Origin of the sequence: Nocardia sp. NPDC002869, from assembly GCF_046764065.1 — a bacterium.
Lineage (GTDB): Bacteria > Actinomycetota > Actinomycetes > Mycobacteriales > Mycobacteriaceae > Nocardia > Nocardia rhamnosiphila.
The window spans coordinates 1-85619 of record NZ_JBKOOL010000003.1 but is presented as its reverse complement, the minus strand read 5'-3'; the positions used below and the strand labels follow the sequence as shown (position 1 = coordinate 85619).

The following is an 85619-nucleotide window of genomic DNA, read 5'->3' as shown; positions in this document are numbered from 1 at the left end:
CCGTCGCCGGGGGCGGGCCCGTCGCCGGGGGCGGTCGGGCGGATGAGGTGTTCGGCCCCGCCGGCGAGCGGCGGGGGCCGAACACGTCGGTCGGTTCATATGCCCGGTATCGCACGAAGTTCCCGTATCTCGTTCAGCCGCTGGAGCACCCCGTCGATGGCCCTCGGGTCCAGGTCGAGATCCGCCAGCGCACTGCGTATGTCCCGATGGTCGATCGCGTCCACGGCGCGGAGTACGTCGTCATCGAGCCGGGTTTGCGGGTCGAAAGTGACGAAGTCGGAGCGCAGAACGAAATCCGCGCCGGGGCCGAGCTCGTCGGCTCCCCTCGTCGGATGTGCCGACTCCGGAAAGGAATATCCGTGGTCGTACAGGACGAGATTCCCATTGCGATCCGGCCGGTAGTTGCCGCGCCGTCCGTCGCCCGCACCGAGCCCATGCCGGTGGCGGCGACCTTCGAATGGGAATTCGAGGACGGGTTCTCCCTCGGCGAGCTGGCCCGGCTCGACACCATGGTCACTGTGGTGGACGCCTCGACCTTCCTCACCGAGGTGACCCGCGGCGAAACCCTCGCCTCCCGGAAACTGGAGGCCGGCTTAGTTTGCGCGCCGCGCTCGACGCGGCCCTGCTCACCGACGCCGAATACGCCGCCCGGCCGCGCGCGGTGGGTGCGCTACCCGGACCCCTTCCCCACCTGGGACACACTGCACGAGCACAGCTGAACAGGACCGTCCCCCCGCGATCACTTCCGGAGCCGTTCAGTTGGAGATCCCGGGCGCCCGGTGCACATAGGTGCGATCGGCGATCTGGTCGAGCAGGAACTCCGCGATATCGGCGCGGGCGATCTTCAGGCTCAATCCCTTCTCGTCAGGCCCGAAACCGCGCCGATAGGTACCTGTGCGCGGGCCGTCGGTGAAGGCGCTGGGCCGCACGATGGTCCACTCCAGATCACTGGCCCGGACATAGGACTCCTGCTGCTGGTGGTCGGCGTAGGCCGGGCGCAGCAGCAGGCCGAACATGATGTACTTCCAGAGGAAATCCAGATTGGCACGGCTGTCGCCGGCACCCAGCGTGGACTGGCAGATCAGCCGTTTCACGCCGGTACGGTTCATCGCCTCGATGACCGTGCGGGTGCCCTCCGCCCGCACCACGCCCTTGCGCCCGTTGCCCAGTGCCACCAGTACGGCGTCCTGGCCGAAGACGGCGCGCTCGACCGCGCCCGGATCGAGCACATCCCCCTCCACGATGTGCAGGCGTTCGTGGGTGCGGGTGATCCGGCCGGCGTCACGGGTCAGCGCGGTGACCTCGTATCCGCGCGCCAGCGCCTGCTCGACGATGTGCCGTCCGACCGTGCCGGTCGCTCCGAAAACCGCGATTCGCATGATTGCTCCTGACTCGAAAACCGTTGCCTTGTGGCTGGTTCCAGTACAGCAATCAGGAGCGAGACGAACCATGGCTCGAACGCTCGCCCGCATAAGCGAGCGTCTACGGCTCCGGGTGGCGGCTCAGGTGCGGAACAGCCGGGCCGTCGCCTCGTCGGCGGGGTAGAAGGCTTCGATATGGAGTTCGTCGATGGTGACGTCGGTGGCCGAGAGGGCCGAGGCGGTGATGCTGAAGAAGGAGAGTTCGGCGTCGCCCACCCGCAACTGCAACGGCACCACCACATCGGTGCGGGCCCGGGCGCCGCCGTCGTGGCACGGATAGGCGGATACCTCGTCGAGCAGCGCTTTCAGCCGGCTGTCGCCGGTGGCTTCCCACCGCCCGCGCACCTGGCCGAGCAGATGGTTGCGCCACTGACCGAGGTTGCGGATCCGGGGCGCGAGGCCGCCGGGGTGCAGTGAGATACGGATGGCGTTGACGGGCGGTTCCAACAACTCGGGGGCACAACCGTCGAGCAGTGCGTCGGTGGCGGCATTGCGGTCGACCACATCCCAGCACCGGTCCAGCACCAGGGCCGGATGCGGGAGATGCGCATCGAGCAGGATCCGGAAGGCGTCCATCACCGACCGCAGTTCCGGTGCGTCCACCTCACGCTGGCCGTAACTCGGCGCGTAACCGGCCGCGAGGAGCAGTTCGTTGCGTTCGCGCAGCGGGACGTCCAGGTGGCCGGCCAGGCGTTCGACCATCTCGCGCGTGGGCCGGGAGCGGCCGGTCTCCACGAAACTCAGATGGCGGGTGGACACCTCGGCCTCCGACGCGAGCTGCAACTGACTCAACCGGCGCCGCTCCCGCCAGGACCGCAGCAGGCCGCCGACCGAGGGTTCGGTATCCGATATCACCACATCCGAAATCGTAGCCGCCGCGGTAACCGATCCCATTACCTCCGAGGTAATCGTCGGGGCCGCCGAGCCCGGTGATGCTTATGGCACCTGGTTCACACAACCCCGGAAGGAACTCCGATGAAAGACACCGTCACCGCCTACCTGCAGACCTGGAACGCCACCGACGCGGCCGTCCGGAAAGAACTGCTGAACACCCACTGGGCCCCGGAAGCGTCCTACATCGATCCGCTGGCCGAGGCGGCCGGCCTCGACGCGATCGGCGCGACCATCGGCGCGGTGCACGAACAATTCCCCGGGTTCGTCTTCACCCCGGTCGGGGACCCGGATGCCCACCACCGTCAGGTCCGGTTCCAGTGGGGCCTGGGGCCCGCGGGCGCCGAGCCGGTGATCATCGGTTTCGACGTTCTGGTCACCGACGAGCAGGGCCGGATCGACACGGTGCTGGGCTTCCTGGACAAGGTGCCGGGCTGATCCCCGGACGGCCGATCCACACCCGGCGGCGGCCGGGCGGCGATTCGGCCGTCGCCTGCGCCGACCCGGCCTTCCGCGGTGACGAGTCCGGGACCGGACGCAACGAAACGCGTCCGGCCCCGGACGCTGCGGCGCTCGGTCGAACAGGTCGGCGCGGCCCCCGGTGGCGCCTCCGCCGGTCGTCGCGTCAGGCGCGGCCCAGCGCCAGCGTCACATTGTGACCGCCGAACCCGAACGAATTCGTCAGGGCGTACTCGATCCGCTGCGGCCGGGCCCGGCCGTGCACGATATCCAGGTCCACCTCCGGGTTCTCGAGATTGAGGGTGGGCGGTACGACCTGTTCCCGCAGGGTGAGCGCGGTGAGGATGGTTTCCAGGGCGCCGACCGCGCCGATGGAATGCCCGAGCGCCGATTTGGGCGCGTAGACCGAGGCGTCGGGCGTGACCGCCTCGATCGCGGCCGCTTCCGAGGCGTCACCGATGGATGTCGAGGTGGCATGGGCGTTGATATGCCCGATATCGGCGGGCGTCAGGCCCGCGACGGCGATCGCCTTGCGCATGGCGCGCGCCGCGCCCTCGCCCGCCGGATCCGAAGCGACGATGTGATAGGCGTCGGAGGTGATGCCGGCGCCGAGTACCCGGGCATGGACACGGGCGCCCCGGGCGCGGGCGTGGCGCTCCGATTCCAGCACGAGCAGCGCACCCGCTTCGCCGAAGACGAAACCGTCACGGTCCCGGTCGAACGGCCGCGAGGCGGCGGCGGGATCGTCGTTGCGGGTACTCATCGCCCGCATCATGGCGAAACCGGCGATCGGGACGGCGTGGATATGCCCCTCCACTCCACCGGCCACCACCACATCCGCCTCGCCGGTGGCGATCAGCCGCCAGGCCTGCGCGATGGCCTCGGTACCGGACGAGCACGCCGAGACCGGCGCGAACACTCCCGCCTTCGCACCGATTTCCAGACCGACGGTCGCGGCGGGGCCGTTGGGCATGACCATGGGCACCGCCATGGGCGAGACCTTGCGGTAGCCGCCGGCGCGCATCGCGTCGACCGCGTCGATGAGCGCGTCGCCGCCGCCGAGCCCGGTGCCGATACTCACCGCGAGCCGTTCGCCCTCCACCTCCGGCCGGCCCGCCGCGCGCCAGACCTGCCGTCCGAGCACGAGGGCGAGCTGTTCGACATAGGAGTGCCTGCGCTGTTCGACCCGGGTGAGCTGCGCCCCCGGATGGGCGCCGAGCTTGCCGCCGATACGTACGGGCAGGTCGTATTCGGCGACGAAGTCGTCGTCGAGGGTGGTGATACCGGTCCGGCCGTCCAGCAGGCCCGACCAGGTCTCGTCCATATCGCCGGCGATCGAGGTGGCGCCCGCGTACCCGGTGACGACCACCTGCGCCGCCGCCGGAGTTTCTGAAGCGATCGGTACAGTCACGGGATCATGAATACCTGTAGCGTTCGCTACAGTCAACCCATGGCCCGCCCACTCGACCACGCCAAACGCGCCGAGATCCTCGACGCGGTGGTGCGCTATATCGCCGAACGCGGACTCGCGGACCTCTCGCTGCGTCCCCTGGCCGCCGCCCTCGGCACCAGTTCCCGGATGCTGATCTACTACTTCGGCACCAAAGAAGAACTGCTGGTCCAGGCGCTGGCAACCCATCGCCCGGATCTCACGGCCGTATTCGCCGAAGTGCACGACGCCGCCACGCTGCGGGAAAGGCTCTGGGATTTCTGGCGTTCGAACACCACCGGCTCGGGATCGGTCAGCGTGCGGGTGATGCTCCAGGTCCTCGGCGCGGCCTGCGCGCCCCACGGCCCCTACGCCGGCTACGCCGACCAGGCCACCGCGGCGTTCGTCACCGCCCTCACCGCGGGCCTGCGCGCACTGAACCCGGACGACGAACCCGAAGTGGTGGCCACCGTGCTGGTCTCCGGGTTGCGCGGCATCCTGCAGGACCGGCTCATCACCGGCGATATCGAACGCACCGACCGGGCCGCCCGCCGGATCATCGACCACACCATCCGCTGACTCGTCGGGCTGTGCACCGGCGCATGGGCGACAGCGTCATCGGAACGTTCGATACCGGTATCCCGAGGCAGGTATCGTTTCCTCATGACCGCCGTTCATGACGAGATCATGACGACCGAGGAGTTCGAGGAACTCGCCCGGTTGGCCGGTCGGGTGTCCGAAGGTATACGGCTGGAGTTCATCGAGGGGCGGCTGGGGGCGAAGGGTGTGGCCGATGGGGACCACGGGCGGATTCTGCAGTGGCTGATCCGCATGTTCATCCTGGCCCGCCCGGAACTGTTCCTGAGTGTCGAACAGGGGCTGAAGGTCGACGCCTATCGCAAGGGGCGGGCACGTCCGGACGGCACGCTGGCGGATGCCGACGCATTCGTCGGGCAGGGGGAATGGGCCGACCCGGACCCCGTCCTCATGGTGGTGGAAGTGACTTCCCGCGACAGCGACACCGAACAGCGGGACCGCCGTGAGAAGCCGATCGCCTACGCGGCCACCGGGATTCCGATCTACCTTTTGATCGACCGGGAATTCGGCGAGATCACGGTGTTCAGCCAGCCCTCGGGCGCGCGCTACCAGCGCCGGGTGACCGTCTCGATCGGTGACAGCGTCGAGTTGCCCGACCCCGTCGGCCTGACCCTGGACACCGAACCGATCAAAGCCTGGGTCTGACGCTCGCCGACTCGAGACACCCACCCGGGCGCGAACCCCGCCCACGTAGGGTGACCGGGTGAGATTGTTGCCGTTGACGCCCCCGGGACAGACCCCGGTCCGGGTGCTCACCATCGCCGGTACCGATTCGGGCGGCGGGGCCGGAATCCAGGCCGATACCCGGACCATGGCCCTGTGCGGGGTGCACGCCCTGGTGGCGGTGGCCGCGGTGACCGTGCAGAACACGGTGGGCGTGAGCGGCTTTCACGAGATTCCCCCGCAGGTGGTCGCGGACCAGGTGCGCTCGGTGGCCGGCGATATCGGTATCGGCGCCGCGAAGACGGGCATGCTGGCCTCCGGGGCCATCATCGAGGCCGTGGCCGGGGTCTGCCGGGAAGTCGGCATCGGGCACGACGCCGAGGTGCCGCTGGTGGTCGACCCCGTCGCGGCTTCCATGCACGGCGACCCGCTGCTGCACACCGAAGCGCTCGACGCCGTGCGGTACACGCTGTTCCCGCTGGCCACCATCGTCACCCCGAACCTGGACGAGGTGCGGTTGCTGACCGGGGTGGAGGTCACCGACGCGACGTCCGCGCGCCGCGCGGCCGAGGCGCTGCACGGGCTCGGACCGCGCTGGGTCGTGGTGAAGGGCGGCCACCTGCGCACCTCGGCGCAGAGTACCGATCTGTTGTTCGACGGCAACCGGTTCTTGGAGTTCACCGCCCCGCGTATCGAGACCGGCAACGATCACGGCGGCGGCGACACCCTGGCCGCGGCCCTGGCCTGCGCGCTGGCCCACGGCTATGCGGTCCCCGACGCCTTCGAATTCGCCAAGGAATGGACCCGGCGCAGCCTGGAAGCCGCCTACGACCTGGGCAAAGGCCACGGTCCGGTCTCCCCGCTGTGGCGGCTGAGCTGACGTCGGCCGAGTCGGCGAACCTGTCGGTGGTCGGGTCCATACTCGAGGTGTCACGAACACCCCCACAACGGAGTGGAGACCGGAACAACGACGTTCGATCAGTGGCACCGGACGGGTCGGCCCCGGCGCGCCGCCTTCCCGCCTGATCCGCATTCACGATCGGCCGTGCCCGGTACCCGGCGCCGACAGGTACGGCGTCCATCGAGCAATAACAGTGCTGTCAACCCAGCCGCACTGGTCGTGACGTTCGCCGACACACCTTCTGCCCATTCCGGATCGTCCGCCTCCATGGTCGGGGCCCGCCCCCGGTTCTGGAGCGACAGAGCGAAGGAGCGCAGCGACTGAGCGTGTGCAGTCGACCGTCCATAGATCGGTGGCCATTGAGCACTTACAGAGTCGTCAGCCTCCCAAGGCCGGTCCAGGCGCACGACAGCACGCACCTTCGGATGGTCTACCTCCCTGGTCGGGGCCCGCCCCCGATTCTGGACCGACGGAGCGAATGAGCGCAGCGACTGAGCGCAGGAGGGAAGAATCGGGGTCACAGGGCCCCGACCCGCGGCGCCGGAGGCGCCGCCATAAACACTGTTCGCTGACAGCGCACCCCGTCGTGTGTCCGGGCCGCGGTGGCTCAACTAGCCTTACTGGGACAGCACAGGACTCTAGGTTCGGAGGTTGGCCGTGGAGGTCAAGATCGGTATTTCGGATAGCCCGCGTGAACTCGTCATCGCCAGCGCGCAGAGCCCGGACGAGGTCGAGGCTCTGGTTTCCGAGGCGCTGGCCGCCACCGGCGGGGTCCTGGCGCTGGCCGACGAGAAGGGCCGCAAGTACCTGATCCAGGCCGGCAAGGTCGCCTACGTGGAGATCGGGGCCGTGACCGGCGGCCGGGTGGGTTTCGCCGCGGTCTGAGTACCGGGCCCGGACGAACGGAAGCCCCTGCCGGTCCGGCAGGGGCTTCGTCGTGTTCGCTCGGTGGCGGGTCAGCCGATCGGGTGGAGAGGGACGTGTTTGAGGCCGCCCCAGGCCAGTGCGACCGTGGTGTCCACGGCTTCGTCCTTGGGGATGGGGCGGTCGGCTTCCAGCCAGTACCGGGCGGTGAACTGGCTCGCGCCCACCAGGCCGACCGCGAGGATGCGGGCCCGGTAGGGGTCGAGGCCGGAATCGTGGGCGACGAGGTCGTAGACCGCGTCCACGCAGGCTTCGGTGGCTTGTTCGACCCGGCGCTGGACCTGGGGTTCGTTGGTGAGATCGGATTCGAAGACCAGGCGGAAGCCCTGCATCTCGTTGTCCACGAAGTCGTAGTAGGCCGCGACCGCCGCGCGCACGCGCTGCTTGTTGTCGGTGGTGGAGCGCAGCGCCTGGCGCACGCTCGACACCAGCATGTCGACATAATTCTGCAGGACGGCCAGGTAGAGCTCGAGCTTGCTGGTGAAGTGCTGATACAGCACCGGTTTGCTGACGCCGGCGCACTGGGAGATCTCGTCCATACCGGCGGCGTGATAGCCGCGTAGGACGAAGATCTCGCTGGCGGCCGCGAGTAGTTGCTGGCGCCGCTCGTCACGGGGAAGCCGGGTGCCACGTTTGGGGGCGGTGCCGGACGACGAGCGGGACGTCATCCGGTCCACGAGGTCGGTCATATTCGGATCTCCCAGTCGATTCCCCGGCAAAGGGGTGTGTACCGGGTCTTTCGAGCACCATACTCGCTTATGATGCTGTTGCCGACCCGGGTTGGTGAACCCGGGACCGGCTCCGATCCGTATGGTGCCCTTCGGGAATGCCGGTAAGTGGCTTGCGTGGTACCGGGGGCATGGTTGCCGGGGTACTTCCATTGTGGCCGTTACGGCGGGTTGTGAGAGTGTGGAGCCGTGACCGACCGACCGGAAAACCCCTCCGGCGGCGGGCGCAGCGCGCACCGCCCCCAGGATTCAGAGCTCGCGGTCGCCGCGCAGGCGACGCCGGCGATATCGCTCGGCGACGGATCCCGGGAACCGCTGCGCGCGCGCCGCGACCCGGAGGGTGATCCGCCGCCCGCGGCCGGGCAGCGGCGGCGGCGGCTGCGTTTCGTCGTATCCAGGTACGGGTGGCGCGTGTACGCGTTGCCGGTGCTGGTGGTGCTGACTGTGTTCGTCGTAGTGGACGCGGTGCGTACCGGTCGTGGAGGGCCGGCGGAACCGATCGATCCGGGGTTCGGGGCGCTCGGGCCGCCGCCGGCCAGCGCGGGTGTGATCGGCGCACCACCCGGCGACGGCAGCTTCCCGGAGGATCTGCCGATCGGGGCGTTGCCCGAGGGCGGGAAGTTCACCGAGACCGGTAAGGGCACCTGGCGGACCGTGCCGGGCGCCTCCGCCCGCGTCGGCGCGGGCGAGCAGTACACCTTCACTTACACGGTCGAGGTGGAGAACGGGATCGATACGCGTAATTTCGGCGGCGACGAATCGGTGGCCCGGATGGTCGAATCGACGCTCGGCAACCCGAAGAGCTGGGTGCACGACCGGAAGTTCGCGTTCCAGCGCATCGATCGTGGCGAGCCGGATTTCCGGATCTCGCTCACCGCCCGCGCGACCACCCGGGAGGTCTGCGGATTCGATATCCCGATCGATTCCTCCTGCTACAACTCCGATCAGGCCAGGGTGGTGCTGTCGGAGGCGCGCTGGGTGCGCGGGGCTCCGGCGTTCGACGGCGATATCGGCTCCTACCGTCAGTATCTGGTCAACCACGAGGTCGGGCACGCTATCGGCTACCACGAGCATCAGCCGTGTGAGAGCGAGGGCGGTCTGGCCCCGGTGATGATGCAGCAGACCTTCGGCACCGCCAACAACGAGATCGCCGCCCTGGATCCGCACGGGGTCGTCCCGATGGACGGCAAGACCTGCCGCTTCAACCCCTGGCCGTATCCGCGCGGTTGAGCGTGGGCCCGGGCGTACGGGCCGGGTCCGGCGGTGGGGCCCCGCGCCGGCCCGGGAAGAATGACCCTCGCGCCGGCGTTGTACAGGGAACCTACGCCGGTGTGGGTGCGGGTCACAGCGGCCACGGGTCAGCGGCTGTACGCACCCCGCACACCGCATCCGGCTATTTCGATACGAGGAGTTCGAAGACGTGTCAACACCGCAGTCCCTGCCCCCACTTGTGGAGCCCGCCGCCGAGCTGACCAGGGACGAGGTCGCCCGTTACAGCCGTCACCTGATCATCCCCGACCTCGGGATGGACGGACAGAAACGGCTGAAGAACGCGAAGGTGCTCGTGATCGGGGCCGGCGGGCTGGGTTCTCCGGCGCTGCTGTACCTGGCCGCCGCCGGTGTGGGCACCCTGGGCATCGTCGAGTTCGACGAGGTCGATGCCTCGAATCTGCAACGGCAGGTCATCCACGGTGAATCCGATATCGGCCGCCCCAAGGCCGACAGTGCCCGCGATTCCATCCTGGAGATCAATTCCGGGATCGACGTGCGCTTGCACAAGATCCGGCTGGAGCCGGAGAACGCCGTGCAGTTGTTCGCCGAATACGACCTGATCGTGGACGGTACCGACAACTTCGCGACCCGCTACCTGGTCAACGATGCCGCGGTGCTGGCCGGCAAACCGTATGTGTGGGGTTCGATCTATCGGTTCGAGGGCCAGGTCTCGGTGTTCTGGGAGGACGCGCCGGACGGTCGCGGGATCAACTATCGCGATCTGTACCCGGAGGCCCCGCCGCCGGGAATGGTTCCCTCCTGCGCCGAGGGCGGCGTGCTGGGCGTGCTGTGCGCGTCCATCGGCTCGGTCATGGTCACCGAGGCCATCAAGCTGATCACCGGTATCGGCGACCCGCTGCTGGGCCGGCTCATGGTGTACGACGCACTCGATATGAGCTACCGGACCATCAAGTTGCGTCGCGATCCCGCGCGGCAGCCGATCACCGAACTGATCGACTACGAGGCGTTCTGCGGTGTGGTGTCCGAGGAGGGACAGGCCGCGGCCGCCGGTTCCACGGTGACCGCGCGTGAGCTCAAGGAGCTGCTGGACGCCGGTGATGTGGAGTTGATCGATGTGCGTGAACCGGTGGAATGGGACATCGTGCACATCGAGGGCGCGACGCTGATCCCGAAGGACCGCATCCTGTCGGGGGAGGCGCTGGCCGAACTGCCGCAGAACCGCAAGATCGTGCTGCACTGCAAGACCGGTGTCCGGTCGGCCGAGGCGCTGGCCGCCCTCAAGCGGGCGGGTTTCGCCGACGCCACACACCTGCAGGGCGGTGTGATCGCCTGGGCGCATCAGGTCGACCCGTCACTGCCGGTGTACTGAGCCGTCGAGCTCGTGGTAGGCCGCTGACCTGCGCGTGAACCGTGCGCGGGCGGCCGGTCCCGGTCCACGCGCACAGTGTGTGACCGGGTGCGGTAACGGTGTGTCGCGGCAGTGCTACGACACGGTGTGGCGCGATACCGGGGCCCGGCGGCGGGAGTACGGTACGGCCGTGACCACCACTGTCGAACCCCCCGAACATGTGCGGGCCACGTACGGTCTGCGGGAACTGACCCCCGTCGCCCTCGGTGACTGGGAGGGCGGCTGGCGCCTCGGCGATGTGGTGCTCAGTCCCGTCGCCGACCATGCGCGTGCGGCCTGGTCGGCGAAGGTCCGGGAGAGTTTGCGGGTGGACGGGTTGCGGCTGGCCCGCCCGGTGCGGGCCACCGACGGCCGGTACGTGGTATCGGGCTGGCGGTGCGACACCTTCATGACGGGCTGTCCGGAGCCACGCCACGACGAGGTGGTCTCGGTCTCGCTGCGACTGCACAAGGCCACGGCCACCCTCGAGCGGCCCCGTTTCCTCTCGCAGCCGCCGGTCACGCCCTGGCTGGATGTGGACGTCTTCGTCGCCGCGGACCGGGCGGCGTGGGAGGCGGTGCCGTTGCGGACGCTGCGCGCGGCGGGCGCGGTGATGGAGAACTCGCCCGACGGACGGCACAGCCTCGAACTGATCGGTCAGCTGGCCACCCTGCGCAAACCTGTGCGGACGCCACCGCAGCTGGTGCACGGTGATCTGTTCGGCACCGTGCTGTTCGCGGGGGCGCAGACGCCCGCGCTCACCGATCTGACCCCGTACTGGCGCCCACCGGCGTGGGCGGCGGGTGTGGTCGTGGTGGACGCGCTGTCGTGGGGCGGCGCCGACGACGGGCTGCTGGAACGCTGGTCCGATCTGCCGGAATGGCCGCAGATGCTGTTGCGGGCGGTGATGTTCCGGCTGGCGGTGCATGTGCTGCATCCGCGGTCCACGCCGGAAGCGCTGCCCGGGTTGGTCCGGACAGCGGATATGGTGCGATTCCTGCTGTGACAGCGTGTCTGATAACTCGACAAGTTATCGAGCACCGCCCTTCTCGGGCGTCCTCGGCTCATGCCCCGACCGGGGTATGAGCCTTGGTTCCCGCGTCGTCCGGGCCGGTTGCACCGGCACCCATTAGGTGCCGGTCAGTGCCTTCCCGTCGGCGGGCGTTGGTAGCCCGGCCCCCTGCTCGGAGGTCCGGGGATCGTGGTGGGTCTTGCCTGTGGAGTGTCGGCCAGGCAGCGAGGTTGACGGCGGCGTTGAGGTCGCGGTCGGCGCGGTACCCGCACCCGCAGCCGAACACCCGGTCCGACAATGTCAGGGCGTGGTTGAGGGTGCCGCAGGCCGGACACCGTTTACTCGACGGGAACCACCGGTCGGCGGTGACGACGGTGCCGCCTCGCCACTGCTGTTTGTAGTCCAGCAGTCGCCCGAAATCGGCCCACCCGGCATCGGCGATCGCCCGCGCAAGGCGGGGGTTGCGCAGCATCCCGGCCACATGCAGGTCCTCGATAACGAGCCGGTCGTGGGTTTTGACCAGCTGGTTGGTGACCTGATGCAGGAAATGACGACGCGCATTCGCCACACGACGATGATGGCGGGCCAGCCGGGAGGCGGCTTCTCGCTGGTTGTGGGAGCCTTTCTCCTTCCTCGATAGGGCTTTCGCCAGCCGCCGCTGCCGCGCCAACCCGCGAGCCAGGGGTTTCGGTGGGTTATAGACCCGAGCGACTTCGCGGCCCTCGGCATCGGCGGCGACCAGGAACGCCGACAACCCACGATCGATACCGACCCACCCACCAGCGTCGTCGGGGCCCCGAGCCGGGTGGTGGTGGTCTGGGTGCAGATCCGCGGCCTCGATACTCACGCTGACCCACCAGTGGCCCGCCCGTTGGGTCACGGTGGCGGACAGGATCTTCGCTCGCCCGCCGGTGAGCAGGCGACGTAGGCGACGCGTGTCCTCCCGGACCCGGAGCTGCCCGAGGCCGGGTAGGGTCACCGACCGTGGGAGGTCGTTGTCGCCGACCCGGATCGCCGGACGACCGGTTTTGGCGTGTTTGTTGCGGAGCCGGAACGATGCGGTGCTGGTGGTTTTCTTCTTGAACCGAGGAAACCCGACCGTGCGGCCGCGGCGTTTCCCGCTGCGGGAGTCCGACCACGCGGCCAGTCCGCGGCCGCAGTCGGTGGCGGCTTCCTCGAACACCTGCTGACACACTTGGTCACGCCATGCCAGTCCGGTGACCTCGATCTCGGTGATCCCGGTGGGGTCGACGGTGAATATCCGTCCCGCGGCTTCGGATTTCTTCCAGGTGTTGAAGGTGTTGATCAGGTCGAATCGGGTCCACGGGACAGGGTGTTCGGGGTCGGCCCGCCGCTGGGTGAGCGCGGTTTTCACCATCGCCAGGCACTGGTTGTAGGCGAAGCGTGCCGCGCCCGCGTGCCGGGCCAGCACGGTCTGCTGCTCGACGGTGGGGTCGAGGCAGTACCGGAACGCGGTGTGCCTGCTCATCGTCGGCGACTATGGCACAGGCCACCGACAACATCGCGAGATACGCGTCAACCTTCTGCAAGCCGGCCCAACCTGCGAGCAGAACCGCAGGACAACACGAGTCACCGCACCTCCGTCAGCGCACCCGCACCCTACGCCCCGGCCCACCGACCCGAACCCGGCAATCCGAGATCTCAGACAGGCTCTGGGCCTGGTCTGCTCCATGCGGGACCCGATATGAGTGAGGGCCCGGCGGGTATCGAACCGGCCGGGCCCTGCCCTGGCTGCGGAGCCGTCAGACGTTTGCGTACGCCAGCGACGGCACCCGGCCCACCGCGAACGAGGCGCGGCGGTAGAACCACCAGGTGACCCCGGCCATCACCAGGAACGCGGCGGCGTAGGACCAGAACGCGGGCGCCATGGTGCCGAAATTGGTGTTGGACAGGCGCAGTGCCTGTTGGAGTACGAAACCGCCGAAGGCGCCGACCGCTCCGATGACCCCGATGGCCGCGCCCGCCTGCCGCTTCGCCGAGGCCGCCCCTTCCGCCGGCGCGAGGCCGTACTCGGAGGCGTACTTCTCGGCCTCGGCGCTGAAGATGGACGGGATCATCCGATAGGTGGAGCCGTTGCCGATACCGGTGAGCACGAAGAGCACCAGGAAGGCCAGCAGGTAGAGCGGGAAACTCTTCATCTCGAGCGCGGCCATGATGAGCGCGACCGCGACGGCCATCCCGCCGAACACGGCGATGGTGATCTTCGCGCCGCCGCCCAGTTTGTCGGAGAGCCAGCCGCCGAACGGCCGGGAGAAGGAGCCGACGAGGGCGCCGAGGAACGCCAGATTTCCGAGGGTGGTGATCCAGCCGATGCCCGCCAGCTCCGGGAAATTGGCCTTGATGAGTGTCGGGAAGGCGAACGAGAATCCGATGAACGAACCGAACGTGCCGATGTAGAGGAACGCCATCACCCAGGTGTGGTGATTGGTCAGCGCGGGTTTGTAGGAGCGTCCGTCGGATTTCGCGGTCGACAGGCTGTCCATGTACCGCAGCGCGCCGAACGCGGCGGCCAGGATGAACGGAATCCACACCAGCACCGCCAGGGTGATCCCGAAGCGGTATCCGGCCGCGTCCTTCGCGGTGAGATGGGTGCCGAGGGTGGTCAGCAGCGGCACCAGCAGCTGGGTCTGGGCGACACCGAGATTGCCGCCCGCGGCATTGATCCCGAGCGCCGCGCCTTTCTTCCCGTCGGGGAAGAAGAACGAGATATCGGCCATCGACGAGGAGAAATTGCCACCGCCGAAACCGGACAGCGCGGCCAGCACCACGAAAACCCACATCGGGGTGCCGGGCTGGTTGACGAAGAAGATCAGGCCGACGGTGGGGACGAGCAGCATGGCGGCGCTGAACACCGTGAAGGCCCGCCCGCCGAACCGGGGGATGGCGAAGGTGTAGGGGATGCGCAGGGTCGACCCGACCAGGGTGGGGATGGAGGTGAGCAGCAGGGCATTGCTGACCGCGGCCGGATCACCTGTGCCGAGCCCGTCCAGGAATGCGAAACCGGCAGCGCCCATTCCGGTGACGACACTGGCCCACAGGACCCAGATACTGAAGCCCAGGTTCTCCGCGAATACCGGGAACAGCAGGTTCTTCTTGGCGGTGCGGTCGGCGCCGGAGCTCCAGAACCGCTCGTTGTCCGGTTCCCACCGGTCGATCCAGCGACCCCGGCGCTGGTGGACGAAGCCCGTTGCGGTGTCGGGTGATTGCCGGCCGGTGTCGGCTGTCGCGGTCATCGGCGCCCCTCTCGTCGTTACTCGACGCCCCCCTGGGCCGGGGCGCCCGGCCACGGCGGCCGGGCGGTCGAGTGCGGTGTTGTGACGTGAGAAAACGCTAGGAGCCGGGTGTTCCACCAGGTGGCGTGCAATGACGATCGCCACAAATCCCGCTCACGGCGGAGCGACACCCGGGCGATCGGTCCGTAACCTCGAGGGAACCCGGCCCGGACCACACCCGATGGCGGTGTGCTCGAAGTGCGGCGTGTGGATGCGCACGGACGGAGCCCGGGCGCAGGTAGAGCCTAGTGGTCGCGGTAATCGGCGAGCAGGGTGTCGAGGAAACACCGGGTGGTGCGGGCGGCCTTGTCGGCGTCGCCGTCGATGATGGCCTGCACCAGTTCGCGATGTTCGGCGGCGTACCAGCTGTCGATACGATCGGTGCGCGAACGGATCCCGGATTCGATGTAGCCCAGGACCGAGTCGTAGAACTCGATGTACACGGCGTTGCCGCTGGCGAGCACGATCGCCCGGTGGAGTTGGACATCGGCCTCGATGGCCGCGGCCCGGTCCACCCGCCACAGCCGGTTGCGGTCGTCGAGTAGCCGGCGGAGGGTGGCGATATCGGTGTCGTCGCGCCGGTGGGCGGCCAGCGCGGCGGCGGTGGCCTCGAGTCCGTGGCGTAATTCCAGGACATCGCGTTCGGCGGCTTCGGCGAAGTATTTGGTCAGTGTCCCGCCCACCTCGGAGGTGGCTTTGACGTAGGTGCCGGAACCCTGCCGCCGTTCCAGCATGCCGGCATGGACCAGCGCCTGGACGGCCTCGCGTAGGGTGTTGCGGCCGGTGCCGGTGAGTTCGGCCAATTCGGGCTCGGTGGGGATCCGCGTCCCGATCGGCCAGCGTCCCGAGCGGATATCCTCTTTGAGTTGCTCGGTGACCTGGGCGATGAGACTGGTGCGGCGCACGCTTTGCACGGCAACAGAGTACCGCCCATCACAATATTATTGCCCCGGTCATAGGGTCATCCTATGATTTCCGGGTGACTGCTGCGCTGCCCGAGACCCCCCAAGCGGCCGATCCACCTCTCGAGCAGCGGAAACGCAAACTGATCGAAGGCCGTTTACTGGTACTCGCGGCCATCGTGATGTCCGCGCTCGTGCTCCGGGTGGCCGTTACCGCGTTCACACCGCTCGCCGAGGACATCGGGCGCGATATCGGCTACTCCACCGCCATCGTCGGTGTCTTCGGGATGATCCCGACCCTCATGTTCTCGGTGACCGGGCTGCTGGCGCCGATCCTGGCCCGCAGAGTCGGTCTGGAACGGACCGTGCTGCTCGCGATGGCGGCGGCCGGGACCGGCATGCTCGTGCGGGTCCTCGTCTCGGGGACAGTCGAGCTGCTGCTGTTCTCCGCGCTCGCGCTCGGCGGTATGGGGATCGGCAATATCGTGGTCCCCCCGCTGGTCAAACGCTATTTCCCGGACCGGCTCGCCACGGTGAGCGCGCTCTACATCACCATGGTGCAGATCGGCACCGTACTGCCGGCGCTGGTCGCGGTGCCGCTGGCGGAAGCGCACGGCTGGCGCGTCTCCCTGGGGGTGTGGGCCCTGCTCGGCTTCGCGGCGGCCGTCCCCTGGATCGGGGTACTGCGCACCCGGCGCGCCCGCGCGGCGGCGGATACGACAGGTCTGCCGGATCCCGGGAGCGCCCCGGCTCCGACGGTGTGGCGCTCGCCGCTGGCCTGGGGGATGGCGGCCACCTTCGGGATGACCTCGCTGACCACCTACTCGGTGTTCACCTGGCTGCCGACGATCCTCGCCGACGCCGGTGCCGACGCGGCCTTCGGCGGCTCGATGGTCGCGCTGTTCGCCCTCGTCGGACTCGTCGCCGCCCTCACCGCACCCACGGTGGCCGCCCGGCTCGCCAACCCGTACCCGGTGGTCGTGGGGTGTGCCGCGTGTTTCTTCGTGGCCTTCGCCGGGCTGCTCTTCGCGCCCATGAGCGCGCCCATCCTGTGGGTGGCGATCCTCGGTCTCGGCCCGAGTACCTTCCCGATGACACTCACCCTCATCAACCTGCGCACTCGGACCCCGGCCGGTTCGGCCGCCCTGTCCGGCTTCACGCAGGGCGTCGGTTACGCGCTGGCCTGTGTGGGACCGCTGGTGTTCGGCATGCTGCACACGGTCACCGGCGGCTGGGCCGCCCCGTTCGCGCTGCTTTGTGTCTCGGTGCTGGTGCTGCTGATCGGCGCTTGGCAGGCATGTAAGCCGCGGATGCTCGAGGACTCCGTTTCCCCGCGCTGAACCGGCCACGCGGGACCGGTGCCCGGCACCGGAACGGCGCCCGGAGTTGCGTCGGAAGGTGACGCGGGTCATCATCGGCCCATTTCTCACCGCGTTCCGCGGCGGATATGGGCATTTCGTCACCGGCGGAAATGCCGATGACACAACGAGTTAACATCGGCGGCCTGCTCACCTGAGCGGCGCGAACCGCGTGAGAAACCGTTGATTCGACGGTCATCTCGGGCAGCATTTTCGCAATACCGGTTTCCTACCGTGGGGTCGAACCACGTTGGGAGGCCCTTGTGAGCACGCAGACCGAAAGCCGCGGCGACGCCCTGTCGGCGATGTGGCGGCGGCCGAAACTGGAGCGCTGGGACGCCGAGGACACCGCGGCCTGGGAGGCCGGCGGTAAGAAGATCGCCACACGCAATCTGATCTGGTCGGTCGTGGCCGAGCACATCGGATTCTCGATCTGGTCCATCTGGTCGGTGATGGTGCTGTTCATGCCGGCCGAGACCTACGGGATCGACGCGGCGGGCAAATTCTTCCTGGTCGCCGTACCGACACTGGTCGGCGCGATCCTGCGGATCCCGTACACGGTCGCCACGGCCCGGTTCGGCGGTCGTAACTGGACGGTGTTCAGCGCCGCCGCGCTGCTGGTGCCGGCCGTTCTCACCCTGTACTTCGTGAATCAGCCCGGCACCTCCTATACGACCTTCCTCATCGTCGCGGCGTTCGCCGGTCTGGGCGGCGGCAATTTCGCCTCCTCGATGACCAATATCAACGCCTTCTACCCGCAGCGGCTCAAGGGCTGGGCCCTGGGAATGAACGCCGGCGGCGGCAATATCGGGGTCCCGGTCATCCAGTTGTTCGGGCTGCTGGTCATCGCGATCCTCGGTAACGAGTACGCCTCGGTCATCTGCGCGACCTATCTGGTGCTGGTGGTCCTCGCCGGACTCGGCGCGGCGCTGTTCATGGACAACCTGCCCAACCAGAAGGCCGATCTGTCCTTTATGCTCACCGCCTTGAAAGTGCCGCAGTCCTGGGCGGTGTCGTTCCTCTACATCGGCACCTTCGGTTCCTTCATCGGGTACAGCTTCGCGTTCGGGCAGATCCTGCAGATCAGTTTCGTCGCCGGTGGGGACACCGCGGCCCAGGCCACGCTGCACGCCGCGCAGATCGCTTTCATCGGACCGCTGCTCGGGTCGATCGCCCGTCCCTACGGCGGCAAACTCGCCGACCGGATCGGCGGCAGCCGGGTCACTCTGTTCACCTTCGCGGCCATGATGGTCGCGGCGATCGCGGTGGCCACGGCCTCGATGGTTGCCGACGGCTCGCACAAGGGCTTCTCCGGGCCGGTGCCGGGCGCGCTGGTGGCCGGTTTCGTGGCGCTGTTCATCCTGTCCGGACTGGGCAACGGATCGGTCACCAAGATCATCCCGTCGGTTTTCGACGCCACATCGCGCAGCCTGGACACCGGTCCCGCCGAACGTGCCGCCTGGGCGCAGAACACCTCGGGCGCGCTCATCGGTTTCGTCGGCGCCATCGGCGCTCTCGGCGGTGTCGGCATCAACCTGGTGCTGCGGTCGTCGTACTCCTCGACCCAATCCGCGACCACCGCCTTCTGGGTGTTCACGGTGTTCTACATCGCCTGCGCTCTGGTCACCTGGGCGGTGTTCCTGCGCCGCCCCGGCGCCCCGGTGCGCGACCGCGAGGTGGTCGCGGCGGCCGAGGCCCTGGTCCGGCGGGCCGAATCCGGTTCCCGCAAACCCCAGCACACCGAATCCCGGTCCGCCCGGTCGTCGGCGACCCTCTGACCCCGGATCCCCACGGAGGACACCATGAACGCACAGCGCAGAACAGTCGTCGTCGCCGGTCACGGCATGGTCGGGCACCGGTTCGTCGAGGCCGTCCGCTCTCGGGACGAGTCGGGCCAGTGGCAGGTCGTCGTCCTCGGCGAGGAGAAACTGGCCGCCTACGACCGGGTCGGCCTGTCCTCCTACGTCGGCAACTGGGACGCCGCCTCGCTGGCGCTACCGGGTAACGAGTACGCCGGCGACGAACTGGTCGACCTGCGCCTCGGCCAGCGGGCCGAGGCCATCGACCGGGACGCCCGGAAGGTCACCACCACTTCCGGTGAGGTGCTCGACTACGACGCGCTGGTCCTGGCGACCGGTTCCTACCCGTTCGTACCGCCCGTGCCGGGGCACGAACACCAGGAATGCTTCGTCTACCGGACCCTCGAGGACCTGGACGGTATCCGGGCCGCGGCCGACGCGGCCGGGCCGGGCGCCCACGGCGTGGTCGTGGGCGGTGGCCTGCTCGGGCTGGAGGCCGCCAACGCGCTGCGGCTGCTCGGGCTCACCCCGCATGTGGTGGAGTACAACGACCGCCTGATGCCGGCCCAGATCGACGAGGGCGGCGGCGCGATCCTGGAGAAACTGGTCACCGACCTGGGGCTGCGGGTGCACACCGGGGTGGGCACCGCCGGGATCGAACGCGACGCGGCCGCCGGTCCGGCCGAACGGCTGCGGGTCACCCTGTCCGACGACACCGTGATCGATGCCGCGCTGGTGGTGTTCTCCGCGGGTGTCCGGCCGCGGGATCAGATCGCCCGCGACGCCGGGCTCGAGGTCGGCCCGCGCGGTGGCGTGATCACCGATCTGGGGCTGGCCACGTCCGATCCGAACATCTACGCCATCGGCGAATGCGCCGCGATCGAAGGGGTCTGCTACGGGTTGGTGGCGCCCGGCTACAGCACCGCCGAGATCGTGGCCGATCGCCTGCTGGGTGGTGCCGGTGAATTCCCCGGCGCCGATATGTCCACCAAGCTCAAGCTGCTCGGCGTGGATGTGGCCAGCTTCGGCGACGCGCACGGCACCACCGAAGGCGCACTGTCGGTGGTGTTGCACGACGCCGCCCGGGGTACCTACGCGAAACTGGTGATCTCCGACGACGCGCAGACCCTGCTGGGCGGCATCCTGGTCGGCGATGCCACCCAGTACGCCGCGCTGCGCCCGCTGGTGGGCCGGCCGCTGCCGGCCGAACCGGCCGCGCTCATCTCCCCGGCCGGGGCGGAACTGGGCGCCGACGCGCTGCCCGACGAAGCCCAGATCTGCTCCTGCAACGATGTGAGCAAGGGCGCCGTCTGCGGCGCCATCGCCGAGGGGGCCTGCGATATCCCGGCCATCAAGGCCTGCACCAAAGCCGGCACCTCCTGCGGCGGCTGCGTGCCGATGATCAAGAAGGTGCTCGAACAATCCGGCGCCGAGATGTCCAAGGCGCTGTGCGAGCACTTCGACCAGTCGCGCGCCGAGCTGTTCCAGATCGTGCAGGCCGCCGGTATCCGCACCTTCTCCGAACTCATCGCCCGGCACGGCCGGGGGACCGGTTGCGATATCTGCAAGCCGACGGTCGCCTCGATCCTGGCCTCCACCTCCAGCGAGCACATCCTGGAGGGCGAACAGGCCGCGTTACAGGACACCAACGACCACTTCCTGGCCAATATGCAGAAGAACGGCACCTACTCGGTGGTGCCGCGGATGCCGGGCGGCGAGGTGACCCCGGAACAGCTGATCGTGATCGGTGAGGTCGCCAAGGAGTTCGGTCTCTACACCAAGATCACCGGCGGGCAGCGGATCGACCTGTTCGGCGCGCGGGTGGAACAGCTGCCACTCATCTGGAAGCGCCTGGTGGACGCCGGTATGGAATCCGGCCACGCGTACGGTAAATCGCTGCGCACGGTGAAGAGTTGCGTCGGTTCCACCTGGTGCCGGTACGGCCGGCAGGATTCGGTCGGCATGGCCGTGCTGCTGGAGAAGCGTTACCGCGGCCTCCGGTCGCCGCACAAATTGAAATTGGCCGTGTCCGGTTGCGCCCGGGAATGCGCCGAGGCCCGCGGCAAGGATGTGGGCGTCATCGCCACCGAGAACGGGTGGAATCTCTATGTGGGCGGAAACGGCGGCCTGACCCCCAAACACGCGGCGCTGCTCGCGGGCGACCTCGACGATGCGCCGCTCATCGCCTATATCGACCGCTATCTGATGTTCTACATCCGCACCGCGGACCGGCTGCAGCGCACCGCGCCGTGGCAGGAGGACCTCGGTATCGACTACGTGCGCGAAGTGGTGTGCGAGGACAGCCTCGGGGTCGCCGCCGACCTGGAGCAGGCGATGGCCGACCATGTGGCCGGTTACCGCGACGAGTGGGCCGCGGTCCTCGACGACGAGGAGAAGCTGTCGCGGTTCGTCTCGTTCGTCAACGCCCCGGCCGCGGCCGACCCGACCATCACCTTCGACGACAGCGGTGAGCGCAAGGTCCCGGTGCTCCTCGGCCTGCCCGGTATGCCGGGAGGAGGCAGCGGAGCGTAACCACGCAGAACATGCCGGGTCGGCAGTAACGGAGGCAGCCTGCCCGGTACGCCGGGAGGAGGCAGCGGAGCGGGACCACGCAGGGCGTGCCGGGAGGGCCGGATGGGCACAGCCCGGCCTGGTACGCGGCCGGCGGAGCGCAGCCGCGGCCGGGGTAGCAGCACACCGGTCGCTACGCATGAGAAATGACGGCTTAACCGGCAGGAAACAGGCCGCCGGTACCAATGGATAACGGCGTGTGGAGGAGACACCTATGATGCGATCCCTCCGCCTTCGCTTCGGTCCCCGCGGACCGTATGAACCAGCTTCTGAGGAGGCGCTATGACCGTGATCGATACCCCAGTAGTTGTTCCGGCCACCACCGGGTGGACCCGGGCGTGCCCACTCGAGTACCTGATCCCCGGCCGCGGCGTGGCGGTGCTGCTGCCCGGCGGCGCCCAGGCGGCCCTGTTCCTGCTGCCCGAGGGCACGGTGTACGCGGTCGGCAATATCGATCCGTTCGGCCGGGCGGCGGTGATGTCGCGCGGTATCGTCGGCGACCGCGGCGGTGAGCCGGTGGTCGTGTCACCGTTGTTGAAGCAGGCCTTCTCCCTGCTCGACGGCCGGTGCCTGGACGACGCGACGACGAGCCTGCCGGTATATTCCGTGCGTGTGGACGACGGACAGGTGTCGATCTCGGACCGGCCCGTGACCGTGGCCCCGGATGGCTGCCCGGTATGACGGTTCCGGAGACGAATGCCTCGCTGGCCGGTTTCACGATCGGTCTCACCGCGGCCCGGCGGGCCGCGGAATTCGCCACCCTGCTCACCCGCCGGGGTGCGTCGGTCCTATCCGCACCGGCCATCCGGATCATCCCGCTCGCCGACGACACCGAACTGGAACGGGTGACCGGTGAGCTGGTCGCCGATCCACCGCAGATCGCGGTGGCCACCACCGGTATCGGTTTCCGCGGCTGGATGGAGGCCGCCGAGGGCTGGGGCCTGGCCGAACAGTTGCGTGCGACCCTGGGCGGCACCCGGATGCTGGCCCGGGGCCCGAAGGCCAAAGGTGCGATCCGGGCCGCGGAACTGCGTGAGGAGTGGTCGCCGGCGTCGGAGTCCTCGGCCGAGGTCCTGGATCATCTGCTCGCCGAAGGCGTCGAGGGCGTGCGGATCGCGGTCCAGCTGCACGGCGCCACCACCGAATGGGAACCGATCCCCGACTTCTGCGAAGTGCTGCGGTGCGCGGGCGCCGATGTGGTGCCCGTACCGGTGTACCGGTGGGAGCCGCCCGCGGACCGCGGTCCGATGGATCAGCTGATCGAGGCCATTGTGACCTCCGCGATCGACTGTGTGACCTTCACCAGCGCCCCGGCCGTGGCCTCGATGCTCATGCGCGCCAAGGAGACCGGGGTCCTGGAGGGGATGTTGCACGCGCTGCGCAGCCGGGTGCCGGTAGCCTGTGTCGGTCCGATCACCGCGGCCCCGCTCGAGGAACTCGGGGTGCCCACTACGATGCCCGGCCGGGCCCGGCTGGGTGCGCTGGCCCGCCATGTCGCCGAGGAACTTCCGCGCCGGGCCGGGCGGATCAATGCCGCCGGCCACACCATCAGCGTGCGTGGTGCGTGCGTGGTGGTGGACGGCACGGTGAAACAGCTCGCCCCGGCGCCCATGGCGCTGATGCGCTCCCTGGCCCGCCAGCCGGGCCGGGTGGTCTCCCGCGAGGACCTGCTGGCGGCGCTGCCCGGCGGCGGCGACGATACGCACGCGGTGGAGACCGCGATCGCCCGGTTGCGGGCGGGTCTGGGCGCCCCCAAGGCGATCCAGACGGTGGTCAAGCGCGGGTACCGGCTGGCCATGGATCCGGCCGAATGCACCGACAACAATGCCGATACGGCGCCACCGGCCGCGGCCCCGGCGCGCACCGCGCGCTATGTCCGGACGGTGGTGCCGGGGTGAGGCGGCCACCGCCCGCGCTGGTGCTGGTAGCGCACGGCACCCGCAATGCGAAGGGCGTGCAGATGATCGCCGCGCTGGCCGAAGCGGTCGGGCTTGAACTGGACCGGCGGCCCGGCACCCCGGAGGCCCGGTGCGATCACTCCGGCGCGTCCGGTTCCGCCGGCCGGCGCGCGGCCGCGCCCGGCTACTCGAACTGCGGTTGTACGCCCGAGCGGACAGCGGGGCCGGCCGTGGACGACTGCGCGAATCCGGCCGTGCGTACGGCGTTCGTCGATGTGCTCGGGCCCTCGCCCGCCGAGGTGCTGCGGGATCTGGCGACCCGGGCCGTGGTGGCCGGTGATTCCGTTCCGGTCGTGGTGGTGCCGGCCTTTCTGGCCTCCGGATATCACGTCTACCAGGACGTACCCCGCGGGGTCTCCGACAGCGGCCATCCCGCGGTGACGGTCACCGCGGCGATGGGTCCCGACCCCGCACTGGCGCGCATCATGGCCGTACGGCTGCGGGCGGCCGGTTGGCGGCCCGGCGACGCCGTGGTCTTGGCGGCCGCGGGATCCTCGGATGCGCGCGCCCGCGCCGATGTGCGCCGCGCCGCCGCCATGCTCACCGCACAGCTCGCGAGTCCGGTGCGCACCGCCTACGTCGCCACCGGGGCGCCCCGCGTTCCCGAAGTCGTGGCGCAGTTGCGCGAGGCCGGGCGGGAGCGGGTGTTCATCGCCTCCTATCTCCTCGCGCACGGGCTGTTCCACGAGCGGCTGCACCAGGCGGGTGCGACCGGGGTGGCCGAGCCGATCGGAGTCCATCCGGCCGTGGTCCGGTTGATCGCGGACCGCTACCGCAGCGCGGTCCGGGACGCGGACCGGCAGCGAGTGCGCTGACCACTTCGCCGCGACCCCGCGCCGTTCGCCGGAATCGCGGCCGCCGGATCCGTCAGCGTGCGTGGCGCAACCGGAGGCCGCTGAAACCCAGGGTGCCGGCGGTCAGCGCCTGCCAGAAAGGCGCCGGTTCGGGTAGTACCCGCAGCTGGATGCCGGCTTCCTCGTGCAGTGGGAGGAGGTCGCCGACCGGGTCCGGCGGAGCGAGTGGTTCGACTGCTTCGGTGGAGAATCAGACCCGGTACCAGACGAACCGGTCCTTACGGGTCGGGCCGTACCGGTCGATCTGGTCGAACAACAGTGCGGCCGGTTCCACGACCGCGCTGTGGCCCTGGGCGTCGTCGTAGGCCACCAGGATCCCGACGAACGCGGCGTGCCCGTCGGCGGTCTGGCGGTACACCACCGCACCGGAATCGCCGGCCTCGGCGCCGAGCGCGTTGGTGGCGTAGAGCCACTCCTCGTTGGCCTCGGTGATCGATCCGCACGTCCAGCCGGTGGTTGCGCCGATCTTGCAGACCTCCTGTCCCAGCTGCGGTTTCAAATCCACTGTGGACAGCCCGAAGCGTCCCATGGACGCGGCGACGCCGATCCCGTCGTACAGGCGGATCAATCCGAAACCGAACTTCAGGCCCTCGTCCGGGCGATGGGTTTCGAACCAGCCGATCGGGTTACCGACTTTATCGGTGACGATTCCCTGGTTGTAGCAGTGGCCGGCGGTCACCGCGTACTGGGCCGAGCCGATCGAACCGGTGAGTCCCACGGTGCAGCGAGTGGTGACTGCCTTGCCGTCGGCTATCTCGGTGTGCCGGATCTCCATACCCGGGTACACCGTCACGGTGGGTGCGGCCGCGGTGGGCGCGGCCACCGCGGTGCCGGGGAACAGCGCCGTACCGAAGGCAGCGACTACTGCGCACACGGTGACGGATAGGGGACGCCGGCTCCGCCGCCGGAAAACGCTGAACATCACGTACCTCGAATTTGCTCGAGCGACCGCCGACGCGGTCGGATCGGGCAGTAAGCGTAGACGATCGGGCGCCACTCTGCCCGCTGCGGCTCTTCCCAGCCGGTGGAAGTGCGGATCCGGATACGCCGGACCGGTGGAGTGCGGGTGACGGCGGCCACTCCCGCATGTGTAAACAAATGTAAACCGCTGGAGAAGCGGCGATTTCCGAAATTTCACCGTCGCTGTCCAGCAAGGAGGTCGCGGGGCCGGACACACGCCGCTACGCCCGTGCCTGGGACCACCGGTCACGCCGGACCGCTGGAGCTGACCACCTCCGGCCGGTGCGGGCGCGCCCCCTATACCAGGGGGATGAACTCGACGTGGTCGTCGTCGCGGGCCCCCGCGGGCACGATGACCAGGCCGTCGCGGTCGATGAGACCGCCGAGATGGGCGGTGCGGATCGCCGGATCGCCCACCCAGCCGCCGCCGGGCCGAGTCGCGTACCGGGCGGGCACGATCCGCGCCACCGGGCCGGAGATCTCGCCCGCGTTGCGCAGCGGTCCGCGGGCCCGGCGGGGTGCGGGGGCGCCGGTACGGCCGCCGACGATCGCGGATACCAGGGCGAGCAGGGTCGCGATCGCCGCGTAGGGGTTGCCGGGAAGTCCGAGAACCGTTGTGGTGGAGGTGAGTTCGGCGACGACAGTGGACCCGCCCGGACGCAGGGCCAGCCGGGAAACCAGGAAACGGGCCCCGCAGCGGTCGAGGGCGCCGCGTAGCTGATCGGCCGCGCCGCCGCCGGTGGCCCCGACCACGACCAGGAGGTCGCAGTCGGCCGCGGTGGTCAGCACCTGGTCGAAACCGTGGGCGGTATCGCGCAGATGCACCCGGTCGAGCACCGGGACGCCGTGGGCGGCGAGCAGATCGGGCAGGATCGGGCCGATCGAATCACGGGTCTGCCCGGCCTGCAGGGGACCGCTGCTGCGGATCTCGTCGCCGGTCATGACGATACGAGCGCGCACCGGGCCGCGGACCGTGGCGGTGGTGACCTCGACGGCCGCGGCGGCCGCGACGAGCGCGGGCGTCACCGCGGTGCCGGCCGGTGCGATCTCGTCGCCGGGAGTGCGGTCCTCGCCGCGCCGGCGGGTATCGGAGCGCAACGGGGTCTCCGGGAGCCGGTGCAAGGCGCGGTCGCCGCTGATCCGGGCGAATTCGTCGCGTAGTACCCGGGTGGTGCCCTCCGGGACCTGGGCGCCGGTGGCGATCCGCACCGCTTCGCCCGGGCGCAGCCCGTCGGGTCGCTGCCCGCCGGCGAAACCGATATCGGCGCGCAGCTCCCACGGGCCGTCCCCGGCGACGGCGTACCCGTCCATGGCCGAGACATCGAAGCGGGGCAGGGCCTCGGCGGCGGTGATCGGTGCGGCCAGGGCGGCCCCGCGCACCGCGGGCAGATCCGCCTCGCGTTCGGGCAGCCGGGACAGGCCGGTACGCAACAGCTCCCGGGCCCGGTCGAGTGATACCGCCGCGGTGGCGGCCCGGGGAGCGGCGGGTGCGGAATCGCCGGTGTCCCGGTCGCCGAGTGCGCTGCGGGCGGCGGCGATCTCGCCGGGAGTATCGCAGTCGTCGACCCCGGGCAGTTCCACGATATTCGTGCGGCGCGGGACCAGGGCTTTCATCGGCTGGTTGAGTACGCTGTCGAGTTCGGCGAGCCGAGCCGCGAGCGGTTCGGTCCGCCATACACCGATCAGATACTGGGGGCGTCCGGACGGGTCGGCGGCGAAGACCGCGTCGAAATCGGCACTCTGCCGCACCAATTCACCGATCGCCGCCTCGGTCAGGAACGGGAGGTCCGCGGCGAGGACGACGATCCGGGGCGCGGGTTCGGCACCGAGCACGGCCAGGCCCGCCGCGACCGCCGCGACCGGGCCCGAGCCGGGCTCCGGCTCCCGGGTCTGCACGATATGCGCGGCGAGCTCCGGGCGCGGCGGCCCGACCACCACCGTCCGCCCGAGGGAGGCCACCGCGGTCAATGCCGTCTGCAGCATGGACCGCCCGCCGACCACGAGGCCCGGTTTGTCGACGCCGCCCATCCGGCTGGCCCGCCCCCCGGCGAGCACGATCACGTCCGGGGCCGGCAGAGAATTCGGCATACGGTCATGCTATTCACCGTCTGGGACGATGGGCATTCCGGCGGGGCCGACCGCCGGGTTTTCCGGGCCGATGAGGACCACTCCGCGTCGCCGGTCCGCCCGGCGCCGGACCCCGGTGCGCACTACTCTCCCTCCCGAGGACCGGATTCCGGTTCCGTCCGAAATGAGGGGGTCGCCGATGCGACGAATGCTCAGGGGGATGGTGCTGTCCCTGCTGCTGGTGCTCGCCGGGGCCACGCAGGTGGGCGTGGCCCCGGCGCAGGACCCGGACCGGCCGGTGGTCCGGGTCGGCACCGAGGGCACCTATCCGCCGTTCTCGTTCCACGATCCGGGCAGCCGGCAGCTGACCGGTTACGACATCGAGGTGATCGAGGCGATCGCCGGCCGGGCCGGCTGGGACCTCCAATTCGTCGAGACCCAATGGGACGCGATTTTTCCCGCCCTGGACTCCGGCCGGATCGACGTCATCGCCAACCAGGTCTCGGTCAACGACGAGCGCCGGGCGAAATACGGCCTGTCCGATACCTACACCTACTCCCACGGTGTGATCGTCCGGCGCACCGGCGACGAGCGCATCCGGACGCTGGACGATCTGGCCGGCCGGACCACCGCGCAGTCGAGCACCAGCAACTGGGCCCGGGTGGCGCGCGACGCGGGTGCCGACGTCGAAACGGTCGAAGGGTTCACGCAGGCGGCCGCGCTGCTCACCCAGGGCCGGGTCGACGCGATCGTCAACGACAACATCGCCGTGCTCGACTACCTGGCCGGCACCGGGTCCACGGATATCGAGATCGTCGGTGACGCCGGTGCGGAGACCAGCGAACAGGTCCTCGCCTTCCGCAAGGACGACTCGGCACTGCTCGACCAGGCGAACCGGGCGATCGCGGCGCTGGCCGCCGACGGGACGCTCACCGCCATCTCGCAGAAATACTTCCGGGCCGATGTGTCGGTACCCGACGGCGGCAGCGCCGACCTGTCCGAGGGGCGCGGCCACCGCGACACCTGGGAAGTGCTGCGCGGGGCGGCGTGGCCGATGTTCGTCGGGCTGGCGAAGGTGACGATCCCGCTGACCGCGCTGAGTTTCGCGATCGGGCTGGTGCTCGCACTGCTGGTCGCGCTCGCGCGGATCTCCTCCTACCGGGTCCTGGCCGGACCGGCCCGCGCGTTCATCTCGATCATTCGCGGTACACCGCTGCTGGTGCAGCTGTTCATCGTCTTCTACGGGCTGCCCCAGATCGGGTTGACGTTCGATCCGTTCCTCGCGGCCGTGATCGCGTTCAGTCTCAATGTGGCCGGCTATGCGGCCGAGGTGATCCGGTCGGCGATCCTGTCCGTGCCGAAGGGGCAGTTCGAGGCGGCAGCCACCGTCGGCCTCGGTTACGCGCAGACACTGCGCCGCATCGTCCTTCCACAGGCGACCAGGACCGCGGTGCCGCCGCTGTCCAACACCTTGCTCTCACTGCTCAAGGACACCTCCCTGGGCTCGGTGGTGCTGCTGACCGAACTGTTCCGGGAAGCTCAGCTCGCGGCGGCCGAGAGCAATGAGTTCCTCGCGCTCTACACGTTCGCCGCGCTGTACTACTGGGTGATCTGCGTGGCCCTTTCCGCCGGTCAGAAACGACTGGAGACCCGACTCGACAGGTATGTGGCCAGATGACCGACAGCACCGACCAGAACACCGAGCCCGCCCGGATCCGGGTGCGTGGCCTGGCGAAGTCCTTCGGCGACCGGCAGGTGCTGCGCGGTATCGACTTCGAGTCCCGGCGAGGGACCGCGACCGTCCTGCTGGGTCCCTCGGGGTCGGGTAAGACCACGGTGCTGCGCTCACTGAACGTGCTGGACACGCCGGAGCGGGGAGTGGTCGGCATCGACGATGTGGAGATCGACTTCGCCCGGCTGCCGCGCGGCCGGGCGGGGCGCCGGGAGGCGAGCCGGTTGCGTGCCCAGAGCGGAATGGTCTTCCAGTCGCACAATCTCTTCCCGCACCGCACGGTGCTGGAGAACATCGTCGAAGGTCCCGTCGTCGCCCAGCGGCGGCCCCGGGAAGAAGCGGTCGCCGAGGCACGGACCCTGTTGGCGCAGGTGGGTTTGGCCGACCGTGCGGAGGCCTACCCGTTCCAGCTCTCGGGAGGCCAGCAGCAGCGGGTCGGGATCGCGCGGGCCCTCGCGTTGAAACCGCGGGTGGTGCTGTTCGACGAGCCGACCTCGGCGCTGGATCCCGAACTGGTCGGTGAGGTGCTGGCGGTGATCAAGGACCTGGCCGCCCAGGACTGGACGATGGTGATCGTCACCCACGAGATCCGGTTCGCGCGGCAGGTGGCCGATCAGGTCCTGTTCCTCGACGACGGCGTCATCGTCGAGCGGGGCCCGGCGGACCAGGTGATCGGCGCGCCACGGGAAGAGCGGACGCGGCGTTTCCTGCAACGCGTGCTCGAACCCGGCTGACCGGCCCGCCGCCGCATGCGGTTCAGTCGAACCGGTGACGGGCGGTACGCAGCGTGACCCGGCCGTCGGTCACGGCCACGCCCTCGGCCGCGAGCAGCCGCAGCTGCCGATCGGCGAGGTGGGCGGCCGGTCTGCCCGAGGCGCCCAGCACCCGGTGCCAGGGCAGATCGGCGGCATCGGTGCGCATGATCCAGCCCACGGTCCGCGGGGTCGACAGTCCGGCCGCCGCGGCGATATCGCCGTAGGTCGCGACCCGGCCCGGCGGAATCGCCGCGACCAGTTCGCGGACGCGTTCGATCTGTTCGTCGCTGGTGACCATCAGAACGCGGCCCGGATCAGCGCCGCCGTCTCGCGCGGCAGGATCTGGGCGACCATATGCTCGCAATTCCATTCGTGCGCCGTCAGTGCCTCGCCGAGCCGGTCGGCCAGTGCGGCGCGGAGTTCCGGCGTGACGAACGGCGGATCCACCTTCGTGGCCCGGACCAGCGCGGTGGGCAGACCGGGCTCGGGAAGTACCAGGTCACGCGCGAGCTGACCCCAATACGCGATGAGTGCCGCCGTATCCACCCGCCAGCGCATCCGGCCGGCCGCGGCGGGCATCAGGTGCTCGTCGAGTTCGGCGCGCAGCAGCTCCGGCGCGACCGCGCCCCAGCCCGTCGCCAGTTTGTCCATCCGGGCTTCGTCCGCATCGGTGTAATCGGGCGAGCCGAGAGTGGCCTCGGCGATCTCGTGCAACCACGCCGGATCCAATGCGACGGCCGGATCGAGCAGTACCAGTCCGCGGACCAGCTCCGGGTGCCGCCGCGCCAGATGCAATGCGCACGCCCCGCCGAAGGAGTGGGCGGCCACCACCACCGGCTCCGCGGTTTCGGCGGTGATCAGCGCCACCAGATCGGCGACGATCGTTTCGAGGTCCCAGGGCGGCAGTGCGGTGGAACGGCCGTGTCCGCGCAGGTCGGGGGCGATCACCCGGATATCGGGCAGGAACTCGGTGGCCAGCGCCTCCCAGCGTTTCCCGTGGCCGGTCAGGCCGTGCAGGGCCAGCAGCACCGGGCCGGCCGCCGGGCCGAAACGGTGAACATGCAGTGTGGACACAATGACATTCTTATCCGAGCGCTCCGACATCGCGGCGGGTGCGGTGCCGACGTGGTATCGGCGGTGTCGGCCCCGTCTGTTGCAATAGCCGTCGTGGTGCGTTCGGATAAGCCGGTGCGGCTGGTGCGCCGGAAGACGGCGGCTCCCCGGGCTCGGACCTGGGGAGCCGATGTCGGCGCGCTGTTCGCCGCCCCGCCGTCCGCTACCGCCGCGCAACCGGACCCGAACCGGATCTGGCGGGTGCTCGGGGGCCCCGGCACCGGGAAGACCGCTCTGCTGATCGATGTGGCCGCGACGCGGATCGCGACGGGTGCGGATCCGGAATCGGTGCTACTGCTCACCCATTCCAAACAGGCGGCGGCGGCCGCCCGGGACGCGCTCACCGAACGGCTGGACAACTGGCCGATATGCGCCCCCGTAGTCGCGGCCGCTGCGTCCGCGGGGGGAGCGGCACGCGCCGCCGAGCCGGCGGCCGACCCGCTGTTCGCGCTCGCCGAGCCGGTTCGCCCGCCGTCCGCGGTGCCCGGCGTCGCCGGCGCGACCCGGGAGCCGCTGGCCCGCACGATCCACTCCTACGCCTTCGGGGTTCTGCGCCGGCAGGCCGCCCGGCACGGGAATCCGCCGCCGCGGCTGCTCACCGGTGCCGAACAGGACGCCGTGCTGCGCGAGATGTTGCGCGGCGATATGGCCGATATCGCCGCCGGAGCCGGTGACCTGTGGCCGCGGCGGTTACAGCCCGCCCTGGGTCTCACCGGGTTCGCCGACGAGCTGCGCGATCTCATGCTGCGGGCCACCGAACGCGGTCTGGGCCCGGAGGATCTGATCGATCTCGGCCGGCGCCGGGACCGTCCCGACTGGATCGCGGCCGGCGATTTCGCGGCCCGCTACGAACAGGCGATGCTGCTGCGCTGGTCGGTCGGGGTGGCCGCGCCCGAGGCGTCGGCGCCCGCCCTGAATGCGGCCGAACTCGTCGGCGCCGCCCTGGACGCATTGGCCGGAGATCCCGAACTGCTGGCGGCCGAACGGGCCCGGTTGCGCTGTCTGCTGGTCGATGACGCCCAGCACCTGGACCCGCAGGCGGCGCTGCTGGTGCGGGTGCTGGCGGCCGGGGCCGGGACCACGATGATCGCCGGTGATCCCGACCAGGCCGTATACACCTTCCGCGGCGCCGATTCGCGGTTCCTCACCGAGGACTCCCCGCCGGGGCGGCGCATCGTCCTCTACGACAACCACCGGTCCGGTCCGGCGATCACCACCGCCACCGCCCGGATCGCGTCGCGGCTACCCGGGCGCGTCCCGCATCGCACCACCCGGGCCGACCTCGGTCCCGCGGAACGCGGGGAGCTGCCCCCGGATACCGGCGCCGAACCGCCGGTTCCGGCCGAGGTTCGGGTGCGGGTACTCGGCAGCCCCGCCAAGGAAGCGTCACTGATCGCCGACCATCTGCGCCGCGCGCATCTCACCGAGGGCGTGCCCTGGTCACAGATGGCGGTGATCGTGCGCTCGGTGCCACTGCTGCTGCCGCCGCTGCGCCGGGCCCTGCTGGCGGCCGGGGTGCCGATCGCGCAACCCGCGAACGATATCCCGCTGGCCCGTCGCCGCGGTGCCGCCTGGATGCTGCTGGCGCTGCGGGCCGTCCTCGCCGCCGAGGCCACACGACGCGGCACCGGGTCCACCGAATCCCTGTTCGGTCCCGACGAGGCGCTCGACCTCCTGGCCGGACCGTTGGGCGGAGCCGATGCGATCAGCCTGCGGCGCCTGCGTCGCGGTATCCGCCGCGCCGCGGTGGAACTCGCCCGCACCCCGAATCCCGCCGCGGCACCGGGGCCGGACTCTGCCGGTGCGCCTGATCCGGACACTGCCGCCGCGCCGGGCCCGGACATTGCCGGTGCCCCGGATTCGGACCACGACGCCACGCCGGGCCCGAACCTTGCCGACGCTTCGGGGCCGGGCCTTGCCGACGCTTCGGGGCCGGGCCTTGCCGACGTTTCGGGGCCGGGTCTTGCCGGTGCCTCTGGACCGGACCTCGCCCACATCCCGGACTCCGACCCTGCGCGCACAGCCGACCCGGACTTCGCCGCGTCACCGGACTTCCCGCCCGAGCCGATGCGCGAACCGCCCGTCTTCGACACCTACCGGGCCGAGGATCCCCTCGACGGGCTCCCACTCCGAGATCTCTTCGCCGATGTCGGTCGGTACCGGGCCGACGCGGACTGGTACGGGATCGACGAGGAGAGCTTCGGTGACGACCCATGGGACGGTCTCCCACCGGAACCTCCGGTGGACGAAGAGAATTTCCCGCCGGAGCCGTACCCCGATGACGGCGAGGAGCCCGATGGGGCCATCGGTACAACCGGGACGGCACCGGGCGGGACTGTCGACGAATCCGAAGCCCCCCGAACCGATCCGCGGACCCCGGCCGACGGAACGGATACCGACCCCCGGCGATCGGGCCCGCGCGGCTCCGCCCCGGACCGGCCTTCGGTGGAGGTGCTGCGGGAGCTGCTGCTCGGCTCGGGCGACGACCGGCTCGTCGCCGGCCTCACCGAGGTCGAGATCGCCCCGCTCGAACGGGCGGCCCGGGCACTGGACCGCGCCCGCCGGGTCCGGCGCGAGGGCGGCGGCCTCGAGGACGTGCTGTGGGCGTTGTGGACCGGGTCGCGGCTGGAGCGGCGCTGGCTGGCGCAGTCCCGGCGCGGGGGAGCGGCGGGTATGCAGGCCGACCGCGATCTCGACGCCGCCGTCGCGCTGTTCGACGCCGCGGCCGCCTACACCGACCGCCTACCGGGTGCGACCATCGAGGGCTTCGTCGAATACCTGCTCCAGCAGCAGATCCCGCAGGACCGGGCGGTGCGGACGCAGCGGGAGGAGGCGGTGGATCTCCTGAGCGCCCACGCGGCGGCCGGCCGGGAGTGGGAGGTCGTCGCGGTCGCCGGAGTGCAGGAGGGGATCTGGCCGGACCCCCGGCCGCGCGGGACACTGCTGCACACCGAGGATCTGGTGGACGAGGTCGCCGGTATCACCGAACGGGTCAGCCGCGCCGCGCCGGTCCTGGCCGAGGAGCGCCGGCTGCTGTTCGTCGCGTGCAGCCGGGCCCGCCGGTCGCTGCTGGTGACGGCGGTGGAATCGGTGACCGGCGAACGTGATCTGGTGCCTTCCCGGTTCCTGGCCGAATTGCTCGGCGGTGATACCGGCGGGGAGCCGGGTGCGCTTCCGGTCGCCGAACCCGGCCGGGTACTCGCCCTGCACGCGCTGATCGCCGAACTACGGGCGGTGGTCTGCGATCCCGGCGCCGGGGACGAACGCCGCCGCCGCGCCGCCCGGCAACTGGCCCGGCTCGCGCTGGCCGGGATTCCCGGTACCGCGCCCGACGACTGGTACGGGGTCCCCGGACTCAGCTCCACCGAGACGCTGTGGGACGACGACGCCCCGATCGCGCTGTCGCCCTCGACGGTGGAGCTGCTGCGGACCTGTCCGCTGCGGTGGGCGCTGGAACGCAACGGCGGGTCCGACGGCGAAAATCCCCACGCGGTCAAGGGAACCCTGGTGCATACCCTGGTCCAGGCACTGGCCGGCCGGGTGCCGCTGGATCAGGTGCGTGCCGAACTCGCCCGGAGCTGGTCCGGTATCGACCCCGAGACCAGCTGGTACTCCCGGCAGGAACTGCGCCGCACCGAGGCCATGCTGGATGCTTTCGTCGCCTGGGTGCGCACCACCCGCGGTGAACTCACCCAGGCCGGGATCGAGGTGCCGGTCGACTGTGTGCTGCCCGCTCCCGGCGACGATGCGCCCGAGGTCCGCATCCGCGGCCGCATCGACCGGCTGGAACGGGACGCCACGGGCCGTTTCGTCATCATCGATGTGAAGACGGGGAAGAATCCGGTCAGCGAAGCCGACGCCGCCCAGCACGCCCAGTTGGCGACCTACCAGGTCGCCGCCGCCGCGGGCGCCCTGGAGGAGAGCGCCGGTGATCCCGAACCCGGCGGCGCACGACTGGTGTACGTCGGATTGCCGGCGGCCGGCGGGGTGGCGAAGGAGCGGGTCCAGCCCGCGCTGGACGCCGAAGCGCTGGAGACCTGGCGCGAGACCATCCACGCCGCGGCCGCGAGCACCGAGGGCCCCGGTTTCCTGGCGATCCGTAACGAGGGCTGCCGGCACTGCGCCGTGAAGAACAGTTGCCCGGTGCAGGATGCCGGGCGCCAGGTGACCGACGAGTGAGCGCCCGGGTCTCGCCGGGACAGCTGGCCGACGCACTCGGGCTCCCTCCGCCGACCGCGGAACAGGCCGCGGTGATCGCCGCACCGTCCGGTCCGGCGCTGGTGGTGGCCGGTGCGGGTGCGGGCAAAACCGAAACGATGGCGGCCCGGGTGGTCTGGATGGTGGCCAACCGGCTGGTCACGCCGGAGGAGGTGCTCGGGCTGACCTTCACCCGCAAGGCGGCCCAGCAGCTCACCGCCCGGATTCGCACCCGGCTGGCCCGGCTGGCCGGGGCCCGGTTGCTGCGCGATCTCGACCCCTCCGGCGAACTGCGCGCGACCCTGGCCGGTGCCGAACCCGAGATCAGTACCTACCACTCCTATGCCGGCCGGCTGCTGAGCGAACACGGCCTGCTGCTGCCGGTGGAGCCGTCGGCGGCACTGCTCACCGAAACGCAGCTGTGGCAGCTCGCCCATCAGGTGGTGCGCGGCTGGGACGGCGACCTCGATACCGACCGTTCCCCGCTGACGGTCACCGAGGCGGTACTCGCGCTGTCCGGGCAGCTGGCCGAACATCTGGTGGAACCGGAAGAACTCGCCGAGGCGCACACCGAACTCGAGAAACTCGTGCACACGCTGCCGCCCGGTCCGCGGCAGCGCGGCGGGCCGAACAAGAACCTGCTGTCGATCCTGCGCGCACAGCGCGAGCGGATGGCGCTGCTGCCGCTGGTCCAGCAGTTGCGGGAGACCCTGCACCAGCGCGGCGCCCTGGATTTCGGGGCCCAGATGTCGCTGGCGGCGCGCTTGGCCGCCGAGCACCCCGATGTCGCCACCGCCGAACGTGCCCGCTTCCGGCTGGTCCTGCTGGACGAATACCAGGACACCGGCCACGCCCAGCGCATCCTGCTGTCCGCGCTGTTCGGCGCCGGTTACCCGGAACAACGCGACCCGCGGTCCAGTGGTGCGCGGCCGCGCGAACTCGCGGTGACGGCAGTCGGCGACCCCATGCAGTCCATTTACGGCTGGCGCGGCGCCTCGGCCGCCAATCTCCCGCGCTTCACCACCGACTTCCCAGTAGCCCCCGGTGTTCCGGCGCCGGTGTTGCCGCTGCTCACCAGCTGGCGCAACCCGCCCGAGGCGCTCGATCTGGCGAATATGGTCGTGGAACCACTACGCGCGGCGGCCCGGGACAGCGGCGGCGTCACCGTCGACCCGTTGCGCCCGAAACCCGGTGCGGAACCGGGTGTCGTCGCGCTCGCGCTCACCGATACCGTCGCGAGCGAACGCCGGTGGATCGCCGAACGGATCGCCGCGCGCTGGGCCGAGGCCCGGGCGGCCGACCGGCCACCGCCCACCTCCGCGGTCCTGATCCGCCGCAATGCCGATGCCGCCGAACTCGCCGAAGAGTTGCGGGCGCAGGGGTTACCGGTCGAGATCGTCGGTCTGGGCGGCCTGCTGTCGACCCCGGAGGTCGCCGATATCGTCGCCACCCTGCGCCTCGTCGCCGACCCCGCCGCCGGCAGCGCCGCGGTCCGGATCCTCACCGGTGCCCGCTGGCGGATCGGGAGCGCCGATCTGGCCGCGCTGGCCCGGCGGGCCCGGGAACTGTCCATCACCCGCGACCCCGGCGGCGATATCACCGACTCCACCACCCTGGCCGCGGCCCTGCACGAGGTGGCCCCCGAACCCGCCGAACGGGCCGGCCTGGCCGACGCCATCGCCGACCCCGGTCCGCCGGACCGGTATTCGGCGGCCGGATACCGGCGGGTGACCGCGCTGGGGCGGGAACTGGCGATGCTGCGCGAACGCGCGGCGCAGCCGCTCACCGAACTGGTCGCCGATGTGGAACGCACCATCGGTGTCGGTGTCGAGAGCCAGGCCCGGCGCGCGCTCGCGGGTTCCGGCGCCGGCCGCGAACATCTGGACGCCTTCGCCGAAGTGGTCGCCGGCTTCGCGAACGACACCGGCGCCACCCTCGGCGGTCTGCTCGCTTTCCTCACCGCCGCCGAATCGGTCGAGAACGGTCTGGAACCCGGCGAAGTGGAGGTCGCCCCGGACCGGGTCCAGGTGCTCACCGTGCACGCCGCGAAAGGACTGGAATGGGAGGTGGTCGCGGTACCGCACGTCACCCGGGATGTGTTCCCGTCGACCCGGGGCGTGAACACCTGGCTCGGTGCCCTGGCCGAACTACCCACCTCGCTGCGCGGCGACCGGGCCACCGCGGAATCCCCGGACGGTGTCCCGGTTCTCGATCTGTCCGAGGTCACCGACCGCGCGGAATTGCAGCGCGGCCTCACCGCACACAAGGAAGCGCTCGCGCGGCGCCGGCTCGACGAGGACCGCCGGCTGTTCTATGTCGCGCTCACCCGGACCGAGCGCGTCCTGCTGGTCTCCGCGCACCACTGGCCCGAAACCGGCGACAAGCCCAAGGGCCCGTCGGAATTCCTGCTCGAGGTGAAAACCGCCGCCGAGCAGCCCGGCAGCGGGGTCGAGATCGCGTGCTGGGCCGCCGATCCCGAACCCGGCGAACCGAATCCGCTGGCGGCCGCCCCGGTGACCGCGTTCTGGCCCGGCGATCCGCTCGGCGCCCGCCGCGACGATATCGAAGCGGGCGCCGCGCTGGTGCACGCGGCACTGGCGGAATTCGCCGCGGGGGCGGACACGCCCGAATCCGGCGACGATCCCGACGGCTGGATCGCGGATGTGGATGCGCTGCTCGCCGAATACCGCGCCGGTGCCGCCGCCGCGGCCGAGGTCGAGCTGCCCACTCAGCTTCCGGCGACCGCGCTGGTCGAGATGCGCGCCGACCCGGGCCGGCTCGCTGCCCGGTTGCGCCGCCCGCTGCCCTACCCGCCCAATCCGCTGGCCCGCCGCGGCACCGCCTTCCACGCCTGGGTGCAGCGCTGGTTCGCCACCGATCAGCTGCCCGGCCTCGACGATCTGCCCGGTGCGGCGGACGCGGGGGCGGCCGCCGACGCCGAACTGGCCCGGATGCAGGACGCGTTCCTGTCCTCGCCCTGGTCGGCGCGCCGCCCGGTGGAGATCGAGGTGCCGTTCGAGACCACCATCGCCGGCGTGGTGATCCGCGGCCGGATGGACGCGGTGTTCGCCGAGCCCGGCGGCGGCTGGACCGTCGTCGACTGGAAGACCGGCGCGGAACCCGGCCCGGCCGACGAAGCCGCGGTAGCTGTGCAGCTGGCGGTCTACCGGCTGGCGTGGGCGCGGCTGGTGGCGGCGCGTACCGGCGAAACGGAACAGCGGATGCTGGAGCGGATCGGCGCCGCCTTCCACTATGTGCGCAGCGGCCGCACGGTGGCGCCCGAGCGCTTACCGGGTCCGGAGGAACTGGTGGCGCTGCTCACCGATTCGACCCGCCGGGACGGGGACGAGAGCTAGGGGTTGTGAACGTGGGCTGCGGGGGATCGGCCGCACACCTGTGCTCCCGCCCACGCCGCGCCGGTTCCGCCCGGCTATCGGCTCGGCGGCTCACCGCGTGCCCGGCTGCACACCATCGCGTCCGCGCCGGATGCGGCCGGTCACCGGCCCGGTGGGGGCCACCCGGCCGCCGCGTATCCGCCGGGTCGGCCGGTCGCTGGTCCTGCCGGGACCGGCGGCTCACCGCCAGCGCGCTGGTGATCATCGGCCACTGCAGCGGCAGCCGCAGCACGGAGACCGCTTTCAGGATCGAGGGTGCCTTCGGATTACGCACCGAATCCGCGGCGAACTGGATATTGGCCGGGAATACCGCGATGAACAGCAGTGCGGCCGGCCGGCCGCCGAGCCGCCGGGTGCGCGGAATCAACAGCGCGGCTCCCACGCCGATCTCGGCCACCCCGGACCAATAGGTGTAGGAGCGCGCCTTTCCGGGCAACTGCGGAGGGACGATCGAATCGAACGGTTCGGGGGGCCACGAAATGCAGGACGCCGGCGCCGAGGAGCAGCGCGGCCAGTCGAAGCGCCGGGGTGCGCCCGGAATCCGGTGCGCCCGCCGGGGCGATATCTGCCATGGCACCACCATTGATACCCGCCACGACCGCGTGTCCGACGTGACGGCGGGTGAGCGGGTAGGCTCCCGAGCTGTGTCGGAGGGACTGACAGTGACCGGTGTGCGTGATGACCGGACCGGTGAAAGGCGTCGCCGGTGAGTTTGCGGTTCGCCGACCTCGGGAGCCGGGCCCGCGGCGCGGCCGGACCACCGGATTTCGCGCTGGTCGGGCTGCTCCGTATCCCGGAGGTCCAGAACAGCCCGTGGATCTCGCTGTTCCGGCGGGTGCTGTTCGCGATCGGGCTGCTGTGCGCCGCCTCGTTCGTGGTGTATCTCGGCCGGGACGGCTACCGGGACGGCGCCGACGATACGGTGACCCTGCTGGACGCGTTCTATTACGCGACCGTCTCGCTGTCCACCACCGGGTACGGCGATATCACCCCGGTCACCCCGTCGGCCCGGCTGGTGAACATCTTCGTCATCACCCCGCTGCGCGTGCTGTTCCTCATCGTCCTGGTCGGCACCACACTGGCGGTACTCACCGAACGTTCCCGCCAGGCTCTGAAGATCCAGCGTTGGAGGCGCACTGTGCGTAATCACACCGTCGTCGTCGGGTACGGCACCAAGGGCCGCACCGCAATCGACGCCATGCTCGGTGACGGCGTGCAACCCGCCGATATCGTCGTCGTCGATATGGACGCGGTGAGCCTGGAAGCGGCGTCGACCGCCGGGCTGGTCACTGTGCACGGGTCGGCCACCCAGTCCGATGTGCTGCGGCTGGCGGGTGTGCAGAACGCGTCCTCGGTCATCGTGGCCACCAACCGTGACGACACCGCGGTCCTGGTCACCTTGACCGCCCGGGAACTCACCAAGAAGGCCAAGATCGTCGCCTCCATCCGTGAATCGGAGAACACCCATCTGCTGCGGCAGTCCGGCGCCGATTCGGTGGTGGTGTCCTCGGAGACCACGGGCCGGCTGCTCGGGATCGCCACCACCACGCCCAGCGTCGTGGAGATGATGGAGGATCTGCTCACCCCGGAGCACGGTTTCGCGGTCGCCGAACGCGAGGTCGAACCCGGTGAGGTCGGCGGGTCGCCGCGGCATCTCAGCGATATCGTGCTCGGGGTGGTGCGGGCCGGTGAGTTGGTGCGTGTCGGCGAGCCGGCGGTCGACGCCCTGGAAACCGGGGACAAACTCCTCTACATCCGTCGCGCCCGCTGACTCCGCCACGGCCGTTATCGAGCCGCGATAGTCTCGGTACGTGGCCGTTTTCCGACTCAACCAGATTCCCCTGCTGTCCCGTTCGGCGCTGGACCGTGCCGACCATCTGCGCGCCGATGAACAGTCGCTGAAGGACGGCTGGTCCACGGCCCGCCTGCTCCGGGTGGGCCCGCGCGGCGCGGTGCGCTACGAGTCGGAGGCACTGGTCTGGGAAGCCGCGCTGGAGCTGTCCCCCGAGCCGAGCCCCGACGCGGTGTTCCTCGGCGTACAGGACGGTGTGCACCTGTGGGCGGTGCGCGACGAGGCGCTCTCCGGCACCCTGCGGGACCTGCGCCGGCTCGCCGACGCCTCGATCGACGATTTCACGGCCGGGGTCCTGTCCACCGCGCTCGCGCTGATCAACTGGCACGCCGGCGCCGCCTATCACGGTGCGGACGGCACACCGACGATGCCGGCCAAGGGCGGCTGGTCCCGGGTGGCCGAGGACGGGCGCGAGGATTTCCCGCGCACCGATCCCGCCGTGATCTGTCTCATCCACGACGGTGGCGACCGGGTGCTGCTGGCCCGTCAGCACAGCTGGCCGGAGACGATGTTCTCGCTGCTGGCCGGGTTCGTGGAGGCAGGGGAGTCGCTGGAACGGTGTGTCGAGCGGGAGATGCGTGAGGAGGTCGGGCTCGAGGTGCGCGATATCGAATACCTCGGCAGCCAGCCCTGGCCGTTCCCGCGCTCGCTGATGCTCGGGTTCTCCGCGCAGGCCGACCCCGACCAGCCGTTGCACTTCACCGACGGTGAGATCGCCGAGGCGCACTGGTTCACCCGCGACGAGGTGCGCGACGCGCTGGCGGCGGGCGGCTGGCGGACCCGGCCGGAGGCGGGCGCGCATGGCCGGAGCGAAGGCGGAGGTACGCCTAGAGGGCACTGCCGGGCCTGGCCCGTCCACAGTCCGCGCATGGCCGGAGCGAAGGCGGAGGTACGCCTAGAGGGCACTGCCGGGCACGGCCCGTCCACGGCCCGCGCATGGCCGGAGCGAAGGCGAAGGCGCACCCAGGATCCCGGCGCGTGAGACATGCGGCACGGGTTTCCACCGCCGGTTTCCGGACCGACCGGTATTCGCCGGTTCAGCCCAGCAGTACCGCGTATCCCGGTTTGATGATGTCGTCGATGATCCGCAGCCGCTCCGGGAACGGGATGAACGCCGATTTCATCGCGTTGATGGTGAACCGTTCCAGATCGCTCCAGCCGTAGCCGAAGGTCTGGTGCAGTTTGAGCATCTCCCGGCTCATGCTGGTATCGCTCATCAGGCGGTTGTCGGTGTTCACCGTCACCCGGAAGCGCAGCCGCGCCAGTAGGTCGAACGGGTGTTTGTCCAGCGAGGGCACCGCGCCGGTCTGCACGTTCGACGAGGGGCACAGTTCGAGCGGCACCCGGGTGTCGCGCACATACGCCGCCAGCCGCCCGAGCCGGGCCTCTTCGACCGCGCCCGGCACCTCGATATCGTCGACGATCCGGACGCCGTGCCCGAGCCGGTCGCAGCCACAGAAGGCCAGCGCCTCGTGAATGGACGGCAGGCCGAAGGCCTCGCCGGCGTGGATGGTGAAATGCGCGTTGTTGACCCGCATGTACTCGAAGGCATCCAGATGCCGGGTGGGCGGGTATCCGGCCTCCGCGCCCGCGATATCGAAACCGCACACACCGCGGTCGCGGAAGCGGACCGCCAGTTCCGCGATCTCCCGGGACCGCGCCGCGTGCCGCATGGCGGTCAGCAGACAGCGCACCACGAGGGGCTGTCCGGCCGCGGCGGCGGCCGCCTCACCCGCGGCGAACCCGGCCAGTATGTGTTCGACCACCTCGTCGAGGGTGAGGTCCCTTTCGAGGTGTTGTTCGGGCGCGAATCGCACCTCGGCGTAGACGACCCCGTCCGCGGCCAGATCCTCGGCGCATTCGCGGGCCACCCGGTGCAATCCCTGCGGGGTCTGCATCACCGCGACCGTATGGGTGAAGGTCTCCAGATAGCGCTCCAGCGAGCCGCTGTCGGCCGCGTCCCGGAACCAGCGCGCCAGGGCTTCGGCATCCGCGGCGGGGAGCCGGTCGTATTCGCAGTCCGCGGCAAGTTCGAGCACGGTGGCGGGCCGCAGGCCGCCGTCGAGATGATCGTGTAGCAGCGCCTTCGGTGCCCGGCGCAGTGTGGCGAGATCCAGCGGCAGAGGTCCGGTCATATGCCGACGGTATCGCCGAATGTCGCGGCGGTCAGCCGGACGGCCCGAAAGGTTCCACCTCTTCGGCGGGCGCTCACCTCGAATTCCCTTCGTGGTCAGCGGCCGGATGCGGGTGGTTGTGTGCGGCACCCGGGCCGGACCGGGCGGGTGGGTGACCGGAATGCCGGTGCGGCGACCGATGCTGTCCGGGGCGGTGCGCGTCGCCGGCGACCCGGTCGAGGACGAGCGGGCCAGGGGCGGGCCGGTCGGTGGATCCGGTCTCGACGGTGATCGCCTCGGCCAGGGCCTCGAACGCGCGGGGGAATGCCTCCGGGGTGTCGGTGTGCAGGGTGAGCAGCGGTTGCCCGGCGGTGACCCGATCGCCGGGGCCCGCGTGCCACTGCACGCCCGCGGCGGCCTGGACCGGGTCGCCCTGCCGGGCGCGGCCGGCGCCCAGGCGCCAGGCGGCGATACCGACCCCGCGCGCATCGAGGTGGGTCAGGGTTCCCGAAGCCGGGGCGGACAGCGTTTCGGTGTGCGCGGCCGTAGGCAGCGGGGCGCCGGGATCACCACCCTGGGCGCGGATCATCGCGGTCCAGCGATCCATGGCGCGGCCGTCGGCGAGCGCGTCGGCGGGATTGGTGTCCAGACCCGCCAGCGCGACCATCTCGCGCGCCAGGGCCAGCGTCAACTCCACGATATCGGCCGGTCCGCCGCCCGCGAGCACCTCGACGGCCTCGGCGACCTCGAGCGCGTTGCCCGCGGTGCAGCCCAGCGGGGTGTCCATCGCGGTGAGCAGGGCCACGGTCCGCACACCCGCGTCGGCGCCCAGTTCGACCATGGCGGCGGCCAGCGCGTGGGCCTCCTCGCGAGTGCGCATGAACGCGCCGGATCCGACCTTCACATCCAGCACCAGGGCGGCGGTGCCCTCGGCGATCTTCTTGCTCATGATGGAACTGGCGATCAACGGGATGGATTCGACCGTGCCGGTGGTATCGCGCAGTGCGTAGAGGCGTTTGTCGGCGGGCGCCAGATCGGCACCGGCCGCGCAGACCACGCAGCCCGCGGCCGGGTCGGTGAGGATCTCGCGCATCCGGTCCGGGTCGATATCGGCCCGCCAACCCGGAATCGATTCCAGTTTGTCCAGCGTGCCGCCGGTGTATCCCAATCCGCGGCCGGACAGTTGCGGTACCGCCGCGCCACAGGCGGCGACCAGCGGCGCCAGTGGCAGGGTGATCTTGTCACCCACGCCGCCGGTGGAATGTTTGTCCACCGTCGGCCGCGGGAGATCGGTGAAGTCCAGCCGCCGCCCCGACCGCAGCATCGCCGCGGTCCAGCGCGCGGTCTCGCGCCGGTTCATCCCGCGCAGCACGATCGCCATGGCCAGAGCGGCCATCTGCTCGTCGGCCATCTCGCCGCGGGTGAACGCGGCTATGGCCCAATCGATCTGCGCGTCCGACAGTTCGCCGCCGTCGCGTTTGGCCCCGATGATCGATACCGCGTCGTGTGCCGTCACGCCACCAGTCTGGCAGCGCCGCGGCGGTCGTGCCGGGGCCCGCCCAGCCGGGCCCCGCCTACCCGACCACGCCGTTGCCGCGGCCGCGACCGCGGCGGACAGGCCCGCCCGGTGTGGCCGGGAAAACTACTCCTGGAGCGCCCGCAGGGTCTCGAGGCGGTGCTGCACCGTGGGCCCCGTGGGGGTCACGATGATCTCGTCCGCGCCCGTGTCCTTCACCAGCGTGTCGAGCCGGTCGAGGACCTGCTCCCGGGTGCCGATCGCCTGGTCGGCATTGCGGTCGTCGACGAAGGCGTTCTCCGCGTCCGACCAGGGATACTCCTCCGCCTCGGCCAGGGTCGGTATCCGCTGCGGCAGCTGACCGGTGCGCATCCGCAGCTGGACCAGGCTCTGTGGCAGGGTGCGCCGGCGGGCCTCCGCGGCGGAGTCGGCGACCACGGTCGCCACGGCCAGCATCGAATGCGGTTGGCTGAGCACCTCGGAGGGGCGGAACTCGCTGCGGTACAGCTCGAACACCAGCGGGGTGTTGCGTCCACCGGCGAAGTGATGGGCGAACGCGAACGGCAGACCCATCATCGCGGCCAGCCGAGCACTGAAATCACTGGAACCGAGCAGCCACATCTCGGGGGTGTCGCCCTTACCGGGCACCGCCTGGATACGGTCGCCCTGTCCGCCGCGCAGCGGCGGAATCGTCCCGAAATAGGCGAGCAGTTCCACCACCTGTTTCGGGAAATCCTCCACCGCCTCGGCCGCCGCGCCGCGCCGGATGGTGGCCGAGATGAGCGGATCGGTCCCGGCGGCCCGGCCCAGCCCCAGGTCGATGCGGTCACCGTAGAGCGCGACCAGGGTGCCGAACTGTTCGGCGACCACCAGCGAGGAATGGTTGGGCAGCATCACCCCGCCGGAACCCACCCGGATCCGTTCGGTCGCCGCGGCCACCCCGGCTATCAGCACCGGCGGCGCCGAGCTCGCGATACCCGGCATGCCGTGGTGCTCGGCCACCCAGAACCGGCGGTACCCCAGTCGCTCGGCCTCGCGGGCGACGGTCAGGGTGTCGGCGAGCGCCTGCCGATGTGATCCGTCGGCGGCGACGGCGGCCAGGTCGAGCACGGAGAGCGGAACTGTCATACCCGGACCAACCCGTTCGGTGCCGCCGGGATTCCACGGCCGCCGGGGGCCGGCGGAGAAAGGGTCAGGTCCGGCCGGCGGCGAGGTCGTCGGGACCGAAGGCGTCGGTCAGCAGCCGGCCCAGGGGTACCGGGCCGTCGGCGTGGTCGACGAGCAGTTCCTTCCCGCCGAACTCGTAGAGCACCTGGCGGCAGCGGCCACAGGGCAGCAGGATCGCGCCCCGGGAATCGCAGACCGAGACGGCGAGCAGCCGGCCGCCGCCCGCGGTGACGTTGTTGCCGGCCAGCACGCATTCGGCGCAGAGGCCCAGCCCGTAGCACACGTTCTCGATATTGCAACCGACCGATACCGCGCTGCCGTCCCAGCCGGCCGCCCCGACCGGAAAACGAGAATAGGGGGCATAGGCGCGTCGCATGGCGGTGTGCGCGCTGGTGCGAAGAAGATTCCAGTCGATATCCATAGCTGCTCCCGCGTCCGTGGGCGACCCACCGGGTCCGGGCCCAGCCTGCCGCATCACCGTGTCCGCCGCGCGCCTGCGCGCACGATCTGTTCCGAGCGGATGTGAAACACGTCGTTCCGCTCGGAGATAAGTAGATTGCCCGGCCACTCGGTCCGGGACCCCTCACCAGGAAGGTGCGAATGACGCTTCCGAAGTTCCTCATCGTCATGGTGTATTCGAAGTTGCTGCTGTCCAGGCTCGACGCCTTCGGCAAGGTCGAGGTACGGATGGAGTACCAGATCGTGCCCGATCACGAGGCCGATCCCGCCGTCGGCAAGTACCCGCAGAGCGCGCCGGCGAGTCAGGCCCTGCTGGGGCGGGTGCCGGGCGATGTCGTCGAAACCGTCTTCAACTACGAGGCCGTGCGGCTACGGGTCGATTCGATCCACGAGGGCGACTGATCCGGCGTGGTTCCACCGGCGGCCCGCTCCGGGTGGGCGGCGGCCGGTGGGCCAGGCTCCGCCGCTCGGTCCGGGCAGCGGCGGGCCAGGCGGGCGCGCGGTCTGCGCGCCGATTCCGGAATATCGCGGAAAGTCTTTCGGCGCCGCGGCGATCTGTCCGCTACTCTTGAGTAACTTCGTCTCCGGTAATGAGACATTTTGCACATTGCCCCTGCGCGCACTGGCGAGGTCGGCATTGTGGGCCGGCATGCGCAACGAAAAACGCGCGGTGCGCGCGTGCGCTGCGGACCGGATGGGAAATCCGCTGCACACCAAGGTTTTGCGGAACAATCCGACGTCGCGGGAAGGTTCCGTAAGTAGGCGATCGAGGGCATGACAAACCCGCCGCAGGAGCCCTTCACCGCCCTACGAAGGTAAACCTAACCTGTGTGATCTGGGCGAAACGCGCGGCACGCCGAATTAGTTCCCCGATTGTCAGAGGATTAGAGTCCAGAACAGATCGGTTCAGGTTCGGCGGCGGCGAGCCCTATCGACAGCGGCCCCGGAGCCGGTCCCTGTCGGCCGCGGGTTGGTACGCCACCGAATTTCCGGCCCGCCACACCGGTGCCGGGATCTGCGACCGGGTCCATCAACGATGTTGGAGGCACCGAAACTCTATGGCCACGATAGAAGCTCCGGCTCAGCCGAAGCGCAAGACGCTGTACCGAGGCGACCCCGGAATGTGGTCCTGGGCCCTGCACCGGATCACCGGTGTCACGGTTTTCTTCTTCCTTTTCGTGCACGTCCTGGACACCGCGCTCGTACGGGTCAGCCCGCAGATGTACGACGAAGCGATCGAGATCTACAAGACGCCGATCGTCGCGCTCATGGAGATGGCACTGGTCTTCTGTGTGCTGTTCCACGCGCTCAACGGTGTGCGGGTGATCCTGGTGGACTTCTGGTCCCAGGGGCCGCGCTACCAGAAGCAGATGCTCTGGGGCATCCTCGGGCTCTTGGTCGTGCTCCTGGTGCCCTCGATCGGCCGCATGTTCTACCTACTGTTGACGGAGCACTGAGCCATGCCTGCACCCGTTCTCGGCAAGTCCTACGACCGTCCGGCGAGCCTGGACCTGCCCCGCTCGCCGCGTTCGCATGCCAGCGGGAACTTCGAGAAGTACGCGTGGCTGTTCATGCGCTTCTCCGGTCTCGCGCTCATCGTGCTGGTCTTCGGCCATATGGCGATCATGCTGCTGCTCGACGGCGGCGTGAAACGGCTGAACTTCGCCTTCGTGGCCGGCCGGTGGTCCAGCCCGTTCTGGCAGATCTGGGATCTGGCCATGCTCTGGCTGGCGCAGCTGCACGGCGGTAACGGTGTGCGCACCGTGATCGCCGACTACTCGCGCAAGGATTCGACCCGGTTCTGGCTGAACACGCTGCTGGTGCTGTCGATGATCCTGATCATGGGCGTGGGCACCTACGTCATCTTCACCTTCGACCCCAATATCAGTTAGGAACGGGCCCCCTCGCATGAGTGAGAGCAGCGAACGAACCAGCGAAACTGTTGAGTCTCGACCTGTTCAGGAGCACCGCTACGACGTCGTGATCGTCGGTGCCGGTGGCGCGGGCATGCGGGCGGCCATCGAGGCCGGCCCGCGGGCGCGGACCGCGGTGCTGACCAAGCTGTACCCCACCCGCAGCCACACCGGCGCGGCCCAGGGCGGTATGTGCGCGGCCCTGGCCAACGTCGAAGAGGACAACTGGGAGTGGCACACCTTCGACACGGTCAAGGGTGGCGACTACCTGGTCGACCAGGACGCGGCGGAGATCATGGCCAAGGAGGCCATCGACGCGGTGCTGGACCTGGAGAAGATGGGTCTGCCGTTCAACCGCACGCCCGAGGGCAAGATCGATCAGCGCCGCTTCGGCGGGCACACCCGTGACCACGGCAAAGCGCCGGTCCGGCGGGCCTGCTACGCCGCCGACCGGACCGGTCACATGATCCTGCAGACGCTGTACCAGAACTGCGTCAAGCACGATGTCGAGTTCTACAACGAGTTCTACGTGCTGGACCTGGTGCTGACCGATACCGATCACGGCCAGGTCGCCACCGGTGTGGTCGCCTACGAGCTGGCCACCGGTGAGCTGCACGTCTTCCACGCGAAGTCGATCGTCTTCGCCACCGGCGGTTCGGGCCGCATGTACAAGACCACCTCCAACGCGCACACGCTGACCGGTGACGGTATGGCGATCGTGTTCCGCAAGGGGCTGCCGCTCGAGGATATGGAATTCCACCAGTTCCATCCCACGGGCCTGGCCGGCCTGGGCATCCTCATCTCCGAGGCGGTTCGCGGTGAGGGCGGCATCCTGCGCAATGCCGACGGCGAGCGGTTCATGGAGCGCTACGCGCCCACCATCAAGGACCTCGCGCCGCGCGATATCGTCGCCCGCTCCATGGTGCTCGAGGTGCTCGAGGGCCGCGGCGCCGGACCGAACAAGGATTACGTCTACATCGACGTGACCCACCTCGGCGAGGACGTGCTCGAGGAGAAACTGCCCGATATCACCGAGTTCGCCCGCACCTACCTCGGTGTGGACCCGGTGAAGGAACTGGTGCCGGTGTTCCCGACCTGTCACTACGTGATGGGCGGCATCCCCACCCGCATCCAGGGCGAGGTGCTCCGGAACAACACCGATATCGTGCCCGGCCTGTACGCCGCCGGTGAATGCGCCTGCGTCTCGGTGCACGGCGCCAACCGGCTCGGCACCAACTCGCTGCTCGATATCAACGTGTTCGGCCGCCGCGCCGGTATCGCCGCCGCGGAGTACGCGCATCGCGCCGAGTTCGTCGATATGCCGGAGAACCCGGCGCAGATGGTGCAGGACTGGCTGGCGCTGATCCTGTCCGACCACGGCAACGAGCGGGTCGCCGATATCCGCACCGAACTGCAGCGGTCGATGGACAACAACGCCTCGGTGTTCCGCACCGAGGACACGCTGAAGCAGGCCCTCACCGATATCCACGCGCTCAAGGAGCGCTACGCCCGGATCACGGTGCAGGACAAGGGCAAACGCTACAACAGCGATCTGCTCGAGGCCGTCGAACTCGGCTTCCTGCTGGAGCTTGCCGAAGTCACGGTGGTCGGGGCGCTCAACCGCAAGGAGTCGCGTGGCGGGCACGCGCGCGAGGACTACCCGGACCGCGACGACGTGAACTTCATGCGGCACACGATGGCCTACAAGGAGGGTGCGGATCTCCTCTCCGATATCCGCCTCGACTTCAAGCCGGTGGTGCAGACCCGTTACGAGCCGATGGAGCGTAAGTACTGATGACCGCTGTAGCCGAGAATCCGACGGCCGCGAACCCGGCACCGGTCCCCGAGGGTTCGACCATGATCACCGTCAAGGTGGCGCGGTTCAACCCGGAGGACGGTCAGGGACAGCGCTGGGAGTCGTTCCAGGTGCCGGCCCTGTCGACGGACCGGTTCCTGAACATCCTCATCTACATCAAGTCCTATCTGGACGGCACCCTCACCTTCCGGCGCTCCTGCGCGCACGGTGTGTGCGGGTCCGACGCCATGCGGATCAACGGCGTGAACCGGCTGGCCTGCAAGGTCCTGATGAAGGACATGCTGCCGAAGAGCGGTAAGCCGGTGACCATCACCGTCGAACCCATCCGCGGTCTGCCGGTCGAGAAGGACCTGGTCGTGGATATGGAACCGTTCTTCGACGCGTTCCGGGCGGTGAAGCCCTACCTCATCACCTCCGGCAACGAGCCGACCTATGAGCGGATCCAGAGCCAGGCCGACCGTGCCCGGTTCGACGACACCACCAAGTGCATCCTGTGTGCCTGCTGCACCACGTCCTGCCCGGTGTACTGGCACGACGGCAGCTACTTCGGCCCGGCCGCGATCGTGAACGCGCACCGCTTCATCTTCGACAGCCGCGACGAGGCCGCCCGGGAGCGCCTGGACATCCTCAACGAGGTCGACGGTGTGTGGCGCTGCCGCACCACCTTCAACTGCACGGATGCCTGCCCTCGTGGTATCGAGGTCACCAAGGCCATCCAGGAGGTCAAACGGGCGTTGCTGTTCGCCCGCTGACCCCGGCCGCTACCGACAGAACCGCTCCCGTGCCCCGCGCGGGGGCGGTTTTGCATTACCGGCCATTTGTATTCCGTCACGCGAACTTGATAATTCGGGTACCCGAACTTACCATTCTGACTGGAAGGCGGGTGGTTCGGTATGCAGGTGTTTCCCCGGATCGTCGCCGTGCTCGCGGCCTGCGGTCTCACCGTCGTGCTCACCGCCTGCGATACGTTCCATCTGCCGCGTACCGGTGAACCGGTCGTCGTCACCTCCTTCACCGTGCTGGCCGATATCGCGTCGAACATCGCGGGCGGCCACCTCGAGGTGCAGTCGCTCACCAAGCCCGGTGCCGAGATCCACGGCTACGAACCCACCCCGGGCGATATCAAACGCGCCGCCAAAGCGGATCTCATCCTGGACAACGGCATGAACCTGGAGGCCTGGTTCGGACAGTTCGTCGCCGACCTGGACGCCGAGCGCAGCACCGTGAGCGACGGGGTCGCCGCGGTCCCGATCACCTCCGACGCCTACGCCGGGAAACCCAATCCGCACGCCTGGATGTCGCCACTGAACGTGCGCACCTATGTGGACAACATCGTCGCGGCCTTCTCCCGGCTCGTGCCCGAGCACGCGGCGGACTTCCACAGCAACGGTGCGGCCTACAAACAGCGACTGCAGCAGGTCCACGACGAACTCGTCGCCGACCTCGCCGGCCTGCCCCGCCGCCAGCGCGCCTTGGTGACCTGCGAGGGCGCCTTCTCCTACCTGGCCCGTGACGCGGGCCTGTCGGAGTACTACCTCTGGCCGGTCAACGCAGAGCAGCAGGCCACCCCGCAGCAGATCACCCGGGTCATCGAATATGTGCGTGACCACGAGGTTCCGGCGGTGTTCTGCGAATCCACCGTCTCCGACGCCCCGATGCGCCGGGTCGTCGAGGCCACCGGGGCGAAATTCGGCGGGGTGCTCTACGTGGATTCGCTGTCGGCGGCCGACGGCCCGGTACCGACCTATCTCGACCTCATTCGGCACGACGCCGAAACCATCGCCGCAGCACTCACCGGGAGCAGGCCATGACAGTCCCCGCAATCGAGATCGACGGCGTCACCGTCTACTACGGCGAGGTCCAGGCACTCGATCAGGTCCGGCTGACGGTGGATGCCGGCCGCGTCTGCGCGCTCATCGGGATGAACGGGTCCGGGAAATCGACCCTGTTCAAAACCCTCATGGGAATGATCGCCCCCGACCGCGGCACGGTCCGGATCGGCGGGGCCAAACCGGTCGCGGCCCGCCGGGCCGGGCTCCTCGGTTATGTCCCGCAGAACGAGGCCGTGGACTGGTCGTTCCCGCTGTCGGTGCGCGATGTGGTGACCACCGGCCGGTACGGCCGGATGGGGTTCACCCGACGGGCGAGCCGGGCCGACCGGGCAGCCGTGGACGAGGCGCTGGAACGGGTCGAACTGACCGATCTGGCCGACCGCCAGATCGGCCGGCTCTCCGGTGGCCAGCGCAAACGCGCCTTCGTGGCCCGCGGTATCGCACAGGGCGCCCGGATCCTGCTCCTCGACGAACCGTTCGCCGGGGTGGACAAACGTTCCGAGGCGACGATCACCGGACTACTACGCGAACTCGCGGCCGACGGGGCTACCGTGCTGATCTCCACCCACGATCTGCACGCCCTGCCCGGCCTGGCCGACGAAGCCGTACTGCTGATGCGGCGGGTGCTCGTCCACGGCGACCCCGAGCAGGCACTGCGGCCGGAGAACCTCGCCCTCGCCTTTGGCCTCGACGTCATCGGACAGCGGTGAGCGCGATGGACCTCATCGAATTCCTGCTCGAACCGATGCGCTACGCGTTCATGGTGCGCGCGCTGACCGCCAGCCTCGTCGCGGCCATCGTCTGCGGACTGCTGTCCTGCTGGCTGGTCCTGGTGGGCTGGTCGCTGATGGGGGACGCGGTCTCGCACGCGGTGCTGCCGGGCGTGGTACTGGCCTATATCGCGGGAGTGCCGTTCGCCGTCGGGGCGGTGATCTTCGGATTCCTGGCGGTCGGGTTGATCGGCCTGGTCCGGGACACCAGCCGTGTGAAGGAGGACGCCGCCATCGGCATCGTGTTCACCACGCTGTTCGCTTTCGGCCTGGTACTGGTCTCGGTGACCCCCAGCAATACCGACCTCAACCACATCATCTTCGGCAATCTGCTGGGCGTGAGCCAGGAGGAACTGATCCAGATCGCCGGGCTGGCGGCCCTGGTCTTCGTCGCCCTCGTGCTCAAACGCCGCGATTTCACGCTCTACGCGTTCGATCCGACCCACGCCTACGCGCTCGGACTGAACCCGCGCCTGCTCGGCGCGGCTCTGCTCGGCCTGCTCGCGCTGACCTCGGTGGTGGCCCTGCAGGCGGTCGGTGTGATCCTGGTGGTGGCCATGTTGATCATCCCCGGTGCTACCGCCTACCTGCTCACCGACCGGTTCGGGCGGATGCTGGTGATCGCCCCGGCGCTCTCGGCGATCTGCGCGGTCACCGGCCTGTACGTGAGCTATTACGCCGACACCGCACCCGGAGCCACCATCGTGCTGGCCCAGGGCGTCGTCTTCACCGCGGTCTACCTGTTCGCGCCCCGGCAGGGCCTGATCGGTTCCCGGCTGGCGGCCGGCCGCCGCCGGGCACGCGAGGTGTCCGGAGAGCCGACGGCGGCCGTGGCCGTCGAACCGCCCATCTGACGGACCCGGGATAGAGAGAACACGTTCACGAACGGAGGCCCGCCGCGGTGGCCGGGCGGTCGAGGGCCGCAGCTCACCGGTACCCAGCCGACGGTGCGCGGCCCGCGCGGGTGGCTTCACGGGAAGGCATCCTCGAACGGGGCGGCCCGCCGCCAGCAGTCGCCCGCGATCACCACATGGTCCAGGAACCGCAGGCCGACCGTTTGTGCCGCCGCGGCGAGCAGTGTGCTGGCCCGGCGATCGTCCGGGCTGGGAGTCGGGTCACCGGAGGGGTGATTGTGCGCCAGCGCGAAGGCGCGACCGTCGTGCCGCAGGACCGTGTTCAGGATCTCGCGCACCGGCACCGCGACCTCGTCGATGGCGCCCTCGGCAACGAAGACCCTCTGCCGTGGCCGGTTGCGCGCATCGCAGATCAACACCAGTAGCCGCTCCACCCGGGCCCCGGCGAACAGCGGCGCGGCCTCCCGGGCCACATCATCGGCGCGCAGCAAGGGCACCGGGGCCTGCGTGCCGCTGCGGGCCCGGGCGGCGAGCTGGAACGCGGCGGCGATGGCCGTGGCCTTGGCCACTCCCACGCCGGGGCGGCGCAGCAGTTCCTCGGGCCGCGCCGAGGCCAGTCCACCGACCCCGCCGAACTCGGTCAGCAGGGCGAGAGCGAGTTCGACCGCGCTCTCGCCGCGGCGGCCCTGACCGAGCAGCAGGGCGAGCAGTTCACCGTCGTTCAACGCCTGAGGGCCGAGTGCGCACAGGCGTTCCCGCGGCCGCTGTGCCCTGGGCAGATCGGTGATCGGTACCGGCATGATTCCCCCTCCAGATTCCGTGGTCATCATGCCAGCGGGTACCGACAGTTCCGGAGGGTTCGGCCGGGCCCGGGCGGACGCCCGGCCGGATCAGCCGTCGACCACCGCGGGCTGCGGGGGTCGGCTCAGCGCCGACGCCGCCAACCGCTCGAAATGCCGTAGCTGCCGCTCGTGCACGACGATCCGGCGCAGTGCCTCGTGAATGGTCGCCTTGTTCGACGCCGTGCCCATGATGGCCCCGGCGGCCGCCAGCAGATCCTGATCGAGCTCGATCCGCACTGTCGGCATGCGTCCTCCTTAGTACATCCGCCCTGGTGCGGCGGCAAGTCACCGCCGCCCGGGACGAACCGGGCAGCGGCTGCGCAACGACAATGCCGCTGGCCAGTCAGTTTGCCCAGTCGCTGCCGGTTTATCGACCGAATGTCACGCCGTGTGTCCACATCGAGACCTGGGCCGGGCCGACGCGGGACGGGTCAGCGCGGAGACAGGCGCGATTCGAAATTGCGTTCGAGCTCGCGCCAGGCACTTGCCTCGGCGTCGAATGGCGGGTTGGGCGCCATCCGGGTGGGGTCCGGATGCAGCAGGTAGGACACATACCAGCCGAGGGGCGTCGATTTGGCCAGCGCCTGTTCCACCGCGTCGTCGTCGGCGTAGTCCGCGGCATCGGAGAACAACTCCAGGACCAGGTCGAGCTGCTCGGTATCGACCGCTTCCGGTCCTTCGGCCAGGTCATCGGCCAGGCCGGGGAGCACGTAGACGTTCTCCTCGGTGACTTCCACCTCGAGCGATCCGTCGATGGCGGCGGTCTGTACTTCGGCGAAGGTACTGATCCGGGCCAGATCGTGTTCGTGGTCGTCGGCGAGATACCGCGCAAGTGCACGTTCACTGGGGAACACCGAGATGGCCTTCTCGGCGCCGAGGAAGATCGGCTCGTCGTCGAGATAGCACCGTAGGGTGAAGTATTCGGTACCGGCCGTCACGATCTTGACGGGGTCGATCCCGACTTCCTCCCAGAACGTGAGCTCGGCGTCGTCGTCCTCGGCGTCGTCGTCCTCTTCGTCCAGGTCGACCGGTTCGAAATCGCTGTCGTCGTCGGTGTCGGCCGCGTCGTCGGCGTCGACCTCGTTCTCCTCGGCGGCCAGCAGCTCGGCCTCGGCCAGGGCCACCGCCTCGGCGTCGACCTCGGGTACCCGCACCACCGAATCGATGGCGTCGAGCACGTCGTCCCAGCTCTTGGCCACCGCGGCACCGATCTGATCCCACAGTTCCTCGCCGTCGCGGCCCGTGAACATATGGGTGCCGCCCGCCAGGGCGCCCAGCGACGGGTGCGAACCGAAGAATTTGGTGACCGTGTCGAGCTCGCAGACCTCGCCGATAGTGCGCACCATGGCCAAGGTGTCCTCCAACTCGGCGACGGTGTCCACATCCGGGTCACCGGCGGCCAGTTCCGGCACACCGACCAGATCGAAGGAGTAGTTGTCGCCGGGCTCGAGTTCGGCGGCCGATAGACCCGCGACCACCTTCCACGCCGGATGATCGATCAGATCGTTGTCGGAGTCGGTCCGGATGAAGGCCGCCAGTTCGGCCACGGACTCGAAGCCGTAGAGGGCGTCCTCATGTCCTAGGAACGCCTCCCACTCGTCGTCACCGTCACGCCAGCGCGGTGCCCACAGGGTGACAAGATCGCCGTCGGTCAGACCGAGCTCGATCGGGACGATGTCTCCAGAAGCCATACGCGGAAGCCTAATAGGTCCGGCTGGGCGGAGCCCACCCCTGGTCCACGCACAGTCGCCGCGGAGTCGGAGTATCCCGCGCCGCGCTCGGCGCACAACCGCGCGGCGTCGGGCAGGTGTGCGGGGCGAGCAGCCCGATCAGGCGCCGTCCGGCGCGGTTCCGGTCGGGTCGACCACTCCCGAAGGCGCCGGAGCGAACGACTCGTTCAGTGCGGCAACGACCTCCGAACGCCGGCCGCCGGCGTCCTCGGCGGCCTGCCGGCAGGCCCAGATGACGAGCTGGGCGGCTTCGGCGGGTGGTAACGCGGTCACCGCCTCGGTGAGCTGCAAACTCACCAGGGCGCCGTCGCTGTCGACCTCGGCGGTGACCATTCCGTCCTCGGTGCCGAACCGGCCGCGGACCTGTTTGAGTCCGTACAGCGCCGCTTCCAGCGCTTCCAGTTTCCGCGTGGCGTCGGCGACCAGAGCATCCATTTCCGCGCTCATACATCTCTCCTGGGTCCGAGCGGGAATCCGCTGTGGTGGTGTCGCGCGTGCGGGCCGCTCATACCGGCCTCATCCAGCTCGTCGGGCCGGTGTCGGCATCGTCCATCCGGTCCAGTTCGTCGACCGCCTGCTGCCGGGTGGGCAGACCGAGCTGGTCCAGGATGTCGTTCGGCATGCCGTTCTCCGCCAGCAGTTCCCGCCGCTTGGCCTTGGCCGCGATGGTGGAGCGACGGGTCAGCCGCAGGATCTCGTCGGCGAGAGCCTGTGCGCCGTAACGGTATTCACTGCGTTCGAATTTGATCTCCACCGGCATACCCTGGTCGGTGGCGCGCACCGACAGCGTGCCGGCCCGGTTGCGGCTGACCGCCATCGTGACATTCGGTACCTCGGGAAGCTGCTGCTCACTCATCATTCTGTCCAGTCGTCATGATCGGATGACCGTCCCCGATACGGGTGCCGGTGCTGCTGCGGTTCATTCCGTGGGCCGGTAGAACCCGAGGAATTCCATCCCGCTGTTCTCCGTCCGGACCGAGCTGATCTGCACCGGATCGCCGGCTTCGATCAACTGGCCGTTGCCGATCACCATCGCCACATGGCCGTCCCATACCGCGAGATCGCCGGGCATGAGATCGCCCGGCGACACCGGGGTGGCGCCGCTGGCCTGTTCGTGGGCCAGCCGGGGCAGCTCCACGCCGGCCTCGCCGTAGGCGTACTTGGTCATCCCGCTGCAGTCCAGCCCGGCCCCGGGGGTGTTGCCGCCCCAGACATAGGGGGTGCCGAGCGTGCCCAGGGCCGATTTCACCGCGGTGGCGGCCTTCTCGTTCGGCGCCTCCACCACACTGCCGTCCGGCAGGGTGACCTTCACGCCCTCGCCCGTGGTGGTACCGGTCGAGGTGGCGGTTTTCTGCGGCGTGCCGGAGCTGGTGGTGGTGCCGCTCGGGCTCGACGACATGGCGGTGCTCATCATCGAGCCGGCCATACCGGCCGCGGTGCTCAGCCCCGACGCCACCGTCGAAACGGCCTGGGTGCTCACCGGCGCGGTACTCGCCGCCGACGGGGTGGGCGGCGGCGGGGTGAGCTCGTTCATCGAGGAGGTCTGGGTCTGCAGTTCGTTCTGCACCCGGCCCACCACGCCCAGCGCCTGGCCCAGATGATCGATCGCGGACCCCACCAGCAGCGATATACCCGCCGGGGTGCCCAGGGCGGGCGCGGCCGCGGCGGCGGTGTTCACGAACGACTGCGCGATGGCGGTGAGGTCCTTGTTGCCGGTCTCCACATGGGCCGCGGCCCGGCCCATCACGGTCGCCATCTCGTTGCCGCGGTCGGAGATGCTCGCGGCCGAGGTCTGCACGCGCAGCGCCTTCGAGGTCGCGGCGTCCGCGCCGGTCCCGTCCCATGCGGTGTTCATCTGATTGATACCGCCGCGGCCCAGCGCATGGACCTGGTCGATGGCCGTGGACGCGGTACGGAGTGCGTCGCCGGGGCCGCCGGTGGCCAGCACGCCGGTCCCGAAACTGGCGAGCAGTTCGAGAATCGGCCTGGCCAGCGTATTGATATCGATCACCGGGTCACTCCCCGGCAGCACCGCGCAGGGCGGCCGCATTGCTGATGTCGGCCTCGGCGTAACTCACCGCGGCCACGCCGGCCGCCCCGCTCATCGTGCCCAGCACCGCGGACAGCTGGCCGATCGTCGCCACATGACCGGCATGCGCGGCCGCGTACGCCGCGAGGAAATCGCCGCCGATCAGACCGAAGATCGGCCCCAGAACCGTGGGCGCCGCACCCGCGGCCCCGGTCCCCGCCGCCGCGAGTTCGGAGGCCATCACCCCGGCGGTGGTGCCGTAGGCCGCGATGCCCTGGGCATCGGCTGAGATGTTCACCATCAGAGGTTCCCCCATCGACTTCGTTAACGGGCAGAGTATGTCATCTACCGGTTTCGACGCGTCGGCTTCCCGCGCGGTTCCGCGGAATTCGATTTCCGCGGAAAGTCACGGCGCGACGGCCGCCGCTACCCCGTCGACTTTATCGTTCCCTCATGCGCACGCACACGCTGGATCATCCGCTCGTGGCGATACTGCTCACCACACTCCGCGACGAACGCACCCCCGACCCCGCCTTCCGGGCAGCCCTGCGGGACCTGTCCAGACTCCTGGTCTACGAGGCGCTGCGGGACGCGCCCGTGGAACATTTCGACATCACCACGCCGGTCGCGGCCACCCGCGGCGTGCGGCTGGCCCGGCCGCCGCTGCTGGTACCGGTCCTGCGGGCCGGACTCGGCATGGTCGACGCCGCCACCGACCTCATCCCGGACTCGCAGGTGGGTTTCGTCGGCGTCGCCCGGAACGAGGAGACGCACCGGCCGGTGCCGTATCTGGAATCGCTGCCCGACGACCTGTCGGCCACACCGGTGATGGTGCTGGACCCGATGCTGGCCACCGGCGGATCAATGCGGCACACGCTGGGGTTGCTGGCCGACCGGGGCGCGCTCGACATCACCGCCGTCTGCGTGGTGGCGGCGCCGGAAGGCATCACGGCGCTGGCGGGTTCGGGATATCCGGTCCGGCTGGTGACGGCGGTGATCGACGACCGGCTCAACGACGACGCCTATATCGTGCCCGGACTCGGCGACGCGGGGGACCGGCAGTTCGGACCGCGCTGAACCCGCCTCAGCCGGCCAGCGTGCGGCAGTAGTCGCGCAACTCCGAAAGTCGCTCCTGCGCGCTACTTCTGGCGGTCCGCAACCCGGCCGGGCCGGAAACCGGGTGCACCACCTCCAGATAGCACTTGAGCTTCGATTCGGTGCCCGAGGGGCGGACGACCAACCGCACGCCGTCACCGGTGAAGACCAACGCGTCGGTACGCATCCGGCCCCGCAGCGCGGCCATATCGGTGTAGTCGACCGCGGTCCCGGCCAGTGTTCCCGGCGGTGCGGCCCGCAGCGCCTCCACCACCGCGGCGGCCGCCCGCTGATCGGGCAGACGTAGCGAGACCTGATCGCCGACGTGCACACCGAACTCGACGGCCAGATCGTCCAGTTCGTCGTTCAGTGTGCGGCCGCGGGCACGCAGCCGGGACACCAGATCGGCGGCCATGACCGCCGCGGAGACACCGTCCTTGTCGCGGACGGTCGCCGGGTCCACACAGTGCCCGATCGCCTCCTCGTACGCGTAGACCAGGCCGTCGCCCGCGCGCGCCAGCCATTTGAACCCGGTGAGGGTTTCGGCGTAGCGGGCGCCCCGCGCCGGCGCCAGCCGGGAGAGCAGACGAGATGAGACGATCGTGGTGGCGACCAGCGGGTCCGTGGTCGCCGTGCGCAGCACATCATCGGCCAGCAGCACTCCGGTTTCGTCCCCGCGCAACATGCGCCACCCGTCCGGTGTGGGGACACCCAGCGCGCAGCGGTCGGCGTCGGGATCCAGCGCCACGGCCAGATCGGCGTCCACCCGCTCGGCCAGCCGTAGCAGCAGATCCGCCGCTCCCGGCTCCTCCGGGTTCGGGAAGGCCACCGTGGGGAAATCGGGGTCGGCCGCGAACTGTTCGGTCACCGCGTGGATATCGGTGAAACCGGCGGCGGTGAGCGCGTGCACGGCGGTGGCGCCGCCGACACCATGTAATGGCGTGAACGCGATCCGGATCCCGGCGCGTTCCCCGTCCCCGCCGATCAGCCGGGGTAGCTGCGCGACCCGCGCCAGATAGTGCGACAGGACCGCACCCCCCGACGCGGTGACCGGGTCGCGTCCGATCGGTTCGGTGACCGCCGTGATCCGCTGCTCGATCTCGGTATCGGCGGGCGGCGCCAGCTGGGTGCCGCCGTCGACGAAGACCTTGTAGCCGTTGTCCCCGGGCGGATTGTGCGATGCGGTGATCTGCACACCCGCCACCGCACCCGATTCGCGCACGGCGAAGGCGGTGACCGGGGTCGGCAGCGGTTCGGGCAGCCGGGTCACCGCGAAACCGGCCGCGGCCAGCACCTCGGCGGTGACCGCCGCGAATTCCGCGGACCCGTGCCGGGCGTCCCGGCCGACCACCACCGTGCCGCCACCGAGGCAGCGGTCTCGCAGCCAGGCGGCGAGCCCGGCGGTCGCCCGCGCCACCGTGGTCTCGTTCATTCCGTCCGGGCCGGGGGCCAGCGGCCCGCGCAGACCCGCCGTGCCGAAGGTCAGCATCTACAGCTGCTCCACCACACCGCGCAGCAATTTGCCCAGGCGCGGCGCCGCCGCGCGCCCCTCCGCGAGCACCTCGGCATGGGCCAGCGGCGCGCCCGTGACCCCGGCCGCCAGGTTCGTGACCAGGGAGATGCCGAGCAGCCGGACACCGAGGGCGCGCGCCGCGATGGCTTCCAGCACCGTCGACATCCCCACCAGATCGGCCCCGATCGTGGCCAGCATGCGAATCTCGGCGGGTGTCTCGTACTGCGGTCCGGTGAGCCCGGCGTACACGCCCTCGGTCAGGTCCGGGTCGACGCGCCGCGCGAGATCGCGCAACCGCGGGTCCCAGGCATCGACCAGATCGACGAAGGCGGGCCCGGTCAGCGGCGTCTTACCGGTGAGATTGAGGTGATCGCGCACCAGCACGGCCTCCCCGACCCGCATACCCGGGCGGATCCCGCCGGCGGCGTTGGTGAGGATCACCGTCTCCGCGCCCGCCGCCACCGCGGTCCGCACCGGATGTACGACCTCCTCGGCGGAATGACCCTCGTACAGGTGCTGACGTCCCATGAGCACGAGGGCGTGGATATCGCCGATCGACACCGACACCACCCGGCCCACATGCCCCTGCGCGGTGGGCGCGGCGAATCCGGGCAGCTCCGGCATCGGTATCTCGGCATTGGGGGTCCCGAGTTCGGCGGCGGCGTCCTGCCAGCCCGAACCCAGCACCACCGCGACCCGGTGTCGATCCACGGACGAACGGGCCGCGATCTCCTCGGCAGCCTCTTCGGCAAGCATGGCGGCCAGTGTATGGCCTCCCGCGCCGTCGGCCCGCCCGAACCGCCTGCGCCGGTGGGGCCTCCGGCGGCAAACCCCGATCCGTAGCCGATACGCTGCACAGATGCCGTACCTGGAACGTGATGGAAACGTTTTCGTGCTGTCGCTGGGCAACGAGGGCCAGACCGACAGCGAGAACCGCTTCAGCCACGAGTGGATAGACGAGACGCACGCGCTGCTGGACACCGTGGTGGCCGTCGAGGGGCCCGCCGCGCTGGTGACGACCGCCACCGGGAAGTTCTTCAGCAACGGACTCGACACCGACTGGCTGTTCGCGAATCTCGACCGGATGCACGGCTACCTCGACCGCGTGCACAGCGTGTTCAGCCGGTTGCTCGCGTTTCCGCTGCCCACCGTCGCGGCCGTCAACGGTCACGCCTTCGGCGCCGGCGCCATGCTCGCCACCTCCCACGATTTCCGGGTGATGCGCGCCGACCGCGGATTCTGGTGCCTACCCGAGGTGCATCTGGGAATGCCGTTCACCGTCGGGATGAACGCCCTGCTCACCAGCCGGTTGACCAACCAGGTGGCGGTCGCCGCGATGACCACCGGCCACCGGTTCGGCGCCGCGGAAGCCCGGGCGGCGGGTATCGTGGACGACGTCGCCGACGCCGGGGCACTGCGCGCCGCCGCGGTGGAGCGGGCTGCCGGACTGGCCGCCAATCGGACTCCGAGCCTGCCCGCCATCAAACGCGCCCTGCACGCCACGGCGCTGGCCGCCCTCACGGTGCCGACCACTCCGGATAACCTGGCATTCGCCTCGAACTAGCCGCGAGCGGGCCGGCCGGGCATCGACCGGAACGCCCACGCCCCACCGGATACGCGGATGCGGCACGGATGCCGCCGCGCACGGATCGGGTAGCGGTGCGAAACTGGTGGATACGGCCGTTCCCCGGGGGATAGCGGAACCGCCGGTAGGTACCGCGGCCACGGCCGCGGACGATACGTGTACGGGCGATCCGCACACGTGGAGAAGTGGTTCACAGCTGCTCGTTCTACGACAGGAGGACATTCGGTGAGCACAACCGGCCGTACGGTGCGAGACGGACAGGACGCGGTGACGGCGTGGCTGGCCGAGCACACGGTCGATCTCGTTCAATGGCGCCGGCACATCCACGCCAACCCGGAATTATCCCGTACCGAGTTCGCGACCACCGAATTCGTCGGCACCTGGCTGACGAAGGCCGGACTCCCGTTCCGGGTGCTGCCGACCGGAACCGGTCTGATCTGCGATATCGGTCCCGAGGACGCGCCGCGGATCGCGTTGCGCGCCGATATGGACGCACTGGCGCTCCAGGAGTTCACCGGCCGGCCCTTCGCCTCGACAGTCCCCGGCGTCTCGCATGCCTGCGGCCACGACGCGCACACCAGCATCCTGCTCGGTACCGCGCTGGCCCTCGCCGACCTCGATCTCCCGGTCGGCGTACGGCTGATCTTCCAGCACGCCGAGGAGGTCATGCCCGGCGGCGCCATCGATATGGTCGCGGCCGGCGCGATGACCGGCGTGGACCGGGTCTTCGCCCTGCACTGCGATCCGCGGCTGGAAGCCGGCAAGGTCGGCATCCGGGTCGGCGCCATCACCTCCGCCGCCGATACCGTCGAACTGGTGCTGGATTCGCCCGGCGGGCATACCTCCCGCCCACACCTCACCAGCGACCTCGTCTACGCGATCGGCACCGTCATCACCGGTCTGCCGGGGCTGCTCACCCGCCGGATCGACCCGCGTACCAGCACGGTCATGGTGTGGGGCGCGGTCAGCGCCGGCAAGGCCCCGAACGCGATCCCGCAGACCGGCATGCTCACCGGCACCGTCCGCACCGGCGACCACGCCACCTGGTCCCTGCTCGAACCGATGGTGCGCGAGATCGTCGACGGCCTGCTCGCACCGACCGGCGTGCGCTACCAGCTCGACTACCGGCGCGGCGTGCCACCGGTGGTCAACGACGAACACTCGGTCCGCATGCTCAGCGACGCGGTCCGCGCCACCGGCCCCGACGCTCTCGCCGACACCCCGCAATCCGGCGGCGGCGAGGATTTCTCCTGGTACCTGGAAGAAGTTCCCGGCGCCATGGCCCGCCTCGGCGTCTGGCCCGGCGAAGGCCCCCAGCTCGACCTGCACCAGCCGACGTTCGATCTCGACGAACGGGCGTTGCCGGTGGGGGTGCGGACATTCACCAACCTCGTTCTACAAGCGGGGCAGGAAGTGGCCTGACCCGGGGCACGGACCGCGAAGGCGGGTACGTGCGCTCGCTCGTGAACGTGCGTTTTTTTGCGCCGCCGTAGGCGCGCCGAAATCAGCTGAAGTTGTTTCCCGGGCCTACGTTCCGGCTGTTGCGGGTGCGCAGGGCGTGTACGTACTCCTCCGGGGCACCCGCCTTCTCGGCGGCGTCGGCCATCACGCCGATGTAACGCGCCGATGGGAGTCCGCCTTCGTAGGCGTCGAGGACGTACAGCCAGGCGAGGATCGGGTCGCTGCCGCTTCCGGGACTGGGGGTCACGCGGAGCCGGATCTTGCGGTGGATCCCGAAATCGGATCCCTCCCAACGGTCGAGCCGCTGCTCGTCCTCGGGGGAGACGTCGTAGAGCACGACGAAGACCCGGGATCCGGGTTCTTCCACCACGGTGGCGAGCGGACCTTCCCAGCCGATGTCGTCCCCGCTGAAGGTGAGGCGCCAGCCCTCCAGCCAGCCCGTCCCGGACATGGGGGAGTGCGGACAGCGCTCGAGCATCTGGGTCGAGTCCATATTGGACCCGTAGGCAGCGTAGATCGGCACACCGGCAGCTTAGTTGTGTGCTCGCCCTCGCCGGTACGGGGCGTCGTAAATCGCGTTCCGGGATGTGCTTCGGATCGTCGCCGGCCGGCGCGACCAGGCCGGGAGGGCGAGCCGGCGCGCCGCGGCCGCCTGCGCGTTCGCCGCGGCCCCACGCGGAATGCCGATGGGGTGCGCTCATCGGCACCTACTAGGCTGGTCTCGGCGAGTGAAGGCCGCGAAGCTGCCGCGCGCCGCGCGCGGGTGATTAGGACAAGGGGAATGTATGACCCGCATTGCGATCATCGGTGGCGGACCGGCAGGCTACGAAGCGGCGCTGGTCGCGGCCCAGCACGGGGCGCAGGTGGTGCTGATCGATTCCGACGGTATCGGCGGGGCGTGTGTGCTCTGGGATTGTGTGCCGTCGAAGACTTTCATTGCTTCCACCGGTGTTCGGACCGATCTGCGGCGCGCCCGGAACCTCGGGATCACGCTCGACCCGAGCCAGGCCGAGGTGCGGTTGCCGGAGGTCAACGAGCGGGTGAAGGCGCTGGCGCTGGCGCAGTCCTCGGATATCCGATCCAAGTTGCAGGCGGCGGGGGTGCGGGTGCTGCCGGGGCGGGGGCGGCTGGCGGGGCCGGGATCGGGCCGGGCGGCGCATCGGGTCGTGGTGTCCTACCCGGACGCGACCGAGGAGACCGTCGAGGCGGAGGTGGTACTGATCGCCACCGGCGCCTCGCCGCGAGTGTTGCCCGGGGCCGAGCCGGACGGGGAGCGGATCCTGAACTGGCGGCAGATCTACGATCTGGCGGAGCTGCCGGAGACCCTGGTGGTGGTCGGTTCCGGTGTGACCGGCGCCGAATTCGTCTCCGCGTATACAGAAATGGGCGTGCGGGTGATCCTGGTGTCCAGCCGGGACCGGGTGCTGCCCGGGGAGGACGCGGATGCCGCGCTGGTGCTGGAAGACGCCTTCGCCGAACGCGGTGTGGAACTGGTGAAGCACGCGCGCGCCGACAAGGTGGAGCGTACGGGCGATTCGGTGCTGGTCACCCTGGCCGACGGCCGCACGGTGTCGGGAACGCATGCGCTGATGACCGTGGGGTCCACGCCGAACACCGGCGGGCTGGGCCTGGAACAGGCCGGTATCGAACTGGACCGCGGCGGATACCTGCGGGTGGACCGGGTCTCGCGGACCGGGGTGCCCGGTATCTACGCCGCGGGTGACTGCACCGGTCTGCTGCCGCTGGCCTCGGTGGCCGCCATGCAGGGCCGGATCGCCATGTACCACGCGCTGGGCGAAGGGGTCAGCCCGGTCCGGCTCAAAACGGTGGCATCCGCGGTGTTCACCCGCCCGGAGATCGCGACCGTGGGGGTGAGCCAGACGGCCATCGACAACGGGGAGACCCCGGCGCGCACGGTGATGCTGCCGCTGAACACCAATCCGCGGGCGAAGATGTCGGGTCTGCGCCGCGGTTTCGTCAAGATTTTCTGCCGTCCGGCGACGGGTGTGGTAATCGGCGGTGTGGTGGTCGCCCCGATCGCCTCGGAGCTGATCCTGCCGATCGCGCTGGCGGTCCAGAACAATCTGACGGTCAACGATCTGGCACAGACCTTTTCGGTGTACCCCTCGCTCACCGGCTCGGTCATGGAGGCCGCCCGCCAGCTCATGCGCCACGACGACCTCGGCTGAGTTGTCGGCGGCGCCGGCGGGTAGCGGGTATGAATCCGGCCCATCCGGGAAATACGGCCGTAAATGAAATCGCTTGCCGGAATCGGCCCGAGTTCCTGGTCGCGTCACTGCTTTTTCACCCGCGTTTCGCCCGTGAGTGTTCCTGCCCGTGGTGAGTTTTCGTCACATTGCCGGAATTGCTCGAGTGTGGTTCACTTCCGAGACAGAGATGCGATCGACGGGCGGTCGTGGAGTTTGGTGCCGGGGGGTTCGTCCTTTCGGACTCGGCCAGCGAACGGCCCACTATCAGGTGAACCGCTGGAGTTCGTGTCTCGGATGAGACGGAACTGGACGCGGACCGCAGGTGGCGCCGCATCCGGGAAAGGGATTGGGCGAAAAGTGAAACATCGTAAGCCGAACCGGGCGGGCCGGGCGGTGGCGAGCACTTCGCTGCCTCTTGCGACTGCCGCGGCCATGGCCATTTTCGCGTCGCCGGCGGGGGCCGTTCCGAGCGACCAGCCGGCTACCCCGACGACGCCGGTGCCCGCGCCTTCGCAGCCGGGTACAAATAATCAGCAGCAGCCCGGCACCGAGGGCCAGCAGAACGGGCCGGAGACCACACCGAGCCAGCCCGGTGTGCAGAACAACGAGGAGAAGCCGGGGAGCGGCCCGACTCCGAGCCCGAGTCAGCCCGGTGTCACCACCCCGGAGCAGGGTCAGGACGATCAGGGCCTCACGGGCCCGACCCAGCCCGGTGTCACCACGCCGCGCGTGGCGCCGCTGCCCGTCCCGGGGCAGCCCCCGGCGCAGCCGGCCATCTCGCCGAATACGCCGCAGGGTCAGCAGCCGCCCGCGCAGCCGGGTGACGCGCCCGCCGCGGCGCCGGAGGCCGACGGGGAGAACGCGCAGCCCGGTGCTCCGCGGACCGATACCCCGATCGAGCCGCAGAGACCGCAGTGGCAGGCGCCGAGTCTGGACGAGGCGCCGGTCGCGCCGGTCGTCGAGATGCAGGGTCCGCATATGGAGATCGGTGCCGCCCTCGACGGCGGTTCCCTGGCCCCCGGGCATTTCGCCAACACCCACCACTTCTCCAATCAGTCCGGCTATGTCGGCACCGCCGGCTTCCGTACCCCGACGGGTACGGGCGAGGCCGGTATCTCGGTGGAATTCGTCGACGAGAACACCATCAACGTCTCGACGTTCACCGGTGGGAACGGGTTGCCGGACAACCGGCTCGACCACGTGATCGACACCACCCCGGTGAACACGGCGAAGGCCGCCGTGGAGCACTGGATCGCTCAGCAGCCGGGCGGCGCCGCCGCGTTGGACGCCGCGGCCAAGATTCCGCCGCCTCCGCCGCTGCTGCCCCCGGGCAACTACCCGGAGCAGGCGCTGAACCTCGGTGGCGTCAATACCCAGTGGGGTGGTTCACTCCAGTACTGACGCGAGTGAAATCTTGCCGGGTGGGGCGGTCGTGCACGGCCGCCCCACCCGCGTGTCTCGGAAGGGATGGGCTGTGACCGGCGAGGGCGAAGGTAGAGAGTGCGACCCCGAACGGGCGGATTTCGGACCTCCTACCGGCGATTTCGGTCCGCCGGTATCGGGGTTCGGGCCGCCGACGGGCGAGCTATCGATGCCGGGCTGGAAGCCGAATACGCGTCCGGAGGATTCCGGCTTGACCTGGCGCCCGGCACCCGGTGCCGGCGCGGCCGGGCCGTCGGCTGTTCCTCCGCCGCCGCCCCAGTACCGGGCGCCGGACAGCTCCACTCCGGTCCAGCGACCGGCGCCGGCCGAGTCCCGGCCGGTGACGCGGCCCGCGCCCGACGCAGACTCCACCACGGTCCGCCACCAGATTCCACCGGACCCGGCCCCGCGCACCTCGCCGGCCGGCGAACGGGCACCGGAACCGGATCAGGCCACGGCCCGCCACACCGGCCCGGACCTGCGTTGGCCGGGGTCGGGTCAGCCGAACCCGTCCGGTGGGTCCGAGGCGGTCGCGGGTTCGGTCCGGCCGCGGGCGGGTGGTCTGTCCTGGGACAGCGATCCGATCGCCCAGAAGCTCACGCCGCAGTCGGTGGCGGGGGCGCTGGCCGCGAAACCGCGCCGCGGTCTCCCGGCCGGCCGGGTCGTGACGGTGGTCGCGGTGCTGGTGGCGTTGGTCGCGGTGGGGGTAGCGATCGTCGTGGTGAGCGGCGGTGACGACGCGCCGGCGGGGCCGCCGGTCGCCGATTCCGGTTCCGCGCTGAGCTGTTCGGCGAGTCAGGAGGGCGGGGTGATCGTCGGTGACGGGGTCGGGGATACGACCAGCGGCGCGGGCGCCATTCTCGGTTTCCAGCATCAGTTCTATGTGGAGCGCAGCGGCGTGGGAGCCCGTCAGTTCGTCGCGGCGGATTCGCCTGCTATTTCTTCCGCGGAGACGATCCAGTCGGCGATCGATACGCATATTCCGGCGGGTACCGAGCATTGTGTGCGGATCACCGAGCGGGCACCGAACTCTTTCGATGTCGACCTGACCGAGCTGCGCCCGAACGGTAAGACGACGGTGTACAAGCAGACGGTGACCACGGTGGATCGGGACGGCAAAACCGTGCTCTGGGTGATCGCGGACCGCCGCTGATCCCAGTATGTGAAATCACAATGTCATATGGTGGTAATTCATGGGATGATTGGGTTTATCGGCAGGTAATTCCCGGAGGCCCCTATGACGCATCTCGAACCGCCGCTGGCCGGCAAGCTGGCCGGCCTCACCAGCTCCGTCATTCGTGACCTGCTGAAACTCACCGCCGACCCGAATATCCTCAGTTTGGCCGGCGGCCTGCCCGATGCCGAACTCATGCCCGGCGCGCGCATCGCCGCCGCGGCCGAATCGGCATTGCGGGGCAGTGCCGCGCTGCAGTACACGGAGTCCCCCGGGTGGGGCCCGCTGCGCGAAGTCCTGGCCGGCCGGGAAGCGGACCGGCTCGGTCGCCGGGTCGATATCGCCGAGATCTTCGTGACCCACGGTTCGCAGCAGGCACTGTCGCTGCTCGCCGAGGTGCTGCTCGACCCGGGCGCGCTGGTGGTGGTCGAGGATCCGGCCTATGTCGGCGCGATACAGGTGTTCCGGGCGGCCGGTGCGCGGATCGTGGCGGTGCCGCTGGACAACGAGGGTCTGCGAGTGGACCGGCTCGCGGAGCTGCTCGCCGCCGGAGAGCATCCGGCCCTGGTGCACACCGTGAGCAATTTCCACAACCCCGGTGGCGTGACCATGAGCCCCCGCCGCAGGCAGGCGCTCGCCGCGCTGGCCGAGGAACACGGGTTCTGGGTGATCGAGGACGATCCATACGGCGAACTGTGGTTCGACCGGCCCGCGCCCGCGCCGGTGGCCTCGTATTCATCGACGATCATCCGGCTGTCCTCGGCGTCGAAGATCATCGCGCCCACGCTGCGGGTGGGCTGGATGGTGGCCCCGCAACGGGTGTGCCGGGCGGTCGAACTGTTGAAGCAGGGCGCCGATTTGTGCGGTTCGGCACTCACCCAGCAGATCGCCGCCGAACTGCTCGCCGACAGCGACTGGCTCACCGGTCATATCGACACGGTCCGCGGGGTGTACGCCACCCGCGCCACCGCCCTGGTCGACGCGGCCCGCGACCAGTTCGGCGACCGGTTGCGCTGTACGGAGGCCTCCGGGGGCATGTTCGTCTGGGCGGAGTTCACCGACGGCACCGACACCGGTGAACTGCTGCCCCGGGCACTCGAGACGGGTGTCGCCTTCGTCCCGGGCGGGGCGTTCGCGGTGAGCAACCCCTATGCGAACGCCATGCGGATGTGCTTCACCACCGCCGCGCCGGAGATGCTCGCCGAGGCGATGGCACGGCTGGCCCGGGCCGCCGCCGGCGACCGGGCACCGGTTCACTCGGCCCAGTTGTAGGTGCGTTCGACCGCCTTGTTCCAGTCGGCGAGGCGGGAGTCGCGGTCGGCGGCGGACATACTCGGGTTCCAGGTCTTGTCGGCGGCCCAGTTGGCCCGGATATCGTCGGTGCCCGACCAGTATTCGACCGCCAGCCCGGCCGCGTAGGCGGCCCCGAGCGCCGTGGTCTCGTTGACCAGCGGCCGGACGACCGGTAGATCGAGAATATCGGCCTGGAACTGCATGAGCAGATCGTTGGCGACCATACCGCCGTCGACCTTGAGGGCTGTCGCCTCGAGGTCCAGCGAGCGGGATTCGGCGTCCGCGCGCATGGCGTCCATCACCTCGCGGGTCTGGAAGGCGGTCGATTCCAGGATCGCGCGGGCGAGATGGGCCTTGGTGACGAATCGGGTGAGCCCGGCGATCACCCCGCGAGCGTCGGGCCGCCAGCGCGGGGCGAACAGCCCGGAGAACGCCGGGACGATATAGGCGCCGCCGTTGTCGTCCACGGTGCGCGCGAGATCCTCGATCTCCGGCGCCGAGGAGATGATGCCCAGATTGTCGCGGAACCACTGCACCAGCGCGCCGGTGACGGCGATAGACCCCTCCAGCGCGTACACCGGCGGCTGGTCACCGAGCCGATAACACACTGTGGTCAGCAGGCCGTGCTCACTGAAAACGGGAGTGGTGCCGGTATTCAGCAGCATGAAGTTGCCGGTCCCGTAGGTGTTCTTGGCCTCACCCGGCGCCAGACACGCCTGCCCGAACATCGCGGCCTGCTGGTCGCCGAGGATGCCCGCGACCGGCACTCCCGCCAGCGGACCCGCGCCGATCTCCGCGTAGACCTCCGAGGAACTCCGGATCTCCGGCAGCATGGCCGGCGGTACCCCGATCTCCGCGCAGATCTGTTCGTCCCAGGCCAGCGTGCGCAGATCCATGAGCAGGGTGCGCGAGGCATTGGTGACGTCGGTGATGTGCCGGCCGGTCAGCTTCCACAGCAGCCAGCTGTCCACGGTCCCGAAGCACAGTTCGCCCGCCTCCGCCCGCTCGCGCGCACCCGGCACGGTGTCCAGGATCCAGCGCACCTTGGGTCCGGAGAAATACGTCGACAGCGGCAGGCCGGTGCGCTCGGCGTAGCGCGCCGTGCCCGAGGAGCCGGCGAGTTCGGTGCACAACCGGTCGGTGCGGGTGTCCTGCCAGACGATCGCGTTGTGGATGGGCCCACCGGTGTCGCGTTCCCAGACGACGGTGGTCTCGCGCTGGTTGGTGACGCCCACGGCCGCGATATCGCCCGCGGTGATCCCGGCCTCGTCCAGTACCGCGCCGAGCACGAATTCGGTATTTCGCCACAGCGTTTCCGGATCGTGCTCGACCCAGCCCGGCTTCGGGAAGATCTGGTCGTGCTCGCGCTGGGCGACCCCCGCGATCCTTCCCTGCCGATCGAACAGTATGCATCTGCTCGAGGTCGTGCCCTGGTCGATGGCGGCCACATAGCGCATGGCAGGAGGCTAGCGCAATCCGGCCGATCAGTGACGGGTGTCTCCCTGCCGACGTTTCCCAGAGGTTGCCTCGTAGGCGTACCTCCGCCTTCGCTCCGGCCGTGCGCGGGCTGTCGGCGGGCTTCGCCCGGCTGTGCCACCAGGCGTACCTCCGCCTTCGCTCCGGCCGTGCGCGGGCTGGCGGCGGGCTTTGCCCGGCTGTGCCACCAGGCGTACCTCCGCCTTCGCTCCGGCCGTGCGCGGGCTGTCGGCGGGCTTTGCCCGGCTGTGCCACTAGGCTTGGACACCGAACGCGCAAACCCCCAGCCGACCCCGATCGCGTACTCGAGGAGTCGATACCGATGATGCGATACCTACGCCCACGCTTCGGCCGCCGCGGACCGCATGCCCTCGCTCCGGAGGGGGGACGGTGATGCTACAGCCGGGATCGCAATTTCTCGGACCCGAACAGCGCCGTTCCGCATGGGAACGCTTGAACAAGGACCACTTCGATGTGATCGTGGTGGGCGGCGGTGTCGTGGGGGCCGGGATCGCGCTCGACGCCGCGACCCGCGGCCTGAAGGTGGCGCTGGTGGAGGCGCGCGATCTGGCCTCGGGGACCTCCAGCCGGTCGTCCAAGATGTTCCACGGCGGCCTGCGGTATCTGGAACAGCTCGAATTCGGCTTGGTTCGCGAGGCGTTGAAAGAACGCGAACTGTCCATGTCGCGTCTGGCGCCGCACCTGGTGAAACCCCTGCGGTTCCTCTACCCGCTCACCCGGCGGGCGTGGGAGCGGCCCTATGTCGCGGCGGGACTGTTTCTCTACGACACCATGGGCGGGGCGAAATCCGTGCCGGGGCAGCGGCATCTGTCGCGGCACGGGGCGCTGCGGCTGGCTCCGGGTATGCGGCGTAACTCGATGATCGGCGGGATCAGCTACTACGACACGGTGGTGGACGACGCCCGGCACACCATGACCGTCGCCCGTACCGCCGCCCACTACGGCGCGGTGCTCCGCACCTCCACCCAGGTGGTGGGGTTCCTGCGGGAAGCCGACCGGGTGGTCGGCGTGCAGGTACGCGACAGCGAGGACGGAACCACCGGCGAGGTGCGCGGTCACGTGGTGATCAACGCGGCCGGTGTGTGGACCGACGAGGTGCAGGCGCTGTCGCTGCAGCGCGGCCGGTTCCATGTGCGGGCCTCCAAGGGCGTGCACATCGTGGTCCCGCGCGATCGGATCGTCAGCGACGCCGCGATCATCCTGCGCACCACCACCTCGGTGCTGTTCGTGATCCCGTGGGGCGCGCACTGGATCATCGGCACCACCGATACCGACTGGAATCTCGACCTGGCCCATCCGGCCGCCACCAAGGCCGATATCGACTATCTGCTGGAACGGGTGAACGAGGTGCTGGTCACCCCGCTGACCCATGCGGATATCGACGGGGTGTACGCGGGTCTGCGACCACTACTGGCCGGGGAGAGCGACGAGACCTCGAAGCTGTCGCGTGAGCACGCCGTCGCGCGGATCGCGCCGGGACTGGTCGCCATCGCCGGCGGCAAGTACACGACCTACCGGGTGATGGCCTACGACGCGGTGGACGAGGCCGCCCAGGACATCCCCGCCCGGGTCTCGCCCTCGATCACCGAGAAGGTGCCGCTGCTCGGCGCCGACGGCTATTTCGCGCTGGTCAACCAGACCGTGCAGCTGGCCGAAGACTACGGAATACACCCGTATCGGGTGAAACATCTGCTGGACCGTTACGGTTCGCTCGTCGACGAGGTCATGGCGCCGGCCGCCGACCGGCCCGACCTGAAACAACCGATCGCCGCGGCTCCCTCCTATCTGCGGGTCGAAGCGGTGTATGCCGTGGCCGCGGAGGGTGCTTTGCACCTCGACGATGTGCTCGCCCGGCGCACCCGGATCTCCATCGAGTACCCGCACCGCGGCGCCGAGTGCGCCGAAGAGGTCGCCGGGCTCATCGCCCCGGTGCTCGGCTGGAGCGACGCGGAGACCGACCGCGAGATCCGGACCTATCTGGCCCGGGTGGACGCCGAGGTGCGGTCGCAGACCCAGCCCGACGATGCCTCCGCCGATGCGCTGCGGATCGCCGCGCCCGAACCCCGCCCGGAAATCCTGGAACCGGTGCCCACCGAGGGCTGAACCGTCCCGCGCCGCCGCGGACCGCCGCTCAGTGGGTGGCCGGGTGGTGGCCGGGTGTCGTGGTGGTCGCCGGTCCGAGCGGTACGGGGGCCGGCGCCCGCGGGGTCGCGGCGGGATGCAGCAGGAAGTAGCAGAACGCCGCGGTCGCCACGATAGCCAGTACCGCGGAGAGCAGTTTGCCGGTGAGGGCGGCCAGTCGGACGGTTCGGGTGTGCATGGGACCTGCTTCCGGTGCGGTACCCGTGTGTCGTCGGAAAGCGGCCGATCATTACTGCGCTCAGGGCGGCCGTCACAGAAGAGGCGGCGGCCGGTATGCGACAGCGTACGTGCTCAGACGGGTGGGACCTGGCATTTGGGGCAGTAGTAGATACCGCGTTCCCGGTAGCTCACCCGGTCGTTGCGCGGCATCTTCTCACCCAGCAGGTCGACCCGCAGGGAAGTCCCGCACCGGCGGCACGGCCGGTGGGCCAGGCCGTAGACCAGCGGTCGCCAGGGCGGCCCGTGCGCGGCCCGATACATCACGCGCTGCGCTTCGTTCACCAGCGCCGGCAGATCCTCCACATCACCCACCGGGCGAGCCGGATGGACCCGGCGCAGATAGCAGATCTCGCTGCGGTAGATATTGCCGATCCCGGCCAGATTGCGCTGATCGAGCAGGGCGACGCCGATCGGGACATCCGGTGCGCGGGTGAGCCGGTCCAACGCCTCGGCGGGATCCCAGCCGGGACCGAGCAGATCCGGCCCCAGATGATCGATGGCGGTGTGCTCGTCCCGGCGGCGCAACACTTCCACCAGGCCGAGATCGAATCCGACGGCCTCGGCCTCCGCGGTGCCGAGCACGATCCGGGCGGCGACCCGCGGTTTGGTCCAGCGTTGCCCGTAATGGAAGACCCGCCAGCTGCCCTCCATCTTCAGATGGGTGTGCACACTGACCGTCTCGGTGCGGATGAACAGATGCTTTCCGTAGCTGCCCACGCTCTCCACGACCTGGCCGCGCAGATCGACGGTCGCGTATCGGGGCACGCGGAAATCGCTGCGGGTCAGCGTCGCGCCCTCGAGCGCGGCGCGCAGCCGCCGTGCGGCGCGGAAAACGGCGTCACCCTCGGGCATGAGCGACTGTATCCATCGGCGCGGCCTCCGGCGCCGCGCGGCCGGGGCGGTGTGCACGGACCCGCCTCGGGCAGGCCGGGCCGAGGCTCACATCAGGAGGAGTGCTCAATGGTCGCCTCTCTGGGTGGTCGGCCGGCACGCGTCGGTCACGGCGTTCGGTTACTTCGTCACCGGGGCGGGCCCGACTGGGCACGTGCACCTGGGTGGGCTGACGACACTGTAAGCGCTCAACGGTCGCCTCTCTATGTACGGCCGACCGCACGTCGAAGACGCAGGCCCTGCGGGGTGCCGGCGAAACCGGCCTCGGTGAGGAACTCGGCGAAGGTGTTGCCGTGCACCGATTCGCCGTCGACCCGGTCGATGACCAGTGAATCCGCCCGGCCCGTCCGGACGAGATCTGCCAGGGCACCCGCTGCCGCCTGCCGGGCGGCGGGATCCTCGGTGCAGGTGAGCAGGGTTTTCCCGCCGCGTTCCAGATAGAGGACCAGCTCGCCGTCGACCAGTACGACCAGCGCGCCCGCCTTGCGGCCCGGCCGGTGACCGGCCCCGCTCTCGGTTTTCGGCCAGGGCAGGGCGGCGCCGTAGGGGTTGGCCGGATCGCACGCCGCCAGGGCCAGCGCCGCCCCGGCGGGCCGCCGGTCGCCGTCGAACGAGCGCAGCCGGTCCACCACGTCGGTGGTGGAGAACTGCGCGCCGCCCAGCGAGTCGACGAAGTATCCGCGGCGGCAGCGGCCGCGGTCCTCGAATTCGCTGAGGACCCGGTACACCAGTGCGAAACCGCCGGGTACGCCCTCGCTCTGTACCGAACCCTTGGTAAGCACGCCGTAGCGCTCGAGCAGCAGGTCGGCGGTGGCGTGCGCGCGGACCGTATTGTCGGTCGCGCGCTCGGGTAGCAGGGACCAGCGCCCGGCCACGGTGGGCGGACCCGACCTGCTCGGCATCGCGGGCCGGGGAAGGTAGGTGCGTCCGCGGGGTGCGCGCCGTGGCGTGCGGTGTGCGGTCGGGGTCCGGGTGGAGCCGGAGAGCCGGGCGCGTACCGGGGCGAACGTATCGCCGGAGACGAGGCCCGCCCACACGAGGTCCCACAGGGCGGCCGCGACCGCGGCATCGTCCAGTAGGCCCGTCGCGTCCGACAGTTGGCGGAAGAAATACGCTCCGCCACTGTGCGACACCGAGGGCGTGGGATCGGCTTCGGACCGGTGGCCCGGCGGTGTGGTGAGCGCGGGTCCGGCGCCGAGCGCGGTCAGCAGCGCCAGGTGGGTTTCGGTGAGCTCGGGGTCGTCGGCCGGCGGCAGGGTGAGTGGAGCCTGATCGGCCGGATGCAGCGCGATCCAGCCGTCCTTGGCGTTGATGGCGCCGTGGCCGGACCAGCGCACCTCACCGGTGGCCATGAGCTCGTCGAGGAAGGCGGGGGAGTAATCGCGGACCCGGGCCGGGAACACCAGCGATTCCCACGCCGAAGCCGGCACCGGGACGCCGGCGAGCTGATCCACCACCGTCGCCACGCCGTCGATTCCGCGCAGCTCGCCGGTTCCGATGTGCTGCCAATCGGGCAGGAACCGGCCGAAGGTCGCGGTGGACACCGGTTCGACCTCGTGCCGGGCGGCGGCGAGGCTACGCCGGCGCAGCCGCCGCAGCACCTGGGCGTCACACCACTCCGAACCGCCGGTCTCCGGGGTGAACTCACCCTCCACCACGCGTTTCTCGAGACCGAGACGGTGTAGCGCCGCCGCCGCGACCGCGGGGCCCAGACCGAACCGGTGCGCGACCGACTCGGTGGTGAAGGGCCCGTGCGTGCGGGCGTAGCGGGCCACCAGATCGCCGAGCGGATCGGGTACCGGTTCGATGAATGCGGCGGGGGTGCCGATCGGCAGGGGCACCCCGAGCGCGTCGCGCAGGCGGGACGCGTCCTCGATGGCGGCCCACCACGTCTGTCCCGCGTAGGAGACCTCGAGCGCGCGCCGGGCGCCGGCGAGTTCGGCGAACCAGTCCGCGGGGTCCTCGCGGCAGCGCTCCCGCGCCTCGGCGGGGGTCAGCGGGCCGAGTAACCGCAGGAGATCGGCCAGGCCCTCCATATCCCGCGCGTGGCGTTCCGGCGTGCGGCGCTGGAGCTCCAGTTCGACCTGGGTGATGACCTCACTGTCCAGCAGTTCCCGCAATTCCACCCGGCCGAGCAGTTCGGCGAGCAGGGTGGAGTCCAGGGACAGGGCCGCGGCGCGCCGTTCGGCCAGCGGACTGTCGCCGTCGTACATGAACTGGCCGATGTAGTCGAACAGCAGCGCGTTGGCGAACGGGGACGGGATGGCCGTCTCCACCTCGACCAGTCGCACCCGGCGGCGCGCCACCGCGGTGAGCAGTTCCCGTAGCGCCGGCAGGTCGTACACATCGCGCAGGCATTCGCGCACCGTCTCCAGCAGGATCGGGAAGGCCGGGAATTTCCTTGCCACATCTAGTAATTGGGCCGATCGCTGCCGCTGCTGCCACAACGGTGCGCGCCGTCCGGGATCGCGGCGCGGCAGCAGTAACGCCCGAGCCGCACACTCCCGGAAACGGGACGCGAACAGTGCCGACCCGCCGACCTGTTCGGTGACCAGGTCGTCGATCTCGTCGGGTTCGAAGACGAACAGTTCCGCACCCGGCGGCTCGTCGGTGGTGTCGGGCAGCCGGACCACGATGCCGTCGTCGGAGGCGTTCGGGGCGGCATCGACGCCGAAGCGTTCCCGCAGGCGGGCGCCCACGGCCAGCGCCCAGGCCGCGTGCACCGGCATGCCGTAGGGCGAGTGCAGGACCAGCCGCCAGTCACCGAGTTCGTCGCGGAAACGTTCGACCACCAGGGTGCGGTCGGTGGGCAACCGTCCGGTCGCGTTGCGCTGGTCCGCCAGCAGTGCACGCAGGTTCGCGGTCGCGTTCTCGTCGAGCCCGGCCGCGGTGGTCTGCTCGGTGAGGGTTTCCGGGGAGGTCTGCGCACCGGCGCGGCGGATGAATTCGCCCAGCGCGGCACCGAGTTCGGCCGGGCGGCCGAGTGAATCGCCGTGCCAGAACGGTAGGCGCCCGGGGTGGCCGAAGGCGGGGGTCACCAGGACGCGGTCGTAGGTGATGTCCTCGATCCGCCAGCTGGTGGCGCCGAGCGCGAAGACATCGCCGACCCGTGACTCGTAGACCATCTCCTCGTCGAGTTCGCCCACCCGGGAAGCCTTCTCGCCGACCATGTACACCGCGAACATGCCGCGATCCGGGATCGCGCCGCCCGAGGTCACCGCCAGCCGCTGGGCGCCCGGGCGGCCGGTGAGGGTGCCGGCGTCGCGGTCCCAGACCAGGCGCGGCCGGAGTTCGGCGAACTCGTCGGACGGGTAGCGGCCGGCCAGCAGATCCAGTACCGCCTCGTAGGAGGAACGGGGGAGCGCGGCATAGCTGCCGGTGCCGCGCACGGTGTCGAACCAGGTGTCGACGTCCAGCGGTTCCAGGGCGCAGGCCGCGACCGTCTGCTGGGCGAGGATGTCCAGTGGATGCGCGGGTATCTTGAGCGCCTCGATCTGCCCGGCCAGCATCCGTTGCGCGGCCACCGCGCAGTGCACCACATCGGTGCGGTGCTTGGGGAAGAGCACGCCGCGCGATATCTCGCCCACCTGATGGCCGGCCCGGCCGATGCGCTGCAACCCGCTCGCCACCGAGGGCGGCGCCTCGACCTGCACCACGAGGTCCACCGCGCCCATATCGATACCGAGTTCGAGACTGCTGGTGGCCACCACACAGCGCAGCCGGCCGCTTTTGAGGTCGTCCTCGATCAGGGCCCGCTGTTCCTTGCTGACCGAACCGTGGTGTGCCCGGGCCAGCAGCGGTTCGGCGCCGTGGTTGACCTCCGTGGACGGGCCGAGCTGGGCGGGCGGGGCGTGGGCGGTGTCGACGGATTCGCCCAGTCGTCCGGCGTAGGCCTCGTTCAGCCGGGCGGTCAACCGTTCGGCGAGCCGGCGCGAATTGGCGAACACGATCGACGAACGGTGTTCGAGTACGAGTTCGACGATCGCCTCGTCCACATGCGGCCACAGCGATCCGGGCTGGTCGGACTCGCCCGGCTCGGTCATATCCGGCACCGGGACCCGCACCGAGAGGTCGAAGGTCTTGGGTGCGGGCGGGTTGACGACGGTGATCGGCGCCGAGCCAACCAGGAACCGGCCCACCTCCTCGGGCGGCCGGACGGTCGCGGACAGGCCGATCCGCTGCGCGGGCCGTTCGGTGAGGGCGTCCAGCCGGGCCAGGGACAGCGCCAGGTGCGACCCCCGCTTCGAACCGGCGATGGCGTGTACCTCGTCCACGATGACCGTGCGCACGCCGCGGAGGGTCTCCCGGGCCGCGGAGGTGAGCATGAGAAACAGCGATTCCGGGGTGGTGATGAGGATATCGGGCGGGGTGCGCTGCAACCGGCGGCGCTCCTGCGCGGTGGTGTCCCCGGAACGGACGCCGACGCTGATCTCCGGGGCCGGCAGACCGAGGCGACGGGCCGTCTGGCGCACGCCGACCAGCGGCGCGCGCAGATTCCGCTCCACGTCCACGGCCAAGGCCTTGAGCGGGGAGATGTAGAGCACCGAGGTACCCGACTCCGGCGGGTCGGCCGCGGCCAGCCGGTCGATGGCCCACAGGAACGCCGACAGGGTCTTGCCGGACCCTGTCGGCGCGATCACCAGGGTGTGCTCACCGGCCGCGATCGCCTGCCACGCACCCAGCTGGGCGGCCGTCGGCGCGGGGAACGCACCGTCGAACCACTGTTGGGTGGCGGCGGAGAACTCGGTCACGGAAACCAGTGTGCACCGGAGCACCGACACCGGGACGGTCGCGACCCGGCCGGCGCGGGCCGGCCGGGTGAGCGACCGGTCAGGCGGGAGCTCCGTCGACCAGATCGGGCCCGGTGAATTCTGTTTCGGCGAGGTCGGGCGAGAGCAGGTCGGGGGTCCGGTTCTCGGTGACGAGTCCGGCCAGCCGGATCAGGTCCTCGGTGGTCACCCCGCCGATCGGCCGGAACTCCCGGCTGAGTCGGCGGCGGAGGAATTCGGTACGGGATATACCCAGGCCATTGGCTTGCCGGTCGATCTCGTCGATGACCGCACCGGGCACGGCGCGGATGAGTATGTCTGTCATTCCTCGATCACCTCCTGGCTGGCAGCGGGGCACGATGGACCGGCAGCCGTTAGGGTGCTTCGAGCCGGCTACCGGTGACAGTCCGGCGTTTCTATGCTTCGACGGTGCCTGGTGTTCGGAAACTCGATCTGATCTCCCACGGTGTCACCGAGGCGTCACGGGCGGCGCGGTTCCCGGCCGATGAACCGCTCACCCCGGCGGGGCGGGCGATGCTGGCGGACCGGACGGTCGAACCGCCGGTAGGCGCACGGATAGTCGCGGGCCCGGAGCGGCGGACCAGAGAGACTGCCCGACTACTGGGCTTGGACGCCGCACCACTATCGAGATTACGCGATCTCGACGCGGGCGCCTGGCGCGGTACGGAACCGGGGCTGCTGCCGCCGGAAGAAGTGGGCCGCTGGCTCACCGAGCCCGGATATCGCGGCCACGGAGGAGAGTCCGTCCTGGACCTGCTGGACCGGGTCCGCGGGTGGCTCGACGAGCCGGCGGCCGGCGAGGCGCCGCATACGATCGCGGTGACCCATCCGGCGGTGATCCGGGCTGTGCTGGTCGTGGCCCTGGCGGCCGCGCCGGAGTCGTTCTGGCGTTTCGACGTGGCGCCGGGCGCCCGGGTCCGGCTGCACCACCGGACCGCGTGGACGCTGCGGCTGAACTGACCCTCCCGCGCTACTGGGCGTTCAGGGCGACCGTGGTACCGAACGAGAGCGGGAAATCGCGGAAGGTCATGCTCGCGGGCACCGATCCGGTGGGTATCTCGAAGACCAGGTGAGTGCCCACCGACTCATCGGGTTGCAGGGCGCGCGGGGCGGCCGCGGCGGCCGCGCGCTGCGCGGTGGCGGTCACATCGGGGGCGTACTTCGCGCCTGCCGTATCGCGGAGTTCCTGTCCGAGCGGCAGGTAGGTCTTCGGTTGGGCCGCGATATTGCGCACGGTGAAGCTGACCACCACGAACGTCCCCTGGGCACGTTCGATACCGACCGCGCTCACTCCTGACTCCACGTTGCGTACCGCGAACTCGAAGTTGCCGTCCCGGACCGGAACGCCGGGATCGGCGATGCTCCCGGCTGCCGGGGTGTCGTTGCCGCCGAAGAACCGGATCGAACCGGCGCCGCCGACCAGCGCGGCCACACAGCCGCCGATCAGCAGCAGCGGCACGACCACGAGCACGATCGGCCACAGCACCAACCGGCGCACGAGGCTCTTGCGGCGCCGCGGCGGTTTCGCCCGGGCGCGCGGCGCGCGGCGGCCGGGCGGGGGCGCCGGACGGTGCGGCGCGGGACGGTTCGGCGCGGGACGGTTCGGCGCGGGACGGTTCGGCGCGACCGCCGCGCCCGCATTGCCCCCGCTGTACGGCGGGGGCCCGGCGGCCTGCGCCGGACCGCCCCCGTGCCCGGGCCGAGGCCTGCTCTCGAGACGGGTGTAGGCCCGGGTCGGGGGGCGGGGCGCGGGAGGTCCCGGTGCCGGGTCGCCGGGAGCGTGTCCGGTGTAGGCCCGGGTGGCCGGGTGCGACGGGGACTGCCGCAGCCCTGGTTCGCCGGAAGCGTTCTCGGTGTAGGCCCGGGTGGCGGGGTGCGCGGGGGACTGTCCGGCCGCCGGGCCGCCGGGTGTGTATTCCGTGTAGGCCCTGGTGCCCGCAGGGGCCGCGAACGCCGCGGCGGGCCGGTCGTCCAGTTCGTAGTGGCGGGTTCCGGGATGCTCCACCGCGCCGGGGGCCGGTGCCGGCGCCGTACCCGGGAGAGCGCCCCGCGCGGCCTGCGCGAATTCCCCGGCGGTGCGGTAGCGGTCGTCCGGGTTCTTGGCCAGCGCCCGGGCGATCACCCGGTCCAGTTCCGCCGGGATTCCCGGGACCAGCGCGCGCACACTGGGCGGCGTGGTCGTGAGATGGTCGTGCATCTGCCGCGCCGGATCGGTATCGCCGAACGGGCGGGTACCGGCCAGGCATTCGTAGAGCACACAGCCCAGGGAGTAGATATCGGCGCGGGCGTCGGTGCTTCCGGTGAACCGTTCCGGAGCCATGTACGCCCAGGTCCCGACCGCCAGTCCGGAGGCGGTGAGGGCGGTGCTGCCGGCGCCGTGGGCGATACCGAAGTCGATGAGGTACACGAAACCGTCGCGCCGGACGACGATATTGGACGGTTTCACGTCCCGGTGCACCAACCCGGCGCGGTGCGCGGCATCCAGCGCCGCCGCGGTCTGGGCGACGATATCGACCGCGCGCCGCGCCGTCAGCGGGCCGTTCGTACGCAGGACACGGCCCAGATCGTCGCCCTCGACGTATTCCATCTCGATGAACAGGCGGCCGTCCAGCGCACCGTGGGCGTGGATCGGCACGATATGACTGTCGTGCAGGCGGGCGGCGAGTTCGGCTTCGCGTTCGAACCGGCTGCGGTAGGTCTGGTCGGCGGCGAGTTCGACGGGTAGCAGCTTGAGCGCGACCCGCCCGCCCGGGCGTCCGCCGGCGGGCTCGGCATGAGCGAGCCATACCTGGCCCATCCCACCCTGGCCGAGCAATCGCTCGAGCCGGTAGCGGCCCAATCGCTGCCCGGTCATCACGCATCCTTCCCTGTCCCGGCCCACGGTCCGGGCGGTTGCGGTGATCCGGTACCTGCCCGGGGCCGGACTGTGCCCCGACCCTATCCGCGGTCGGCGGCGCGGCACAGTGTGAGGTCGCCGACCGATAGCGTCCGCGACCGTGACCCCGCGAAGGCGAACCGGCGTCGGCCGGGCCCGCCGGGCTGTGCGAGGGTGACCGGATGGAGGCGATCGAGATCAACGCGGGCGCATGGTATCTGCGCGCGCTGCGGGCCGATGACCGGATCGACGACCGGCCCGCGCTGGCCTCGGGCGGGATCACCGATCCGGATTACGTGGCCCGCCGCGGCGCCGAGTGGGCGGCGGAGTCCCATTTCGCCTGGGCGGTGTGCGAACCGACCACGGCGGAGCTGGTGGCCGAGATCGGGGTGACCCCGCGACCGGACGGGACCGCCGCGGTCGAGGGCTGGGCCCGGCCCGGTCAGCAGGCGGCGTTGCTCGCCGCGGCGGAGGCGGTGCGCCGGTTCGCCGCGGGCGCGCTGGGGCTGCGACCCGACGCGGGGTGATCGTTCACCGGGGCGGTGTCAGCCGAGATCGGTGAGTACACGGTCCAGCGCGGTCACCGCCTCGACGAGTTCGCCGGGTTCCACCGTCAGCGGTGGCCGGAATCTGATGCCGCGTTCGCCGGAGCCGATCATGAGCACCCGTTCGCGTTCCCACAGCGTGGTGAGGACGGCATCGCGGAAGGCATTGTCCGACAGCGTGACAGCGCACATGAGGCCGCGCCCGCGCGGCTCGGTGACCGCGGGCTGCCGCTCGGCGAGGTCCCGCAGCAGATCGAGCAGCAGGACACCCAGTTCGCCGGCCCGGGCGATGAGATCGTCGCGTTCGATGACCTCCAGGATCCGGGTGGCCCGCACCATATCGGCGAGATTGCCGCCCCAGGTGGAATTCAGCCGCGAGGGCACCGTGAACACATTGTCGCCGAGCTCGTCCACCCGGCCGCCGGCCATGATTCCGCACACCTGCGTCTTCTTCCCGAACGCCACCACATCCGGTTCCAGCCCGAGTTGCCGGTAGGCCCAGGTGCTTCCGGTGATGCCGACCCCGGTCTGCACCTCGTCGAGGACGAACAGCGCGTCGTTGGCGTGGCACAGTTCCTGGACCGCGCGCAGGAATTCCGGGCGCATATGCCGGTCGCCGCCTTCGCCCTGGATCGGTTCGGCTATGAAGCAGGCGATTCCGTGGGGCCGCTCGGTGAAGGCGCGGGCGGCCTGGTCGAGCGCACGTCGTTCCGCCGCCTCGATATCGATATCCGGACCGAGCCAGGGCGTTTCGATCCGCGGCCAGTCGAAGGCGGGGAAGCGCTCGGTTTTGACCGGGTCGGTGTTGGTCAGCGACAGGGTGTATCCGCTGCGGCCGTGGAAGGCGCCGGTCAGATGCAGCACACCGCCCTCGTACCCGGGTCGCGGTGTGCGTCCGTGGAGTTCGTTGTGCCGGCTCTTCCAGTCGAAGGCGGTTTTGAGCGCGTTCTCCACCGCGAGGGCGCCACCGTCGATGAGGAACAGGTGCGGTAGGCGCGGATCGCCGAGCACCCGGACGAAGGTGTCCACGAAACGCGCCATCTCGACCGTGTAGATATCGGAGTTGCTCGGCTTGTTCATTGCGGCCGTGGTCAATTCGGCGCGGAACCCGGCGTCCTCGGTCAGCGCGGGATGGTTCATCCCGAGTGCGCTGGAGGCGAAGAAACCGAACATGTCGAGGTAATCGCTGCCGTCGCGGGCGTCCACCAGATGGCGGCCGCGGGACGCGCGCAGATCGAGTACCAGGTCGAAACCGTCGGCGAGCATACTGGCCGACAGGGTCTCGAACACGCGAGAGGCGGGGATGCGGCCATCTGTCCTGCCATCGCCCGTGCCGGAGTGCTCCAGTTCGATGGTCACACTCCGACGGTACGGGACCGGACACCGGCTTGTCAGGAAGATTTACTGACAAGTCCGTAACTAATAAGAGTTGTTACGGTCTCGGCTACTTTTCATAGAATGTCTGAAGGATTATGGTGCTCCGGGTTCGGACATTGGCCGTCGCCCGGATCTGCTGCAGCAACTGTTCCAGATGCCGCGGCGAGGCCACCCGGACCAGCAGGATGTAGCTCTCGTCGCCCGCCACCGAATGGCAGGCCTCGATCCCCGGCATGTTCTGCAGCGCCGCCGGGGCATCGTCGGGCTGAGAAGGGTCGAGAGGAGTGATCGCCACAAATGCCGACAGCAGCTGTCCCAGCGCTTCGGGATCGACGTTCGCGGTGTAGCCACGGATCACGCCGCGCGCCTCGAGCCTGCGCACCCGTGACTGCACGGCGGATACCGAAAGACTCGCCTTCTCGGCCAGATTGGACAGGGTCGCCCGTCCATCGGCCATCAGTTCCCGGATCAGCAGTCGATCGATCTCGTCCAGGGTGGGTTTTGCCGGTGTTTCCGCCATCAGCGAAGGCTAACGTAGCGGACACACCGCCGGAACACTGTTGTGAACGTTCATTCTCCGGCCGTGCCATTCGCACAGCGTATTTCGTCCGGCCGAACCCGAGGAGTTCGTGATGACCGAGACCGAACAGAAGACCGTCCCCGCCGGATACGCCGGCCGGATCGGCGCGCTGCTGCGCGCACTGGAGATCGCCGACCCGGCGCCCGGCGATATGTTCGTGCGCTGCCCGATCGACGGCGGGGTGCTGATCGGCCTGCGGCCCGACGGCCCCGCCGAAATCGACACCGCGATCACCGAAGCGGCCGCCGCCTTCGCCTCCTGGCGGTTGGTCCCGGCCCCGCAGCGGGCGGCCGTAGTGCGCGAACTCGCCGTACTGCTGCGCCGCCATCAGGACGAACTCGCCGAACTCGTCACTCTCGAAGTGGGCAAGATCCCCGCCGAGGCGCGCGGCGAGGTCCAGGAGATGATCGATATCTGCGAATTCGCGGTGGGGCTGTCGCGCCAGCTCTACGGGTACACGATGGCCTCGGAGCGGCCGGGCCACCGGCTCATGGAGACCTGGCATCCGCTCGGTGTGGTCGGCGTGATCTCCGCCTTCAACTTCCCGGTCGCGGTCTGGGCCTGGAACACCGCCGTCGCGCTGGTCTGCGGCGATACCGTGGTGTGGAAACCCTCGGACCGTACCCCGCTGACCGCCCTTGCCTGCCATACGCTGCTGCGCCGCGCGGCCACCAACGCCGGTGCGGACGGCCGGGTCCACCAGTTGATCCTGGGGTCCACGGACGCCGGAGTACAGCTGACCGATGACGAACGGGTCGCACTGGTCAGCGCGACGGGCTCGGTCGCCATGGGTCGCGCGGTCGGCCCGCGCGTGGCCGCCCGGTTCGGCCGCTGCCTGCTGGAACTGGGCGGGAACAACGCGGCCGTGGTCGGCCCCTCCGCCGACCTGGACCTGGCGGTCCGGGGCATCGTCTTCGCGGCCGTCGGCACCGCCGGACAGCGCTGCACGAGCTTGCGCCGGCTCATCGTGCACTCCTCGGTCGCCGACGAACTGCTGGACCGCCTGGTGCGCGCGTACCGGCAGTTGCGGGTGGGCAACCCGCTGGACCCGGGTATCCAGGTGGGGCCGCTGCACGGGCCCGGCGCCTGGGCCGGGATGTGGGACGCGCTGGCCCGCGCCCGCGGCGACGGCGGTGCGGTGCTCTGCGGGGGCGAGCGGGTCGAACCCGAGGGCGTGGGGTCCGAGGCGTACTACGCCGACCCGGCGATCGTCCGGATGCCCGCCCAGACCGAGGTGGTGCGCGAGGAGACCTTCGCCCCGATCCTCTACGTCCTCACCTACGACGATTTCGACACCGCCCTGGCCCTGCACAACGGCGTACCGCAGGGCCTGTCCTCGGCGATCTTCACCACCGATCAGCGGGAGGCCGAACGTTTCCTCGCCGCCGACGGGTCGGACTGCGGTATCGCCAACGTCAATATCGGCACCTCCGGCGCGGAGATCGGCGGCGCGTTCG

Annotated in this window: 73 protein-coding genes and 3 pseudogenes; 40 read left to right on the top strand and 36 right to left on the bottom strand. The window is 70.0% G+C overall.

Features of this window, described 5'->3' with window-relative positions; genetic code table 11:
• Positions 1-95: 95 nt before the first annotated feature.
• A complete protein-coding gene (locus ACLML9_RS01025) occupies positions 96-224 on the bottom strand; it encodes a hypothetical protein (RefSeq protein WP_411943664.1) in 129 nt (42 codons plus the stop codon).
• 189 nt (positions 225-413) lie between these two features.
• Between ACLML9_RS01025 and ACLML9_RS01020 the strand changes: the two are divergent.
• Positions 414-593: pseudogene (locus ACLML9_RS01020) on the top strand (GTP-binding protein); the annotation flags it as partial.
• Positions 594-755: 162 nt separating this feature from the next.
• Here the strand turns inward: ACLML9_RS01020 and ACLML9_RS01015 are convergent.
• Positions 756-1379, bottom strand: coding sequence for an NAD(P)-dependent oxidoreductase (locus tag ACLML9_RS01015; protein ID WP_411943663.1), 624 nt, complete (start codon positions 1377-1379; stop codon positions 756-758).
• A gap of 123 nt (positions 1380-1502) precedes the next feature.
• Positions 1503-2279, bottom strand: coding sequence for a helix-turn-helix domain-containing protein (locus tag ACLML9_RS01010; protein WP_411943662.1), 777 nt, complete (start codon positions 2277-2279; stop codon positions 1503-1505).
• A 117-nt stretch (positions 2280-2396) separates the two neighbouring features.
• Here ACLML9_RS01010 and ACLML9_RS01005 point away from each other — a divergent pair, with 117 nt between their 5' ends.
• Complete coding sequence (locus ACLML9_RS01005; protein ID WP_411943661.1) at positions 2397-2750, top strand: nuclear transport factor 2 family protein; 354 nt, start codon at positions 2397-2399, stop codon at positions 2748-2750.
• Positions 2751-2937: 187 nt separating this feature from the next.
• Here the strand turns inward: ACLML9_RS01005 and ACLML9_RS01000 are convergent, their stop codons facing one another.
• Positions 2938-4182 carry a KasA/KasB family beta-ketoacyl-ACP synthase gene (locus ACLML9_RS01000; protein WP_411943660.1) on the bottom strand — a complete coding sequence of 415 codons (1245 nt, stop codon included), beginning with the start codon at positions 4180-4182 and terminating at the stop codon, positions 2938-2940.
• 39 nt (positions 4183-4221) lie between these two features.
• Here ACLML9_RS01000 and ACLML9_RS00995 point away from each other — a divergent pair, with 39 nt between their 5' ends.
• The 4 genes from ACLML9_RS00995 to ACLML9_RS00980 all read left to right on the top strand — a co-directional run bounded on the left by ACLML9_RS00995 (position 4222) and on the right by ACLML9_RS00980 (position 7246).
• Positions 4222-4779, top strand: a complete 558-nt coding sequence (locus ACLML9_RS00995) for a TetR/AcrR family transcriptional regulator (RefSeq protein WP_411943659.1) — start codon at positions 4222-4224, stop codon at positions 4777-4779.
• An 84-nt stretch (positions 4780-4863) separates the two neighbouring features.
• Positions 4864-5442: a Uma2 family endonuclease gene (locus ACLML9_RS00990; protein ID WP_411943658.1), complete on the top strand. Its 579-nt coding sequence runs from the start codon at positions 4864-4866 to the stop codon at positions 5440-5442.
• 58 nt (positions 5443-5500) lie between these two features.
• Positions 5501-6340 (top strand): bifunctional hydroxymethylpyrimidine kinase/phosphomethylpyrimidine kinase, encoded by an 840-nt coding sequence (gene thiD / locus ACLML9_RS00985; protein ID WP_411943657.1) that lies wholly within the window; start codon positions 5501-5503, stop codon positions 6338-6340.
• Positions 6341-7018: 678 nt separating this feature from the next.
• A complete protein-coding gene (locus tag ACLML9_RS00980) occupies positions 7019-7246 on the top strand; it encodes a DUF3107 domain-containing protein (protein WP_030523398.1) in 228 nt (75 codons plus the stop codon).
• Positions 7247-7317: 71 nt separating this feature from the next.
• Here ACLML9_RS00980 and ACLML9_RS00975 read toward each other — a convergent pair whose 3' ends face one another.
• A complete protein-coding gene (locus ACLML9_RS00975) occupies positions 7318-7974 on the bottom strand; it encodes a TetR/AcrR family transcriptional regulator (RefSeq protein ID WP_030523399.1) in 657 nt (218 codons plus the stop codon).
• A 228-nt stretch (positions 7975-8202) separates the two neighbouring features.
• Here ACLML9_RS00975 and ACLML9_RS00970 point away from each other — a divergent pair, with 228 nt between their 5' ends.
• From ACLML9_RS00970 to ACLML9_RS00960, 3 genes are all read left to right on the top strand, one after another.
• Positions 8203-9243: a DUF3152 domain-containing protein gene (locus ACLML9_RS00970; protein ID WP_411943656.1), complete on the top strand. Its 1041-nt coding sequence runs from the start codon at positions 8203-8205 to the stop codon at positions 9241-9243.
• Positions 9244-9433: 190 nt separating this feature from the next.
• On the top strand, positions 9434-10615 hold the full coding sequence (moeZ, locus tag ACLML9_RS00965; RefSeq protein WP_063131507.1) for an adenylyltransferase/sulfurtransferase MoeZ: 1182 nt from the start codon (positions 9434-9436) through the stop codon (positions 10613-10615).
• 169 nt (positions 10616-10784) lie between these two features.
• Entirely contained in the window at positions 10785-11639 is an 855-nt protein-coding gene (locus ACLML9_RS00960) for a TIGR02569 family protein (RefSeq protein ID WP_030523402.1), read from the top strand.
• A 58-nt stretch (positions 11640-11697) separates the two neighbouring features.
• Here the strand turns inward: ACLML9_RS00960 and ACLML9_RS00955 are convergent, their stop codons facing one another.
• From ACLML9_RS00955 to ACLML9_RS00945, 3 genes are all read right to left on the bottom strand, one after another.
• Positions 11698-13134: an RNA-guided endonuclease TnpB family protein gene (locus ACLML9_RS00955; RefSeq protein WP_411943655.1), complete on the bottom strand. Its 1437-nt coding sequence runs from the start codon at positions 13132-13134 to the stop codon at positions 11698-11700.
• 274 nt (positions 13135-13408) lie between these two features.
• Entirely contained in the window at positions 13409-14899 is a 1491-nt protein-coding gene (locus tag ACLML9_RS00950) for an MFS transporter (protein WP_411943654.1), read from the bottom strand.
• 284 nt (positions 14900-15183) lie between these two features.
• Complete coding sequence (locus ACLML9_RS00945) at positions 15184-15852, bottom strand: FadR/GntR family transcriptional regulator (RefSeq protein WP_411943653.1); 669 nt, start codon at positions 15850-15852, stop codon at positions 15184-15186.
• Positions 15853-15917: 65 nt separating this feature from the next.
• Here ACLML9_RS00945 and ACLML9_RS00940 point away from each other — a divergent pair, with 65 nt between their 5' ends.
• The 6 genes from ACLML9_RS00940 to ACLML9_RS00915 all read left to right on the top strand — a co-directional run bounded on the left by ACLML9_RS00940 (position 15918) and on the right by ACLML9_RS00915 (position 24341).
• Entirely contained in the window at positions 15918-17180 is a 1263-nt protein-coding gene (locus tag ACLML9_RS00940) for an MFS transporter (protein ID WP_411943652.1), read from the top strand.
• Between the two features lie 323 nt (positions 17181-17503).
• Positions 17504-18976 carry a nitrate/nitrite transporter gene (locus ACLML9_RS00935; protein ID WP_411943670.1) on the top strand — a complete coding sequence of 491 codons (1473 nt, stop codon included), beginning with the start codon at positions 17504-17506 and terminating at the stop codon, positions 18974-18976.
• A gap of 24 nt (positions 18977-19000) precedes the next feature.
• Positions 19001-21529 (top strand): nitrite reductase large subunit NirB, encoded by a 2529-nt coding sequence (gene nirB / locus ACLML9_RS00930; RefSeq protein WP_411943651.1) that lies wholly within the window; start codon positions 19001-19003, stop codon positions 21527-21529.
• Positions 21530-21850: 321 nt separating this feature from the next.
• Positions 21851-22249, top strand: a complete 399-nt coding sequence (gene nirD, locus ACLML9_RS00925; RefSeq protein ID WP_411943650.1) for a nitrite reductase small subunit NirD — start codon at positions 21851-21853, stop codon at positions 22247-22249.
• Positions 22246-23466 (top strand): uroporphyrinogen-III synthase, encoded by a 1221-nt coding sequence (locus tag ACLML9_RS00920; protein WP_411943649.1) that lies wholly within the window; start codon positions 22246-22248, stop codon positions 23464-23466. The genes nirD and ACLML9_RS00920 overlap by 4 nt, the downstream gene beginning before the upstream one ends.
• Positions 23467-23528: 62 nt before the next feature.
• Positions 23529-24341 (top strand): sirohydrochlorin chelatase, encoded by an 813-nt coding sequence (locus tag ACLML9_RS00915; RefSeq protein ID WP_411943669.1) that lies wholly within the window; start codon positions 23529-23531, stop codon positions 24339-24341.
• 52 nt (positions 24342-24393) lie between these two features.
• Here ACLML9_RS00915 and ACLML9_RS00910 read toward each other — a convergent pair.
• The 3 genes and pseudogenes from ACLML9_RS00910 to ACLML9_RS00900 form a co-directional block, all read right to left on the bottom strand.
• A pseudogene (locus ACLML9_RS00910) lies at positions 24394-24555 on the bottom strand (DUF6886 family protein); the annotation flags it as partial.
• Between the two features lie 15 nt (positions 24556-24570).
• Positions 24571-25254, bottom strand: a complete 684-nt coding sequence (locus ACLML9_RS00905) for a hypothetical protein (RefSeq protein ID WP_411943648.1) — start codon at positions 25252-25254, stop codon at positions 24571-24573.
• A gap of 383 nt (positions 25255-25637) precedes the next feature.
• On the bottom strand, positions 25638-27428 hold the full coding sequence (locus ACLML9_RS00900) for an NTP transferase domain-containing protein (protein ID WP_411943647.1): 1791 nt from the start codon (positions 27426-27428) through the stop codon (positions 25638-25640).
• Positions 27429-27627: 199 nt separating this feature from the next.
• Between ACLML9_RS00900 and ACLML9_RS00895 the strand changes: the two genes are divergently transcribed.
• Positions 27628-29085, top strand: a complete 1458-nt coding sequence (locus ACLML9_RS00895) for an ABC transporter substrate-binding protein/permease (RefSeq protein ID WP_411943646.1) — start codon at positions 27628-27630, stop codon at positions 29083-29085.
• Positions 29082-29873 carry an amino acid ABC transporter ATP-binding protein gene (locus ACLML9_RS00890; protein ID WP_411943645.1) on the top strand — a complete coding sequence of 264 codons (792 nt, stop codon included), beginning with the start codon at positions 29082-29084 and terminating at the stop codon, positions 29871-29873. The genes ACLML9_RS00895 and ACLML9_RS00890 overlap by 4 nt, the downstream gene beginning before the upstream one ends.
• Positions 29874-29895: 22 nt before the next feature.
• Here the strand turns inward: ACLML9_RS00890 and ACLML9_RS00885 are convergent, their stop codons facing one another.
• Both ACLML9_RS00885 and ACLML9_RS00880 read right to left on the bottom strand, forming a co-directional pair.
• Positions 29896-30192 carry an MGMT family protein gene (locus tag ACLML9_RS00885; RefSeq protein ID WP_030523420.1) on the bottom strand — a complete coding sequence of 99 codons (297 nt, stop codon included), beginning with the start codon at positions 30190-30192 and terminating at the stop codon, positions 29896-29898.
• A complete protein-coding gene (locus tag ACLML9_RS00880; RefSeq protein WP_411943644.1) occupies positions 30192-30968 on the bottom strand; it encodes an alpha/beta fold hydrolase in 777 nt (258 codons plus the stop codon). The genes ACLML9_RS00885 and ACLML9_RS00880 overlap by 1 nt, the downstream gene beginning before the upstream one ends.
• A 96-nt stretch (positions 30969-31064) precedes the next feature.
• Between ACLML9_RS00880 and ACLML9_RS00875 the strand changes: the two genes are divergently transcribed.
• Both ACLML9_RS00875 and ACLML9_RS00870 read left to right on the top strand, forming a co-directional pair.
• The gene (locus tag ACLML9_RS00875) at positions 31065-35186 is read left to right on the top strand and encodes a PD-(D/E)XK nuclease family protein (protein ID WP_411943668.1); all 4122 of its coding nucleotides are present in this window, start codon (positions 31065-31067) and stop codon (positions 35184-35186) included.
• Positions 35183-38560 (top strand): ATP-dependent helicase, encoded by a 3378-nt coding sequence (locus ACLML9_RS00870; protein ID WP_411943643.1) that lies wholly within the window; start codon positions 35183-35185, stop codon positions 38558-38560. Before ACLML9_RS00875 ends, ACLML9_RS00870 begins: the two co-directional genes overlap by 4 nt.
• A gap of 208 nt (positions 38561-38768) precedes the next feature.
• Here ACLML9_RS00870 and ACLML9_RS00865 read toward each other — a convergent pair.
• Positions 38769-39171 (bottom strand): annotated as a pseudogene (locus tag ACLML9_RS00865) (hypothetical protein); the annotation flags it as partial.
• A gap of 134 nt (positions 39172-39305) precedes the next feature.
• Between ACLML9_RS00865 and ACLML9_RS00860 the strand changes: the two are divergent.
• Both ACLML9_RS00860 and nudC read left to right on the top strand, forming a co-directional pair.
• Positions 39306-40370, top strand: a complete 1065-nt coding sequence (locus ACLML9_RS00860) for a potassium channel family protein (RefSeq protein ID WP_411943642.1) — start codon at positions 39306-39308, stop codon at positions 40368-40370.
• A gap of 40 nt (positions 40371-40410) precedes the next feature.
• Positions 40411-41433, top strand: a complete 1023-nt coding sequence (nudC, locus tag ACLML9_RS00855) for an NAD(+) diphosphatase (protein WP_411943641.1) — start codon at positions 40411-40413, stop codon at positions 41431-41433.
• A gap of 55 nt (positions 41434-41488) precedes the next feature.
• Here the strand turns inward: nudC and ACLML9_RS00850 are convergent, their stop codons facing one another.
• The 4 genes from ACLML9_RS00850 to ACLML9_RS00835 all read right to left on the bottom strand — a co-directional run bounded on the left by ACLML9_RS00850 (position 41489) and on the right by ACLML9_RS00835 (position 45669).
• Entirely contained in the window at positions 41489-42586 is a 1098-nt protein-coding gene (locus tag ACLML9_RS00850) for an adenosine deaminase (RefSeq protein ID WP_411943640.1), read from the bottom strand.
• Between the two features lie 73 nt (positions 42587-42659).
• Positions 42660-44081 (bottom strand): thymidine phosphorylase, encoded by a 1422-nt coding sequence (locus tag ACLML9_RS00845; RefSeq protein WP_411943639.1) that lies wholly within the window; start codon positions 44079-44081, stop codon positions 42660-42662.
• 126 nt (positions 44082-44207) lie between these two features.
• Complete coding sequence (locus ACLML9_RS00840; protein ID WP_411943638.1) at positions 44208-45209, bottom strand: LLM class flavin-dependent oxidoreductase; 1002 nt, start codon at positions 45207-45209, stop codon at positions 44208-44210.
• A 64-nt stretch (positions 45210-45273) separates the two neighbouring features.
• Positions 45274-45669, bottom strand: a complete 396-nt coding sequence (locus ACLML9_RS00835) for a cytidine deaminase (RefSeq protein ID WP_411943637.1) — start codon at positions 45667-45669, stop codon at positions 45274-45276.
• Between the two features lie 179 nt (positions 45670-45848).
• On the opposite strand from ACLML9_RS00835, the gene ACLML9_RS00830 reads away from it, so the two are divergent.
• The 8 genes from ACLML9_RS00830 (at position 45849) to ACLML9_RS00795 (ending at position 52892) form a co-directional block, all read left to right on the top strand.
• The gene (locus tag ACLML9_RS00830) at positions 45849-46109 is read left to right on the top strand and encodes a GreA/GreB family elongation factor (RefSeq protein WP_411943636.1); all 261 of its coding nucleotides are present in this window, start codon (positions 45849-45851) and stop codon (positions 46107-46109) included.
• 656 nt (positions 46110-46765) lie between these two features.
• The gene (gene sdhC, locus ACLML9_RS00825) at positions 46766-47164 is read left to right on the top strand and encodes a succinate dehydrogenase, cytochrome b556 subunit (protein WP_411943635.1); all 399 of its coding nucleotides are present in this window, start codon (positions 46766-46768) and stop codon (positions 47162-47164) included.
• Positions 47165-47167: 3 nt separating this feature from the next.
• Positions 47168-47599 carry a succinate dehydrogenase hydrophobic membrane anchor subunit gene (locus ACLML9_RS00820; RefSeq protein WP_411943634.1) on the top strand — a complete coding sequence of 144 codons (432 nt, stop codon included), beginning with the start codon at positions 47168-47170 and terminating at the stop codon, positions 47597-47599.
• A gap of 16 nt (positions 47600-47615) precedes the next feature.
• On the top strand, positions 47616-49415 hold the full coding sequence (gene sdhA, locus ACLML9_RS00815) for a succinate dehydrogenase flavoprotein subunit (protein WP_411943633.1): 1800 nt from the start codon (positions 47616-47618) through the stop codon (positions 49413-49415).
• The gene (locus ACLML9_RS00810) at positions 49415-50188 is read left to right on the top strand and encodes a succinate dehydrogenase iron-sulfur subunit (RefSeq protein ID WP_030522530.1); all 774 of its coding nucleotides are present in this window, start codon (positions 49415-49417) and stop codon (positions 50186-50188) included. Before sdhA ends, ACLML9_RS00810 begins: the two co-directional genes overlap by 1 nt.
• Before the next feature lie 141 nt (positions 50189-50329).
• Positions 50330-51247, top strand: a complete 918-nt coding sequence (locus ACLML9_RS00805) for a metal ABC transporter substrate-binding protein (protein ID WP_411943632.1) — start codon at positions 50330-50332, stop codon at positions 51245-51247.
• On the top strand, positions 51244-51978 hold the full coding sequence (locus ACLML9_RS00800) for a metal ABC transporter ATP-binding protein (RefSeq protein ID WP_411943631.1): 735 nt from the start codon (positions 51244-51246) through the stop codon (positions 51976-51978). The genes ACLML9_RS00805 and ACLML9_RS00800 overlap by 4 nt, the downstream gene beginning before the upstream one ends.
• Positions 51979-51983: 5 nt before the next feature.
• Entirely contained in the window at positions 51984-52892 is a 909-nt protein-coding gene (locus ACLML9_RS00795) for a metal ABC transporter permease (RefSeq protein WP_411943667.1), read from the top strand.
• 116 nt (positions 52893-53008) lie between these two features.
• Here ACLML9_RS00795 and ACLML9_RS00790 read toward each other — a convergent pair whose 3' ends face one another.
• From ACLML9_RS00790 to ACLML9_RS00760, 7 genes are all read right to left on the bottom strand, one after another.
• The gene (locus ACLML9_RS00790; RefSeq protein WP_411943630.1) at positions 53009-53692 is read right to left on the bottom strand and encodes a JAB domain-containing protein; all 684 of its coding nucleotides are present in this window, start codon (positions 53690-53692) and stop codon (positions 53009-53011) included.
• Between the two features lie 90 nt (positions 53693-53782).
• Positions 53783-53980 carry a type II toxin-antitoxin system VapB family antitoxin gene (locus ACLML9_RS00785; protein WP_030522525.1) on the bottom strand — a complete coding sequence of 66 codons (198 nt, stop codon included), beginning with the start codon at positions 53978-53980 and terminating at the stop codon, positions 53783-53785.
• Between the two features lie 185 nt (positions 53981-54165).
• Positions 54166-55425 carry a primosomal protein gene (locus ACLML9_RS00780; RefSeq protein WP_411943629.1) on the bottom strand — a complete coding sequence of 420 codons (1260 nt, stop codon included), beginning with the start codon at positions 55423-55425 and terminating at the stop codon, positions 54166-54168.
• Between the two features lie 138 nt (positions 55426-55563).
• Positions 55564-55911: a YbaB/EbfC family DNA-binding protein gene (locus ACLML9_RS00775; RefSeq protein WP_411943628.1), complete on the bottom strand. Its 348-nt coding sequence runs from the start codon at positions 55909-55911 to the stop codon at positions 55564-55566.
• Positions 55912-55969: 58 nt separating this feature from the next.
• Complete coding sequence (locus tag ACLML9_RS00770; RefSeq protein ID WP_265802451.1) at positions 55970-56320, bottom strand: hypothetical protein; 351 nt, start codon at positions 56318-56320, stop codon at positions 55970-55972.
• A gap of 63 nt (positions 56321-56383) precedes the next feature.
• Entirely contained in the window at positions 56384-57475 is a 1092-nt protein-coding gene (locus ACLML9_RS00765; RefSeq protein WP_411943627.1) for a C40 family peptidase, read from the bottom strand.
• Positions 57476-57479: 4 nt separating this feature from the next.
• Positions 57480-57794, bottom strand: a complete 315-nt coding sequence (locus tag ACLML9_RS00760; protein ID WP_063128025.1) for a type VII secretion target — start codon at positions 57792-57794, stop codon at positions 57480-57482.
• A 152-nt stretch (positions 57795-57946) separates the two neighbouring features.
• On the opposite strand from ACLML9_RS00760, the gene upp reads away from it, so the two are divergent.
• Positions 57947-58570 carry a uracil phosphoribosyltransferase gene (upp, locus tag ACLML9_RS00755; protein WP_411943626.1) on the top strand — a complete coding sequence of 208 codons (624 nt, stop codon included), beginning with the start codon at positions 57947-57949 and terminating at the stop codon, positions 58568-58570.
• 7 nt (positions 58571-58577) lie between these two features.
• Here the strand turns inward: upp and ACLML9_RS00750 are convergent, their stop codons facing one another.
• Together ACLML9_RS00750 and ACLML9_RS00745 are read right to left on the bottom strand one after the other, a co-directional pair.
• A complete protein-coding gene (locus ACLML9_RS00750) occupies positions 58578-60077 on the bottom strand; it encodes a phospho-sugar mutase (protein WP_411943625.1) in 1500 nt (499 codons plus the stop codon).
• Entirely contained in the window at positions 60078-60857 is a 780-nt protein-coding gene (locus tag ACLML9_RS00745; protein ID WP_411943624.1) for a purine-nucleoside phosphorylase, read from the bottom strand.
• 103 nt (positions 60858-60960) lie between these two features.
• Between ACLML9_RS00745 and ACLML9_RS00740 the strand changes: the two genes are divergently transcribed.
• Together ACLML9_RS00740 and ACLML9_RS00735 are read left to right on the top strand one after the other, a co-directional pair.
• Complete coding sequence (locus ACLML9_RS00740; protein ID WP_411943623.1) at positions 60961-61665, top strand: enoyl-CoA hydratase-related protein; 705 nt, start codon at positions 60961-60963, stop codon at positions 61663-61665.
• 288 nt (positions 61666-61953) lie between these two features.
• Positions 61954-63108, top strand: a complete 1155-nt coding sequence (locus ACLML9_RS00735) for a M20 family metallopeptidase (RefSeq protein WP_411943666.1) — start codon at positions 61954-61956, stop codon at positions 63106-63108.
• A gap of 82 nt (positions 63109-63190) precedes the next feature.
• Here the strand turns inward: ACLML9_RS00735 and ACLML9_RS00730 are convergent, their stop codons facing one another.
• Entirely contained in the window at positions 63191-63670 is a 480-nt protein-coding gene (locus ACLML9_RS00730; protein WP_030522513.1) for a gamma-glutamylcyclotransferase, read from the bottom strand.
• A 262-nt stretch (positions 63671-63932) separates the two neighbouring features.
• On the opposite strand from ACLML9_RS00730, the gene ACLML9_RS00725 reads away from it, so the two are divergent.
• The 4 genes from ACLML9_RS00725 (at position 63933) to ACLML9_RS00710 (ending at position 69225) form a co-directional block, all read left to right on the top strand.
• Entirely contained in the window at positions 63933-65336 is a 1404-nt protein-coding gene (locus tag ACLML9_RS00725) for an NAD(P)H-quinone dehydrogenase (RefSeq protein WP_411943622.1), read from the top strand.
• Positions 65337-65855: 519 nt separating this feature from the next.
• On the top strand, positions 65856-66758 hold the full coding sequence (locus tag ACLML9_RS00720) for a hypothetical protein (protein ID WP_411943621.1): 903 nt from the start codon (positions 65856-65858) through the stop codon (positions 66756-66758).
• A 232-nt stretch (positions 66759-66990) separates the two neighbouring features.
• On the top strand, positions 66991-67932 hold the full coding sequence (locus tag ACLML9_RS00715; RefSeq protein ID WP_411943620.1) for a hypothetical protein: 942 nt from the start codon (positions 66991-66993) through the stop codon (positions 67930-67932).
• An 84-nt stretch (positions 67933-68016) separates the two neighbouring features.
• The gene (locus tag ACLML9_RS00710) at positions 68017-69225 is read left to right on the top strand and encodes a PLP-dependent aminotransferase family protein (protein ID WP_411943619.1); all 1209 of its coding nucleotides are present in this window, start codon (positions 68017-68019) and stop codon (positions 69223-69225) included.
• On the opposite strand, the gene glpK is transcribed toward ACLML9_RS00710, so the two are convergent.
• On the bottom strand, positions 69207-70703 hold the full coding sequence (glpK, locus tag ACLML9_RS00705) for a glycerol kinase GlpK (protein ID WP_411943618.1): 1497 nt from the start codon (positions 70701-70703) through the stop codon (positions 69207-69209). The genes ACLML9_RS00710 and glpK overlap by 19 nt on opposite strands.
• 412 nt (positions 70704-71115) lie before the next feature.
• Here glpK and glpD point away from each other — a divergent pair, with 412 nt between their 5' ends.
• Entirely contained in the window at positions 71116-72846 is a 1731-nt protein-coding gene (glpD, locus tag ACLML9_RS00700) for a glycerol-3-phosphate dehydrogenase (protein ID WP_411943665.1), read from the top strand.
• A gap of 28 nt (positions 72847-72874) precedes the next feature.
• Here the strand turns inward: glpD and ACLML9_RS00695 are convergent, their stop codons facing one another.
• The 4 genes from ACLML9_RS00695 to ACLML9_RS00680 form a co-directional block, all read right to left on the bottom strand.
• Positions 72875-73063: a hypothetical protein gene (locus tag ACLML9_RS00695; RefSeq protein ID WP_411943617.1), complete on the bottom strand. Its 189-nt coding sequence runs from the start codon at positions 73061-73063 to the stop codon at positions 72875-72877.
• Positions 73064-73176: 113 nt separating this feature from the next.
• Positions 73177-73956 (bottom strand): DNA-formamidopyrimidine glycosylase family protein, encoded by a 780-nt coding sequence (locus tag ACLML9_RS00690; RefSeq protein WP_411943616.1) that lies wholly within the window; start codon positions 73954-73956, stop codon positions 73177-73179.
• Positions 73957-74198: 242 nt separating this feature from the next.
• Positions 74199-78746 (bottom strand): ATP-dependent helicase, encoded by a 4548-nt coding sequence (locus ACLML9_RS00685; protein WP_411943615.1) that lies wholly within the window; start codon positions 78744-78746, stop codon positions 74199-74201.
• Between the two features lie 79 nt (positions 78747-78825).
• Positions 78826-79089: a hypothetical protein gene (locus ACLML9_RS00680; protein ID WP_411943614.1), complete on the bottom strand. Its 264-nt coding sequence runs from the start codon at positions 79087-79089 to the stop codon at positions 78826-78828.
• A gap of 104 nt (positions 79090-79193) precedes the next feature.
• Between ACLML9_RS00680 and ACLML9_RS00675 the strand changes: the two genes are divergently transcribed.
• The gene (locus tag ACLML9_RS00675) at positions 79194-79745 is read left to right on the top strand and encodes a histidine phosphatase family protein (RefSeq protein WP_411943613.1); all 552 of its coding nucleotides are present in this window, start codon (positions 79194-79196) and stop codon (positions 79743-79745) included.
• A gap of 10 nt (positions 79746-79755) precedes the next feature.
• Here the strand turns inward: ACLML9_RS00675 and ACLML9_RS00670 are convergent, their stop codons facing one another.
• Positions 79756-81639 (bottom strand): serine/threonine-protein kinase, encoded by a 1884-nt coding sequence (locus tag ACLML9_RS00670; RefSeq protein WP_411943612.1) that lies wholly within the window; start codon positions 81637-81639, stop codon positions 79756-79758.
• A 203-nt stretch (positions 81640-81842) separates the two neighbouring features.
• On the opposite strand from ACLML9_RS00670, the gene ACLML9_RS00665 reads away from it, so the two are divergent.
• On the top strand, positions 81843-82187 hold the full coding sequence (locus ACLML9_RS00665; protein ID WP_411943611.1) for a hypothetical protein: 345 nt from the start codon (positions 81843-81845) through the stop codon (positions 82185-82187).
• Positions 82188-82205: 18 nt separating this feature from the next.
• Here the strand turns inward: ACLML9_RS00665 and lat are convergent, their stop codons facing one another.
• Together lat and ACLML9_RS00655 are read right to left on the bottom strand one after the other, a co-directional pair.
• Positions 82206-83564, bottom strand: coding sequence for an L-lysine 6-transaminase (gene lat / locus ACLML9_RS00660; RefSeq protein ID WP_411943610.1), 1359 nt, complete (start codon positions 83562-83564; stop codon positions 82206-82208).
• A gap of 85 nt (positions 83565-83649) precedes the next feature.
• A complete protein-coding gene (locus tag ACLML9_RS00655; protein WP_030522498.1) occupies positions 83650-84102 on the bottom strand; it encodes an Lrp/AsnC family transcriptional regulator in 453 nt (150 codons plus the stop codon).
• Between the two features lie 112 nt (positions 84103-84214).
• Between ACLML9_RS00655 and ACLML9_RS00650 the strand changes: the two genes are divergently transcribed.
• A partial coding sequence (locus ACLML9_RS00650) for an aldehyde dehydrogenase family protein (RefSeq protein WP_411943609.1) occupies positions 84215-85619 on the top strand: 1405 nt, incomplete at its 3' end.

What these genes read in the sequence shown, in the direction of transcription:
- ACLML9_RS01015 (WP_411943663.1), bottom strand. Translation starts at nt 1,379, where the DNA reads ATGCGAATCGCGGTTTTCGGAGCGACCGGCACGGTCGGACGGCACATC.
- ACLML9_RS01005 (WP_411943661.1), top strand. Translation starts at nt 2,397, where the DNA reads ATGAAAGACACCGTCACCGCCTACCTGCAGACCTGGAACGCCACCGAC.
- ACLML9_RS00995 (WP_411943659.1), top strand. Translation starts at nt 4,222, where the DNA reads ATGGCCCGCCCACTCGACCACGCCAAACGCGCCGAGATCCTCGACGCG.
- ACLML9_RS00990 (WP_411943658.1), top strand. Translation starts at nt 4,864, where the DNA reads ATGACCGCCGTTCATGACGAGATCATGACGACCGAGGAGTTCGAGGAA.
- ACLML9_RS00975 (WP_030523399.1), bottom strand. Translation starts at nt 7,974, where the DNA reads ATGACCGACCTCGTGGACCGGATGACGTCCCGCTCGTCGTCCGGCACC.
- ACLML9_RS00955 (WP_411943655.1), bottom strand. Translation starts at nt 13,134, where the DNA reads ATGAGCAGGCACACCGCGTTCCGGTACTGCCTCGACCCCACCGTCGAG.
- ACLML9_RS00950 (WP_411943654.1), bottom strand. Translation starts at nt 14,899, where the DNA reads ATGACCGCGACAGCCGACACCGGCCGGCAATCACCCGACACCGCAACG.
- ACLML9_RS00935 (WP_411943670.1), top strand. Translation starts at nt 17,504, where the DNA reads ATGTGGCGGCGGCCGAAACTGGAGCGCTGGGACGCCGAGGACACCGCG.
- nirB (WP_411943651.1), top strand. Translation starts at nt 19,001, where the DNA reads ATGAACGCACAGCGCAGAACAGTCGTCGTCGCCGGTCACGGCATGGTC.
- nirD (WP_411943650.1), top strand. Translation starts at nt 21,851, where the DNA reads ATGACCGTGATCGATACCCCAGTAGTTGTTCCGGCCACCACCGGGTGG.
- ACLML9_RS00920 (WP_411943649.1), top strand. Translation starts at nt 22,246, where the DNA reads ATGACGGTTCCGGAGACGAATGCCTCGCTGGCCGGTTTCACGATCGGT.
- ACLML9_RS00915 (WP_411943669.1), top strand. Translation starts at nt 23,529, where the DNA reads ATGATCGCCGCGCTGGCCGAAGCGGTCGGGCTTGAACTGGACCGGCGG.
- ACLML9_RS00900 (WP_411943647.1), bottom strand. Translation starts at nt 27,428, where the DNA reads ATGCCGAATTCTCTGCCGGCCCCGGACGTGATCGTGCTCGCCGGGGGG.
- ACLML9_RS00895 (WP_411943646.1), top strand. Translation starts at nt 27,628, where the DNA reads ATGGTGCTGTCCCTGCTGCTGGTGCTCGCCGGGGCCACGCAGGTGGGC.
- ACLML9_RS00890 (WP_411943645.1), top strand. Translation starts at nt 29,082, where the DNA reads ATGACCGACAGCACCGACCAGAACACCGAGCCCGCCCGGATCCGGGTG.
- ACLML9_RS00885 (WP_030523420.1), bottom strand. Translation starts at nt 30,192, where the DNA reads ATGGTCACCAGCGACGAACAGATCGAACGCGTCCGCGAACTGGTCGCG.
- ACLML9_RS00850 (WP_411943640.1), bottom strand. Translation starts at nt 42,586, where the DNA reads ATGACCGGACCTCTGCCGCTGGATCTCGCCACACTGCGCCGGGCACCG.
- ACLML9_RS00840 (WP_411943638.1), bottom strand. Translation starts at nt 45,209, where the DNA reads ATGACAGTTCCGCTCTCCGTGCTCGACCTGGCCGCCGTCGCCGCCGAC.
- ACLML9_RS00835 (WP_411943637.1), bottom strand. Translation starts at nt 45,669, where the DNA reads ATGGATATCGACTGGAATCTTCTTCGCACCAGCGCGCACACCGCCATG.
- ACLML9_RS00830 (WP_411943636.1), top strand. Translation starts at nt 45,849, where the DNA reads ATGACGCTTCCGAAGTTCCTCATCGTCATGGTGTATTCGAAGTTGCTG.
- sdhC (WP_411943635.1), top strand. Translation starts at nt 46,766, where the DNA reads ATGGCCACGATAGAAGCTCCGGCTCAGCCGAAGCGCAAGACGCTGTAC.
- ACLML9_RS00820 (WP_411943634.1), top strand. Translation starts at nt 47,168, where the DNA reads ATGCCTGCACCCGTTCTCGGCAAGTCCTACGACCGTCCGGCGAGCCTG.
- sdhA (WP_411943633.1), top strand. Translation starts at nt 47,616, where the DNA reads ATGAGTGAGAGCAGCGAACGAACCAGCGAAACTGTTGAGTCTCGACCT.
- ACLML9_RS00810 (WP_030522530.1), top strand. Translation starts at nt 49,415, where the DNA reads ATGACCGCTGTAGCCGAGAATCCGACGGCCGCGAACCCGGCACCGGTC.
- ACLML9_RS00805 (WP_411943632.1), top strand. Translation starts at nt 50,330, where the DNA reads ATGCAGGTGTTTCCCCGGATCGTCGCCGTGCTCGCGGCCTGCGGTCTC.
- ACLML9_RS00800 (WP_411943631.1), top strand. Translation starts at nt 51,244, where the DNA reads ATGACAGTCCCCGCAATCGAGATCGACGGCGTCACCGTCTACTACGGC.
- ACLML9_RS00795 (WP_411943667.1), top strand. Translation starts at nt 51,984, where the DNA reads ATGGACCTCATCGAATTCCTGCTCGAACCGATGCGCTACGCGTTCATG.
- ACLML9_RS00790 (WP_411943630.1), bottom strand. Translation starts at nt 53,692, where the DNA reads ATGCCGGTACCGATCACCGATCTGCCCAGGGCACAGCGGCCGCGGGAA.
- ACLML9_RS00785 (WP_030522525.1), bottom strand. Translation starts at nt 53,980, where the DNA reads ATGCCGACAGTGCGGATCGAGCTCGATCAGGATCTGCTGGCGGCCGCC.
- ACLML9_RS00780 (WP_411943629.1), bottom strand. Translation starts at nt 55,425, where the DNA reads ATGGCTTCTGGAGACATCGTCCCGATCGAGCTCGGTCTGACCGACGGC.
- ACLML9_RS00775 (WP_411943628.1), bottom strand. Translation starts at nt 55,911, where the DNA reads ATGAGCGCGGAAATGGATGCTCTGGTCGCCGACGCCACGCGGAAACTG.
- ACLML9_RS00770 (WP_265802451.1), bottom strand. Translation starts at nt 56,320, where the DNA reads ATGAGTGAGCAGCAGCTTCCCGAGGTACCGAATGTCACGATGGCGGTC.
- ACLML9_RS00760 (WP_063128025.1), bottom strand. Translation starts at nt 57,794, where the DNA reads ATGGTGAACATCTCAGCCGATGCCCAGGGCATCGCGGCCTACGGCACC.
- upp (WP_411943626.1), top strand. Translation starts at nt 57,947, where the DNA reads ATGCGCACGCACACGCTGGATCATCCGCTCGTGGCGATACTGCTCACC.
- ACLML9_RS00750 (WP_411943625.1), bottom strand. Translation starts at nt 60,077, where the DNA reads ATGCTGACCTTCGGCACGGCGGGTCTGCGCGGGCCGCTGGCCCCCGGC.
- ACLML9_RS00745 (WP_411943624.1), bottom strand. Translation starts at nt 60,857, where the DNA reads ATGCTTGCCGAAGAGGCTGCCGAGGAGATCGCGGCCCGTTCGTCCGTG.
- ACLML9_RS00740 (WP_411943623.1), top strand. Translation starts at nt 60,961, where the DNA reads ATGCCGTACCTGGAACGTGATGGAAACGTTTTCGTGCTGTCGCTGGGC.
- ACLML9_RS00725 (WP_411943622.1), top strand. Translation starts at nt 63,933, where the DNA reads ATGACCCGCATTGCGATCATCGGTGGCGGACCGGCAGGCTACGAAGCG.
- ACLML9_RS00710 (WP_411943619.1), top strand. Translation starts at nt 68,017, where the DNA reads ATGACGCATCTCGAACCGCCGCTGGCCGGCAAGCTGGCCGGCCTCACC.
- glpK (WP_411943618.1), bottom strand. Translation starts at nt 70,703, where the DNA reads ATGCGCTATGTGGCCGCCATCGACCAGGGCACGACCTCGAGCAGATGC.
- glpD (WP_411943665.1), top strand. Translation starts at nt 71,116, where the DNA reads ATGCTACAGCCGGGATCGCAATTTCTCGGACCCGAACAGCGCCGTTCC.
- ACLML9_RS00695 (WP_411943617.1), bottom strand. Translation starts at nt 73,063, where the DNA reads ATGCACACCCGAACCGTCCGACTGGCCGCCCTCACCGGCAAACTGCTC.
- ACLML9_RS00690 (WP_411943616.1), bottom strand. Translation starts at nt 73,956, where the DNA reads ATGCCCGAGGGTGACGCCGTTTTCCGCGCCGCACGGCGGCTGCGCGCC.
- ACLML9_RS00680 (WP_411943614.1), bottom strand. Translation starts at nt 79,089, where the DNA reads ATGACAGACATACTCATCCGCGCCGTGCCCGGTGCGGTCATCGACGAG.
- ACLML9_RS00670 (WP_411943612.1), bottom strand. Translation starts at nt 81,639, where the DNA reads ATGACCGGGCAGCGATTGGGCCGCTACCGGCTCGAGCGATTGCTCGGC.
- ACLML9_RS00665 (WP_411943611.1), top strand. Translation starts at nt 81,843, where the DNA reads ATGGAGGCGATCGAGATCAACGCGGGCGCATGGTATCTGCGCGCGCTG.
- ACLML9_RS00655 (WP_030522498.1), bottom strand. Translation starts at nt 84,102, where the DNA reads ATGGCGGAAACACCGGCAAAACCCACCCTGGACGAGATCGATCGACTG.